This is a genomic window from Streptomyces sp. NPDC015532, assembly GCF_043078065.1.
In the GTDB taxonomy this organism is placed as follows: Bacteria; Actinomycetota; Actinomycetes; order Streptomycetales; family Streptomycetaceae; genus Streptomyces.
In genome coordinates, this window is the sequence record NZ_JBIBSY010000013.1 from 1 (window position 1) to 115,343 (window position 115,343).

At 72.7% G+C, this 115,343-nt stretch carries 92 protein-coding genes and 1 pseudogene (1 of these 93 running past the window's edge); 48 read left to right on the plus strand and 45 right to left on the minus strand.

Annotation, left to right across the window (positions count from 1 at the left end; all coding sequences use genetic code 11):
- Nucleotides 1-106 precede the first annotated feature (106 nt).
- On the minus strand, nt 107-1,072 hold the full coding sequence (locus ACF07B_RS30865; RefSeq protein ID WP_392181383.1) for a pirin family protein: 966 nt from the start codon (nt 1,070-1,072) through the stop codon (nt 107-109).
- A 198-nt stretch (nt 1,073-1,270) separates the two neighbouring features.
- Between ACF07B_RS30865 and ACF07B_RS30870 the strand changes: the two genes are divergently transcribed.
- The 5 genes from ACF07B_RS30870 to ACF07B_RS30890 all read left to right on the plus strand — a co-directional run bounded on the left by ACF07B_RS30870 (nt 1,271) and on the right by ACF07B_RS30890 (nt 5,870).
- On the plus strand, nt 1,271-1,801 hold the full coding sequence (locus ACF07B_RS30870) for a MarR family winged helix-turn-helix transcriptional regulator (RefSeq protein WP_392181384.1): 531 nt from the start codon (nt 1,271-1,273) through the stop codon (nt 1,799-1,801).
- 2 nt (nt 1,802-1,803) lie between these two features.
- Entirely contained in the window at nt 1,804-2,244 is a 441-nt protein-coding gene (locus ACF07B_RS30875) for a MarR family winged helix-turn-helix transcriptional regulator (protein ID WP_369479660.1), read from the plus strand.
- Nucleotides 2,245-2,352: 108 nt separating this feature from the next.
- Nucleotides 2,353-2,700: a tetratricopeptide repeat protein gene (locus ACF07B_RS30880; RefSeq protein ID WP_392181385.1), complete on the plus strand. Its 348-nt coding sequence runs from the start codon at nt 2,353-2,355 to the stop codon at nt 2,698-2,700.
- A 279-nt stretch (nt 2,701-2,979) separates the two neighbouring features.
- On the plus strand, nt 2,980-3,639 hold the full coding sequence (locus ACF07B_RS30885) for a peptide deformylase (RefSeq protein WP_369479658.1): 660 nt from the start codon (nt 2,980-2,982) through the stop codon (nt 3,637-3,639).
- Nucleotides 3,640-4,283: 644 nt separating this feature from the next.
- Complete coding sequence (locus ACF07B_RS30890) at nt 4,284-5,870, plus strand: ABC-F family ATP-binding cassette domain-containing protein (protein ID WP_392181386.1); 1,587 nt, start codon at nt 4,284-4,286, stop codon at nt 5,868-5,870.
- Between the two features lie 68 nt (nt 5,871-5,938).
- Here the strand turns inward: ACF07B_RS30890 and ACF07B_RS30895 are convergent, their stop codons facing one another.
- Nucleotides 5,939-7,372 (minus strand): NAD(P)/FAD-dependent oxidoreductase, encoded by a 1,434-nt coding sequence (locus ACF07B_RS30895; RefSeq protein ID WP_369479656.1) that lies wholly within the window; start codon nt 7,370-7,372, stop codon nt 5,939-5,941.
- 119 nt (nt 7,373-7,491) lie between these two features.
- Between ACF07B_RS30895 and trxA the strand changes: the two genes are divergently transcribed.
- Nucleotides 7,492-7,914 (plus strand): thioredoxin, encoded by a 423-nt coding sequence (trxA, locus tag ACF07B_RS30900; RefSeq protein ID WP_392181387.1) that lies wholly within the window; start codon nt 7,492-7,494, stop codon nt 7,912-7,914.
- Between the two features lie 254 nt (nt 7,915-8,168).
- On the opposite strand, the gene ACF07B_RS30905 is transcribed toward trxA, so the two are convergent.
- From ACF07B_RS30905 to ACF07B_RS30915, 3 genes are all read right to left on the minus strand, one after another.
- Entirely contained in the window at nt 8,169-9,605 is a 1,437-nt protein-coding gene (locus ACF07B_RS30905) for an aldehyde dehydrogenase family protein (RefSeq protein ID WP_392181388.1), read from the minus strand.
- A gap of 24 nt (nt 9,606-9,629) precedes the next feature.
- Complete coding sequence (locus ACF07B_RS30910; protein WP_392181389.1) at nt 9,630-10,838, minus strand: 4-hydroxybenzoate 3-monooxygenase; 1,209 nt, start codon at nt 10,836-10,838, stop codon at nt 9,630-9,632.
- A 132-nt stretch (nt 10,839-10,970) separates the two neighbouring features.
- A complete protein-coding gene (locus ACF07B_RS30915) occupies nt 10,971-12,008 on the minus strand; it encodes a LacI family DNA-binding transcriptional regulator (protein ID WP_392181390.1) in 1,038 nt (345 codons plus the stop codon).
- 170 nt (nt 12,009-12,178) lie between these two features.
- Between ACF07B_RS30915 and ACF07B_RS30920 the strand changes: the two genes are divergently transcribed.
- The 4 genes from ACF07B_RS30920 (at nt 12,179) to ACF07B_RS30935 (ending at nt 16,316) form a co-directional block, all read left to right on the plus strand.
- Nucleotides 12,179-13,603 carry an amidase gene (locus ACF07B_RS30920; RefSeq protein ID WP_392181391.1) on the plus strand — a complete coding sequence of 475 codons (1,425 nt, stop codon included), beginning with the start codon at nt 12,179-12,181 and terminating at the stop codon, nt 13,601-13,603.
- Nucleotides 13,604-13,623: 20 nt separating this feature from the next.
- Nucleotides 13,624-13,848 (plus strand): hypothetical protein, encoded by a 225-nt coding sequence (locus ACF07B_RS30925; RefSeq protein ID WP_369479650.1) that lies wholly within the window; start codon nt 13,624-13,626, stop codon nt 13,846-13,848.
- Between the two features lie 238 nt (nt 13,849-14,086).
- The gene (locus ACF07B_RS30930; protein WP_392181392.1) at nt 14,087-15,577 is read left to right on the plus strand and encodes an SPFH domain-containing protein; all 1,491 of its coding nucleotides are present in this window, start codon (nt 14,087-14,089) and stop codon (nt 15,575-15,577) included.
- A 283-nt stretch (nt 15,578-15,860) separates the two neighbouring features.
- Entirely contained in the window at nt 15,861-16,316 is a 456-nt protein-coding gene (locus ACF07B_RS30935) for a type II toxin-antitoxin system PemK/MazF family toxin (RefSeq protein ID WP_369485624.1), read from the plus strand.
- A gap of 455 nt (nt 16,317-16,771) precedes the next feature.
- Here the strand turns inward: ACF07B_RS30935 and ACF07B_RS30940 are convergent, their stop codons facing one another.
- Nucleotides 16,772-17,605, minus strand: a complete 834-nt coding sequence (locus ACF07B_RS30940) for a TIGR02452 family protein (protein ID WP_392181393.1) — start codon at nt 17,603-17,605, stop codon at nt 16,772-16,774.
- A gap of 256 nt (nt 17,606-17,861) precedes the next feature.
- On the opposite strand from ACF07B_RS30940, the gene egtA reads away from it, so the two are divergent.
- The 6 genes from egtA (at nt 17,862) to ACF07B_RS30970 (ending at nt 23,517) form a co-directional block, all read left to right on the plus strand.
- The gene (gene egtA, locus ACF07B_RS30945) at nt 17,862-19,199 is read left to right on the plus strand and encodes an ergothioneine biosynthesis glutamate--cysteine ligase EgtA (RefSeq protein ID WP_392181394.1); all 1,338 of its coding nucleotides are present in this window, start codon (nt 17,862-17,864) and stop codon (nt 19,197-19,199) included.
- Nucleotides 19,196-20,542, plus strand: a complete 1,347-nt coding sequence (gene egtB, locus ACF07B_RS30950; RefSeq protein ID WP_392181395.1) for an ergothioneine biosynthesis protein EgtB — start codon at nt 19,196-19,198, stop codon at nt 20,540-20,542. Before egtA ends, egtB begins: the two co-directional genes overlap by 4 nt.
- Nucleotides 20,542-21,333 carry an ergothioneine biosynthesis protein EgtC gene (gene egtC / locus ACF07B_RS30955; RefSeq protein ID WP_392181396.1) on the plus strand — a complete coding sequence of 264 codons (792 nt, stop codon included), beginning with the start codon at nt 20,542-20,544 and terminating at the stop codon, nt 21,331-21,333. Before egtB ends, egtC begins: the two co-directional genes overlap by 1 nt.
- Complete coding sequence (egtD, locus tag ACF07B_RS30960; RefSeq protein ID WP_392181397.1) at nt 21,330-22,304, plus strand: L-histidine N(alpha)-methyltransferase; 975 nt, start codon at nt 21,330-21,332, stop codon at nt 22,302-22,304. The genes egtC and egtD overlap by 4 nt, the downstream gene beginning before the upstream one ends.
- 236 nt (nt 22,305-22,540) lie before the next feature.
- Nucleotides 22,541-23,182, plus strand: a complete 642-nt coding sequence (locus ACF07B_RS30965; RefSeq protein WP_392181398.1) for a precorrin-8X methylmutase — start codon at nt 22,541-22,543, stop codon at nt 23,180-23,182.
- Nucleotides 23,182-23,517, plus strand: a complete 336-nt coding sequence (locus tag ACF07B_RS30970; protein WP_392181399.1) for a cyclic-phosphate processing receiver domain-containing protein — start codon at nt 23,182-23,184, stop codon at nt 23,515-23,517. The genes ACF07B_RS30965 and ACF07B_RS30970 overlap by 1 nt, the downstream gene beginning before the upstream one ends.
- A 59-nt stretch (nt 23,518-23,576) precedes the next feature.
- Here the strand turns inward: ACF07B_RS30970 and ACF07B_RS30975 are convergent, their stop codons facing one another.
- On the minus strand, nt 23,577-24,347 hold the full coding sequence (locus ACF07B_RS30975; RefSeq protein ID WP_392181400.1) for a cobalt-precorrin-6A reductase: 771 nt from the start codon (nt 24,345-24,347) through the stop codon (nt 23,577-23,579).
- 360 nt (nt 24,348-24,707) lie between these two features.
- Here ACF07B_RS30975 and ACF07B_RS30980 point away from each other — a divergent pair, with 360 nt between their 5' ends.
- Nucleotides 24,708-24,923, plus strand: a complete 216-nt coding sequence (locus tag ACF07B_RS30980) for a dodecin (protein ID WP_103547697.1) — start codon at nt 24,708-24,710, stop codon at nt 24,921-24,923.
- A gap of 42 nt (nt 24,924-24,965) precedes the next feature.
- Here the strand turns inward: ACF07B_RS30980 and ACF07B_RS30985 are convergent, their stop codons facing one another.
- A complete protein-coding gene (locus tag ACF07B_RS30985) occupies nt 24,966-25,457 on the minus strand; it encodes a hypothetical protein (protein ID WP_369485615.1) in 492 nt (163 codons plus the stop codon).
- Nucleotides 25,458-25,776: 319 nt separating this feature from the next.
- On the opposite strand from ACF07B_RS30985, the gene ACF07B_RS30990 reads away from it, so the two are divergent.
- Both ACF07B_RS30990 and ACF07B_RS30995 read left to right on the plus strand, forming a co-directional pair.
- On the plus strand, nt 25,777-27,153 hold the full coding sequence (locus ACF07B_RS30990) for a glycoside hydrolase family 43 protein (protein WP_392181401.1): 1,377 nt from the start codon (nt 25,777-25,779) through the stop codon (nt 27,151-27,153).
- Between the two features lie 29 nt (nt 27,154-27,182).
- On the plus strand, nt 27,183-28,532 hold the full coding sequence (locus ACF07B_RS30995; RefSeq protein WP_392181402.1) for a jacalin-like lectin: 1,350 nt from the start codon (nt 27,183-27,185) through the stop codon (nt 28,530-28,532).
- Nucleotides 28,533-28,639: 107 nt separating this feature from the next.
- Here ACF07B_RS30995 and ACF07B_RS31000 read toward each other — a convergent pair whose 3' ends face one another.
- Nucleotides 28,640-29,227 carry an RNA polymerase sigma factor gene (locus tag ACF07B_RS31000; protein WP_384239626.1) on the minus strand — a complete coding sequence of 196 codons (588 nt, stop codon included), beginning with the start codon at nt 29,225-29,227 and terminating at the stop codon, nt 28,640-28,642.
- A gap of 9 nt (nt 29,228-29,236) precedes the next feature.
- Between ACF07B_RS31000 and ACF07B_RS31005 the strand changes: the two genes are divergently transcribed.
- Nucleotides 29,237-30,619 (plus strand): serine/threonine-protein kinase, encoded by a 1,383-nt coding sequence (locus tag ACF07B_RS31005; protein ID WP_392181403.1) that lies wholly within the window; start codon nt 29,237-29,239, stop codon nt 30,617-30,619.
- A 143-nt stretch (nt 30,620-30,762) separates the two neighbouring features.
- Entirely contained in the window at nt 30,763-31,506 is a 744-nt protein-coding gene (locus ACF07B_RS31010) for a DUF4232 domain-containing protein (RefSeq protein ID WP_392181404.1), read from the plus strand.
- Nucleotides 31,507-31,584: 78 nt separating this feature from the next.
- Here ACF07B_RS31010 and ACF07B_RS31015 read toward each other — a convergent pair whose 3' ends face one another.
- The 3 genes from ACF07B_RS31015 to ACF07B_RS31025 all read right to left on the minus strand — a co-directional run bounded on the left by ACF07B_RS31015 (nt 31,585) and on the right by ACF07B_RS31025 (nt 36,041).
- Complete coding sequence (locus ACF07B_RS31015) at nt 31,585-33,726, minus strand: ricin-type beta-trefoil lectin domain protein (protein WP_392181405.1); 2,142 nt, start codon at nt 33,724-33,726, stop codon at nt 31,585-31,587.
- A gap of 488 nt (nt 33,727-34,214) precedes the next feature.
- Nucleotides 34,215-35,183: an aldo/keto reductase gene (locus tag ACF07B_RS31020; RefSeq protein WP_392181406.1), complete on the minus strand. Its 969-nt coding sequence runs from the start codon at nt 35,181-35,183 to the stop codon at nt 34,215-34,217.
- Between the two features lie 84 nt (nt 35,184-35,267).
- Entirely contained in the window at nt 35,268-36,041 is a 774-nt protein-coding gene (locus ACF07B_RS31025) for a nuclear transport factor 2 family protein (RefSeq protein WP_392181407.1), read from the minus strand.
- A gap of 206 nt (nt 36,042-36,247) precedes the next feature.
- Here ACF07B_RS31025 and ACF07B_RS31030 point away from each other — a divergent pair, with 206 nt between their 5' ends.
- Entirely contained in the window at nt 36,248-36,748 is a 501-nt protein-coding gene (locus ACF07B_RS31030) for a methylated-DNA--[protein]-cysteine S-methyltransferase (protein ID WP_392181408.1), read from the plus strand.
- Between the two features lie 258 nt (nt 36,749-37,006).
- Nucleotides 37,007-39,361 carry an ATP-binding cassette domain-containing protein gene (locus ACF07B_RS31035; protein ID WP_392181409.1) on the plus strand — a complete coding sequence of 785 codons (2,355 nt, stop codon included), beginning with the start codon at nt 37,007-37,009 and terminating at the stop codon, nt 39,359-39,361.
- A 9-nt stretch (nt 39,362-39,370) separates the two neighbouring features.
- Here ACF07B_RS31035 and ACF07B_RS31040 read toward each other — a convergent pair whose 3' ends face one another.
- The 5 genes from ACF07B_RS31040 to ACF07B_RS31060 form a co-directional block, all read right to left on the minus strand.
- Nucleotides 39,371-40,174, minus strand: coding sequence for a lysophospholipid acyltransferase family protein (locus tag ACF07B_RS31040; RefSeq protein WP_392181410.1), 804 nt, complete (start codon nt 40,172-40,174; stop codon nt 39,371-39,373).
- 242 nt (nt 40,175-40,416) lie between these two features.
- On the minus strand, nt 40,417-41,187 hold the full coding sequence (locus ACF07B_RS31045) for a GNAT family N-acetyltransferase (RefSeq protein ID WP_392181411.1): 771 nt from the start codon (nt 41,185-41,187) through the stop codon (nt 40,417-40,419).
- Nucleotides 41,188-41,451: 264 nt separating this feature from the next.
- Entirely contained in the window at nt 41,452-42,201 is a 750-nt protein-coding gene (locus ACF07B_RS31050; RefSeq protein ID WP_392181412.1) for a succinate dehydrogenase/fumarate reductase iron-sulfur subunit, read from the minus strand.
- Nucleotides 42,198-44,159: a fumarate reductase/succinate dehydrogenase flavoprotein subunit gene (locus ACF07B_RS31055; protein WP_392181413.1), complete on the minus strand. Its 1,962-nt coding sequence runs from the start codon at nt 44,157-44,159 to the stop codon at nt 42,198-42,200. The genes ACF07B_RS31050 and ACF07B_RS31055 overlap by 4 nt, the downstream gene beginning before the upstream one ends.
- A 1-nt stretch (nt 44,160) precedes the next feature.
- Nucleotides 44,161-44,832 carry a succinate dehydrogenase gene (locus tag ACF07B_RS31060; RefSeq protein WP_392181561.1) on the minus strand — a complete coding sequence of 224 codons (672 nt, stop codon included), beginning with the start codon at nt 44,830-44,832 and terminating at the stop codon, nt 44,161-44,163.
- Between the two features lie 120 nt (nt 44,833-44,952).
- On the opposite strand from ACF07B_RS31060, the gene ACF07B_RS31065 reads away from it, so the two are divergent.
- Nucleotides 44,953-45,837, plus strand: coding sequence for a LysR family transcriptional regulator (locus tag ACF07B_RS31065; protein ID WP_369486398.1), 885 nt, complete (start codon nt 44,953-44,955; stop codon nt 45,835-45,837).
- A gap of 45 nt (nt 45,838-45,882) precedes the next feature.
- Here ACF07B_RS31065 and ACF07B_RS31070 read toward each other — a convergent pair whose 3' ends face one another.
- The 4 genes from ACF07B_RS31070 to ACF07B_RS31085 all read right to left on the minus strand — a co-directional run bounded on the left by ACF07B_RS31070 (nt 45,883) and on the right by ACF07B_RS31085 (nt 51,168).
- Complete coding sequence (locus ACF07B_RS31070) at nt 45,883-46,662, minus strand: oxidoreductase (RefSeq protein ID WP_392181414.1); 780 nt, start codon at nt 46,660-46,662, stop codon at nt 45,883-45,885.
- Between the two features lie 198 nt (nt 46,663-46,860).
- The gene (locus tag ACF07B_RS31075; RefSeq protein ID WP_392181415.1) at nt 46,861-48,996 is read right to left on the minus strand and encodes a putative bifunctional diguanylate cyclase/phosphodiesterase; all 2,136 of its coding nucleotides are present in this window, start codon (nt 48,994-48,996) and stop codon (nt 46,861-46,863) included.
- Nucleotides 48,993-49,805, minus strand: a complete 813-nt coding sequence (locus ACF07B_RS31080) for an SAM-dependent methyltransferase (RefSeq protein WP_392181416.1) — start codon at nt 49,803-49,805, stop codon at nt 48,993-48,995. Before ACF07B_RS31080 ends, ACF07B_RS31075 begins: the two co-directional genes overlap by 4 nt.
- A gap of 421 nt (nt 49,806-50,226) precedes the next feature.
- Nucleotides 50,227-51,168, minus strand: coding sequence for an SCO0930 family lipoprotein (locus tag ACF07B_RS31085; protein WP_369486395.1), 942 nt, complete (start codon nt 51,166-51,168; stop codon nt 50,227-50,229).
- 722 nt (nt 51,169-51,890) lie between these two features.
- Between ACF07B_RS31085 and ACF07B_RS31090 the strand changes: the two genes are divergently transcribed.
- From ACF07B_RS31090 to ACF07B_RS31100, 3 genes are all read left to right on the plus strand, one after another.
- Entirely contained in the window at nt 51,891-52,088 is a 198-nt protein-coding gene (locus tag ACF07B_RS31090; RefSeq protein ID WP_369481229.1) for a hypothetical protein, read from the plus strand.
- 16 nt (nt 52,089-52,104) lie between these two features.
- Entirely contained in the window at nt 52,105-52,869 is a 765-nt protein-coding gene (locus ACF07B_RS31095) for a hypothetical protein (protein WP_392181417.1), read from the plus strand.
- A 225-nt stretch (nt 52,870-53,094) separates the two neighbouring features.
- Nucleotides 53,095-53,631 carry a hypothetical protein gene (locus tag ACF07B_RS31100; protein ID WP_369481227.1) on the plus strand — a complete coding sequence of 179 codons (537 nt, stop codon included), beginning with the start codon at nt 53,095-53,097 and terminating at the stop codon, nt 53,629-53,631.
- Between the two features lie 129 nt (nt 53,632-53,760).
- Here ACF07B_RS31100 and ACF07B_RS31105 read toward each other — a convergent pair whose 3' ends face one another.
- Nucleotides 53,761-54,252: a hypothetical protein gene (locus ACF07B_RS31105; RefSeq protein ID WP_362399961.1), complete on the minus strand. Its 492-nt coding sequence runs from the start codon at nt 54,250-54,252 to the stop codon at nt 53,761-53,763.
- A gap of 331 nt (nt 54,253-54,583) precedes the next feature.
- Between ACF07B_RS31105 and ACF07B_RS31110 the strand changes: the two genes are divergently transcribed.
- Nucleotides 54,584-55,246: a class F sortase gene (locus ACF07B_RS31110; protein WP_369481226.1), complete on the plus strand. Its 663-nt coding sequence runs from the start codon at nt 54,584-54,586 to the stop codon at nt 55,244-55,246.
- A 109-nt stretch (nt 55,247-55,355) separates the two neighbouring features.
- Here ACF07B_RS31110 and ACF07B_RS31115 read toward each other — a convergent pair whose 3' ends face one another.
- Both ACF07B_RS31115 and lysX read right to left on the minus strand, forming a co-directional pair.
- Entirely contained in the window at nt 55,356-56,201 is an 846-nt protein-coding gene (locus ACF07B_RS31115; RefSeq protein WP_392181418.1) for a polysaccharide deacetylase family protein, read from the minus strand.
- Between the two features lie 80 nt (nt 56,202-56,281).
- Nucleotides 56,282-59,560, minus strand: a complete 3,279-nt coding sequence (lysX, locus tag ACF07B_RS31120; protein WP_392181419.1) for a bifunctional lysylphosphatidylglycerol synthetase/lysine--tRNA ligase LysX — start codon at nt 59,558-59,560, stop codon at nt 56,282-56,284.
- A gap of 101 nt (nt 59,561-59,661) precedes the next feature.
- On the opposite strand from lysX, the gene ACF07B_RS31125 reads away from it, so the two are divergent.
- Nucleotides 59,662-60,126 (plus strand): universal stress protein, encoded by a 465-nt coding sequence (locus tag ACF07B_RS31125; protein ID WP_326784189.1) that lies wholly within the window; start codon nt 59,662-59,664, stop codon nt 60,124-60,126.
- 354 nt (nt 60,127-60,480) lie between these two features.
- On the opposite strand, the gene ACF07B_RS31130 is transcribed toward ACF07B_RS31125, so the two are convergent.
- Nucleotides 60,481-61,635, minus strand: coding sequence for a CapA family protein (locus ACF07B_RS31130; protein ID WP_392181420.1), 1,155 nt, complete (start codon nt 61,633-61,635; stop codon nt 60,481-60,483).
- Between the two features lie 275 nt (nt 61,636-61,910).
- Between ACF07B_RS31130 and ACF07B_RS31135 the strand changes: the two genes are divergently transcribed.
- The 3 genes from ACF07B_RS31135 (at nt 61,911) to ACF07B_RS31145 (ending at nt 64,011) form a co-directional block, all read left to right on the plus strand.
- On the plus strand, nt 61,911-62,459 hold the full coding sequence (locus ACF07B_RS31135) for a sigma-70 family RNA polymerase sigma factor (protein ID WP_369481221.1): 549 nt from the start codon (nt 61,911-61,913) through the stop codon (nt 62,457-62,459).
- A 135-nt stretch (nt 62,460-62,594) separates the two neighbouring features.
- A complete protein-coding gene (locus ACF07B_RS31140) occupies nt 62,595-63,110 on the plus strand; it encodes a hypothetical protein (RefSeq protein WP_362399979.1) in 516 nt (171 codons plus the stop codon).
- Nucleotides 63,111-63,330: 220 nt separating this feature from the next.
- Complete coding sequence (locus tag ACF07B_RS31145; RefSeq protein ID WP_392181421.1) at nt 63,331-64,011, plus strand: zf-HC2 domain-containing protein; 681 nt, start codon at nt 63,331-63,333, stop codon at nt 64,009-64,011.
- Between the two features lie 51 nt (nt 64,012-64,062).
- On the opposite strand, the gene ACF07B_RS31150 is transcribed toward ACF07B_RS31145, so the two are convergent.
- The 3 genes from ACF07B_RS31150 to ACF07B_RS31160 all read right to left on the minus strand — a co-directional run bounded on the left by ACF07B_RS31150 (nt 64,063) and on the right by ACF07B_RS31160 (nt 68,461).
- The gene (locus ACF07B_RS31150) at nt 64,063-64,923 is read right to left on the minus strand and encodes an Fpg/Nei family DNA glycosylase (RefSeq protein ID WP_384239288.1); all 861 of its coding nucleotides are present in this window, start codon (nt 64,921-64,923) and stop codon (nt 64,063-64,065) included.
- A gap of 55 nt (nt 64,924-64,978) precedes the next feature.
- Complete coding sequence (locus tag ACF07B_RS31155; RefSeq protein ID WP_392181422.1) at nt 64,979-67,054, minus strand: SpoIIE family protein phosphatase; 2,076 nt, start codon at nt 67,052-67,054, stop codon at nt 64,979-64,981.
- Between the two features lie 78 nt (nt 67,055-67,132).
- A complete protein-coding gene (locus ACF07B_RS31160) occupies nt 67,133-68,461 on the minus strand; it encodes a DUF6777 domain-containing protein (RefSeq protein ID WP_392181423.1) in 1,329 nt (442 codons plus the stop codon).
- A 115-nt stretch (nt 68,462-68,576) separates the two neighbouring features.
- On the opposite strand from ACF07B_RS31160, the gene ACF07B_RS31165 reads away from it, so the two are divergent.
- Nucleotides 68,577-70,007: a lipase maturation factor family protein gene (locus ACF07B_RS31165; protein ID WP_392181424.1), complete on the plus strand. Its 1,431-nt coding sequence runs from the start codon at nt 68,577-68,579 to the stop codon at nt 70,005-70,007.
- Between the two features lie 6 nt (nt 70,008-70,013).
- On the opposite strand, the gene ACF07B_RS31170 is transcribed toward ACF07B_RS31165, so the two are convergent.
- Genes ACF07B_RS31170 through ACF07B_RS31185 form a run of 4 tightly spaced genes read right to left on the minus strand, consistent with a single transcriptional unit; the run spans nt 70,014 to nt 73,949 of the window.
- Nucleotides 70,014-70,853 carry an amidohydrolase family protein gene (locus ACF07B_RS31170; RefSeq protein WP_392181425.1) on the minus strand — a complete coding sequence of 280 codons (840 nt, stop codon included), beginning with the start codon at nt 70,851-70,853 and terminating at the stop codon, nt 70,014-70,016.
- Entirely contained in the window at nt 70,850-71,836 is a 987-nt protein-coding gene (locus ACF07B_RS31175) for an aldo/keto reductase (protein WP_392181426.1), read from the minus strand. The genes ACF07B_RS31170 and ACF07B_RS31175 overlap by 4 nt, the downstream gene beginning before the upstream one ends.
- On the minus strand, nt 71,833-72,597 hold the full coding sequence (locus ACF07B_RS31180; protein ID WP_392181427.1) for an SDR family NAD(P)-dependent oxidoreductase: 765 nt from the start codon (nt 72,595-72,597) through the stop codon (nt 71,833-71,835). The genes ACF07B_RS31175 and ACF07B_RS31180 overlap by 4 nt, the downstream gene beginning before the upstream one ends.
- Nucleotides 72,594-73,949: an enolase C-terminal domain-like protein gene (locus tag ACF07B_RS31185; RefSeq protein WP_392181428.1), complete on the minus strand. Its 1,356-nt coding sequence runs from the start codon at nt 73,947-73,949 to the stop codon at nt 72,594-72,596. Before ACF07B_RS31185 ends, ACF07B_RS31180 begins: the two co-directional genes overlap by 4 nt.
- Before the next feature lie 309 nt (nt 73,950-74,258).
- Between ACF07B_RS31185 and ACF07B_RS31190 the strand changes: the two genes are divergently transcribed.
- Nucleotides 74,259-75,599 (plus strand): amidase, encoded by a 1,341-nt coding sequence (locus ACF07B_RS31190; RefSeq protein WP_392181429.1) that lies wholly within the window; start codon nt 74,259-74,261, stop codon nt 75,597-75,599.
- A 193-nt stretch (nt 75,600-75,792) separates the two neighbouring features.
- Here ACF07B_RS31190 and ACF07B_RS31195 read toward each other — a convergent pair whose 3' ends face one another.
- Nucleotides 75,793-75,969 carry a hypothetical protein gene (locus tag ACF07B_RS31195; protein WP_369481209.1) on the minus strand — a complete coding sequence of 59 codons (177 nt, stop codon included), beginning with the start codon at nt 75,967-75,969 and terminating at the stop codon, nt 75,793-75,795.
- A gap of 527 nt (nt 75,970-76,496) precedes the next feature.
- Here ACF07B_RS31195 and ACF07B_RS31200 point away from each other — a divergent pair.
- Together ACF07B_RS31200 and ACF07B_RS31205 are read left to right on the plus strand one after the other, a co-directional pair.
- Complete coding sequence (locus ACF07B_RS31200) at nt 76,497-77,093, plus strand: metal-dependent phosphohydrolase (protein ID WP_392181430.1); 597 nt, start codon at nt 76,497-76,499, stop codon at nt 77,091-77,093.
- Nucleotides 77,094-77,183: 90 nt separating this feature from the next.
- Entirely contained in the window at nt 77,184-78,035 is an 852-nt protein-coding gene (locus ACF07B_RS31205) for an SDR family oxidoreductase (protein WP_392181431.1), read from the plus strand.
- Here ACF07B_RS31205 and ACF07B_RS31210 read toward each other — a convergent pair.
- From ACF07B_RS31210 to ACF07B_RS31235, 6 genes are all read right to left on the minus strand, one after another.
- Nucleotides 78,014-79,528 carry an SDR family NAD(P)-dependent oxidoreductase gene (locus tag ACF07B_RS31210; protein WP_392181432.1) on the minus strand — a complete coding sequence of 505 codons (1,515 nt, stop codon included), beginning with the start codon at nt 79,526-79,528 and terminating at the stop codon, nt 78,014-78,016. The genes ACF07B_RS31205 and ACF07B_RS31210 overlap by 22 nt on opposite strands.
- Nucleotides 79,529-79,631: 103 nt before the next feature.
- Nucleotides 79,632-80,960, minus strand: coding sequence for a wax ester/triacylglycerol synthase family O-acyltransferase (locus ACF07B_RS31215; protein ID WP_369481205.1), 1,329 nt, complete (start codon nt 80,958-80,960; stop codon nt 79,632-79,634).
- Between the two features lie 179 nt (nt 80,961-81,139).
- The gene (locus tag ACF07B_RS31220; protein ID WP_392181433.1) at nt 81,140-83,473 is read right to left on the minus strand and encodes a GH92 family glycosyl hydrolase; all 2,334 of its coding nucleotides are present in this window, start codon (nt 83,471-83,473) and stop codon (nt 81,140-81,142) included.
- A 471-nt stretch (nt 83,474-83,944) separates the two neighbouring features.
- A complete protein-coding gene (glgC, locus tag ACF07B_RS31225; RefSeq protein ID WP_392181434.1) occupies nt 83,945-85,165 on the minus strand; it encodes a glucose-1-phosphate adenylyltransferase in 1,221 nt (406 codons plus the stop codon).
- 89 nt (nt 85,166-85,254) lie between these two features.
- On the minus strand, nt 85,255-86,406 hold the full coding sequence (gene glgA, locus ACF07B_RS31230; RefSeq protein WP_392181435.1) for a glycogen synthase: 1,152 nt from the start codon (nt 86,404-86,406) through the stop codon (nt 85,255-85,257).
- A gap of 199 nt (nt 86,407-86,605) precedes the next feature.
- Entirely contained in the window at nt 86,606-87,355 is a 750-nt protein-coding gene (locus tag ACF07B_RS31235) for a (2Fe-2S)-binding protein (protein ID WP_392181436.1), read from the minus strand.
- Nucleotides 87,356-87,565: 210 nt separating this feature from the next.
- On the opposite strand from ACF07B_RS31235, the gene ACF07B_RS31240 reads away from it, so the two are divergent.
- On the plus strand, nt 87,566-89,062 hold the full coding sequence (locus ACF07B_RS31240; protein ID WP_392181437.1) for a DMT family transporter: 1,497 nt from the start codon (nt 87,566-87,568) through the stop codon (nt 89,060-89,062).
- Here the strand turns inward: ACF07B_RS31240 and ACF07B_RS31245 are convergent.
- The gene (locus tag ACF07B_RS31245; protein WP_392181438.1) at nt 89,052-90,266 is read right to left on the minus strand and encodes a transglycosylase family protein; all 1,215 of its coding nucleotides are present in this window, start codon (nt 90,264-90,266) and stop codon (nt 89,052-89,054) included. The two genes, ACF07B_RS31240 and ACF07B_RS31245, sit on opposite strands and share 11 nt — an antisense overlap.
- A 507-nt stretch (nt 90,267-90,773) precedes the next feature.
- On the opposite strand from ACF07B_RS31245, the gene gndA reads away from it, so the two are divergent.
- Nucleotides 90,774-92,213, plus strand: coding sequence for an NADP-dependent phosphogluconate dehydrogenase (gene gndA, locus ACF07B_RS31250; RefSeq protein ID WP_392181439.1), 1,440 nt, complete (start codon nt 90,774-90,776; stop codon nt 92,211-92,213).
- A gap of 190 nt (nt 92,214-92,403) precedes the next feature.
- Here the strand turns inward: gndA and ACF07B_RS31255 are convergent, their stop codons facing one another.
- The 5 genes and pseudogenes from ACF07B_RS31255 to ACF07B_RS31275 form a co-directional block, all read right to left on the minus strand.
- Nucleotides 92,404-92,628 (minus strand): hypothetical protein, encoded by a 225-nt coding sequence (locus tag ACF07B_RS31255; RefSeq protein ID WP_329302970.1) that lies wholly within the window; start codon nt 92,626-92,628, stop codon nt 92,404-92,406.
- A gap of 583 nt (nt 92,629-93,211) precedes the next feature.
- Complete coding sequence (locus ACF07B_RS31260) at nt 93,212-93,841, minus strand: aspartate/glutamate racemase family protein (RefSeq protein WP_392181440.1); 630 nt, start codon at nt 93,839-93,841, stop codon at nt 93,212-93,214.
- Nucleotides 93,842-94,148: 307 nt separating this feature from the next.
- Nucleotides 94,149-94,493, minus strand: a complete 345-nt coding sequence (locus tag ACF07B_RS31265; protein WP_392181441.1) for a GNAT family N-acetyltransferase — start codon at nt 94,491-94,493, stop codon at nt 94,149-94,151.
- 66 nt (nt 94,494-94,559) lie between these two features.
- Nucleotides 94,560-94,979, minus strand: coding sequence for an aspartate 1-decarboxylase (gene panD, locus ACF07B_RS31270; RefSeq protein WP_392181442.1), 420 nt, complete (start codon nt 94,977-94,979; stop codon nt 94,560-94,562).
- A 259-nt stretch (nt 94,980-95,238) separates the two neighbouring features.
- A pseudogene (locus ACF07B_RS31275) lies at nt 95,239-96,211 on the minus strand (MFS transporter).
- Nucleotides 96,212-96,321: 110 nt separating this feature from the next.
- Here ACF07B_RS31275 and ACF07B_RS31280 point away from each other — a divergent pair.
- The 10 genes from ACF07B_RS31280 to ACF07B_RS31325 form a co-directional block, all read left to right on the plus strand.
- Nucleotides 96,322-96,831 carry a MarR family winged helix-turn-helix transcriptional regulator gene (locus tag ACF07B_RS31280; protein WP_392181562.1) on the plus strand — a complete coding sequence of 170 codons (510 nt, stop codon included), beginning with the start codon at nt 96,322-96,324 and terminating at the stop codon, nt 96,829-96,831.
- A gap of 187 nt (nt 96,832-97,018) precedes the next feature.
- On the plus strand, nt 97,019-97,423 hold the full coding sequence (locus ACF07B_RS31285) for an FKBP-type peptidyl-prolyl cis-trans isomerase (RefSeq protein ID WP_369481181.1): 405 nt from the start codon (nt 97,019-97,021) through the stop codon (nt 97,421-97,423).
- Nucleotides 97,424-98,583: 1,160 nt separating this feature from the next.
- A complete protein-coding gene (locus ACF07B_RS31290) occupies nt 98,584-105,948 on the plus strand; it encodes an SDR family NAD(P)-dependent oxidoreductase (RefSeq protein WP_392181443.1) in 7,365 nt (2,454 codons plus the stop codon).
- A 140-nt stretch (nt 105,949-106,088) separates the two neighbouring features.
- A complete protein-coding gene (locus ACF07B_RS31295) occupies nt 106,089-110,774 on the plus strand; it encodes a beta-ketoacyl synthase N-terminal-like domain-containing protein (RefSeq protein ID WP_392181563.1) in 4,686 nt (1,561 codons plus the stop codon).
- The gene (locus ACF07B_RS31300) at nt 110,771-111,106 is read left to right on the plus strand and encodes an acyl carrier protein (protein WP_392181444.1); all 336 of its coding nucleotides are present in this window, start codon (nt 110,771-110,773) and stop codon (nt 111,104-111,106) included. The genes ACF07B_RS31295 and ACF07B_RS31300 overlap by 4 nt, the downstream gene beginning before the upstream one ends.
- 3 nt (nt 111,107-111,109) lie before the next feature.
- The gene (locus ACF07B_RS31305) at nt 111,110-111,931 is read left to right on the plus strand and encodes an alpha/beta fold hydrolase (protein ID WP_392181445.1); all 822 of its coding nucleotides are present in this window, start codon (nt 111,110-111,112) and stop codon (nt 111,929-111,931) included.
- The gene (locus ACF07B_RS31310; RefSeq protein ID WP_392181446.1) at nt 111,928-113,202 is read left to right on the plus strand and encodes a glycosyltransferase; all 1,275 of its coding nucleotides are present in this window, start codon (nt 111,928-111,930) and stop codon (nt 113,200-113,202) included. The genes ACF07B_RS31305 and ACF07B_RS31310 overlap by 4 nt, the downstream gene beginning before the upstream one ends.
- A complete protein-coding gene (locus ACF07B_RS31315; protein WP_392181447.1) occupies nt 113,199-114,503 on the plus strand; it encodes a methyltransferase domain-containing protein in 1,305 nt (434 codons plus the stop codon). The genes ACF07B_RS31310 and ACF07B_RS31315 overlap by 4 nt, the downstream gene beginning before the upstream one ends.
- A 488-nt stretch (nt 114,504-114,991) precedes the next feature.
- A complete protein-coding gene (locus ACF07B_RS31320) occupies nt 114,992-115,312 on the plus strand; it encodes a hypothetical protein (protein ID WP_362400085.1) in 321 nt (106 codons plus the stop codon).
- On the plus strand, nt 115,309-115,343 hold the 5' end (the start) of the coding sequence (locus ACF07B_RS31325; protein WP_369481175.1) for a DUF5819 family protein. 604 nt of this gene lie beyond the right edge of the window; 35 of the gene's 639 nt are visible here — the first part of the coding sequence; it begins with the start codon at nt 115,309-115,311; its stop codon lies off the right edge, out of view. The genes ACF07B_RS31320 and ACF07B_RS31325 overlap by 4 nt, the downstream gene beginning before the upstream one ends.

The window sequence follows — 115,343 nt, forward strand, 5'->3', positions numbered from 1 at the left end:
AGGGCTGATCACCCCAGCACCGACGAAGGCCCCCGCGACCACACCGGTCACGGGGGCCTTCCCACATCCCGGAACCCACCCGACACCAGCACGTCGCCATCGCGGCTCAGCGCACGCGTCCCCGGGGCTTCAACGCGACCGGGGGAAGGTGCGGGGCGGTCAGCGGCACGCCGTCGTACCCCTTCACCTCACCGAAGCGCGCACCCTTGGCCCAGTCCTCGCGGGCCTGTTCGATGTCCGCCTGGGTGCGTCCGATGAAGTTCCACCACATGATCAGCTCCTCCTCGAACGGCTCGCCGCCCAGGAGCATGAGGCCCGCGTCCGTCGCGGCGCGCAGCGGAAGTTCCGTACGGCCGCAGCCGAGGTAGAGCATGGAGCCCGGGACCACCGGCACGCCGTCGACCTCGGCCTCGCCGGACATGACGAGGACGGCGTACTCGAAGTCGGGCTCCAGCGGCAGACGGACGTCCGCGCCGCTCGCGAGGGCCAGGTCGGCGCCGACGATCGGTGTGTACGTCGTACCGGGCGAGGTCGTACCGTCGAGTGTGCCGAGCAGGAGCGTGGCCCGCAGGCCGGGGGCGGTCACGACGGGCAGCTCGGCATGGTGTTCGAAGTGCGGGTCGGTGTGCCGGTGACTGTCCGGCAGCGCGACCCAGAGCTGCGCGCCGTGCAGCAGACGGGAGTGCGCGCGGGGGCTCTCCTCGGAATGGCTGATGGCGCGGCCCGAGGTCATGAGGCCGAGTTCGCGCGGGCGGATCGTCTGGAGGCTGCCGGTGGAGTCGCGGTGCAGCACCTCGCCCTCGTGCAGCCAGCTCACGGTCTGCAGACCCATGTGCGGGTGCGGCGGGACCTGCATGCCGGGCTCGTCGGCGATGTCGTCGGGCCCGTAGTGATCGACGAAGCACCACGCGCCGACCATGCGCCGGCCCAGGTTGGGCAGCAGACGGCGGACCTCGGTCGACTCACCGAGCTTGACCCGGCGGGGGCTGAGGAGTTCGCGCACCGGCTCGGCCACCACGAACCCGCGGCCGCCACAGGCGGCGGGAACCGCCTCCCGATCAAGATTGCTCATGGCCCACAACCTAGACCCGTCGGGGGCCGCTCGTCAGGCCATCGATACGCCCATCGAGGGGCACTTGGCTCAGAACCGGCGCGGCGGCCCGGGACCCCGGCCCCCGGTTCCGTACGCCGCCATCGGGCCGTCCGAGGTCGAAGCCGAGGTCCGCGCAAATAGTAGCCATGGACATAGTAGCCATGTACTGTTTCTCTCATGAGTACAGCGAAGTCGGTTTCCGAGAACGCGACGCCCGGTTTCCTCGTCTGGCGCCTGTCGATGAAGTGGCGGGTCGCCGTGGACCGGGCGGTGGGCCCGCTGGGCCTGACGCACGCGCAGTACTCGCTGATGGCATCGCTGTACAGCCTCAACCGGGACGGACGGCGGCCCAGTCAGCGCGAGCTCGCCGACCACACCGGACTCGAACCGCTCTACGTCTCGAAGCTGGCCCGCGCCCTGGAGACGGCCGGGCACCTCGACCGCACCCGGGATCCGGCGGACCCCCGGGCGGTGCGGCTGACCCTCACCGACGACGGACGCGAGATCACCCTCCACGCCATCACCGTGGTCCAGGGCCTCCTGGAGCGGCTGCTCGAACCCCTGGGCGGCCTCCGCGGCGAACGCACACGGGCGTTCAGCGGCGAGCTGGCCGTCCTGCTCGACGTACCGCTCGATCCGCACACCGGCGCCGGGCCGCGTACCGGCGTGGCTCCGCCACCCTCCGAAGACTTTTCACCCGAGGAGTAGTCATGACCACCTCTGTTCCCCCTGTCAACGGCCAGGTCATCGGCCTCGCCCACTACGCGAGCCGGGCCGCCCTGGAGCGGGTGCTGGCCCGCAGCGGCACCACCTTCGAGCAGTCGGTGGCCCTGCGGGCCGCGTCCGACAACGGCGGGACCGTCGAGCGGGCGCGGGTCGTGGGCCGGCTCACCGGCGGCCTGAAGATCGAGGAATCGGCGGCCCTGCGGACCGTCGAGGAGCTGACGGCGCTGGGGCTCCTGGAGCAGCCGGCGCCCGGGCAGGTGTCCCTGACCGACGGCGGCCGGGAGTTGTTCGCGTCGATCCGCAGCGCGGGCGACGCCATCGCGGCCCGGGTGTACGCCGGGATCCCGGCCGAGGACCTGGCTACCGCCGGGCGCGTACTGGCCCTCGTGACGGAGCGGGCCAACGCGGAACACGCCGACGCCTGACGGCCCGGAACACCGCCGGGAACCCCGGGGCCGCACCCCCGGACCCGCCCAAGCTCGTGGAATATTCAACCAACCGGCACGGTTGTGGCCCGGCGAAGGAGGTCAGTGGTGGACACGACGTACTACGACCACGGGACGGCCGCGGAGCGCTGGGAGCGGGCGCGGATGTTCTTCGAGGCCAAGGACTACGCCGCGGCGGCACGCGTGCTGGGCGGACTGGTCGAGGAGGTGCCGGAGCAGACCGGACCCCGGCTGCTGCTGGCGCGTTCCTACTATCACTCGGCCCAACTGCGCCGCGCCGAAACCGAGTTGCGCACCCTCGTGGAGCTCGATCCGGTCGAGCACTACGCGCGGCTGATGCTGGGACGCACACTCCAGCGTCTCGGCCGCCCCGACGAGGCGGCGCCGCACCTGCGGATCGCGTCCGCGCTCGGAGGCGACTTCGGGTACGCCTGATCCGGTCCGATCTGGCCCGGTCCGATCAGGCCCGGTCCGAGCCGGTCCGGCGATCGCGGGTTCCGGGTTCGCCGCGGGAGGCCGGTCACCTCGGTGACCGGACTCCCGCGTGCCATGCGGCCGGGCCGGACCGGCACGCCCCGCCAGGGGGCTTTCGGGCGGACGGACGAGCGCTCGGGCACGCGACCGGCCGGCACGTGACCCGAGCCACATGAGGAAAGTCGCGGAACTCCCCCGTGCCGCCTCGATCGCCTCGGTCCGGCTTGGCATCCTGGCGCGATGGCATCCGAACCAGACCGCAGCGCCCCGCGCATCACCCTGAGCGACATGGTCGAGGAACTCCTCGGCCACGAGGGTCCGTTGCCGATCGTCGCGGCCGGTGACCCCGTGCTGCGCCGCGGTACGGAGCCGTTCGACGGGCAGTTGGACCCGGCACTGCTGGCCCGGTTCGTGGCCGCCCTGCGCGCCACGATGCACGCGGCACCGGGGGTCGGTCTCGCCGCGCCGCAGGTCGGCGTGCCCCTGCGGATCGCCGTCATCGAGGACCCGGCGCCGGTCTCGGACGAGGTGCGCCTGGTCCGCGGGCGGGAGCCGCAGCCGTTCCGGGTGCTGGTCAATCCCTCGTACGAGGGGATCGGTCCGGGCCGGGTGGCGTTCTTCGAGGGCTGCCTGAGCGTTCCGGGCTGGCAGGCCGTGGTGGCCCGGCACACCGAGGTGCGGCTGACGGCGCTCGACGAACACGGGCGAGCGGTCGACGAGGTGTTCGGCGGCTGGCCCGCACGCATCGTCCAGCACGAGACGGACCACTTGGACGGCATGCTCTACCTCGACCGCGCGGAGCTGCGCTCGCTGTCCTCGAACCAGGCGGCAGCGGAGCTCTGGTCCCAGCCGACGCCGGAACGGGCGGCCGACGTCCTGGGCTTCACCCTGCCGGACTGATACCGGGCCTCCCCCGGCCTCCGGGCATAGCGGCCGACCTTCGGGGCCCGCCCCCGGCCCCGGCCCCGGGGCATACCGGCCGACCCCCGGAGCCCGGCACCAGCCCCCGGGCATACCGGCCGACCCTCGGAGTCCGTCCCCGGCCTCCGGGCATAGAGGCCAGCCTTCGGGGCCCGGCCCCGGCCCCGGGCATACCGGCCGACCCTCGGAGTCCGTCCCCGCCCCCGGGCACAGCAGCCGACCCTCGGGACCCACCCCCGGCCTCCGGGCATACCGGCCGACCCTCGGAGCCCGCCCCCAGCCCCGGCCCATAGCGGCCGCCCCTCGGCGGCCGGGTCCAGCGCTCGCCTCCGCGTCCGGCTTCGGGCGTCGCCATCAGAGCTCCGCCTCACCCTGCCGAGCTGACGACCGGGAACCCAAGGCAGACGCTCGCCGCACATCACCGGGTCGTTGCGCGCCCGCCGGTGCCGCGCCGGTTGCTCGTGGCGATGCCGCGCCGGGCCTCCCGGCGGAAAATCACCGGCGCCGGGGCACCGGTTCGGCTAGCCTGCGGGCATGTCCACGCCCCGCGTCTCTTAGCTCCAGGACCCGCTTCCACGCCACCCGTGTGTCCTTGAGCCGATTGACTTCTGGAGCGTTCTCCCATGATCACCGTTCGCGGTGTCGATGTGCGCGTCGGCGCGCGTCTGCTGCTTTCCGACATCTCCTTCACCGTCTCCCCCGGCGACCGCATCGGCCTGGTCGGCCGTAACGGTTCCGGCAAGACCACCCTCCTGAGCACCCTCGCGGGGCTGCGCCGTCCCGCCGCCGGTTCCGTCTCCCGTACCGGGGCGGTCGGTCACCTCGCCCAGGACCCGGCCGCGGCGGACCCCGCGGTCACGGTCGGTGCGCGGATCCTGTCGGCCCGGGGTCTCGACCGTGCCGTACGGGCCCTCCGGGCGGCCGAGACCGCGATGGCCGACGGATCCGACCGTGCGATGAACGCCTACGCGCGCGCCGAGGCCGAGTTCCAGGCACGCGGCGGGTACGCGGCCGAGGCCGAGGCGGCCCGGGTCGCCGCGGGACTCGGTCTGCCGGCCCGGGTGATGGACCAGCCCATCGGCACCCTGTCCGGCGGGCAGCGACGCCGGGCCGAGCTCGCCCGCATCCTGTTCGCGGACGACGGCACCCTGCTCCTGGACGAGCCGACGAACCATCTGGACGCCGACTCGATCGCCTGGCTGCGCGGGTTCCTGGCGAGCCGTCAGGCCGGGCTCGTTCTCATCAGCCACGACACCTCCCTGCTGGCCGACGTGGTCAACCGCGTCTTCCACCTGGACCCGCACCGCGCCACGCTCGACGTCCACAACACCGGTTGGGCGGCCTACCTCACCCAGCGCGACGCCGACGAGCGGCGCCGGGCCCGGGAGCGCGCCAACGCCGAACGCAAGGCGGCGGCGCTGCACGCGCAGGCCGACAAGATGCGCGCGCGTGTGTCGACGGCGGTGGCCGCCAGGAACATGGACCGCCGCGCCGGCCGCCTGCTCGCCGGACTCGAACCGGTCCGGCGGGCGGGGAAGGTCGCCAGGATCCGGCTGCCCGAACCGGCCCCGTGCGGACGCGTGCCGCTCGGCGCGGTCGCGCTGACCAAGTCGTACGGCGATCTGCGCGTCCTCGACGGCGTCGACCTCGCCGTCGACCGGGGCAGCCGGCTGGTGATCCTCGGCCCGAACGGCTCGGGCAAGACCACACTGCTGCGGCTGCTCGCCGGGCACGAGAGCCCGGACAGCGGGCGGGTCGTGCGTGGACACGGGCTGCGCCTCGGCTACTTCGCGCAGGAGCACGACACGCTGGACCCCGCCGGAACGGTGCGAGACCATCTCGTCGCCGCCGCGCCGCACCTGGGCGACGGGGAGGTACGAGGGGTGCTCGGTTCGTTCCTGTTCACGGGCGACGACATCGGCAAACGGGTCGGCGTCCTCTCCGGCGGAGAGAGGACCAGGCTCGCTCTGGCGGGGCTCGTCCACTCCGGCGCGAACGTGCTCCTCCTGGACGAACCCACCAACAACCTGGACCCCGCCTCGCGCGCCGAGGTCCTGGCGGCGGTGGCCACCTGCCGGGGCGCGCTCGTCATGGTCACCCACGACGAGGGAGCCGTCGACGCCCTGCGCCCGGACCGGGTGCTGCTGCTCCCGGAGGCGAACGAGGACCTGTGGAGCGAGGAGTACCGGGAACTGGTGTCACCGGCCTGACCGGGGGACGTACGGCGGCACGCGGGCGGCACGCCACACGGCGCGGCCGCCCGCGTGCCGGGCCCCGCTCACGCGTCCCGGTACGCCTCCAGGAGCCTCAGCCAGACCTCGCTGACCGTCGGGTAGGACGGGACGGCGTGCCACAGGCGGTCGACCGGGACCTGGCCGACGACGGCGATGGTCGCGGAGTGGATCAGCTCGCCGACGCCGGGGCCGACCAGGGTGAGACCGAGGACGATCTCGCGGTCGAGGTCGACGACCATGCGGGCCTTGCCGCGGTAGCCGTCCGCGTACAGTCCGGCGCCGGCGACCGAGGCCATGTCGACGTCCACGGCCCGGACCCGGTGACCGGCCTGCTCCGCCTCGGCCAGGGAGAGGCCCACGGCCGCGGCCTCCGGGTCGGTGAAGACGCATTGCGGGACCGAGGCGTGGTCGGCGGTGGCGGAGTGCGCTCCCCAGGGGTCCGTCTCCAGCAGGGGCACTCCCGCGGCACGCGCGGCGATGGCGGCACCGGCGATCCGGGCCTGGTACTTGCCCTGATGGGTGAGCAGCGCGCGGTGGTTGACGTCGCCGACCGCGTACAGCCAGGCGCTGCCGACGGCCCGGAGGCTGTCGTCGACCTCGATCCACTGGCCCGGCTCCAGGCCGACGGTGTCGAGGCCGATGTCGTCGGTGCGGGGCGCGCGGCCGGTCGCGAAGAGGATCTCGTCGGCCTCGATGCGGTCACCGGTGTCCGTCAGGGCGACCACCGTCGAGCCCTCGCGCGAGACGGCGGTCACCGAGGTGCCGGTGCGCACGTCCGCGCCCGCCTCGGTCAGTGCCTCGGCGACCAGTTCCCCGGCGAAGGGCTCCATGCGGGGCAGCAGGCCCTTGCCGCGGACCAGAAGGGTGACCTGGGAGCCGAGCCCCTGCCAGGCCGTGGCCATCTCGGCGGCGACGACACCGCCGCCCACCACGATCAGCCGTCCGGGCACGGCGTGCGCGCTGGTGGCCTCGCGGCTCGTCCACGGCTTGACCTGGGCGAGACCCGGCAGGTCGGGGAGCTGGGCGCGGGTGCCGGTGCAGACCGCGACCGCGTGCCGGGCGGTCAGCACCCGGCGTTCGCCGTCGGGCCCGTCGACCGTCACGGTGCGCGGTCCGGCGAGCCGGCCGTGTCCGCGGTGGAGGTCGGCTCCGATGCCGTCCAGCCAGGCGAGCTGGCCGTCGTCCTTCCAGTCGGAGGTGAACCAGTCGCGGTGGGCGAGCACCGCGGGGGCGTCGAGGGGGCCTTGTACGGCGGCGGCGAGGCCGGGTACGCGGCGGGCGTCCGCGCGGGCGATCACCGGGCGCAGGAGGGCCTTGCTGGGCATGCACGCCCAGTACGAGCACTCTCCGCCGACCAGTTCGCTCTCCACGACCGCGGTGGAGAGGCCGGCGGCGCGTGCGCGGTCGGCGACGTTCTCCCCCACGGGTCCGGCACCGAGCACCACGACGTCGTAGGCGATGGATTCCGTTTCCGTCATGGGGCCAGTCTGGTTGCTGGTGTGCGCCGTGGCCACACGGGTACGGGCCCGGAATAGGCCCCCGGTGGGTTGCGTTGTCGTGACCGGCATGACCCGGACGTGAGGAAGAGGGAAGTGGAATGAGCAGCACCGTTGAGCTCACCAAGGAGAACTTCGACCAGACGGTCACGGACAACGAGTTCGTCCTGATCGACTTCTGGGCCGAGTGGTGCGGGCCGTGCCGTCAGTTCGCCCCGGTCTACGAGAAGGCGGCCGAGGCCAACCCCGACCTGGTCTTCGCCAAGGTCGACACGGAGGCGCAGCCGGAGCTCGCGGCCGCGTTCGACATCCAGTCCATCCCGACCCTGATGATCGTGCGCGACCAGGTCGCGATCTTCGCCCAGCCCGGGGCGCTGCCCGCCGTGGCCCTGGACGACGTCATCGGGCAGGCCCGGAAGCTGGACATGGACGAGGTGCGCAGGTCGGTCGCGGCCCAGCAGGCCGAGACCGCCCGGCAGGCCGGCCAGTCCGAGAACACCGGGCAGGGCGGGGACACCGAGTAGGCAGACACCCGGCGGGCCGGGGGCCTGGGTGCCACGGCCGGGGAGCGGGTGCCCTGGGCCGGAACCGGGTGCGAGTGCCCGGCCGCGGTCCGGTGCGACGCCCGGCCTCGGCCCAGTGCGACGCCCGGGCGCGGCCCGGTGCGGTGCGCCCAGCCTCGGGCCGGCACGGTGCGCCCAGCTGCGGCCTGGTGGGGTGCGCCCGGCCTCGGGCCCGTGCGGTGCGCCCAGGCATGGTCCCCACGGCCCCCATGGCCCTAGAAGGGGTATCCCGCCACGTCGCCGCGCACCGTCGTCCACCGCAGGTCGGTGAAGGCGTCCAGGTTGGCCTCGCCGCCGAAGCGGGCGCCGGTGCCGGAGGCGGCGGTACCGCCGAAGGGAGCGACGGCCTCGTCGTTGACGGTCTGATCGTTGATGTGGGCGATGCCGGTCGGAATGCGCTCGGCCAGGTCCAGGCCGCGTGCGGTGTCCCGGGTGACGATGCCCAGGGAGAGGCCGTACGGTCCGGCTGAGGCCAGGGCCGCCGCCTCGTCGAGGGTGGTGAAGGAGCGGACCGGCGCGACCGGGCCGAAGACCTCCTCCGCGTACGCCGGGGTCGTGTCGTCGACTCCGGCGAGCACGGTGGGCCGGTAGAAGAGCCGGTCGTGCGTGCCGCCGGCCGCCAGCTTCGCGCCGCCGGCCGTGCTGGACTCCACCAGCCCGTGGATCTTGGCGAGTTGGGCGTCGTCGATGATGGGTCCGAGGTGGACCTGTTCGCGGTGCGGGTCGCCGACGGCCAGTGAGTCGGCCTTCGCGGCGAGCCGTTCGACGTACTCCTCGTAGAGCGAGGCGTGGACCAGATGACGGCCGGTCGTCATGCAGATCTGGCCCTGGTGGAAGAACGAGCCCCAGGCCGCCGTGGAGATGACCGCTTCGATGTCGGCGTCCGCCAGGACGACCAGGGCGGAGTTCCCGCCCAACTCCAGGTGCGCGCGCTTGAGCTGACGTCCCGCCGCCTCACCGACCGCGCGTCCCGCGGCGGTCGAGCCGGTGAAGGAGATGACCGGGACCAGCGGGTCGGCGACCAGGGCGCGGCCGGTCTCGGGGCCGCCGGGAAGGACCTGGAGCAGCCCGTCCGGCAGTCCCGCCTCGGCGAAGACGGCTCCGAGCGCGAGGCCGCCGCACACGGCCGTGCGCGGGTCCGGCTTCAGGAGGACGCCGTTGCCGAGCGCGAGCGCCGGAGCGACCGAGCGGATCGAGAGGATCAGCGGTGCGTTGAAGGGCGCGATCACGCCCACGACGCCGACCGGCACACGGCGCGTGTACGACAGCCGCGGCGCTTCGGAGGGCAGGACCTGGCCGGTCGGACGGGAGGCGAGAGCGGCCGCCTCGTAGCACTCCTGGGCGGCGACGTGCAGCTCGAAGTCCGCCTTGCCCGGGATGGAGCCGGACTCCCGCACGATCCAGTCGCGCAGCTCGTCGGCGTGCGCCGCGAAGAGATCGCCCGCACGGCGCAGGACGGCGGCGCGGACGAAGTGCGGGGTCTTGGCCCACTCGGTCTGGGCGGCACGGGCGGTCCGCGCGGCCGTCGCGACGTCCTCGGCGCCGGCGAGCGTGACGGCGCCGAGGCTCTCGCCGGTGGCGGGTTCGGTGACGGTGTGCTCATCGCCCGAGAGCGGGCGGGACTGCCAGGTCGTGGGGTCGAGCAGCGGCATGTCGGCTCTCCGATCGTTCACTGATCACCAGCGGGACTCGGCGGACTCCTGCGGCGGGGAGCCGAGCGGAAGTCCCGTGTAGTTCGCGGCCAGTTCGGCGGCGGCGGAACGGGATGCCGTGATCCGGCGCAGTCGCGCGAGCTGCATCCGGGCGTCGAAGGCATCCCCATCTGGTTGAGCGTGCAACATCTTAGTCATGTCGTACGAGAAACGCGTGGCCTGCCACACCCGTTCGAGGGCGATCCGCGAGTACCGGTCCAGGAGTTCCGTCGATCCCGTGCGGTGCAGCGCGGCGAACGCGCGCGCCAGGACCCGTACGTCCGCCACGGCGAGGTTGAGCCCCTTGGCGCCGGTCGGCGGCACGATGTGGGCGGCGTCCCCGGCCAGCAGCAGCCGTCCGTGGCGCATCGGTTCGTGGACCCGACTGCGCATGGGGGTGACCGACTTGGCGGTGACGGGACCGCGTTCGAGCCGCCAGCCCCCGTCGACCGCGAAGCGCGCGGCCAGTTCGTCCCAGACGCGCTCGTCGGGCCAGTCGGCGACGTCGGTCCCGTTCGGGACCTGGAGGTACAGCCGGGACACCGACGGAGAGCGCATGCTGTGCAGGGCGAACCCGGTGGCACCCCGGGCGTAGACCAACTCCTCGCAGGAGGGCGGCACATCGGCGAGGATGCCGAGCCAGGAGTACGGATAGTCGTGGGTGTACGTGCGACCCGTACCGGCCGGGAACGCGGCGCGCGCGACGCCGTGGGCGCCGTCGCAGCCCACCACCCAGTCGCAGCGCAGCGTCCGCTCGCGCCCCTCCCGCACGAACCGCACGACGGGCGAGGCACTCTCCGGCCCTTCCACGGCGAACGCCTCCGCCTCGAACAACAGGGTCGGTCCGTCCGCGAGTTGGAGAGCGACAAGGTCCTTCACGATCTCCGTCTGGGCGTAGATCGTGACGGTCCGGCCGCCCGTGAGCCCGGGGAAGTCGATGTGATGGCGCTCGCCCTCGAAGCGCAGCTCGATCCCGTGGTGGACCAGACCCTCGGCGTCCAGCCGCTCGCCCGCTCCGCACGCGCGCAGGACGTCGACCGTGCCCTGCTCCAGCATGCCGGCCCGCTGGCGCCGCTCGACGTAGGCCCGCGTCCTGCTCTCCAGGACGACACAGTCGATCCCCGTCCGGTGCAGGAGCCGGGCCAGCAGAAGTCCCGCCGGACCCGCGCCGATGACGCCGACCGTGGTCCGCATGACGCGCCTCCGGTGTCCGATGCCGCCGGGGCCGGGCTCCGGCGCGGGGACCGGCCCCGTCGCGCACGGGCCCGGGCGAACAGGTCCGGTGTCACGGGGCGGCGCACCTGCCTGCTGCGCCACCAGCCTCTCTCAGCTCGACGCGCGGTGCACCACTCGTGCGCCCAGCACCTCGTGCGTCTCCGGCTCGGCGCCCGGTTCGCGGACCGCGCGGTCGACGAGTTCGGCGAGGTCGCGGCCGGAGGGCAGGTCGAGGTGGACGGTGCTGAGCCGGGGCCGGAGCAGCCGGCCGAGCATGAGGTCGTCGGCGCCGACGACGGCGGTCTCGTCCGGCACGGCGACGCCCTCGTCCTGAAGGGCGCGCATGAGGAGCATCGCGTACTCGTCGTTGTACCCGAAGACCGCGTCGAGGCCGAGTGAGCGCCAGCGCGCCGCGAGCCGGGCGGCGGCCTCCTCCTCGTAGGCCAGCGGCAGCTCGGTGACCGTCGCGTCCGTGCCGCTCAGGGCCCGCCGGACCCCGTCGAGGCGGGGCCTGGAGAAGATCTCCAGGCCGCTCTCCTCCGGCATCACGACGCCGATGCGGCGGCGGCCACCGGCCAGCAGGTGGGCGCCCGCGCAGTGGCCGACCCGGTCGTGGTTCATGAGGAGGGCGTGGGCTCCCTCGACCCGTTCGGGGCCCAGGGTGACCACGGCGCGGGCGCCGGCCCGCTTGAGGACCGCCACACCCTGCCGGCCGAGGCCGCTGCCGGGCACCAGGACGGCGACCGGGCGCAGCTCGGCCCAGGCGCGGGCGGCCTCGTCGCCGTGCAGTCCGATGCTGCCGTACTGCACGACGGTGTAGTCGAGCCGTCCGAGCGCGGACTGGAGTTCGGCGAAGAACTGGTGGTAGAGCGGGCCCACGGGGGCGGTCGGGGCGGGCATCAGCACCATGCGGCTGTGTCCGGCGCGCAGACTGCGGGCGGCCGCGTGCGGAACGTACCCGAGTTCCTCCGCGGCCTCGCGGACCCGGCGCCGGGTGGGTTCGCTGATCCGGACGGCGTTGGTGTTGTTCAGGACGTACGAGACGGTAGCGCGCGAGACACCCGCGAGGCGTGCCACGTCGGCACTGGTCGGTACGGGGCGTCGTGCGGGCGCCGACTGGGCGGCGGACTGCTTCGGTATCTGCACCATGACGCGACGCATCCTTGCAGAGGGCCCCGGCACCGCCTCGGGCCGGGGCACCCGATCGACCCTCCCGGTTTACGGAACTCCCGCTTCCGTAAAGGAGGTTGGCCGCCCTGTATCGCCACGCCGACCCAGAGGTTACCGTTCGGTAGAGGATCGCTTCGGAGGTGACCGGGATGGCTCCCGACCGTGCCCCAGGACTGACGGAGAGCGCGCGTGCGCTGGCCGCGGGCGAGGTGAGTTCGCGTGAGCTGGTCGAGCGGGCGCTCGCCCGGATCGACGCGGCCCGGTCCACGGTGAACGCCTTCCGGCGCGTGCGCGCCGAGGCCGCCCTCGCGGAGGCCGACGCGGCGGACGCCGAGCTGGCCGCGGGCGGGCGGAGGCCGCTGCTCGGCGTGCCGGTCGCGGTCAAGGACGACATGGACGTGGCGGGCGAGCCGACCGCGTTCGGCTGCCCGGGGGAGTTCCCGCCGGTGTCCGAGGACGGCGAGGCGGTCCGCCGGCTGCGCCTGGCCGGGGCCGTCGTGGTCGGCAAGACCAACACCTGCGAGCTGGGCCAGTGGCCCTTCACCGAGGGCCCCGCCTTCGGCGCGACCCGCAATCCCTGGCACCACGGACACACCCCGGGCGGCTCGTCCGGGGGCTCCGCGGCCGCCGTGGCCGCGGGCCTGGTGCCCGCGGCGCTGGGCTCGGACGGGGCGGGCTCGGTGCGCATCCCGGCCGCCTGGACCCATCTGGTCGGCATCAAGCCGCAGCGCGGCCGGATCTCGACCTGGCCGCGCCCGGAGTCCTTCCACGGCATCACGGTCAACGGCACACTCGCCCGCACGGTCGCGGACGCGGCCCTGCTGCTGGACGCGGCGAGCGGCAGCCACGCGGGCGATCTGCACCGGCCCGCCTCGCTGCGCGTCCACGACGCCGTGGGCCGCGACCCGGGCCGGCTGCGTATCGCGCTGTCGCTGAAACCGCCCTTCACCGCGCTGCCCGCGCGACTCGACCCCGCCGTACGGGCGAAGGTCCTCGCGCTCGCGGAGCGGCTCGCCGCGCTCGGACACATCGTGGAGGAGGCCGATCCGCGCTACGGGCGCATCGGGCTCACGTTCGTCCCGCGCGCCACGGCGGGCATCGCCGAGCACGTCCACGCCACCCCGTTCCCCGAGCTGCTCGACCGGCGCACCCACGGCGCGGCCCGCCTGGGCCGGCTGCTGGGCGGCGCGCCGCTGCGGGCGGCCCGCCGGGCGGAGGTCTCGCTGCACCGGCGCGTCGGCGCGCTGTTCGACACCTACGACGTGCTGCTCGCGCCGACGACCGCCGCTCCCCCGCCGCCCGTCGGCGCGATGCTCGGCCTGAGCGGTCTGCGCACCGACCGCGCCATGATCGCGGCCTGTCCGTACGCCTGGCCGTGGAACATCCTCGGCTGGCCGGGCGTCAACGTCCCCGCGGGCTTCGTCGGCGAAGGCCTCCCGGTCGGCGCGCAGTTGCTCGGCCCGGCGGACAGCGAGCCGCTGCTCGTGTCGCTGGCCGCGCAGTTGGAGGCGGACCTGCGCTGGCACGAGTTGTGGCCTCCGCACCAAGCCGTCACGGACTCCCCGGCCGCGTAGGCGAGTTCCGGCCTTACCCTGTGACCATGGGTGATGCCTCGATGGTCGGTTTGATGGGACGGGTCACCGGCGCGGTCGGACCCGGACTCGTCGGCGAGGTGATCGTCAAGGTGCGCGGCGGCGCCGAGCACTTCCTCGCATATCCGGCCGCACCGCAGGACCGTATCGAGCGGGGCACGGTGGTGATGGTGGTGGAGTACCTGCCGCCGCGCACGGTGTACGTCTCGGCCGCGTACGACGGCTGAGAGGGCTTCCCGGCCGCTCCGGGTGCCGCGCGCGAACTCCGTCGAACGGCGCCCGGCCGACCGGCGAACTCGCTTTTTCCGTGCGCCGGTTGAGTGACAGTTGAGCTGCTCTCGTCCCAGGTGAGAGCCGTATGCGTCAAGAACGCAACAAGGATTCGCGCACCTCTGTATTCCGGTGTCGGCGAGGAGCACACTCCCGTTCGTTCGGTGCCGAAAGGGCACCATCCAAAGGGGGCGTATGCCGATGGTTGTCGGCGTCGTTGCGGGGGCTGTCGCTCTCGCACTGATCTTCATCGTTGTGGTCTTCAAGCTCATGTGGCGTGTCGCGGAGCCCAACGAAGCGCTGATCATCTCCGGTTCGAAGCATCGGACCGAAGGTCTCGAAGAAGGCATGGGATTCCGTATCGTGACGGGGCGCGGCACGCTGGTACTGCCCGGCGTGCAGGCGGTGCGGAAGATCTCGCTCGACCTCAACGAGACCGAACTGCACGTGGACTGCGTGACCACCCAGGGCATTCCGCTCAAGGTGCGGGGCGTGGTCATCTTCAAGGTGGGCGACGACTTCGTGTCGATCGCCAACGCGGGGCGTCGCTTCCTCGACCAGCAGAAGATGATGGCGGAGCGGGTGCACAACGTGTTCGCCGGCCATCTGCGGTCCATCGTCGGCGGGTTGACGGTCGAGGACATGATCCGCGACCGGGAGAAGCTGACCGGTCAGACCCGGGCCGCCTGCGGCACGGAGATGGAGAAGCTCGGTCTGATCGTCGACTCGCTCCAGATCCACGAGATCGAGGACCCGACCGGGTACATCAAGAACCTCGCGATGCCGCACGCCGCCGCCGTCCAGCGGGATGCCCGTATCGCGCAGGCCGAGGCGAACCGGCTGGCCACCGAGGCCGAGCAGAAGGCCGCGGCACGGATGTCGGAGGCGACCCGGGACAGCGAGATCCAGCAGGCCGGTTACCAGGCCGAGCGGGACAAGGCGGCGGCGACGGCCCAGATGGCCGGCCCGCTCGCCGCGGCGGCCGCTCAGCAGGATGTCGTCGTCCAGGAGACCCGGGTCGCCGAACTCGAGGCCCATCGCCGCGAGCAGCAGCTCCAGGCGGACGTCCGCAAGCCGGCGGACGCCAAGGCCTACGAGATCCGGGCACGGGCCGAGGCCGACCGCGACGCGCGGATCTCGGCGGCGCAGGCCAAGGCCCGGGAGACCGAGCTCGCCGCCGCGGCGGAGGCGACCCGCGTCAAGACGGCCGCCAACGCCGAGGCCGAGGCGACCAAGGCACGGGGTGCGGCCGCCGCGACGGCGACCCGCGCCACCGGTGAGGCCGAGGCCGCCGCCGCGCAGGCCAAGGGCCTCGCCGCCGCCGAGGCGACCCGGGCCCAGGGTCTCGCGGAGGCGGAGGCCATCCAGGCCCGCGCCGCCGCGCTGGCCGAGAACCAGGAGGCCGTGGTCGCCCAGCAACTCGCCGAGAACTGGCCGGAGATCGTCCAGGCGGGCGCGAGCGCGTTCGGCAACGTGGATCACATGGTGCTGCTCAACGGCGCCGACGGCATGTCGGACCTGTTCGCCAAGGCGCTCACCATGGGCGGCACCGGCCTGGGCCTGGCACGCCAGTTGCTCTCCACGATGAACCCGGAGGGGAGCCAGGCCAAGAACCCGACGGCGCAGCTCAACGGGGTCGCGGCTCCGGTCGGCGAGAGGGTGCCCGTGGAGAAGGACGAGGGGTGAGGTCGGCGCGCTGAGGCGCGCGGGCACCACGGGTTCCGGTCAGCAGGGTCCGGGCGTACGGGAGTTGGGCCACCGCCCCCGTACGCCCGGACCCGTTCCACCGGCCCGCCGTACGCCGTACGCCGTACGGCAGGAGACGCGTGGGGAGTTGGCCCACGCCCTCAGGCACACGCCCAAGTACACACCCAGGTAAGCGCCCAGGTACACGCCCAGGTACACGCCGAGCCGTCCGTCTCCGGACCCGCCCGGCGCGACCTGGCACGCACGTTCTACGGTGGCCCGCGTGACTGCCTTTACCGATGACACCGAAGCAGACGTCCCCGGCCGCTACGGCCCCTCCGCGACCGCCGAGGCCGAGCCCCGCGAGGTCGGCCCCGTGAAGACCGAGTACTCCCCCGCCCACGACGGCGACCCCGATCCCGGTGAGATCGTGTGGACGTGGGTGCCCTTCGAGGAGAACGACGGCCGGGGCAAGGACCGCCCGGTGCTGGTCGTGGCCCGGGAGGCCGCGGGCACGCTGCTCGCCGTCCAGCTCTCCAGCAAGGCGCACGTCGGCGACCGCGAGTGGGTGGCGATCGGCAGCGGTCCCTGGGACCGGACCGGGCGGGACTCCTGGGTGAACGTGGACCGCGTGCTGCGACTGCACGAGGACGGGATGCGGCGGGAGGCGTGCGCGCTGGACCGGATGCGTTTCAATTCCGTGGTCCACCGGCTGCGTGAGCGATACGGCTGGCGCTGAGCCCACCCCTTGCCGGCGACCCGGGACACCGGGCGCCGGGGCTCCCACTCCGCCGGGTGCGGGTTCCGCCCTCCGCCGAGTGCCGGGGCGGTGCCTCCGCCGGATGCTGGGGCTCCCACTCCGGGTGCTGGGGCTCCCACTCCGGGTGCCGGGGCGGTGCCTGCTCCGGATGCTGGGGTTCCGTCTCCGCGGGGCGCGGAGGCACGGGCCGCGAACTCCGGGGGACGCCGAGCGAGCGGGCCCGGCCGACCCAGCGCGCCCGGACGAGCGAGCGGCACGGGCCGCCGGGCGGTCCGAGCCGGTGGGTTCGGGGCGTCTGGGCGGCGCCGGGCGGCCGCGAGGCTCGGGCCCTCGGGCCGGGTGCCGGGCAAGGGGCAGCCACACAGCCGTCGCGGCCACCGGCTCAGGCCCCCAGCCTGAGGGCTGGGGCCCGGGGTGGGGGTGAAGGCGGGTCCTCATGCTCCCTGGAGCTCGGATGCGAACACCCGGTCGAATGCCTGGCGGGTGGTTCGGCCCGGCGTGCGGTCCAGGATGCCGAACACCACCTGATCGAAGTACCCCTCCAGGCGGCCTTGGGCCAGCACTCCGCGGAAGGCCCGCGCCACCTGCTCGGGGTCGTTCTGGAAGACCCCGCAGCCCCAGGCTCCGAGGACCAGGCGGCGGTAGCCGTGCGCGGCGGCCGTCTCCAGGACGCGTTCGGCACGGACCGCCAGCGCGCCCGGCAGGTCGGCCGCCCGGTTCGGGACGGTCCGCAGGACGACTCCGGCGTTCGGGGCCGCCGCGGTCAGGAAACCGGCCGGGAACGGCTCGTCGAGGAGCCGGCCACGGTCGTCCCGGAACACCGGTACACCGGGTGAGTGAATGACACGGTCCGTGTAGAACGCGTCACGGTGGGCGCGGTGATGGTCGTAGAAACCCCGGGCCCGCAGCAGACAGGTGTACAGCGCGGAGGACCGGCACAGGGCCTCTTCCTGGGCCTGCGCGCCGTTCAGATAGCCGCCGCCCGGATTGCGCGCCGAGGAGAAGTTCAGCACGGCGACCGGGTCCCCGCCCCCGGAGACCAGCCTGCGGGCCGCCTCCAGGCTGCTCTCGCCGGTGACCTCGAACGAGGTCGCGACCGGCGTCACCGACGGTATCTCCACCGGTTCCGGTCCGTGCAGCCGTGTCCCGGCACGCGCCGCCCCGACCGCGGCGGCGACGGACACCGCGTCCCCGGAGGGACTTCGGTAGCCGCCCGCCGCCACGATCTCCTCGGTCTCCCGGGCGATCGCACGCAGGCGCGCGCTCATGGCGCGACCCCCGTACGCGCCACGGGCGCGGCCTGCGTGAAATCCCCCGTCGTGCCCATGAACGCATCGTGAGCGATGCTGGTCGTGCGGCGCAACAGAGTTTCGCGGCCCCGCACAACAGTGCTCCCAGTCCCCAAAGAAATGATTTGCACCCTTGTGCGAACCGCCGAGAAGGTCTTGGGTGGAACGGTCATTGTCGGTCCGGCCCACCAGACCCGGGGCCGGCGGCATGGTGGAATCTCAGGAGGATCCCGACATGTCCGATTCGGTGAGTGACTGTACGGAGCGACGACGCTCCACTGTCACCGAGGCCGAGGTGGAGGCACTGGTCCGTGGCATCTGCTTCAAGACCGGTCCGCCCCGCCTCCTCGGTGTCGAGGTGGAATGGCTCGTCCACGAGCTGCGCGGGCCACGGCTCCGCGTGGCACCCGAACGACTCGAAGCGGCCTATGCCGCACTGCGAGACCTGCCCCTGCGTTCGCTGCTCACGGTCGAACCCGGTGGACAGCTGGAGCTCAGCTCCGCCCCCGCCGCCTCCCTGATGGAGTGCGTGGAATCCGTCTCGGCCGACCTCGACGCCGTCCGCGCCACCCTGCGCGAGGTGGGCCTCGGCCTCAGCGGTTTCGGCCAGGACCCCTGGAACACCCCGAGCCGCTATCTCCATGAGCCCAGGTACGACGCCATGGAGCGGTATCTCGACCGCGCGGGGCCCGAGGGCCGGGCCATGATGTGCACCTCGGCCTCGGTCCAGGTGTGCGTGGACGCCGGATACGAGGAGCCGGGCCCGCTCGGGCACGGGCGCCGCTGGTGGCTGGCCCATCAGCTCGGCGCGGTCCTGGTCGCCGCGTTCGCCCACTCGCCGATGGCCCGCGGGCGGCACACGGGCTGGCGGTCCACCCGCCAGTCGCTGTGGGCGTCGATGGACCCCGGACGCACCGACGCACCGCCCCTGGACGGCGATCCCCGCGCGGCCTGGGCACGGCGCGTGCTGGACGCGCCGGTGATGTGCGTACGGGCGCCCGAGGGGCCCTGGGAGGTCCCGGAGGCGCTCAGTTTCCGGGACTGGACGCGGTCCGACGCGCCACCGGACCGGGCCGATCTCGCGTACCACATGACCACGTTGTTCCCGCCGGTGCGGCCGCGCGGTCATCTGGAGCTCCGCATGATCGACGCGCAGCCGGGTGAGGACGGCTGGATCGTGCCGCTCGCGGTGACGGCGGCGCTGTTCGACGACCCGGACGCCGCCGAGATCGCCTACCGGACCGTCAAGCCCCTCGCGGAGCGGGCCGGCCCGGCGCCGGCACCGCGCAACCCGCTGTGGCAGGACGCGGCGCGGTTCGGCCTCGCCGATCCGGAACTGCGCGAGGCCGCCGCGGTCTGTTTCGCGGCGGCGTACGAAGCACTGCCCCGGCTCGGCGCCACCACCGACGTGCTCGACGCGGTGGCCGAGTTCACCGAACGCTATGTGGCCCGGGGCCGCTGCCCCGCCGACGACCTGGTCGGCGCGGCCGCGTCCCACCACGACGGCCGTTCCGGGCGCCGCCCGGCCGGCCGCCCACAGGGTCTGTCCGACGGGAAGGACATGAACGCATGACCGGCACGACCGCTTCCGACACGACCGCCTCCGGTCCGCGCACGGATCCGGAGTCGCTCCGGAAACGCGCACTGGACGCGCTCACCACCGCCCGTGACCGCACCGCCCTGCTCACCTCCTGCGTGGAGGACCCCGATCTGACCGCGCAGCACTCGCCGTTGATGTCCCCGCTCGTCTGGGACCTCGCGCACATCGGCAACCAGGAGGAACTGTGGCTGCTGCGGGCGGTCGCCGGGCGTGAGGCGATGCGACCCGAGATAGACGGGCTCTACGACGCGTTCGAGCACGCGCGCGCCGACCGGCCCTCGCTGCCGCTGCTGCCGCCCGCCGAGGCCCGTACGTACGCGGCCGAGGTGCGCGGCCGGGCGCTGGACGTCCTGGAGAGTGCCTCGTTCGAGGGCACACGGCTGACCGAGTCGGGTTTCGCGTTCGGCATGATCGCGCAGCACGAACAGCAGCACGACGAGACCATGCTGATCACCCATCAGCTCCGCCGGGGGTCCGTCGCCCTCACGGCATCCGACCCCGCGCCCGTCGCGCCGTTCACCGGGCCCGCCGAAGTTCTGGTGCCCGGGGGCCCGTTCGTGATGGGAACGTCCACCGAACCGTGGGCGCTGGACAACGAGCGCCCCGCGCACCGGCGCACGGTCCCGTCGTTCCACATCGACACCACTCCGGTCACCAACGCCGCCTACCAGGCCTTCATCGAGGACGGCGGCTACGGCGAGGAGCGCTGGTGGACTCCCGCGGGCTGGGAGCACATCCGCGCGCACGGCATCGAGGCGCCGCTGTTCTGGCGGCGCGAGGGAGGACAGTGGCTGCGGCGCCGTTTCGGGGTGACGGAGGTCGTGCCGCCCCAGGAGCCGGTGCTGCACGTGTGCTGGTACGAGGCCGACGCGTACGCGCGCTGGGCGGGGCGGCGGCTTCCCACCGAGGCCGAGTGGGAGAAGGCGGCCCGCCACGACCCGGTGTCCGGCCGCTCCACGCGCTACCCGTGGGGCGACGAGGACCCCTCGCCGGCCCACGCCAATCTGGGCCAGCGTCATCTGCGCCCGGCCCCGGCCGGCAGTTATCCGTCGGGCGCCTCGCCGCTCGGCGTACGGCAGTTGATCGGCGATGTGTGGGAGTGGACGTCGAGCGATCTGGAGCCCTACCCCGGGTTCGTCGCGTTCCCCTACCGGGAGTACTCGGAGGTGTTCTTCGGCCCCGAGTACAAGGTGCTGCGCGGCGGTTCGTTCGCGGTGGACAAGGTGGCGTGCCGGGGCACGTTCCGCAACTGGGACTATCCGATCCGGCGGCAGATCTTCTGCGGTTTCCGTACGGCCCGCGACGAGGACGCCTGATGTGCCGTCATCTGGCGTTCCTGGGAAGCGAGGAGAGGCTCGGCGCGCTCCTCGTGACCCCGGAGCACAGCCTGTACCGGCAGTCGTGGGCACCCCGGCGCCAGCGGTACGGGACCGTCAACGCCGACGGTTTCGGGGTGGGTTGGTACGCCGAGGGGGACCCGGTGCCGGCCCGTTACCGGCGCGCCGGTCCGATCTGGGGCGACCAGTCGTTCGCCGACCTGGCCCGGGTGATCGGGGCGCGGGCGCTGCTCGCCGCGGTGCGGGACGGGACCGTGGCGGGCGCGGACGGGGAGGCCGCGGCGGCGCCGTTCACCGCGGGCCCCTGGCTGTTCAGCCACAACGGCGCCGTCCGCGGCTGGCCCGACACGCTCGCCCCGCTCGTGGCGGGCCTGCCTCCGGCCGAGTTGCTGTCGCTGGAGGCCCGGTGCGACGCGGCGTTCGTGTGGGCCCTGGTCCTGCGCCGGCTGCGTGCCGGCGACGAGGAGGGCCAGGCGCTGGCCGACACCGTCCTGGAGGTCGCCGAGGCGGCCCCCGGGTCCCGGCTCAACCTGCTGCTCACCAACGGCGAGACGATCACCGCGACCGCCTGGGGCGACACCCTCTGGTACCTGACCGAGCCCGGGGGCCGCACCGTCGTGGCCTCCGAGCCGTACGACGACGACCCGCTGTGGCGGGAGGTCCCCGACCGCACCCTTCTCACCGCGAACCGCACCGAGGTACTGCTCACCCCGCTCAAGGACATGAGCGACGACATGGCATCCGCACAGCACAAGGAGCCCCGTACGTGAGTCCGTTCCTGTTGACCCGCACCCTTCCCGAGGACGCCACGGACGCGGCACTGCGCGCCGATGTCCTGCTCGGCCTCGGACACCTGCCCAAGACTCTGCCGCCGAAGTGGTTCTACGACGCCCACGGCAGCGTGTTGTTCGACCAGATCACCGAACTCCCCGAGTACTACCCGACGCGCGCGGAACGCGAGATCCTGCTGGCGCGGGCCGCCGAGATCGCCGCGGCGAGCGGTGCGCGCACGCTCGTCGAGCTGGGTTCGGGATCCTCGGAGAAGACCCGCCATCTGCTCGACGCGATGCCGGACCTGCACACGTACGTGCCCGTGGACGTCAGCGAGAGCGCGCTCACCCAGGCCGGTCACGCGCTGATCGCCGAGCGGCCCGGTCTCGACGTCCACGCGATGATCGCCGACTTCACCGGCGGTCTCGCGCTCCCGGACACCCCCGGGCCGCGGCTCGTGGCCTTTCTCGGCGGCACGATCGGCAATCTGCTGCCCGCCGAGCGGGCGACGTTCCTGGCGTCCGTACGGTCACTGCTGTCGCCCGGCGACACCCTGCTGCTCGGCACCGACCTGGTCAAGGACGCGTCGGTGCTCGTCACCGCCTACGACGACGCGGCCGGGGTCACGGCGGCGTTCAACAAGAACGTGCTGAGCGTCGTCAACCGCGAACTCGGTGCCGATTTCGACCTCGACACGTTCGATCACGTGGCGCTCTGGGACCCCGAGAACGAGTGGATCGAGATGCGGCTGCGGTCGCGCGTCACGCAGACCGTGAAGGTCCCGGCACTGGATCTGGCGGTCGACCTGGTGGAAGGCGAGGAGATCCGCACCGAGATCTCGGCGAAGTTCCGCGAGGACGGCGTCCGCGGTGAACTGGCCGCGGCGGGCTTCGGTCTGTCCCACTGGTGGACGGACGCGGAGGGCCGGTTCGCGCTGTCGCTGAGCGAGGCGGTGGAGAACTCGCCGTAAGGCCGCGCCTTCCGCACAGCGTGGCCTGAAGGCGAGTCGTGGCCGGAAGGCGAGTCGTGGCCGGGGCCGGCGGTCCCGGCCACGGCTCGATCCCACCGCGAACCGGCCGCCCGTTCCGACGTGACCAGCCTCGACGGAATCGCTGTTCGCGTGTGATCGGTATGCTCGCGCCCATGCCCGCGCCCTCCGGCCGGCCGGTCTCGGGTCCGGGCACGCACCCGGAACGATGTCGACGGATGAGCGAGAAGACAGTGTTCGAGTACGAGAAGGACGGCGCGGCCATCTACCGCGAGTCCTTTGCCACCATCCGCGCGGAAGCCGATCTCGCCGCCCTGCCCGCCGATGTCAGCCAGGTCGCGGTCCGGATGATCCACGCCTGCGGCATGGTCGACCTCGTCCGCGACCTCGCCTACACGCCCCACGTCGTGGCCCGCGCCCGCGAAGCCCTGCGCTCGGGCGCGCCGGTCCTCTGTGACGTCTCCATGGTCGCCAGCGGGATCACGCGCAAGCGGCTGCCCGCCGACAACGACGTGATCTGCACGCTCTCCGACCCGTCGGTGCCGGACCTGGCGTCGAAGCTGGGCACCACGCGCAGCGCGGCCGCCCTGGAGCTGTGGCGCGACCGCCTGGACGGCGCGGTGGTGGCCGTCGGCAACGCTCCCACCGCGCTGTTCCGCCTCCTGGAGATGATCGAGGAGGGCGCGCCGCGCCCGGCCGCGGTCATCGGCGTGCCCGTCGGCTTCGTCGGAGCCGCCGAGTCGAAGCAGGCTCTGAACGAACACCCCTCCGGCCTCGACCACTTGGTCGTACGGGGCCGCCGCGGCGGAAGTGCCATCGCCGCCGCCGCGATCAACGCGATCGCGAGCGAGGTGGAGTGATGGAAGACCCCGCCGTGCCGATGCCCGTCGTCCTCGGCATCGACGACCTCCGGCCGCTTCCCAGGGCCACGCGGATCGCCCGGACCAGCCACGAAGGCATCCAGCTCCTGGAAGAGCATCGCGACACCTTCATCGACGAGCTCTGGCTCGACCATGATCTTGGTGGCGACGACACCATCATGCCGGTGGTGACCCTCATGGAAGAAGCCGCCTTCAACGGCCGGCCCTTCCGGATCGGAGCGGTCTTCGTTCACAGCGCCAACCCCATCGGTGCCGAAACCGTCGTCCGGTCACTCACTCGCTGGAGCTACCGTGTCCAGCGGGCAACGGCCTGAGGATCCGACCGCCTCCGTCCCGCCGGCGGAAGCCGGCCGCAGCACGGCCAGGTCATGAGTCAGCCGTCGGCGCGGGACGCGCCCTGGTGGAGCCGGGCCGTGATCCAGGCGGCGGCCGCCTCCGGGGCGGGCACCATCGGGACCCCGGGCGGCACCGGCGGCCTGCGCACCACGACCACCGGTACGCCCGCCTCGCGGGCCGCCGTCAGTTTCGGGGCGGTGGCCCGGCCTCCGCTGTCCTTCGTCACCACGACGTCGATCGCGTGACGCAGGAGGAGTTCCCGTTCTCCCTGGAGCGTGAACGGGCCCCTGTCGAGCAGCACCTCCATGCGGGCCGGCGCCGGAGCCTGCGGCGCGTCCACGGAACGTACGAGGAACCACAGGTCGTCCAGAGCCGCGAAGGCCGCGAGCCCCAGCCGGCCGGTGGTGAGGAACACCCTGCGGCCCAGTGAGGGCAGGAGTCCGGCCGCCTCCTCCAAGGACCCGGTCTCGTGCCAGACGTCGCCCGCGACCGGCTCCCAGCCGGGGCGCCGCAGGGCGAGCAGGGGAACGCCCGTGGTGGCCGCGGCCACCGCCGCGTTGGAGCTGATCGTTCCGGCGAACGGATGCGTCGCGTCCACGACCGCGTCCACCGCGTGCTCGCACAGCCACCGCGCCAGCCCTTCCGCACCGCCGAAGCCGCCGACGCGCACCTCGCCGGGCGGCAGCCGGGGCGTGCCCACCCGTCCGGCCAGCGAACTCGTCACTCTGAGGCCGTCAGGCGTCCCGGCCGTCAGGCTCTCGGCGAGGCGCCGGGCCTCGGTCGTACCACCCAGGATCAGTACGTGCACGACGTCCGGTTCCCTTCCGCGGGTGAGGCGTGGACTGCGCGGCCGGGGGCGGTCGCAGGGCCCAAGCCAAGCACACCGCGGCCCGAGGCCGGGTACGCCCCGGGGGGTCGCGCGGACGCGGGAGAAGCCGACGTGAGCGGTCACGGTGGCCGGGCCCGGCCGGCCCGCGGAGCCGACCCCGGACACCGCCCACGCTCCAGGGTCCCCGCCGACTCCGGACACCGCCCACGCCGTACGTTCCCGCCGCTCCCGGACGCCCCCGCATCACCCGGGACACCCCGCCGTCTCGCGGAGCGCCACCCGGTGGGGCACCGTGGAATCACGCCTGGCACTCACGCCACGGCGGAGAGGAGCAGCCGCATGTCCGAGCACACCTACCGGGTCACCGAGATCGTCGGGACCTCCCACGAAGGCGTCGACCAGGCCATTCGCAATGGGGTCACCCGGGCCTCGCAGACCCTGCGCAACCTCGACTGGTTCGAGGTCACGCAGGTCAGGGGCCAGATCGAGAACGGGCGGATCGAGCACTACCAGGTCGGTCTGAAGCTCGGTTTCCGGCTGGAAGACGCCGACTGACCCGACCCGCGCCCCCGGGTCCACCGGATCCGCCGAGAACCCTCAGGTCCGCCCCTCCCGCTCCTGCGCGTCCTTCAGTGCCGCCGACGCGGCGGCCCACCGTGCCCGTACGACCGTGAATCCGGCCCGCTCCGCCTCCTCGCACACGAACTCGTCGTCGTCGACGAGGACGCGGATCTCCCGGTCGCGGGCCAGCCGGCGAAGGATCTCCAGCTTGGTGCGGCGGGCGGGCCTGCGGTCGTCGTTGCGCCGCATCCAGATGCGCCCCTCCGGCAGGCCGTGCTCCGCCAGCCATTCCACGGTCGCCCGCCGGCACCGCTCCGGACGGCCGGTCAGATAGACCACCTCGCACTCCCGCGCGCTGCTCAGCGCGAGCGCGACGCCTTCCGCGAGCGGCGGGTCCTCGGACGCCGCCGCGAAGAACCCTTCCCAGTCCCGCGGGGACCGCTCCAGGAACCGCTGACGGTGCGCGGTGTCCGCGAGGGTGCCGTCGAGGTCGAACACGGCGAGTGGTCTGCTGTTCTGATCCTTCACGCGGGCCAGCCTAGACAGGGGCTCCGACAACGGGCCGGCCACAACCCCCCGCCCCGGGACCGCGAAGCGGCGTGAACACGCTCAACTTCCGTCTCTCCGGGCCCTGTTCACATCACGCGGCAAGCCCTTACCGTAATGCCTCGCACAGCATGTCGCACAGCATTCGGTATCTCGAACCGAGTCGGCTCCGTCGACGTCCCGAGCCGGACGGCGTGGCCGGCTTCCGCCTGCTGACGGCGTCCGCGTACACACCACCGAGCCACCGGGCCCTCGGCCCGGGTGTGTCGCGGCGCCTCGCACGAACACCGAGGAGACCGGCATGAACGACAGGCCCCTTCAGCCCTCCCGGCGGGTCGCCCTCGGGGCGATGGCCGGCCTCACCGCCGCCTTCGCCCTCGGCGCCCCGGCCCGCGCCGCGGCCGCGACCGCCTACGTGATGGGGTACTTCACCGAGTCCCCGAACGGCGACGGAGCGGACTACGGCCTGCATCTGGCCGTCAGCACCGACTCACTGCGGTGGACACCGCTGAACCAGAACAAGCCCGTCGTCACCCCGGCCGGCGGCACCGGTGGTCTGCGCGATCCGTTCGTCCTGCGCAGACAGGACGGCACGTTCGTGGTGCTCGCCACCGACCTCAAGGGCACCGACTGGAGTCTGCAGAGCCAGTACATCCATGTCTGGGACTCCGCCGATCTGCGGTCCTTCAGCGGCTACCGGCGCCTGAAACTGCACGACATGGCCACGCACAGCTGGGCACCCGAGGCCTACTGGGACGCGGGGCGGGGGCAGTACGGGATCATCTACTCCGCCGTCAACTCCAGCGGCCACAACGTCATCATGGTCAACTACACGTCCGACTTCGTGACGGCGTCGGCCGCACAGGTCTTCTTCGACCCCGGCTACGACGTGATCGACGGCGATCTGGCCGTGGGCGTCGGCGGGGTGAACTACCTCTATTTCAAGAAGGACCAGACGCTGGTGGGCGCCAGGTCGACGTCCCTGAACCCCGGCAGCTTCACCGTGTTCAGCACCCCGGTCGCGCACGGCGGCACCGAGGCCCCCATCCTCGTCAAATCCCAGTCGACCGGAACATGGTTCCTCTGGGGAGACACGTACACACCCAACGGGGTCTTCTACGCCTGGCAGTCGGCCGATCTCGCGAGCGGCACCTGGACGGCGGTCGACCAACGGCTCTACACCCAGCCGCTGAACTCCAAGCACGCGGGCATCCAGCCGATCACCACGACGGAGTACGACAACCTCCTCGCCAAGTGGGGCGCTCCCGCCTGGAACCGGCTCAAGTCCTACAACTATCCGGCGCGTTACGTCCGGCACTCCAACTACGTCGGCCGGATCGACGAGTACCCCTTCGACCCGTACACGGACGCGCAGTGGACGCTGGTGCCCGGCCTCGCCGACGCGGCGGCCGTCTCGTTCCGCTCGGTCAGCCACCCGACGCGCTACCTGCGCCACAGCAACTACCAGATGGCGCTCGACGTCAACGACGGGACCACCACGTTCGCCCAGGACGCCACATTCCACCGGACAGCGGGCCTGGCCGACACGTCGTGGTCGTCCTTCCGCTCCTACAACAACCCGGACCGCTACCTCAGGCACGCGAACTACGTGCTGCGCATCGATCCGGTCTCCACCTCCACCGACAAGGCCGACGCCACCTTCTCGGTCGGTTCCTGACGTCCCTTCGTCCCCAGGAGACACCCCCGATGTCCCCCCTCCGCAGACTTCTCGCCGGTGCCGCCGCGACAGCAGCCGCCCTCGGCGGACTCACCGCGGCCGCGTCACCCGCCGCGGCCGCCGACTCCGGCACCTTCAGTGTGCTCACCTACAACGTCGCCGGGCTGCCCGACGGCATCTCCAGCGCGCCGACACCCCGCCGGACCGCGACCACGGCGATCGGCGGACTCGTCGCCCCCTACGACATCGTCCATGTCGAGGAGGACTTCAACTATCACGCGGCGCTGTACGCGTCCGACACCGCGCACGCCCACCGCACCCCGACCAGCGGCGGCGCGGGCATCGGCAGCGGTCTCAACACCCTCTCGAAGATCTCGTACGACACCGACGACTTCGAGCGGGTCGGCTGGAACTCCTGCCAGATCGACTCCGGCGACTGCCTCACGCCCAAGGGCTTCACGTTCATGCGGGAGCGCCTGGCCGAGGGTGTCTACGTCGACTTCTACAACGTGCACACCAACGCGGGCACCAGTGACGGCGATCTCGCCTCCCGCGCCGACAACCTCAACCAGCTCACCGCGTTCATCGGCTCCCACTCCGCGGGCAACGCCGTCGTCGTCATGGGGGACACGAACACCCGCTACACCCGATCCGGCGACACCATCGCGGAGTTCGCCGCCGCCAACGGGCTGTCGGACGCCTGGGTCCGGCTCGTCCGCGGCGGCACCGCGCCGGCCAAGGGAAGCGACGCCCTCGTCTGCGACCAGAGCGGCACCACCGTGCCCGACACCTGCGAGGTCGTCGACAAGATCCTCTACCGCGGCAGCAGACTCGTCACGCTCGACGCCACGGGCTACCACAACGAGCACACGCGCTTCCTGACCTCCGACGGCCTGATGCTCTCCGACCACGACCCGGTCACCGCCTCGTTCGCCTGGTCACGCAGCAGCGACTTCCAGCTCAGCGACCAGTTCGGCGGGCCGCACGGCGACTACTTCAACGACATCGCCCGGGTGCCGGCCGGCGCCCGCGTGTCCGTCGTGTCCCTCGGCAGCGGCGCGCGGATCGACCGGCTGGGACTGACACTGAGCGACGGCACCACGCTCACGCACGGCGGCACGGGCGGCACCACCGCCTCGCTGACCCTCGGCAGCGGTGAGTACGTCACCTCCGCGCAGCTCTGCGAGGGCGTGAAGGACGGTCGTACCCGCGTATTCTCCGCGAAGTTCACCACCAGCCTCGGCCGCACCCTGTCCGGGGGCACGACGACCTCGGACTGCGTGACCCGCACCGCCCCGAGCGGCTGGCAGATCGCCGGCTTCCACGGCCGCGCCGGGGACGAGGTCGACAAGACCGGCTTCCTCTACACCCGGCGCTGACCGCACGGCAGCACGAGGTCCCTCCCGCCGGGTCCCCGAACCCGGCGGGAACCCGCTCCACCGGCCGCCGACCACCCGGAGCCATCCGGTGACACGCGGTCACGCTGTCACGAAGCGTCCGACAGCCAGGGCCTGACCCTTCTGCGTGCCTCGTGCAGACGGGACTTGAGTGTGCCGAGCGGAATGCCGACGCGCTCGGCGGCCTCCGCGTACTCCAGCCGGCAGATGTCCCGGTAGACCAACGGCAGCACCAGATGCGGGTGTTCGCGCTCCAGGCGCTCCAGCGCCTCCAGGAGGTCGACCCGGGAACCCGCGATGACACTCGTCGTCCGCGGATCGACGTACCGCGCGGCGTCGATGGCCTCCGGCCGCTCGGCGGAGCGCCGCTTCAGTTCGCGGTACTTCTGCCGGGCGCAGTTGGCGACCACCGTGTGCAGCCAGGTGCTGAACCGGCTGCGCCCCTCGAACGCCGTTATCTTCCGGGCGACTTGGAGCAGGACGTCCTGGGCCGCCTCCTCGGCGTCCTCTCGGCACGGCAGAAAGCGCCCGCAGCGCCGCACGACCTCGGGCCGGACCTGCCGCAACAGGACGTCGAGTGCCGCCCGGTCTCCGGCCGCCGCCCGCAGCGCGAGCTCCTCGGTCTCCGCCGCCTCGCCCACCTGGCGCTCCCCTCGGTGCCGGTCACAGCCAGGCATGATAGTCGTATGCACTCGCTGGAGCGGATCGGACGGTACCGCCTCGAACGGCGCCTGGGCGCCGGTGGTTTCGGGGTGGTGTGGCTCGCCCATGACGACGTTCTCGACGCGGCCGTCGCGGTCAAGGTTCTCACCGAGAACTGGGTCGACCGCCTGGACATCCGGGAGCGCTTCCTCTCCGAGGCCCGACTGCTGCGCAAAGCCGATTCGAGCCGGGTCGTCCAGGTCTACGACATCGGTGAACTCCCCGACGGCAGGCCCTACTTCGTCATGGAGTACGCCGACGGGGGCACCCTCGCCGAGCGGATCGAGGCCGGACCGCTGCCGGTCGCCGAGGCGCTGCGCCTGACGGCGCTCGCGGCGCGGGGCGCCGAGGCGCTGCACGCGGCCGGGATCGTGCACCGTGACATCAAGCCGTCCAACGTGCTGCTGCGCACCACACCCGACGGAGCCGACCGGGTGCTGCTGGCCGACCTCGGGCTCGCCAAGAGCCTGGCTCACGCCTCCGGACTCACCCTCGCCGCGGGCTCGGCCGGCTACACCGCGCCCGAGCAGGCCCGCCCCGGATCCGGGATCGACGCGCGGGCCGACGTGTACAGCCTGGGCGCCCTCGGCCACCACCTCGTCACCGGTTCGGTTCCGGGTCCGCCCGGCAGGGTCGAACGCTCCGACCGGCTCCGTACGGACCTCGGTCCGGACGTCGGACGGGCACTGCTGCGCGCCATGGAACCGGACCGGGAGCGGCGCTGGCCGAGCGCCGCCGTCTTCGCCGCGGAGCTCGAACGGCTGGCCGAGGAGGCCGCGGCCGGAGGGGTTCCCGCGTCCCGGCGAAGCCGGCGCACCGCGCTCCTCGCGCTGGCCGGTGCCGCCGTGGCCTGCGCCGTCGGCGCCACCGCCCTACTGCTGACGAACGAGTCCGCGGCGAGCACCCTCACGGTCGAGGACGGCACGGGCCGGATCACGGTGGAGGTGCCGGCCGGCTGGGGCGGGCAGGTGCGCGACTCGGGATGGAATCCGCGGTCGCTGGGGCTCGGTGACGGCACGGAACCCGGCCTCGTCGTCGCGGACCGCCTGGCGCGCTGGCCGGACCTCCGCGCCGGCGTCGACGGAGCCTTCGTCGGACTCAGCGCACACGGCGACGTGACCGGCCAGGTCCGTTCCATCGCACACCCGGGATGCCACTACGCGGGAGGCCGCGCCTATTCCGGCGCGCGCTGGCACGGGCTGATACGGACCTGGGACGGCTGCCCCGGCAAGGACGGCCGTCTCACCGAGGCCGCGCTGACCGCGCCGGGCGGCGGCCGGCCCCAGGTGTACGTCCAGATCCGCCAGGAGAGCGGCGACGACGACACGGCCGACGGCGTCATCGCCTCCGTACGCCTCAAGGCCTGATCCTGGGCGGGCGGTCCCGCCGGAACCCGTCGGCGATCCCGCGAACTTTTCGGCCCCCGGACGCATCCAAGAGGAGTGAAGGGGCGCGACGCGCCCCGCACAGGTGCGACGGCCTCGTACGGAGAATCGCAAGGAGTGGTGACATGTCGACCTTCCCGCGCACGGTGACGGACACGGACCGGCCCGGCACGGTGTCCGAGCACCGCGTTTCACCCACAGCCCGGCGGGCCGCGCTGCTCGCCGCTGCCGCCCTGCTGAGCCTGCTGACCGCCTGCAACAACGGCTCCCCGCAGAGCTCGCCGAAGACCCTCCCCGGTACGGCCGGACCGGCTTCCGGCGACACGAGCACGAAGGCGGGTTCCACCCCGGTGGCCAGCCCGGCCACGCGTTCCCCGTCGAAGAAGGCGGGAACCGGGACGGGGAGCGGGTCCGCCTCGGCCACGGCCACCTCGGGGAGCGCCGGTGGCGGCGGGCGGTGCCACACCTCGGAGCTGCGCGCCTCCGTCGGCCGCAACGACCCCGGAGCGGGGCAGGAGAACTTCCCGATCGTCCTGACCAACAGGTCCGGGCACACGTGCACGGTGCGCGGCTACCCCGGCGCGGCCTTCGTCGACGCCTCCGGCAAGCAGCTCGGCCCCGACCCCCAGCGGACCCCGGGCACGCCGACGACGGTCGTGCTCGCGCCCGGACGCAGCGCGTGGTCGGGCCTGACCTTCTCCAACCCGGAGATCAGCGGGGCGGCCACGGCGACGCCCGCCTCGCTGATCGTCACGCCGCCCGACGAGCGGGACTCCCTCACGGTGGCGTGGACGCAGGGCAAGGTGCCCGTGTCCGGCAACGCGTCCTCGGTCCGCCTGACCGTCCTCAGCCCCGGGACCGCCCCCTGACGGCGGCCCCACGACGGCCGTGCGGTCCCCCCTGTCACCTGACAGTCCAGGGACAGGGGGCGGTAGGAGCCCGTCACGTCAGCGGCGGTCTCCCCGGCCCCCTCCGCCGAACGAGCCGGAGCCGTCGGAGTCCGAACCCGTGCCGTAACCGCCGTCCCGGCCTGTGCCGTTGAGTCCGTCCCCCGGGCAGAAGGCGTCCGCGGAGGCGCAGGTGCCGGCGGACGGCTCCGCGGACGAAGTGGCGCGACCAGGGGTCGCGGCCGTCGCGGTGGGCGTCCGGGGACTCGCGGGTGCCGTCGCGGACGCGGAGGGCCTGCCGGTGGCGGAGCCCTTCGCGTCACCCTTCGTGGAGTCCCAGTTGACGACTTCCAGCTGGAGCGAGGGCGAGGAGGTGTCGAGCGTCCAGCGCTGGACCGGTTCGTCCTTGCGGAGTTTGAGGACGAGGTCCGACTCCCCCTTCGCCGACGCGGGAACGAGGGCCAGGTCCTGGTTCCAGCGCGGCACGAGCATGCCCTGGAGGGTGAAGTCGTAGCGGATGTTCTTGCCACCGGGCCGCGACGCGCCCGTACAGGGGGCCAGTTGGACGGAGTAGCCGAGGTGGGAATCGAGACACAGGCTCGGGTGGGCCGCGTCGCGCAGCAGCCCGTCCGCCGCGTACGACCACTCCGTGGCCGACTCCGAGGAGCAGGAGACGAGGCGTGCCTCGGCACCGCTCGCGGGCGTCGTTCCGGCGAAACCGACGCACAGGTCGGTCGCGGTGTTGCGCAGTCGGCCCTGCTTGGTTCCGTCCTTCTTCTCGCCGTTCCGGGCCCACGACGGGTTCGTGCCCGGGCTCGACGCCGCCGACGTGTGGTCACGGTCGGCGGTGTCGCGCCGGCCGTCCGGGTCCGCGTCGGACGCCCACAGGACCAGCGGAACGGCGATCAGCGCGCTGAGGGTCAGCACGGCGACGGCGACGTTGCGTCGTCCCGGCGCGCGGCGGGTCGCCTTGTGTCCCGCGGCCCGGCGGGAGGCGCGGGTTCCGTCGCCGGTACGGGGAGCACTCCGACGACGGGAGGGGCGTCCGCCTTCACCGGGTGCGGGGGCGTCCTGTCGGGCGTCCTGTCCGGAGGGGGTGACGGGATGCGCCGTGGCCCCCTCGTGGTCCGTGGGCGGGGTGCCGGTGTACCGACGGGCCTCCGGCGGGGTGCGCGGGGGAAGGCCCGGAGGACGTACGTCGTCGGAGTCGGGCTGGAACTCGATGATCTGGGCGGTCCCGGCGGCCGGTCCTCCAGGGCCACCCGTGACTCCGCCGGTGAAGGCCGGGGCGCCTCCGGCGCCGGTTCCGTCGGCGTGGAACGGGCCGGGCTGGTCGCCCCTCGGCTCCTGGACCGCCTCCGCGGCCCGCGCCTGCCGGGAGACCAGATAGGCGTGCGCGCCCCAGCCGAGCACCGCCTCGGCGAGGGGGACGGCGAGTTCGCCGTTGAATTGACTCAACTGGTCGGCCGCGTAACGGCAGTGGCCGCACGCGTCCATGTGGTTCCGCAGGTCGGGGTCGAGGCCGGTACCGCCGCGCCGGAAGGAGACGTCGAGCATGCGGTGGTAGCGGCGGCACTCCTGGCTGGGGGCGAGTTCGTGGTGGATCTCCAGACAGCCCTGGCGCAGGCGTTCTCTGGCCCGCTCCAGTTCGGTGACCGCGTCCTCGGGGAGGATCCCCAACAGGGCCGCGGGTACCTCCGGTTGCTCGGCCTCCACCTCCCCGTGCCACAACAGGCAGCGGGCGGGCTCGGGCAGCCGCTGGAAGGCGCGGGAGATGAGCCGCCTGTCCTCCGGCGGAAGCAGCCGGGCCGCCGCACGGTCCACGCGGTCCTCCCGGTCCGCTTCGGCCAGGAGTTCCGGAGCCAGCAGTTCACGCCGCTGGTCCATGAGCCACTCGGCCGCTATACGGCGGACGGTGACGAGCAGTTGGGGCCGCCACGCGGCGCTCGGCCCGGCCTGGTGCAGTGAATCCCCGAACATCCGCGTGAATGAGGCGGTGGTGAGCATTCCGGCGGGCCGTACGCCGCCGGTGCACAGCCGCGCGTAAGAGAACACCGCCTCCCAGTGGCGGTCCAGGAGTTCTCCGACGGGATAGTTCGCGGGCGCGCCATCCTGCCTCTTCAGCTCGGCCGCGAGCCGTTCATCCGACACCTCGAACAAGCGGTCGGGGTCAGACGAATGAGGCAGCGTTCCGTCATTCACGTCCGCTTTCCTTCCAAAGGCAGCACAGCAATTGTCCATACCAAGGGGTATGCAGACCGCCCGCCGGAACCGAAGGGTCTGCCCATGGGGGTGACGTCGCGAACAACCACCCCTGACAGCCCGTTCGGGCGAGGGGAAGCGGGCGCGCCGCACGCGTGCAGAACGAAGCCAATATTGTCTGCACGCCGACAACGCCCACCTTTGCACAGGCCGGTGAGCGGGAACAAGCGATCCCGGATTTTCCCTTAATGCGGTACGGCCGCGAATATTGACCAAATGTCAGCGAGCTCGCGCCAAAAGAAATTCGGAAACCCGGCGACCCGACCTTCCGTCCCGAAGCCTCCGCAATGGGAGCGCTCTCACGCGCTCATCCGAGCACCTTTCCGCACGGAATTCCTGGTCCCCGGGGCCGGCCGTCGCGGGTGCGCAGGGCCCACGGCGACGGGCGCCCCGCGACGGCGCCCGTCGACGGCCGGCTCGTAGGCGCGTCAGTGACCGCTGATCGCCCGGGGCGTGTACGGCTGTTCCAGTTCCTCGGTCTCCTTGTCCGAGAGCTCCAGGCCGAGCGCGGCGACAGCGTCCTCGATGTGCGCCGCCCTGCCCGCGCCGACGATCGGCGCGGTCACGGCGGGGCGCGCCAGCAGCCACGCGAGCGCGACCGTGGCACGCGGCACCCCGCGCCCGGCGGCGACGCGCGCGACCGCGTCGACGATCCCGCGGTCGCCGTCCTGGTACAGGTTCCGGCCGAACCGGTCGCCTCGGCTGCGTTCGGTGGAGGTGTCCCAGTCGCGGGTGAGCCTGCCGCGGGCCAGCGGGCTCCACGGCAGGACGCCGACCCCCTGGTCGGCGCAGAGCGGCAGCATCTCGCGCTCTTCCTCGCGGTAGAGGAGGTTGTAGTGGTTCTGCATGGACACGAATCTGGTCCAGCCGTGCAGCGTGGCCGTGTACTGGGCCTTGGAGAACTCCCACGCGTACATCGAACTCGCCCCGAGGTAACGGACCTTGCCCGCCTTGACCACGTCGTGCAGCGCCTCCATCGTCTCCTCGACGGGCGTGCCGCGGTCGAATCGGTGGATCTGGTAGAGGTCGATGTAGTCGGTGCCGAGGCGGCGCAGACTGTTGTCGATCTCCGTCATGATCGCCTTGCGGGACAGGCCACGGCCGTTGGGGCCCTCGTGCATCGCGCCGTTGACCTTGCTGGCGATGACGATCTCGTCGCGGCGCGCGAACGCGCCGAGCGCCCGTCCGACGATCTCCTCACTGGTGCCGTCCGAGTACACGTTCGCGGTGTCGAAGAAGGTGATCCCGGCCTCCAGGGCCTGGCGGATCAGGGGGCGCGAGGCCTCCTCGTCGAGAGTCCACGCGTGGACGCCCCGGTCGGGCAGGCCGAAGCTCATGCAGCCAAGGCAGATCCGGGAGACGTCCAGACCCGTCGAACCGAGCTTCACGTACCGCATGCTCACTCCTGCTGTCGCTGCCGGTGGGGGTGGGGCGGGGAGATCCGAGGACACATCCCTGCCCGGCGGGAACACCCGACAGCCCTACTCCGCGGGTGCTTCCACGTCGTCGTACGCCCGCGCCGACGCGATCAGGCCATCGCCGCCCCGGGCGCAGACCGCGAGGCCCGGCTGGGGCGGCAGAGCGGTGCCGCCCCAGCGGTCGACGACGTACTCGAACGCGGTGCGGGTGCCGTCCTCGGTCACGGTGCACAGGGTGAGCGGGATGCCGCCGCCCGCGGAGAAGAGGGCGTCGTGGAGCTCGGTCAGCTCCTTGGTCCCCGTGTACCGGCGCGCGTCGGCGGCCGGCCCCCGGAAGGACCCGTCCGGCGCGAACGCGGCGACGACGGCCGCGGTGTCCCCCGCGCCGAGGGCGGCCAGGTAGGCGCCCACCACGTCGGAGGCGTGCGCCGACGGATCGGGCGGTGCCATGGGGCGGCGCACGACATGCCGTCCGAGCAGCGGCAGCCGGGAGTGGTGGACCCGCACCGGCAGCGCGGAGGCGAGGTCCACCACGGCGGCCACGGGCAGTCCGACGCGCTCGCCCTCGTCAGTCTCCAGATGGACGACCCACTCCCCCACGGCCCGCCGCTCGCCGAGCGTGGTGGCGACCTCCTCGATCTCCGCCTTCCGTTCCGCCCTCCAGGTGTCCTGCACGGCCAGCCAGGCCGCCAGGACGGCGACACCGCTGATCCGGCCGGCCTCCGGGTCGTCGAGGGCGACGGGTACGGTGGCCGTCGCCGGGTCGCGCAGGGCGTCGGCGAGCTCGGCGGCGCCGAGCCGGTCGACGAGGTCGGGGATCTGCGGGATCCAGACCATGGGGACTCCTGGGCCGTACGGAGTGGTCGACTTCGATCGTGTGCCCGTACGGGCCCCGGCGCGACCCCAGCGGGCGCGAGGACCCGTCCGTACGGTGTCGCCGGAGCACCCGCTCAGCGCTCTGTCCGAATCCCGCCGGACGCCAGGCCGCGCGGGGCGCACTGTTGAGGGTGAACACGCTGCGAGAACTCGGAAAGGACCGACCGATGACGGTCTACACGACCATGGACAGCCCGCTCGGCCGACTGCTGCTGGTGGGTGAGGAGTCGGCCACCGCCAAGGGCGGCACGGCGCTCGCCGCGCTGTCCGTGCCGGACCAGAAGTACGGCGCGGTCGTCCAGAACGGCTGGTGGGAGGACGCGGACGCCTTCCGGGAGATCGTCTCCCAGCTGAGCTCGTACTTCGACGGCCGGCTGACCGCCTTCGACATCGAGTACGTGACGAGCGGCAGCGACTTCCAGCGGCGCGTCTGGAAGGCCCTGGAGACCATCCCGTACGGCACCACGGTCAGCTACGGGGAGGTCGCCGCGCGGATCGGCGCGTCCAGGGCCGCGGTCCGTGCCGTCGGTACGGCGATCGGGGCGAACCCGCTGCTGATCGTCCGCCCCTGCCACCGGGTGATCGGCGCGAGCGGGGCCCTCACCGGCTACGCCGGGGGCCTGGAGCGCAAGCGACAGCTCCTGGACCTGGAGGACGTGCCGTCGTGACCGGCGCGGGCGCTTCCGTGCCCGCGGTCGTTCCCGGCACGGGCGCGTCCGTACCGGGAGGCGCGGGCGCGTCCCGGCCGGTCGTCCGGGCGGGACCCGGAAGGCTCTCCGGCCGGACGGGCTTCCGGGTCCCGCCCGCCGCGCCCGGGTAGCGGGACCGGGCGCGGCCTAGAATCGTGGGGTTTGCCCCCTGCCCCCTCGACGGCCGGGCCGCGGCCCACCGGACCGCGGTACGGGCCGCCCCCAGGAGTCCCGCCGATGCCCAGCCCCGACGGCCGCCCCCACGACTCGTACGTCCGCGTCCGCGGCGCCCGGGAGCACAATCTGCGGGGTGTCGACGTCGACATCCCGCGGGACCTCCTGGTGGTGTTCACGGGTGTGTCGGGGTCCGGGAAGTCGTCGCTGGCCTTCGGCACGATCTACGCGGAGGCGCAGCGGCGGTACTTCGAGTCGGTCGCCCCCTACGCGCGGCGGCTGATCCATCAGGTGGGGGCGCCGAAGGTCGGGGAGATCACCGGGCTGCCGCCGGCGGTGTCCCTCCAGCAGCGCAGGTCGGCACCCACCTCACGGTCCTCCGTGGGCACCGTCACCAATCTGTCCAACTCGCTGCGGATGCTGTTCTCGCGCGCGGGCCGGTATCCGGCGGGCGCCGAGCGGCTCGACTCGGACGCGTTCTCGCCGAACACGGCCGCGGGGGCGTGCCCGGAGTGCCATGGCCTCGGCCAGGTCCACCGTACGACGGAGGAGTTGCTGGTCCCCGATCCGGCGCTGTCCATCCGCGAGGGCGCGATCGCCGCCTGGCCGGGGGCCTGGCAGGGCAAGAACCTGCGGGACATCCTCGACACGCTCGGCCATGACGTGGACCGGCCCTGGCGCGAACTGCCCGCCGAGGAGCGGGAGTGGATCCTGTTCACGGACGAGCAGCCGGTGGTCACCGTGCATCCGGTACGCGAGGCCGAACGGATCCAACGCCCTTACCAGGGCACGTACATGAGCGCCCGGCGCTATGTCATGAAGACCTTCTCCGACACCAAGAGCGCCACCCTGCGGGCCAAGGCGGAGCGCTTCCTGGCCGCCGCTCCCTGTCCGGTGTGCGGCGGCGGCAGGCTGCGGCCCGAGGCGCTGGCGGTGACGTTCGCGGGACGCACCATCGCCGAGCTGGCCGCGCTGCCGCTGGTCGATCTCGCGAAGACCCTCACGGCCGACTCCGAGGCCGCCCGCGTCCTGACCGAGGACCTCGCCTCCCGTATCGCGCCCGTCATGGAGCTCGGACTCGGCTACCTCAGCCTCGACCGGGCCACCCCGACCCTCTCGGCGGGCGAACTCCAACGGCTGCGCCTGGCGACGCAGTTGCGCTCCGGGCTGTTCGGTGTGGTGTACGTCCTCGACGAGCCGTCCGCCGGGCTGCACCCGGCGGACACGGAGGCCCTGCTCATCGTGCTGGAGCGGCTGAAGGCGGCGGGCAACTCGGTGTTCGTCGTGGAGCACCACTTCGATGTCGTGCGCGGCGCGGACTGGCTGGTCGACGTGGGTCCGCGGGCCGGCGAGCACGGCGGGCGGGTCCTGCACAGCGGTCCGGTCGCCGGGCTGGAGGGTGTTCCGGAGTCCTCGACGGCACGCTTCCTCTTCGGCCGCTCCCCCGCGCCGGCGCGCCCGGTGCGCACGCCCCGGGGACGGGTGTCGGTCGGCCCGGTGACCCGGCACAATCTGCGCGGGGTCACCGCCGAGTTCCCGCTCGGTGTGTTCACCGCGGTGACCGGGGTCTCCGGCTCCGGGAAGTCCACGCTGATCGGCGAGTTGACCGAGGACCTGGCGGGCGTCGGACGGCTGGTCGGTGTCGACCAGAGACCCATCGGCCGTACGCCCCGCTCCAATCTCGCCACCTACACGGGGCTGTTCGACGTCGTGCGCAAGGTGTTCGCCGGGACGAAGGAGGCCACGGCGCGCGGGTTCGGCGCGGGACGGTTCTCCTTCAACGTGGCCGGAGGGCGCTGCGAGACCTGTCAGGGCGAGGGTTTCGTCAGTGTGGAGCTGCTGTTCCTGCCCAGCACCTACGCACCGTGCCCGGACTGCGGCGGCGCCCGCTACAACCCCGAGACCCTCGAAGTGACGTACCGGGGACGGAACATCGCGCAGGTCCTGGATCTCACGGTCGAGGCGGCGGCGCGGTTCTTCGCCGACGCGGACGCCCCGGCCGTCACGCGCAGCCTCGCCACCCTGCTCGACGTGGGTCTCGGCTATGTGCGGCTGGGCCAGCCCGCCACGGAGCTGTCGGGCGGCGAGGCCCAGCGCATCAAGCTGGCGAGCGAGTTGCAGCGGATCCGCCGGGGGCACACCTTCTATCTCCTCGACGAGCCGACGACGGGACTGCATCCGGCCGATGTCGAGGTGCTGATGGGCCAGTTGCACGGGCTCGTGGACGCCGGTCACACCGTCGTGGTGGTGGAGCACGACATGACGGTGGTGGCGGGCGCCGACTGGGTCATCGACCTGGGCCCGGGCGGGGGCGACGAGGGAGGGCGGATCGTGGCCGCCGGTCCACCCGAACGGGTGGCGACGGCGACCGGCCGGACGGCGCCCTACCTCGCCCGGGCACTCGGCGGGCGCCGCTGAGCCGGGTGTTCAGGCCGCGGGGCGCGGTGCGGCGGGAGGATGCCCGGGGTGCGCCCCGGCGCGTGGGGCGGAGCCGGGGAAGCCGCCCTGGGCCGCCTCGGCCAGGGACCGGCGGTCGGGGTGGCCGCCCGCCGGGATCGGGGGCCGCAGACTCACCTCGGCCACCAGGCCGCGCGCCGACACCACGCGCCACAGCGAGGCGAGCAGCGGGTCCTCGCCGACGAACGCGGGCGCGGTGCTCACCGCCCCGTCGGCGGACCGGTACCGGATCCGCACCGGCTGGACCGGCACACCGGCGTCCAGCGCCGCCTGGAAGAGGGCCCCGCGGTAGCGGCCACGGGCCCGGCCGCACCAGGTGCTGCCCTCGGGGAAGGCGGCGACGGCCGAGCCGCCGCGCAGGGCCGCGGCGATCCGGTCCACGGTGCCGGGCAGGGCACGCAGCCGGTCGCGGTCGATGAAGAACGTGCCGCCGCGGGCCGCCAGCGTGCCCACCGCGGGCCAGGCACGCACCTCCGTCTTGGCGACCATCCGTGCCGGGCGGACGGCGGCGAGCAGCGGGATGTCCAGCCACGAGACGTGGTGGGACACGATCAGCGTCCCGCCGACGGGCGGGGCGGCTCCGGTGATCCTCGTGCGGACCCCGGCCGCGTGCACCAGGGCCAGGCACCAGCGGCGGATCCACCTCTGGCGCGCCGGGACCCGCAGCCGTGCGATCAGCGGGATCAGGGCGACCCCGAGGACGGCCACGGCCAGCAGCGCGGCCAGCCGCAGGACGGCGCGCGGCGCGCCGGTCCAGGGCCGTCCGGACTCCACGCAGCCGCGCGGCGAGCAGGGTGCGGTGGGCAGCCAGGCACTGGCTGCCCGGACGGGGCCGGCGGCGGGGCGCCGGGGCGGGGGGACAGGACCGGGGGCCTGCGGCGGCACGGGGGCCGGACCGGCGGCGGGCCGCCGCGGTGCGGGGACGGGACCAGGGAGCGGCGCCGCTCCCCGCCGGCCGCCGATCCGGGGACGGCGGAGGGCGGGGAGACGCGGTGTTCCGGTGCGGGACGTGCTCATCAGGCGGGGACGAGCGAGAGGAAGTGCCGCAGGTAGCGCGGGTTGACCCGGCGCATCGACAGCAGCACGTACATGTCGGCGACCCCGAAGTCCGTGTCGTGCGCGGGCTCGCCGCACACCCAGGCGCCGAGCCGCAGATAGCCGCGCAGCAGCGGGGGCAGTTCGGTGCGGGCGGGGCGGACCACGCCTTCCGCGCTCCAGGGCAGCAGAGGGCGGACCCGGAACTCCTCGGGCGCCAGGTGCTTGGCCAGCACCCGGTCCCAGGTGCCCGCGGCGAGGGCGCCGCCGTCGGCGAGCGGTATGGAGCAGCAGCCGGCGAGCCATTCGTGGCCGCTGTCGGTCATGTAGCGGGCTATCCCGGCCCAGATGAGGCCGATGACCGCTCCGTCGCGGTGGTCGGGGTGGACGCAGGAGCGGCCGACCTCGACCAGTCCGGGGCGTATTCCGGCCAGCGGGCCGAGGTCGAACTCGTTCTCCGAGTAGAGCCGTCCGGCGGCCGCGGCGCGCTCGGGCGGCAGCAGCCGGTAGGTGCCGACGACCTGGCCGGTCTCCGTGTCGCGGACGAGCAGGTGGTCGCAGTGGGCGTCGAAGGCGTCGATGTCGAGGCCGGGCAGCGGGGTGTTCAGGAGGGCGCCCATCTCCCCGGCGAAGACGTCGTGGCGGAGCCGTTGTGCGGCCCGGACGTCGGCCTCGTCGCGGGCCAGGGTGACGGTGTAGCCGGTGGGGGCGACGGGCTGGGTCGGGGTGTCGAGGGTGGAAACGCCGGTCATGGCACTCTCCTGGTCACGGGCCGGTTCGGCCGAGGGGTACCCCGTGCTCGGGAGAAGTCGGGAGCTCGGGGGAGGCAGGCCGGATCCGAACGGTCTGCGCGCTCCTGTTCTTCCGACGCCGGTTGGCGTGCGCGTGACCAGTGCCAGGAGGGCGGATGTGAGGATGCTGAATGACAGGGGTGCCCCGGAAACGCGAGACGGGACCGGGTATGAGCACCACACCCGGTCCCGCCCGTCCGCACCGTACGGCGAACGACTTTGTGCCTAACGCCTGCCCGCCTTGCGGGTGGCGCGCAGCCACTCCTTGTTCATGCCGGTGATGGAGAACAGCGGGATGCCCTTGGGGCAGGCTGTCGCGCACTCTCCGGTGAGGGTGCAGCCGCCGAAGCCCTCGTCGTCCATCTGCGCCACCATGTCGAGCACCCGGGTCTCCCGCTCGGGGGTGCCCTGCGGCAGCACGTTCAGGTGGTTGATCTTGGCCGAGGTGAACAGCATCGCGGCGCCGTTCGGGCAGGCCGCCACGCAGGCACCGCAGCCGATGCACTCCGCGTGCTCGAAGGCGAAGTCGGCGTCGGGCTTGGGGACGGGAGTGGCGTGCGCCTCGGGCGCGGCACCGGTCGGGGCGGTGATGTAGCCGCCGGCCTGGATGATCCGGTCGAAGGCGGAGCGGTCGACGACGAGGTCCTTGACGACCGGGAAGGCGGCGGCCCGCCACGGCTCGACGTCGATGGTGTCGCCGTCACGGAACGAGCGCATGTGGAGCTGGCAGGTGGTGGTGCGCTCGGGTCCGTGCGCGTCGCCGTTGATGACCAGGCTGCACGCGCCGCAGATGCCCTCGCGGCAGTCGTGGTCGAAGGCGACGGGGTCCTCGCCGCTGAGGATGAGTTCCTCGTTGAGGGTGTCGAGCATCTCCAGGAAGGACATGTCGGACGAGATGCCGTCCACCTCGTACGTGGACATCGCTCCGTCGGCGTCGGCGTTCTTCTGCCGCCAGACGCGCAGGGTGAGCTTCATGCGTAGCTCCGCTGGGTGGGGTGGACGTACTCGAAGACCAGGTCTTCCTTGTGCAGGACGGGCGCGGCACCGGTGTCGGTGAACTCCCAGGCGGCCGCGTACGAGAACTCCTCGTCCCGGCGGGCCGCCTCGCCGTCGGGGGTCTGGGACTCCTCGCGGAAGTGGCCGCCGCAGGACTCGGCCCGGTGCAGCGCGTCGAGGCACATCAGCTCGGCGAGCTCCAGGTAGTCGACGACGCGGTTGGCCTTCTCCAGCGACTGGTTGAACTCCTCGCCGGTGCCGGGCACCTTGATGCGCCTCCAGAACTCCTCGCGGATCTGGGGAATGCGCTCCAGGGCCTTGCGCAGTCCGCTCTCCGTACGGGCCATTCCGCAGAACTCCCACATGAGTTCGCCGAGTTCGCGGTGGAAGGAGTCGGGGGTGCGGTCGCCGTCGACGGCGAGCAGGAGCCGCAGCCGGTCCTCTGTCTCGGCCAGCACCTCCTGGACGGCGGGGTGTTCGTCGTTCAGCTCGTCGTCGGTGGAGCGGTGCGGGTTGCGGGCGAGGTAGTCGTTGATCGTCGACGGGAGGACGAAGTAGCCGTCCGCGAGCCCCTGCATGAGGGCGGAGGCGCCGAGCCGGTTCGCGCCGTGGTCGGAGAAGTTGGCCTCGCCGATGGCGAACAGGCCGGGGACGGTGGTCTGGAGGTCGTAGTCGACCCACAGTCCGCCCATCGTGTAGTGCACGGCGGGGTAGATCCGCATGGGCACGGTGTACGGGTCCTCGGCGGTGATCCGGGCGTACATGTCGAAGAGGTTGCCGTACTGCTCCTCCACCTTGTCCCGGCCCATCCGCCGGATGGCGTCCGCGAAGTCGAGGTAGACGCCCTGGCCGCCGGGGCCCACTCCCCTGCCCTCGTCGCAGACGTTCTTGGCGGCGCGGGAGGCGATGTCGCGGGGCACGAGGTTGCCGAAGGAGGGGTAGACGCGCTCCAGGTAGTAGTCGCGCTCGTCCTCGGGGATCTCGTTCGGCGGGCGGGTGTCGCCGTGCGCCTTGGGGACCCAGATGCGGCCGTCGTTGCGCAGCGACTCGCTCATCAGCGTGAGCTTGGACTGGTGGTCGCCGGTGCGCGGGATGCAGGTGGGGTGGATCTGGGTGAAGCAGGGGTTGGCGAAGTACGCGCCGCGCCGGTGGGCCCGCCAGATCGCGGTGGCGTTGGAGTTCATGGCGTTGGTCGAGAGGTAGAAGACGTTGCCGTAGCCGCCGCTCGCCAGGACGACGGCGTCCGCGTAATAGGTGTCGATCCTGCCGGTGATCAGGTCGCGGGCCACGATGCCGCGGGCCCGTCCGCCGACGACGATCAGATCGAGCATCTCGGTGCGCGGGTGCATCTCGATGTTCCCGGCGGCGATCTGCCGGGACAGCGCCTGGTAGGCGCCGAGCAGGAGTTGCTGGCCGGTCTGGCCGCGGGCGTAGAAGGTGCGGGAGACCTGGACGCCGCCGAAGGAGCGGGTGTCGAGCAGGCCGCCGTACTCGCGCGCGAAGGGCACGCCCTGGGCGACGCACTGGTCGATGATCTCGACCGAGATCTGCGCCAGACGGCGGACGTTGGACTCGCGCGCCCTGAAGTCGCCGCCCTTGACGGTGTCGTAGAAGAGCCGATGCACGGAGTCGCCGTCGTTGCGGTAGTTCTTCGCGGCGTTGATGCCTCCCTGCGCGGCGATGGAGTGGGCCCGGCGCGGGGAGTCCTGGTAGCAGAACTGGACGACGTGGTAGCCCTGTTCGGCGAGGGTGGCGCCCGCGGAGCCGCCCGCGAGGCCGGTGCCGACGACGATCACGGTGTGCTTGCGGCGGTTGGCCGGGTTGACCAGCCTGGCCTCGAACCGGCGCCTGTCCCAGCGCTCTTCGACCGGTCCGGCCGGGGCCTTGGTGTCGGCGACCGGTTCCCCGGTCGTGAAGTGGGTGTATTCAGCGGTCATTTCAGCTCACCACTCCGGTCATGACGCCCACGGGTACGGCGATGAAGCCCGCCGTGAGCAGCAGCGCGAGGACGTTCGCGATGGTCTTCAGGGCGCGGTCGCGGGTGCGGCTGCCGGCCCCGAGGGTCTGGGCGGCGCTCCAGAAGCCGTGCCGGATGTGCAGGCCGAGCGCGAGCATCGCGACGATGTAGACGACGTCGCCGTACCAGGTGGAGAAGGTGTCCACGACGTTCTGGTAGGGGTGGCCCTCCTGGAAGCCGCCGGAGTGCACGGTGCCGGTGGTCAGGTCGAGCAGGTGCCAGACGATGAACAGGCCGAGGATGATCCCGCCCCAGCGCATCGTGCGGGTGGCGTAGCTCGCGCCGCGCTTTTTGTGCACGTACTTGCTGGGCCGGGCCCGGAGGTCACGGCGGCTGAGCTGGTACGCGGACGTGGCGTGCGCGACCACGGCGACGACCAGCACCACGCGGACGAGCCACAGGGTCCACTCGTCGTGCATGAAGGGTTCGCCCACGGTGCGCAGCCAGTGGGCGTAGTGGTTGAACTCGCCCGCGCCGAAGTAGATCTTCAAGTTCCCGATCATGTGGGCGACCAGGTAGAGCAGCATGATCAGGCCGCTGACGGCCATCACGGTCTTCTTGCCGACGGAGCTGTCCCACACGGAGCGCGCCATGGACGGCCGTCGGTCCGTCCGCGTTGCCAGAGCCATGGGAAGAGACGGTAGGCCGCGGGGAACCGATCGGTCCAAGACATGAAGCGGCTGGTTTCCATAGACCTGAGCTATCGTCGAAGGGTGCAGTTCCACCAGCTCCAGTACTTCGTGGCCGTCGCGGAGACCCGGCATTTCACCCGGGCCGCCGAACTGGTGCATGTCGCGCAGCCCTCGTTGTCGCAGCAGATCAAGTCGCTGGAGCGGGAGTTGGGGGCCGATCTGTTCCTGCGGGCGCGCGGGAACATCACGCTGACCGACGCGGGCGAGGCCCTGCTGCCGCTCGCCCGGCGCATCCTCGCCGACGCGGACACGGCCCGGCACGAGGTGCAGGAGCTGGCCCAGCTGCGCAGCGGCCGGGTGCGGCTCGGGGCGACCCCGAGCCTGTGCACCGGTCTGCTTCCCGACGTGCTGCGCGCCTTCCACGACCGCTATCCGGGTATCCGGCTGCTGATCGAGGAGGGCGGCTCGCACGATCTCGTACGGGAACTGGCGCGCGGCGCCCTCGACCTCGCCCTGGTCGTCCTGCCGCTGCCCACCCCGTCCCCCGCGCTGACCACGGTGGAGCTGCTGCGCGAGGACCTGGTGGTGGTGTCCTCACCGGAGGCCCCGGCGCCCGGTGGTGGCCGGGGCACGGTGCGTGTCGCCGATCTGGAGGGCGAGCGTCTGGTGATGTTCCGGCACGGCTACGACCTGCGGGAGCTGACCGTCGCCGCCTGTCGCGCCGAGGGCTTCGAGCCCGACTTCGCGGTCGAGGGCGGTGAGATGGACGCGGTGCTCGGCTTCGTCCGGGCGGGCCTCGGCGTAGCCGTCGTACCGCGCATGGTGGCCGCGCGGTACGGGCCGGGGCTGCGGGCGACGCCGCTGGCCCCGCCCGGACTGGAGCGGACCATCGCGCTGGCGCACCGCAGCGACGTGGCACCGCCCCGGGCGGCCCGGGAACTCCAGCGGATGCTGCTGGAACGCTGACGGCGGGCCTGCTGGAACGCTGACGGCGGGCCGCGCCGGACGAGTTCACCAGGTCGGGATGAGGCCGCCGTCGATGACGAAGTCGCTGCCGGTGATGTTGCGCGCGCGGTCCCCTGCGAGGAAGAGAACCAGGTCGGCGACCTCCGACGGTTCGGAGAAGCGGCCGGTGACACTCTGGCCGGAGGCCTGGGCGACCACGTCGTCCGGGGTGAGCCCGGCGGCGGCCGAGACCGTGGCGGCCACTCCCCCGCCGCCGAGCCACAGGTCGGTCTTCACCGGACCGGGGCTCACCGTGTTGACCCGGACGCCCTTCGGGCCGACCTCCTTGGACAGTGCCTTGGAGAAGGCGACCAGGGCGGCCTTGCCGGCGCTGTAGTCGATGACCAGGGGGTCGGGCAGCGTGGCGTTGACCGAGGCGATCGTCACGACCGAGCCCTGTCCGGCGGCCAGCATCGCCGGCAGGGCCGCACGGGTGACCCGTACGGCCGCGAGCAGGTTCAGTTCGACGGTGTGCCGCCAGTCCTCGTCGGTGACCGACAGGAAGCCACCGGTGCGGGCGGGGGCCGTACCCACGTTGTTGACCAGGACGTCGATGCGCCCGCCCGCCGCCTCGACGAGCCTGCCGGCGGCGTCGGGTTCGGCGAGGTCGACCGGCACCCAGGTCACGCTCCCCTTCCCGGCCAGGACGTCCAGGCCCGCCGAGGTGCCGCGGGAGCCGGCGATCACCCTCGCGCCCGCGCCGGCCAGCGCCTCCGTGACCGCGAGTCCGATGCCCTTGCTGGCTCCGGTGACGACGGCCGTCCTGCCCTGAAGTTCGGTGCTCATCCGTCTCAGCTCCATCGGTGGGAGGTACGTCCTGCCAGTGAGACACAGGGACGACCGAAGGCGCGAGGCGTCCCGTGGGCCGCCGGGGCCCGGTGAGGGCGGAGGACGGCGAGGGATCCGGGACGCGGTGCCGTCCCGTGTTCCGGCGGCGGTGCGCGGCGCGTCTCCGTACCGGGAGGCCGCGCCGCGCGGGGGCGCTCAGCCGACCGCGTCGACCAGCGCCAGCTCGTGCAGCCGCTCCGGTGGCCCCGGACGGGCGTAGTACCAGCCCTGGGCGGTGTCACAGCCCAGGAGCCGCAGCTGTTCGGCCTGCGCGCCGGTCTCCACGCCCTCGACCGTGACCGCCAGGTCGAGACTGTGGGCGAGGGAGACGATGCCCTCGACGATCTTCAGGTCGACCGGATCCGCCGGGAACTGCTGCATCCCCTGGGTGAAGGACCGGTCCAGCTTGAGGATGCTGACCGGCAGCCGACGGAGGTTCGCCAGGTTCGAGTAGCCGGTGCCGAAGTCGTCGAGCGCGATGTCGACGCCCATCTCGGCGAGCCGGCGCAACGGCTTGAGCAGATCGTCGTCCGCGCCGATCAGCGCGGACTCGGTGACCTCCAGGCACAGCGCCTGGGCGTCGAGACCCTCACGCTCCAGGATGTCGACCGTGTCCTGGACCAGTCCGGGATGGGTCAGCTGACACGGCGAGAGATTGACGTTGACGCGCAGCGGGCCGCCGGCGGAGTGCCGTTCCTGCCAGCTGCGGGCCTGGCGCACCGACTGCTCCAGGACCCAGCGTCCGAGCGGCACGATCAGTCCGGTGTGCTCGGCGAGGGGGATGAAGCGGTCGGGTCCGAGGACACCGTGCTGCGGGTGCAGCCAGCGCACCAGCGCCTCCGCGCCCCGCACACTGCCGTCGCCGAGGTGCACCAGCGGCTGGTACTCGATGAAGAACTCGCCCCGGTCCAGGGCGGCCGGGAGCGCGGTGGTGAGTCCGTTGCGGGTGATGGCGCGGGCGTCGGCCTCGGGGTCGGCGAGCTCGAAGCGGTTGCCGCCTGCGGACTTGGCCCGGTACATCGTGATGTCGGCGCTGCGCAGCACCTCGGCCGCGCCGCGCTCCCCGGCAGGACCCTCGACGACGCCGACGCTGCCCCGCACGGTCAGGTCACGGCCGTCGACGCTGATCGGGGTGACGAGCGCGTTCATGATGCGGCCGGCCAGTTCGTCGACCTCGCGCTCGGTGTCCGGGCCGGTGGTCAGGGCCACGAACTCGTCGCCGCCCAGCCGGGCGACCATCTCGCCGGGGGCCGTCGCGCAGGACTGGAGGCGGTCGGCGACCTCGACGAGCAGCCGGTCGCCGGCCGCGTGCCCGAGGCTGTCGTTGATGGTCTTGAAGCCGTCGAGGTCGAGGTAGCAGAGCCCGAAGCGCTGCCCCTCCCCCGCGGCCAGCGCCTTCTCCAGACGCTCGAAGAACAGGGTCCGGTTGGGCAGTCCGGTCAGCGCGTCGTGGGTCGCCTCGTAGCGCAGCCGCAGATTGAGCAGCCGCCGCTCGGTGGTGTCCTCCATCAGCGCGAGCTGGTACTGGGGCGCGCCGTCCGCGTCGCGCAGCAGGGAGACCGTCAGGTTGGTCCACAGGGCGGTGCCGTCGGGGCGGTAGAACGCCTTCTCGACGTGGTAGTGCTCGCGTTCACCGCGCACCAGCTCCTCGTAAAGCCGCCACACCTGAGGGCCGTCCTCGGCGTGCGTCCATTCGAAGACCCGGCGCCCCCGCATGTTCTGTTCCGAGCCGCCGAACATGCGCAGCAGGGCTCCGTTGACCTGGAGGATGTTGCCTTCGAGGTCGGCGATGCCGATGCCTATGGCCGCGCCCTCGAACACCGCGCGGAAGCGGGCCTCACTGTCGTGCAGGGCCTCGGCGACGGCGCTGCGCGCGGTCAACGCCGCCTGTGAGATGGCCTGTTGTTCGGCGCGGGTCCGCTCCCGGAGCGCTTCTGCGTACCCGGCGGCCATGGCGTGCTGGAGCCGTGCGGAGCGGGTCCGCAGCGCCTCCTTGGGCCCGTCCTCGCCGCAGTAGAGCACCAGGTAGGCGTCGACGCAGTCGAGGGCGCGGCTGAGTGCCTCGGGGTCGGTGCAGTGTGCGGCGACGAGCGCGGCGCCGACGCCGCGTCCCTCGGCGGCCTCGAAGGTCCTGGCCCGCAGGGCCTCGCTCAGCCGTCTCGCGAGCGGCAGCAGTTGCTCCTCGAACTCCGGCCGGGTCAGCGAGGTGGAGGTGACGGGGAAGACCGCGCGGCTCCAGATCGTCGCGAAGCGGCGCAGTCTGTCCTCCGGCCCGTCCGGCTCGGCGCTCACGCCGTGCGTCCCACGCCGCCGAACCCGGAGAAGGAATAGGGATCCTCGTCCTCGGACGCCGTGTCGGGCCGCCAGTCCGGCATCGGCACCAGTCCGGGTTCCACCATGTCGTACCCCTCGAAGAACCGCGCGATCTCCTCGCGCGTGCGCATGATCAGCGGGTTGCGGATGCCCTTGTAGACGTCGACCGTGCCCTCGGCCTGCTCCCGCGTGAGCGGAATACCCTCGAACGAGGCATGCGTGACGACGAGCATGCTTCCCGGCGCGAGGGCGTCGCGCAGTTCGGCCACCGCCCGGTACGGGTCGTCCGCGTCTTCCACGAAGTGAAGTATGGCAACGAGAAGCAGCGCGACCGGCCGGTTCAGGTCGATCAGCCGCTGAACCGGGTGACTCGCCAGGATTTCCTGGGGCTTGAGGAGGTCCGCGGCGACGACGTCCGCGTCCTCGTTGTCCCGCAGTACGGCCTGGCTGTGTGCGACGGCAACCGGGTCGTGGTCGACGTAGACGACCCGTGCGCCGGGGCGGGCGGCCTGGGCGATCTCGTGGACGTTGCCGAATGTGGGGATACCGGAGCCGATGTCGAGGAACTGGTCGATACCCTCACCGGCCGCGTAGCGGACCGCCCGGCGCATGAACGCCCGGTTCGCCTGCATGACCTTGGGGAGGCCCGGCATGAACTCCATCGCCTTGCGCGCCGCTTCCCGGTCTACCTCGAAGTTGTGCGAACCGCCCAGGTAGTAGTCGTATATCCGGGAGACGCTCGGCACTGAGATGTCAATGCTGCGAGGGGCCCAGGCGGGACGCTCCATCTATCTCTCCAAGGCGTAGGCGACGGCACGGACGATCCGGTGTTCGAGCAGAGGCTACTGATCGCCCGCCAAAGGAGCGAGTCAAACCGGAAATTGACCGTCCGTTCCCGGTCACTGCCTCAGGCACGTGCCGAATTGGCATCTGCGAACGTATACCGCGGACGCCACGCACCGCCCCCGCGAAATCGTTCCGAAGCATTCCAAAAAGCTCGGCGGGGTCACGAAGCGTGGCCAAGTCTCCCATCGGGCCGTGGCGTTCTTTCACATCCGGGCCGTCGCCCGGATCTTTCACGTTCCGGCGACGGCCGGAATGCTTCGCCCGCGCCGGGCAGCACAAGGGTCCGCCCCCTCCGGTGGAGGGGGCGGACCCTGGGCGGCGCGTTCGTTCGGGCGAGCCGGTCAACCGTGGGGTGTTGACGCCCTACTCGGCCGCGCCGACCGGCTTTCCGTCGGGCGAGACGGCGTACCACGTGCCGCCCACTCCCTGACCGTTGGTCTCGCCGGGAGCACTGTCACCGGAGAAGGTGTAGATCGGCCAGCAGTTGACCGACATCTGCTTCACACCGTCGGGGCGCGTGAAGGGCATCAGGCCCTTCTTCTTGACGCCCTTGGTGTCGTCCTCGGAGACCGGGGCGACCGCGGGCCACTTCTCCAGGCAGGCGCCGGTGCAGGCCGACTTCGAGACGGGCCAGGCCTGGTCCTTCATGAAGCGGTAGACGGTCATCCCGTTCTTGTCGACGACGATGTCGCCGAGCTTCGGGTCCTTGCGGACCGACAGACCGGGCAGGGAGGCCAGGGTGGCCTTCTTGCCGTCGGGCGCCGAGGCGAACCAAGTGCCGCCCACGTTCTGGCCGTTGGTGTCACCGGCCTTGGTGTCCTTGGCGTACCGGTACATGGGCCAGCCGCCTATGGTCAGCTGCTTCGTACCGTCGGTGCGGGTGACCTCGCCGAGCAGTGCCTTGTCCACACCGGTGGCGGCTTCGGCGCCCTCGGCGGGCACGGGCGGCCAGGCGGTCGCGCAGGCGCCGTCACAACTCGACTTCGGCGGCTCGGCGGTGTCCTTGTCGAAGCGGTAAAGGGTCAGTCCCGAGCCGTCGGTCAGCACCTTGCCGAGCTTGACGCTCTCGGCCACGGCCAGCTCGCCCGCGGCCTCCGGCTTGGCGGCGGCGCTCTCCTTGGAGTCGGCTCCGTAGCCGTTGCCCGAACCAGCGGTGGTGCTGGTCCCGTAACCGCCGGCCGCCGAGGTGGCACCCACGTTCTGGGCACCCGTCGAGGTGCCATTTTCCTGACCACACGCCGTCGTGAGCGCCAGCACGGCCGCAGCTGACGCTACGAGTGAGGCGCTCCGCCAGGAGGTCTTCATTGGTAACTCCCGCTGTTCGCATAAGTTTTGCAGCGCCCTGCAGCGCCGCGCATGGCCCTAGGTACGGGCGGGAGGTGCAGGAGTGTTCAAAGGGGCCTCAAATTTCTTTCGGAAGACTGTGCGGCGTTCGACGCGGATCGCCCGCATGTTCGCCGGAAGCCCGCGTTTCCCGGCCACCCGCGTCAAGCCACCGGGGCCCGCAGGTACCCAATTCGTGGCCAATCCAGGACACTTCGCCGTGACCCGGCCCCTCGCGCCCCATGATCTTCGTCGTGCACGCACCCCAGCGGAATCGATCCGCCCTCGTCATACGGGTACTGGCGCTGACCGCGCTCACCTGGCTCCTCGTCGGCGCGCCGAGCGGAACGGCCACGGCCGACGCCTGCGCGTACGCCTCGACGGGCCCGGACGGCGACGGGATCACCGCGGTGGCGGTGGCGGGCGACGGGGCGGTCGCCGTCGTCGGACACACCATCCGGTGTCCGGCCCCGACTCCGACCCCGACTCCGACCCCCACCCCGCCCTGCCCGCCGACGCCCACGCCGCCCCCGCCGGCGCCCGAGCCCCCTCCGCCGCCGAAGCCCAGGCCGACGCCGAAGCCGGCCCCACCGCCTCCGCCCACCCACGCACCGGAGCCCGCGCCCCCACCACCGCCTCCGCCGCCACCGCCTCCACCACCGGCGCCGAGGCAAAAGCCCGTGCCGCCGCGGCCCGCTCCGGTCGTGGCACCGAGACCCCCGCCGAAGCCGGCACCGACACCGAGCGCGCGTCCCGCCCCGGCGCCGGTTCCGGTCAGCTATCCGGCGTACCGCACCCCGCCGCACAAGCACGCGCCCCGCGGCGGTCCGTCACTGGTCTCGTTCACCCTGCTCATCACCGCGCCCGCGGTGCTCGCCGTCGCGGCGCTGCGCCCGCGCTGACCCCTGGAGGCTCACTTTGTCGGATTGGCTTGTTCTCACCCTCGCGATGGCGGCCGCGTGCCTCGTGGTCCTCGTCGTGACCCTCGTACGCCATCGCAGGGCACGTGAGGACGAGGACCCCACCGAGACCCCGGACGTCATCGAGTACATGACGATGATGATCGGCGTGGTGTACGCCATCGTTCTCGGACTGGCCATCGCCGGTGTCTGGGAGGCCCGCGGCGGCGCCCAGAACCAGGTGCAGAGCGAGGCGCAGGCCCTGCACGAGATCTCCGAACGCGTCCGGGTCTACCCGCCCGACGTCCGCGACCGGATCCGCGGTGACGTCGACACGTACGTCGACCACGTGGTCACCACCGAGTGGAAGACCATGGCCGAGCAGGGCCGGGTGACCGCCGAGGGCGGTCGGCTCCTCGACCGGGTCCGGCACGACGTCACCGACTACCAGCCGAAGTCGGACTTCGAGGCGCAGGCCTACCAGCCGCTCCTGGACCAGGTGACGGCGGCGGACACCGCGCGCAGCGCCCGCGCCGGCTCCACGGGGGCGACCATGCCGGGGGTGGTGTGGTTCGGGCTGATCACCGGCGCCGTGGTCACGGTCGGGATGATCTTCGCGCTCCAGATCCGGCGCACTGCCCGCGAACTGATCCTGGCCGGGCTGTTCTCCGCCCTGATCGCGTTCCTGCTGTTCCTGATCTGGGACTTCGACGCGCCCTACAGCCGCGGGATCACGGCCTCGACGGAACCCTTCACGGCGCTGTTCCCCCACCTCCCCGGGTGACACGCCCCCTGGGGCCCTTCCATGGACGGGGGACGGACACCACGCCGTGCGCGTCCCCCGTCCGCACGCGCACCGTCCCTCGAACGGCCCACGCGATTACCCCGTTCGCGCTACTGGGATCGCGCCCTTGTTCGCCCTTTCCTAGCGTTCCGATCATCGAGGTGCATTTCTGGCGCAAGCGGAAAAGGTCCGCAGCAAGGCTCCTCGGGGACCTGGAGGCTCACCATGCGCGCGATACGCGTCGCTTCGGCCGCACTGCTGGGCATGACCGCCCTGACCTTCGCCGCACCCGTCGCGTCCGCCGGCGACGGGGACCACGGACTCACCCCGATCACCCCCTTCGCCTTCAGCGTGCAGCCGTCGACCGTCTCCGCCGGTGGCCAGGTGTCACTGCTCCTGAAGCGGGACGGCGGGTGCAGGGGAACCGCCACGGTCACCTCCGGTGTCTTCGACACCGTCACCATCCCGCCGGGGCAGTCCTCGGCCACCGCCATGGTCGACTGGGACGCCAGACCCGGGGCCGTGTACGACGTGACGTTCTCGTGCGGCGGAGCGAGCGGCAGCACCGGTCTCACCATCGCCGGCGGCCGGCCGGTCACCCCGACCCCGGTACCCCTTCAGCGGGGCGTCCGGGCCGGTGTCGGCGGCAGCGCCGGCGGCTTCGACCTGAAGCAGATCGGGATGGGCACCGCGCTCATCGCCGGTTCGGTCGGCGCGGCCTGGTACCTGTCCCGCCGGCGCACATCCTCCGACGAGACCTGACACAGCGGAACAGCCCTTCACCCCGGACCCGGTCGGGCGGGTCCGGAGCGAAGGGCTGAAACGTGCGGCCCGCGCGGCGGACGGCCCGGCCTCCGAAGGGGCGGGACCGGCCGCTCGCCGGCGGATCGGTCAGATGTGCCGCTCCGACCTGCGCCGCATCCAGAACACCCCGCCGCCGACGGCCGCCGCGGCCACCAGACCGCCGCCGATCGCCATGTCGGTGGGCGTGGCACCGGTGGTGCTGCTGCCGCCGAGGCCGCCGCGCACACCGCCGATGACGGTGAAGGCGGCCGGCCGGGTCAGCGGGCCCGTCCCGTCGCAGTTGACGGTGATGTCGTACGAGCCGGGAGCGGCGTCCTGGTTGATGGTGGCCGTACCGCTGGACGACTCGTTGCGGCTGCCCAGGAGCGGCGAGAGTCTCGCCTGACGGAAAGCGGGAGAGGTCATCGTGCCTCCCCTCGGGCACCCGTCGACGGTCACGCTGAGCTGACCACCCCGGGCGATGACGCTGGGCTGCGCGACGATGTTGCTCGGCGTGTTCCACGCCGCGGCCATCGGGGCGGCGAGCCCCACGGCGGCGACCGCGGCGGCGGACACCGCCAGGGCACGAGTTGTACGCATGTGATCCTCCGCGGGGGCGCCCCGGGAACCGTCCCCGGTGGATCGGCGAGAAAGCGCCTCCCAGTCAGACCCTCAGATGCCGTGCACGCGCCCGCATTTCGGGAATGGTCCGTCCTGGTGAGAGGACACGCCGAAGGAATTCCACACAATCGGATATTGCCGCAGGTCACGGACTGTCAGAAAATTCCTGGTCACGGCAACTCGGATGGCGCACGAGGCTTTCCTTCCGCCACCCGTTCGCCCGCGCCCCGTCGCCGGGCGGCCTTGCTGCCATTAGCGTGCTCATATGCGCGGATGACGAGGCGACGGCCGCGTCGAGAGGGGATTGCGAATGTCTGCGTCCGAGTTGGCCGAAGAGGAGGAGCGGCAGAGGAAGCGCGCTCCTTGGGGCGTCATAGCGCTTGTTCTGCTGACCGGCCTCGCACTCATTCGGAACGGTTCCGGCGAGTTCGACGTCGGCCCCCCGCAGCCGGCCTCGGCGGCCGCGGCGGACAGCCGTACGCCGGGCGGCACGCTCTCGAAGACGCCCGCCGCGCTGCCGTACTCCGTGGTCGACCGGGTGCGGATTCCCGCCATCCGCGTCGACGCCCCGGTGATGCCGGTGGGCCTGGACGTGGACGGCTGGGTCGACGCTCCGCCGCCCGACGACGCGAATCTCGCCGGATGGTTCACCGGCGCGGTCTCGCCCGGCGAGAAGGGCACGGCCGTGGTCGTGGGCCACGTCGACAACATGCGGGGCCCCGCCGTCTTCTACGGGCTCGGGGCGCTCAAGAAGGGGAACAAGGTCGAGGTCCTGCGCAAGGACGGGAAGACCGCGGTGTTCGAGATCTACGGCATCGAGGTCTTCGCGAAGAGCGATTTCCCCGGCGACCGTGTCTACAACAGCAAGGGAACCCCCGAATTGCGTGTCATCACGTGCGGAGGCGGTTTCTCCAAGCAGCACGGATACGACGGGAACGTGGTCGTCTTCGCGCGCCTTTCCGAGGTGCGCTGAGCGTTCCCGGACCGGGTGCGCGAAAAGCCGGTCGGCGAGGCGTTCCGCCTCCCGCCGGCCGCCCGTCCGAAAGCCCCGCGACGCACCGCGCGCGGGGCCCTTTTCGGTTCTAGGCGTTCTTACGGCGCGGCACCGTCATGTGGTAGCCGGCGTCCAGCAGGCGGGGGAGATAGGTGCGCAGCGCCTGCACGCTCTGCGAGCGGTCGCCGCCCGCGTCGTGGGAGAGGACGACGACACCCGGGGCGGCCTCCTTCTGGATCGTGCCGACGATCGCGCGGGTCCCCGGCCTCGCCCAGTCGTTCGTGTCGATCGTCCAGGCCATCGGCTCCATGCCGAGGTCGGCCCCGATCTGGTAGGTCGCCCGGTTCCACTCCCCGTAGGGCGCGCGGAACCAGGACGGAGGCTCGCCGTAGGCGTCGTCGATGACCTCGCTGGTGCGCTCGATCTCGGAGCGGATCGCGGAGCGCGAGAGCTTGGTGAGCAGCGGATGGCTCCACGTGTGGTTGCCGACGATGTGGCCGTTGTCGGCCATCTCGCCCAGCAGGTCCTTGTTGTCGGCGGCCATCCGCCCGCACACGAAGAACATGGCGTGCACGTCGTACTCGCGCAGGGTCCGCAGGATCTCGGGGGTGTACGTCGGGTCGGGGCCGTCGTCGAAGGTCAGCACCATGGTGCGGCCGCGCCCGGACACGCGCATGAAGGGCTCGTGCCGGACGAGGGTCCGCAGCTGGGTGCCGTGCGGCGGGGGGCCGTACCCGGCGAGCGGCCGGAGGCGGTAGGCGGAGGGCTTGAGGGCCCGGTTCGCCTGCGGGCCGGAGAGCGGCAGACCACGTGCCGGCTCCGCGGCCTGGCCGGCGGTCAGGACACGGGCCGTGCCCGCCGCTCCGGCCGCCCCCAGGACGGCGGCGCCGGCGATCAACGCCCGGCGCCGGGTAATCAGCTGATCCTTTTTCATGACAAATCAGTCACCCGGCGGAGGGCTCACCACGCCGAGCATCACCGGTAGGGCCCCGTGAATGCACCCGCCTGGACCAGTCAGCGGCGGCGGACCAGCGGGAACGGCAGCGTCTCGCGGATCGTCAGACCGGTGAGGAACATGACGAGCCGGTCGACGCCGATGCCGAGTCCGCCGGTGGGCGGCATGGCGTACTCCAGCGCGTCCAGGAAGTCCTCGTCGAGCTCCATCGCCTCGGGGTCTCCCCCGGCGGCCAGCAGCGACTGCTCGGTGAGCCGGCGGCGCTGCTCGACGGGGTCGGTCAACTCCGAGTAGGCGGTGCCCAGTTCCGTGCCGAACGCGACGAGGTCCCAGCGTTCCGCGAGCCGCGGGTCGGTGCGGTGCTGCCGGGTGAGGGGGGAGACGTCGGTCGGGAAGTCCTTGTAGAAGGTGGGGAGCTGGGTCTTCTCCTCGACCAGACGTTCGTACATCTCCAGGACGACGTCACCGCGTCCGTCGTCCGTCGTGTACGGGACGCCCGCGCGGTCGCACAGCCGCAGCAGCCTCTCCAGGCTCGTGTCGGCGTCGATCTCGTCCCCCAGCGCCTCGGAGACCGCTCCGTACACCGTCTTGACGGGCCAGTCCCCGGAGATGTCGTACTCGACACCGTCCTTGCGGGCGACCGGGGTGCCGAACGCGGCGGTGGCGGCGCCCTGGATCAGCTCGCGGACGAGGTCGAGCATCACGTCGTAGTCGGCGAAGGCCTGGTAGGCCTCCAGCATCGTGAACTCGGGGTTGTGCTTGTAGGAGACACCCTCGTTGCGGAAGGTGCGGCCCATCTCGAACACCTTCTCCATACCGCCGACGCACAGCCGTTTGAGGTAGAGCTCGGGCGCGATCCGCAGATAGAGGTTCAGGTCGTAGGCGTTGATGTGGGTGGTGAAGGGCCGGGCGTTGGCTCCCCCGTGGATCTGCTGGAGCATCGGGGTCTCGACCTCCAGGTAGCCGCGGTCGAGCAGTCCCTGGCGCAGCGCCTGGACGGCCGTGGAGCGGGCGCGGACGACATCGCGGGCCGCGGGGCTGGACACCAGGTCGAGATAGCGGCGGCGGACCTTCGCCTCGGGGTCGGCGAGGCCCTTGCGCTTGTCGGGCAGCGGGTGCAGGCATTTGGCGGTGAGCCGCCAGGCGGAGACGAAGACCGTGGGTTCACCGGAGTCACTGGCGCCCGCGAGACCGTCGGCGCTGATGTGGTCGCCGATGTCGATCACCTGCCGGAAGCGGTCGAGCTCCGGGCCGGACTCCTTGCGGGTGAGGGCGATCTGGAGGTCCCCCGACCAGTCGCGCAGCACGGCGAAGAGGATGCCGCCGAAGTCGCGTACGAGCATCACGCGTCCGGCGAGGGTCACGTCCTCGCCGCCGCGGACGTCGGCCAGGACGTGGGTGCGCGGCGGGATGCCGACCGGGTAGGGGTCGGTGCCCTCGGCGCGCAGCCGGTCGAGTTTGCGGTGCCGCACGCGGACCTGGTCGGACAGCCCGTCGGTGGGGTCCTCGCTCCCGGCCGCGCCGTCCGCGTCGAGGCCGAGGGCCGCCAGCGACGGCAGTCCCGCGGTCGTGGCGGGCGCGGGTCCGCCCTTCGGATGTCCCTTGCCCCACAGACTGCGCAGCGAGGGCACGGAGACGAAGCCCTCGGCGATGGCGGAGGCCATGCCGATGCGGGCGAGGGCTCCGGTGTCGCCGTAGCAGATGAAGCGCGGATACCACTCCGGGTGGTACTTGGCGTTGGAGCGGTACAGGGCCTCCAGCTGCCACCAGCGGGAGAAGAACAGCAGCAGTCTGCGCCAGAGCCTGAGCACCGGTCCCGCGCCGATGCGGGCGCCCTCCTCGAACACGGAGCGGAACACGGCGAAGTTGAGGGAGATGCGCCGGACCCCGAACTTGCCGGCGACCGCGCACACCTCGGCGACCATGAACTCCATGACGCCGTTGGGCGCGCTGCGGTCGCGGCGCATGAGGTCGAGGGAGATGCCGTCGCGGCCCCAGGGCACGAAGGAGAGCAGCGCGAGGAGCTTGCCGTCGGACCCCATCGCCTCGACGAGCAGGCAGTCGCCGTCCTCGGGGTCGCCGAGCCGGTCGAGGGCCATCGAGAAGCCGCGCTCGGTCTCGGTGTCGCGCCAGGTGTCGGCCCTGCTGACGATCTCCTCCATCTCGGCGTCGGTCAGGGTGGAGTGCCGGCGCACCCGGCAGGTGGCGCCGGTGCGTTTGACGCGGTTGACGGCCTGCCGGGTGCCGCGCATGTCGCGCCCGCCCAGGTCGAAGCCGGCGACGTGCAGGATCGCCTCGTCGCCGAGCTGGAGGGCGCCGAGCCCGGAGCGCGCGAACGCCTTGGCGCCCTCTTCGGACGCGCCCATCGCGGCGGGTGCCCAGGCGTAGCGGCGGGCGATGTCCAGCCAGGCGTCGATCGCGTGCGGCCAGGCCTCCCGGTCGCCGACGGGGTCACCGCTGGCGAGGCACACTCCCGCCTCGACGCGGTAGGTGACGGCCGCCTTGCCGCTGGGCGAGAAGACGACGGCCTTGTCGCGGCGGGTGGCGAAGTAACCGAGGGAGTCGCCGCCTCCGTACGCCTGGAGCAGGGCGCGGATCCGGGCCTCCTCGTCGCCGTGCAGGGCCGCGACCAGACGCTGGGAGCGGAAGAGCGTGGCGGCCGCGTTGAGCAGGGCCAGAGCGCCGAAGAGGCCGAGCACGAAGAACAGCCAGCGCGGCGGACGGCCGTCGAACGAGCGCCCGGAGACGAGACCGCCGCAGACCCGGTTGGCGGCCCACAGCAGCCGCTGGCCCTCCGCCAGAGTGCCGGGGAACAGCTCGACCAGGCCCCAGCCGAGCAGGGTCGCCACGACCAGCCCGGCGACCAGGACGAGCAGGGCCCGTCGTACGGCGGCGCGCCGCGAGTCGGCGTAGAACTCCCGGCGGGCCACGATCAGCAGGGCGAGCAGGAGCCCGCAGACGATCAGCGAGGGGATCGAGGCGGCGTACAGGCCGGCGGCGATCCCGAGGATGTCGGTCAGGACGAGCAGGCCGAGGTAGACGACCACGAGCCACCAGGCGATCTTCTTGCGGGCGGCCGTCGCGGCGGCGAGCAGGAAGAGGAAGACGGCGTACGCGAGGTTGGCGCTGACCGGGATGATCAGAAGGTCGAGGAAGCGCACGACCGGGCGGAGCAGCGCGCGCAGCGGGGGGATGAAGGCGAGCAGGGTGCAGAGCAGACCGATGGCGACGAAGAAGGCCGCGAAGCCTTCTGGCACCTTGCTGAGGAAGCCCGTCCTGGGCGGCCGTGTCGGGCCGCTGGCGGTCTTCGGTGGGCGGGCCTCCACGGTGGCACTCATGGTTCCGACTGTAGGAAGAGCTGCGGTCCCCCGCCCGTCGAGCGGATCTCGGCGGCTCCCCCGGAGCAGGCGGATCCGGGGGCTCCGATAACCTCGCAGCCGTGACGGAAGAGCAGCACGCGCATCGGTTCGAGCGCGGGACGGACGGTCCCAAGGTCATCGTCGTCGGTGTGGACGGCTCCGACTCCTCGCTGCGCGCCGCGGCGTACGCCGGTGGTCTGGCGCGGCGGCAGCGGGCGCTGCTGGCGGTGGTCTACGTCAAGCCGGTGATGGCCGCGGGAGCGGCGCTCGGGGTGCCGGTCGCGGAGACGACCGACGAGATCGCCGAGGATCTGGTGCAGTACATCCGCGACGCCGCCGAGCGGGTGAAGGACATATTCGATGTGCGCTGGGAGTTCCACACGTTCCGCGGCGACCCCTACAACGGCCTGGTCACCGCAGCGGACGAGCTGAAGGCGGACGCCGTGGTGGTCGGGGCCTCCGAGCAGTCCGGGCACCGGATCGTCGGTTCGGTGGCGATCCGGCTGGTGAAGGCGGGCCGCTGGCCGGTCACGGTGGTGCCGTAGGCGGTACGGCGGGAGCGCGGTGAAGCGTCGCCGTGCGGGTGCCGTGAAACCTCGCCGTGCGGGTGCCGTGGACGGTCGCCGTGCCGGTGCCGTGAAACCTCGCCGTGCCGGTGCCGTGAAACCTCGCCGTGCGGGTGCCGTGAAGCCTCGCCGTGCCGGTGCCGTGAACCGTCGCCGTGCCGGTGCCGTGAAGCCTCGCCGTGCGGGTGCCGTGGACGGTCGCCGTGCCGGTGCCGTGAAGCCTCGCCGTGCGGGTGCCGTGAAGCGTCGCCGTGCCGGTGCCGTGGAACGTCGCCGTGCCGGTGCCGTGAAGCCTCGCCGTGCCGGTGCCGTGACGACCGGTGCGGTCCCGTGTCACCTGGCCGTGACGAGGCCGGACCGGCCCGCGCCCCTGCCGAGGACGACAGCGCGGATCCGGTCGCGCACGGCGCCGACGGTGGCGCCCCGCGCCAGCGCCGCGTCGAGATCGACGACCCGGCCGGCGTCGAGGTCGAAGGCCAGCGGGACGAACTCGGCCTTCGACACCTCCCACCGCTGTGAGCGCCGCGCGGGCGGGGAGAAGGTGAAGCGGCCGAGGGTGCTCTCGTTGCCGCGCGGGTCCTGGACGCCCTGGTCGTTGTCCGTCTCTCCGGCGATCTGGTCGCCCGTGCCGTAGACGACCCACGTGCCGTTGACCTTCTCGTACGCCTGCGGGACACGGGAGCGGGTGCCGAGGATCAGGTCGATGTCGGGCCGGCCGCCGGTGCGGGAGGCTGTGAGCTGCCTGCCCAGCCGCAGTTGGCGCTCGTCCGGCCCGTCCTGCCATTGCGTTCCCCAGTCGAGGGAGACGACCACCACGTCGGCGCCGGCTCTCCGGGCGGCCCGGGCGTCCGCGACGATCCGGGCGGGGTCGGTCAGGCGGACCGCCCAGGGCTGTCCCTCGGGCAGCGGGAGCCCGTTGGTGTCGTCGGTGTACGCGAGATGGGCGACGCGGGCGCCACCCGCCCGCATCAGGGTGACGGCGTCCGCCTCCCGCTCGCCGCGGGCCGATCCCGCGTGCCGCACACCCGCTCGGTCCAGCGCGTCCAGGGTGCGCCGGACGCCGTCGGCGCCGTCGTCCAGCGTGTGGCGGGAGGCGGTGGAACAGGAGTCGTACCCCGTCGCGGCGAGCCCCTGGGCCACCTGGGGAGGGGTTTTGGCGACGGCCGAGCCGGCGGGGTCGCCGTCGGTGTCGTCCACGCTCCGCAGGTGACAGATCGCCAGGTCGGCACGGGAGACGACGGGTTGGACCCCGGCGAGCATGGGCCGGAAGTCGTATCCGGCGCCTGACGCGTCGGAGCCGGCCCGTTCGAGGACCGAGCCGTCCGGCAGGACGTCGCCGGCGGCGACGAGGGTGAAGCCGCGGGCGGCGGGGGGTCCGGGCCGCCCGCCGGGGTGCCGCGCGGCCGTGTCGTGGGCCTGACTGGTCACCGCGGCCGCGATGAGGGCGGCCGCGAGGGCCAGATTGATCTTTCGCGCGCGTGTGATCATGCCGGCCCCATGCGGTCGCATTTCCCTATTAATAGATACGCATCCACGTACACAGGCCACCCGCAGTCAAGGAGACACCACCGCGGCTCACCCGTTCGGCGTTCATCCGCATGCCCGCCGGGGCGAACGGCGGTACGAACACGGGCCGTCCCGGAATCCGCGGCTCCACCTCGGCCGACCGTTCGGCGCACCGTTCACCGACCGCTTCGACCGCCCACCGCACAACCGTGTCCCCGGCCTGTCCGCGCGCGGCCCGGGGCGCTGGCATACACGCCATGACGGCCGGAACCACCACCATCGCCCCCAGGACGACCGCCGAGCACGAGCTGGCCGCGCTGCAACGCGACCACGGCCGCCCCCTCTTCGCCCTGCTGCTGCGCCTGTCCGACGGCGACCGCCAGCGCGCCGAGGACCTGGTGCAGGAGACGTTCGTCCGCGCCTGGCAGCATCCCGAGGCCCTGCGCGCCGACGACTTCGCGTCCGTACGGCCCTGGCTGCTGACCGTGGGGCGCAGGCTGGCCATCGACGCGCGGCGGGCCCGGCAGGCACGGCCTCCGGAGGTCGGTGACGCGATCCTCGACAACGCGCGGGTCTGCGCCGATCACGCCGAACGCTCGGCGGCGACGCTCGATGTGCGGGAGGCTGTGAAGACACTCACTCCCGAACACCGTGAAGTCCTGGTGCTGGTGTACTTCCAGGGGGCCAGTGTGGCGGAGGCCGCCGCGGCGCTGGGAATCCCGCCGGGTACGGTGAAGTCCCGCGCGTACTACGCCTTGCGTGCCCTGCGCCGGGTTCTTCCGGGATACGCGGCCGACCTGCGGTGAAACCGAAGGCTTGGTCAAGCCTCCGTAAAGCGCCTTGCTGAGGACCATGGTTGAGCACTCAGCTTGCCTCATCCGTTTTCCGGACTGGGGCCCGGGGTCGGGCGACGCGCACGCACCGGAGGAAGGCAGGAAGGGATGCTGCACAGAGGTCAAGAGAGCACGGACGGCACCGGCGGGGGCGAACTCACCGTCCCCATGGCCTGGTTGTACGCCGAGTACATCGCCGACGAACTGCTGCGGACGGGCGACCTGATGCCGCCCACCTCCTTCGAGTTCCGCGCCGGGCGCGACGCCCTCGCGCTGACGATCTTCCTGTCCGACAGCGGCGGCGAACTCTCGGGGATCCGGGTCATCACCCAGCTGGACACCTGGCTTTCGCTCACGGCGTACGACCAGCCCTGGCACACCTGGGTGCGCGAGCACCTGGCGCTGCGCGCGGCCGAGTCCACCGGATGCGCCGGACCCGATCCCGATCTGGAGCTCGCGTCCGCGGCCTGGCGGTGGCTGGAGGAGACGGAACTGCTCGCTCCGGACCTCGACGCGGTGCCCGGCGGCGGCTCCGTGCCTGGTGAGGACGACGGGCCCCAGGTGTGGACGGCGGCCTGGCGGCTGGGGCTGCCGCTCGGGCATCTGGCCATCCACCTCTTCTGAGGGCGGTCGTGACCGCGCCGGATTCACCTCCGGCGGCGGCCGCGACCGCGCCGGGAACAATTCCTCGGGGCGCGCACCAATCCGCGGGCGCCCCCGCTCCGAACGTCTTGACCCCGATTCCTGACGAGTCTTGAGTGATTCGACGGTCTGATGCGTACCCGTGGGCAACAGCAACACCACTCACAGTCCGCACCAACGCCACGAGGATTCGGTATTCGGTATGAGGTCCCTGGAACGGCATCGCGACGTCGGCGCCTATGCGCTCGGCGTGCTCGGCGAGGCGGAAGCCTTCCGCTTCGAGGACCACCTCGTGGAGTGCGCTCAGTGCACGGCGTTCGTCAGCGAGTACCGCCCCGCCACCCGGCAGCTGATGCTGTACCGGCGGTCGACGCCGCGCAGCGTCCACCCCTTCGCCGCCCCTGGGCCGCGGCTGCTCGACCGGCTGCTCGGCGAGGTCGCCGCGCGCAACCGGGCCGGGCGCCGGCGCCTCCTGTTCGCCCTGGCCGCCTCCGTGGTCCTCGCGACGGGCGGACCCGCGCTCGCGCTCGTCGTCGGCCACGACTCCCCCTCGGGCTCGGTCGTCGTGGCCGACCCCCCGTCGAGCCGGATGGCCAGGACCGACGCGGAGACCGGCGTCTGGGCCCAGGTCACCACCCGCGAGCGGCTCTGGGGCAGCGACATCGAGGTCGAGGTCAAGGACGCCAAGGGGCCCCGCTCCTGCGAGCTCGTCGCCATCGGCAAGGACGGCTCGGAGCAGTCGGTGACGAGCTGGATGGAGCCCGCGGACAACGAGACCCCCCTCACGATGCAGGGCGGCTCGTCGATGCGGACCGACGAGATCCGCCGGTTCGAGGTGCGCACGGCGGACGGCGAACACCTCGTGACGCTCAACTCCCCCTGATCGACACCCGTTTCACCACCCGCGCAGCGACGAACCGCCGGCTCGGCCCGGCTACTTGAGCAGCCGGGACATCCGCCGGTCCGCCAGCGGCTTGCCGCCCGTCTGGCAGGTCGGGCAGTACTGGAGCGAGGAATCGCTGAAGGAGACCTCGCGGATGGTGTCACCGCACACAGGACAGGGCTCCCCCGTCCTCCCGTGCACCCGCAGACCGCTCTTCTTCTCCGACTTCAGCCGACCGGCGGCCAGCCCGTGGGAGCGCTCCACCGCCTCGGCGAGCGTGCCCCGCAGCGCCTCGTAGAGCCGCCGGGTCTCCTCGGGGGTCAGCGAGGAGGCGATCTTGAACGGGGACATCCGGGCGGCGTGCAGGATCTCGTCGCTGTAGGCGTTGCCCACGCCCGCGATCAGGCTCTGGTCGCGCAGCGCGCCCTTGAGCCGCCGCCGCTCGCCCTGGAGCAGCCCGGCGAAGCGCTTCTCGTCGAAGTCACCGGCGAGCGGGTCCGGGCCGAGCCTGGCCACGCCGGGAATCCGCTCGGGGTCCTCGACGACGTACACGGCGAGCCGCTTCTGGGTGCCCGCCTCGGTGAGGTCGAAGCCCTCGCCGGTCTCCAGCGCCACACGCAGCGCGAGCGGCCCCTTGCCGGGCCGGGGCGGGCCGTCGGGGAGCGTGTCCTTCCAGTGCAGCCAGCCGGCACGGGCCAGATGCGTGACGAGGTGCGGGCCGTCCGTGGCGATGTCCAGGAACTTGCCGAACCGGCCGACGGCCGTGACCTCGCGTCCCTCCAGGGCGGAGACGGGAGGGTCGTACGTCTTCAGGACGCTGACGGCGACGGGCAGGACGCGCACGACGCGGCGGCCGACGAGATGTCCGGCCAGGAAATCCTTGAGCGCTTCGACCTCGGGCAGTTCCGGCATACGTCCAGAGTGCCATCCGGCGCCGACAACGCCGGGGAGCGGACGACGGCGGGGATCAGGTGCGCTCGCCGACCATGAACTCGCACCACACGACCTTGCCGCCGCCGCGCGCCTCGACACCCCACACGTCGGTGAGGCGGTCGACGAGCAGCAGTCCGCGGCCCGAGACCCCGGACTCGCCCGCCTCGCGGCGGCGCGGCAGCGCGCTGGATGAGTCCTCGACCTCGACGCGCAGTCTGCGGTCGGACCCGGCCAGGACGCGCAGGGTGACGATGGCCGAGCCCTCGGTGTGCATGAGGGCGTTGGTGATCAGCTCGTCGGCGACCAGCTCGATCTCGTCGGCCCTCTCCCGGGCTCCCCACGCGCGGACGGCGGCCCGGATCATGTGCCGGGCCTCGCTGAGCGCCTCCGGGTCGCCGGGCGCCACATGCTGCTGGAGGCGTCCGCCCGAGCGCTGGTCGATCAGACCGTGGCGGCGCAGCAGCAGCAGGGCGACGTCGTCGTCGCCGCCGCGCTCCTCGGCCATGTCGATGAGCCGGTCGGCGAGGTCGCTGACGTCTTCCGGGCCGCCGCGGATGAGTTCGCCGAGCATGCGCATGCCGTCGTCGAGGTCGACTCCCGGCTCCTCGACGAGCCCGTCGGTGCACAGCAGCAGGGTGTGGCCGAGGTCAAGCTCGACGGTGGAGACCGGGTATTCGAGGCGTCCGAACTCCGCGGACAGGCCGAGCGGCAGACCGCCTTCGAGGGGCAGCCGCCGGCAGGTCCGGTCGGTGGACCGGACGAGCGGGTCGATGTGGCCGGCCCGGACGAGCTGGGTCACCCCGGTGGACAGGTCGATCTCGGCGTACAGGCAGGTCGCGAAACGGTCGGTGTCCAGTTCGTGGAGGAAGACCGAGGCACGGGCCATCACGGTGGCCGGGGTGTGGCCCTCGGCGGCGTAGGCGCGCAGGACGATGCGGAGCTGGCCCATGACGGCGGCGGCGTGCGTGTCGTGGCCCTGCACGTCGCCGATGACGGCGCCGACGCGTCCGCCGGGCAGCGGGATCAGGTCGTACCAGTCCCCGCCGATGTCGCGGCCCAGCGAGGCGGAACGGTAGCGGACGGCGATGTCGGCGCCGCGGACGCTGGGGATGGAGCGCGGCAGCATGGCCTGCTGGAGGCCCTGGGCGAGGTCCTTCTCCTGTTCGAAGAACATGGCCCGCTGGAGGCTCTGGGCAATGCTGCTGCCGAGCGCGACGAGGACGTTGCGCTCCTCCTCCGAGAACCCGTGCCGGTCGTTGTAGAGCAGCCCGATCGCGCCGATGGGGCGCGCCTGCACGATGAGCGGCAGATAGGCCGCCGAGGTGATCTTCAGATCGGTGATGTTCGGCCACAGGAGCGGATACGACTCGGCGAACTCCTTGGGCGACTCGATGAAATGCGGTACGAGGGTCCGTACGACCTCGTTCATCGGGTACTGCGCGTCCAGGCGCGTGACCCGGGTGCCGGGGACGTAGCTGTCCTCGGGGCCGGTGGCGACCATGCGGATGCGGCCGGACTCCACCAGGCCCATGACCAGGCTGGCGGCCCCGAGGTGGGTGAGGCCGTGGGTGTCCTGGAGCACGTCGATGACGTCCTGCACGGTGACGGCGTGGGCCAGCGCGGCCGTGGTGAGCTGGACGACGCTGGTCTGCTGGCGCCGTACCTCGTTCTGGGCGGCCTGTTCACGGCGCGCCGCGCTCTCGTCGAGCTCCGCCGTGGCGTCGCGGACGATGCCGATGATGCGGCGCGGCCGGCCGTTCTCGTCGCGGCGGATGTAGCCCTGGGTGTGGGTCCAGCGCAGAGCTCCGTCGCGGCGGCGGATACGGAAGTAGGCGCCGTAGTTCTCGCTGCCGTCCTTGAGGGCGTGGGAGACCATCGTGTCGAGCCGCCGTGACTCGGCCGGCGGGACACGAAGACCCAGGGTGGCGGGCTGCCCGTCGTATTCGTCCGGGCGCACGTCGAAGATCTCGTGGGCCTGGGCGTCCATCTGCATCAGACCGGTGTCCAGGTCCCAGTCGAAGCTGCCCATGCGGTTGAGCGCCAGGATCGGATCCGGGTGGGCGGGCCAGTCGTCCGGGAGTGACAGGGCGCTCGCTCCCCGATCAACCATGGGGCCACCATGCCAGCAATTGCCCGATTGTTCGACTTCTGGGCGGCCTGATTCCGGACCCCCGGGACGCGAGGGCGTTCATCTGCCGGGGGTGTCGGCGGAGACGTCGAAGACGCTGTCCGGACCGGTCGGCCCGTCGGGGATCAGCCCGCCGTCGGGTGCCTCGGGACTGTCCGGGCCGGCGTCCTCGGTGGGCGCGCCCGGCTCGTCGGACGGGTCCCGCGGTGCCGGGGGCTCCGGTGAGCTTGAGCGCCCGGGGTCGGCCGGGCCGGTCGGCGGAGCCGTGGTGCCGCCCGAGGGGGCCGCCGTGGTCGCGGGCGCCGCCGTGACGGTGGCCGAGGGGCAGTGCGAGGGCTCGGCACTCGGTCGCGCGGAGCGGCCCGGCCCGGCCACGTCCATGGCCGCGCCGTCCGTCGGCGCGCCGGAGGGCGCGGTGGACGGCGCGGTGCTCTCGTCCGGGGTGCCCTCCCCCGTTCCCGGTGTCGGTGTCGGTGTCACCGTCACGGTCGGTGCCGGTGTGGGGCAGTCGGACGCGGAGGCGTCGGGGGACGGGCTCCGGCCGCCCGGCGAGGTCCCGGTGGAGGGCTCGTGCGCGCCGGCGGAGTCGTGCGGCAGCGGGGCCGGGTCCTCGGGCGGCCGTACGACGTGGTCGTGGTGGTGGCCCTCGTAGCCGACCGGCCGCTCGATCCAGGTGTTGTCGGCGACGTCGACGATCGTGATGTCGGTGATGACGTCGGGCGCCGGCGTCACCGTCACGACCTGGGCGGGCCGGTACCCGCTCCAGGGCCTGCCCCGGGTGTCCGGGTTCCCGTCGGCCTCGGTGGGCCGGCCCAGCGGGTTGCCGCAGGCGCAGCGCACCCGGGGTACGCCCCGGTTGTCCACGAGGACGGCCGTCCCGGCCTGGAGCACGGCCTGGAAGCCGGTCGCCCGCCCTGCGGCGAATCCGTGGTCCGTGACGCCGGTGTCGGCGCGGAGCACCACCGGGGTGAGCCGGCGCAGATAGTCCGGGACGGACTCCGGAGAGATCCCGGAGAGTTCGGCGAAGACCCGGGCCTTGGCCCGGTCGGCGGAGAGGAACCTGATCTGCTTCCCGACATCGCAGCTGCCGGCGTTACGGGTGCCGCCGTACAGGCCCGGTGCGGCGCCCGATACGGAGCGCGCCCCCTGGGTGCCGGTGGGCGACGGTTGCGGCGTTCGGGTGACGGGCGGCCGGGGCGCGGGGGTGGTGTCGGTGGGTGCCGTGAAGGGGTCGGGCCCCTGGACCGCGAGGGGCTGGAGGAGCGTTTCGCCGCCGGTGGATCCGTGCCGCGCCGCGCCCCCGCCACCGCCGCCACAGCCCGCGACGACAAGGAGTACCGCCGCGAGCGCGCAGGCCGCTCCAAAGGTCCTGGTGGGTATGTGCACCACGTCTCTCCCGTCCGTCCCGGGCAGTTGGTGCCTCATTCTCTGCGTCACCCTCTTGGCGCACGCAAGCGGAAATCGGTCACCCAGCGTCACAATGGAGAGGAGAGGAGCACCCGCCATGGACTGGTTCGTCGCACCCGACTACTGGCTGAGCCGGCTGGTGTTCCAGCGGGGGCTCGCCGTGCTGTATCTGGTCGCGTTCCTGGGCGCGGCCGTGCAGTTCCGCGCGCTGACCGGGGAGCGCGGGATGCTGCCGGTGCCCCGCTTCGTGCGCCACGTCGCGTTCCGGGACGCGCCGAGTGTCTTCCACTGGCGCTACTCGGACCGCTTCTACGCCGCCTGGTGCTGGACGGGCTGCGCGGTGTCGGTGGCGCTGGTCGCCGGGCTCGACGGACACCTGCCGCTCTGGGGCGCGATGCTGCTGTGGTTCGTCCCGTGGGCGCTGTACCTGTCGGTCGTCAATGTGGGCCAGACCTGGTACTCGTTCGGCTGGGAGTCGCTGCTGCTGGAGGTGGGCTTCCTCGCGGTGTTCCTCGGCAACGACGAGGTGGCGCCACCGGTCGTCGTGCTGTTCCTCATGCGCTGGGTGCTGTTCCGGGTGGAGTTCGGCGCGGGGCTGATCAAGATGCGGGGCGACGCCTGCTGGCGGAACCTGACCTGCCTCTACTACCACCACGAGACCCAGCCGATGCCGGGTCCCCTGAGCTGGTTCTTCCACCATCTGCCCAGGCCGTTCCACCGGATCGAGGTGGCCGCGAACCACTTCACCCAACTCGTGCTCCCCGTGCTCCTGTTCACCCCGCAGCCGGTCGCGACGGCGGCGGCCTCACTGATGATCCTGACCCAGTTGTGGCTGGTCCTCTCCGGCAACTTCGCCTGGCTGAACTGGACGACGATCGTGCTCGCCCTGAGCGTGACCGAACTGCCCGGCACCGCGCCCCGGACTCCCGCCGCGCCGCTGTGGTACGAGGTGGTCGTGCTGGTGGTGGCCGCGGGACTGCTGGCCCTCGGCTACCGTCCGGCACGCAACCTGGTCTCCCCGCGCCAGGTCATGAACCGCTCCTTCGACCCGCTCCACCTGGTGAACACCTACGGGGCGTTCGGCAGCGTCAGCCGGGTACGTCACGAGGTGGTCGTCGAGGGCACGGCGGACCAGGTACCGCGCCAGGACGCCGACTGGCGGGAGTACGAGTTCAAGGGCAAGCCGGGCGATCCGCGGTACTGGCCGCGCCAGTTCGCGCCGTACCATCTGCGGCTCGACTGGCTGATGTGGTTCGTGGCGCTGTCCCCCGGCTACGCCGGCACCTGGTTCTCGGCTCTCGTGGAACGGCTGCTGGAGAACGACCGTGACACGCTGCGCCTGCTGCGCCGCTCCCCGTTCCCCGCCGACGCGCCTCCCCGCTACATCCGCGCCCGTCTCTTCCGCTACCGGTACACGACCTGGCGCGAGCTGCGCGACACGGGCGCGTGCTGGCACCGCACCTATGTGCGTGACTTCCTCCCGCCGACCCGCCTGGAGGGCGCCGCCGAACGGGAGGTGCCGCGCTAGTGCCGGTCAGAGGCGGTAGACGCGGGTGGCTGTGGCGGTGAGGACGGCCCGGCGCTCGCCCTCGTCCAGGTCTGCCGTCAACTCCTCGGCCAGTTGCACCACTTGGCCGTACGTCGCGGCGAGTGTGCACACGGGCCAGTCGGAGCCGAACATCGTCCGTCCCGGGCCGAAGGCCTCCAGGACCGTGTCCGCGTAGGGTCGCAGGTCGTCGGGGGTCCGGTGTGCCGGGTCCGCCTCGGTGACCATCCCGGAGAGTTTGCAGACCGTGTTGGGCAGCGCGGCCAGCTCACGGACGGCGCCCGCCCAGGGGTCCAGGGCGCCGGTGGCGATCGGTGGCTTGCCCAGGTGGTCCAGCACGAAGACGAGTCCGGGGTGTTCGGCGGCCGCCCGGGCGCAGGCGGGCAGCTGGCGGGGCAGAACGACCAGGTCGTAGACGAGCCCGGCGTCCGCGACGGCGGCCAGTCCCCGCCGCACGTCGGGGCGCAGCAGCCATCCGGGGTCGCGTTCGCCCTGGACCTGGTGGCGGATGCCCCTGAGACGAGAGCCGCCGGACAGGCCCCGCAGCCGCGCGAGTTCGTCGGCGACATCCGGCCGGGTCAGGTCCGTCCAGCCGACCACGCCCGCGACCAGGGGGCTGTGCTCCGCGAGCGCGAGCAGTTCCGGGGTCTCCTCGGCAACGGTGACCGTCTGGACGAGGACGGTGCGGTCCACCCCGGCGGCCGCGGCCGGCGCTTCGAGGTCGGTGATCGCGAAGTCGCGCCGCAGCGGCCGCAGTCCGGGTCCGGTGATCCAGTCCTGGTCGCGGACCGACAGGTCCCAGACGTGGTGGTGCGCGTCGACGGTCACGAACGCTCCGGGGCGGGCACGGGCGCGGTGTCGGGGAGCAGACCCTCCGTACGCAGTTCCCGCCAGAAGTCCGCGGGTACCGGCGCCGCGAACCGCTCGGCGCAGTCACGGACCTCGGCCGCCGAACGGGCCCCGGCCAGGACGCTCGCCACCGCCGGGTGGGCGGCCGGGAAGGTCAGGGCGGCGGCGCGCAGGGTGGTGCCGTGGCGTTCCGCGATCTCCTTCAGGCGCAGGGCGCGGTCGAGCAACTCGCGCGGCGCCACCGCGTAGTTGTACGTCGCTCCCGGCCTCGGGTCGGCCAGCAGGCCGGAGTTGAAGGCTCCGCCGATGACGACGGAGGTGCCGCGGTCCTGGGCGGCCGGCAGCAGTTCGGTGAGCGCGCCGTGGTCCAGGAGGGTGTAGCGGCCCGCGCACAGCACGACGTCGACATCGGTCTCGCGGACGAAGCGGGTCAGCATCCGCGTCTGGTTCATGCCCACGCCGATCGCGCGCACCACACCCTGCGAGCGCAGCTCCGCCAGTGCGGGAAAGCCCTCGCGGAACGCATGTCCGGCGTGGTCGTCGGGGTCGTGGAGGTAGACGACGTCCACGCGGTCCAGGCCGAGCCGTTCGAGGCTGGCGTCCAGGCTCCGCCGTACGCCGTCGGCGCTGAAGTCCCATACGCGGCGGTGCGTGGCGGGTACCGCGAAGCCGTCGGCGAGATCGTCGCCGCCCGCGTCCACGGGCTCCAGGAGGCGGCCCACCTTGGTCGAGACGGTGTACTCCGCGCGGGGCAGGTCACGCAGGGCCGCGCCCAGGCGCCTCTCGGAGAGGCCGAGGCCGTAGTGGGGGGCCGTGTCGAAGTAGCGGATGCCGCTCGTCCAGGCGGCGCCGACGGCCTCGTACGCCTGCTCGTCGGTGACTTCGCAGTACAGGTTGCCGATACCGGCGGCGCCGAAGGACAGCACGCTGACGGGGACGCCCGCGGCGCCCAGGGAGTTCACCGGACCGCCGGGCGCGGCCGCAGGCCCTGCATCCCGCCGTCCACCGCGAGCGCGGTGCCGGTGGTGGATCCGGACAGCGGGCTCGCCAAGTAGGCGATGGCGCCGGCGACTTCCGGTGCGGACACCAGACGGCCGGTGGGCTGGCGGGCCTCCAGCGCGGCGCGCTCGGCGGCCGGGTCGGGAGCGGCGTCCAGGAGCCGGCCGACCCAAGGGGTGTCCACCGTGCCGGGGTTGACGCAGTTGACGCGGATGCCTTCGCCGACGTGGTCGGCCGCCATGGCCAGGGTCAGCGCGAGGACGGCGCCCTTGGACGCCGAGTACAGCGCCCGCTCGGGCAGTCCCGCCGTGGCCGCGACCGAGCAGGTGTTCACGATGGCCGCGTGCGCGGACTCCCGCAGGTGGGGAAGGGCGGCGCGGGTCGTGCGCACGATGCCGAGGAGATTGACGTCCAGGACCCGGTGCCATTCCCCGTCGTCGTTGTCCTCGACGGTGCCGCGGGCGCCGATGCCCGCGTTGTTGACCAGGATGTCGAGCCCGCCCAGGTCCGCGACGGCGGCGGCCACGGCCGCGCGCACGGAGGCGTCGTCGCCGACGTCGGCCCGGTGGCCGGTCAGCGGCTTCTCGACGGCCGATGGATCGAGGTCGAGGACGGCGACCCGGGCGCCGCGGGCCGCGAGGAGCTCGGCTGCCGCCCGTCCGATCCCCGAAGCACCCCCGGTCACCAGCGCCTTCAGTCCATCGAAGTCCTGAGAGTCCGTCATACGGCGTGTCCCTTCGGTCCGTCGGCCTGGTGCCGGGCGAGGTCGGCGGCCCAGAAGGTACCGCCGGGGTAGGTGAACTCCGCGACGGACTCGGGCCGCATCGCGGCGGAGAAGCCCGGCGCGGTGGGCGCGGTGTAGTGGCCGTCGCGGATCACCACCGGTTCGGTGAAGTGCTCGTGCAGATGGCCGACGTACTCGATGACGCGGTCCTCGGTGGTGCCGGACAGGGCGACGAAGTCGAACATCGCGAGGTGCTGGACGAGTTCACACAGGCCCACTCCCCCGGCGTGCGGGCAGACCGGGACGCCGAACTTGGCTGCGAGGAGCAGGATGGCGAGGTTCTCGTTGACTCCGCCGACCCGGGCGGCGTCGATCTGGAGGATGTCGAGGGAACCCGCCTGGAGGAGCTGCTTGAAGACGACACGGTTCTGCGCGTGTTCACCGGTGGCGACCTTGACGGGGGCCACCGCCGCGCGCACGGCGGCATGGCCGAGGATGTCGTCGGGGCTGGTCGGCTCCTCTATCCAGTACGGCCCGCACTCGGCGAGCGCCCGGGTCCAGGCGATCGCCTCGTCCACGTTCCAGCGCTGGTTGGCGTCGACGGCGATCCGGATGTCCGGGCCCACCGCGGCGCGGGCGGCGCGGCAGCGGCGCAGGTCGTCCTCCAGGTCCGCCCCCACCTTCAGCTTGATCTGCCGGAAGCCCCCGGCGACGGCCTCGACGGCCAGGCGGGTCAGCTTCTCGTCGCTGTAGCCGAGCCAGCCGGGTGAGGTGGTGTAGGCGGGCAAGCCGTGTGCGCGCAGGGTCGCGGCGCGCTCCTCGGCGCCCTCCCTGCCCCGGCGCAGCAGTTCCAGCGCTTCCTCGGGCGTCAGCGCGTCCGTGATGTAGCGGAAGTCGACCTGGCCGACGAGCCATTCGGGATCGGCTTCCGCGAGCAGTTGCCACAGCGGCCGGCGCGCGCGGCGTGCGGCCAGATCCCACACGGCGTTGACGACGGCGCCGATCGCCATGTGCATCACGCCCTTCTCGGGTCCCAGCCAGCGCAGTTGGCTGTCGCCGACCAGGTCCCGGGACAGGGAGCCCGGGTCGGCGCACAGCTCGTCGAGGGACCGTCCGAGGACGTGTCCGCGCAGCGCGTCGATCGCGGCGACCTGGACGTCGTTGCCCCGCCCGATGGTGAAGGCGAAGCCGTGACCCTCGGCTCCGTCGGGGGCGTCGGTGCGCAGCACGACGTACGCGGCCGAGTAGTCGGGGTCCGGGTTCATCGCGTCCGAGCCGTCGAACGCGCGCGAGGTGGGGAAGCGGATGTCGTGGGTGTCGACCGCGACGACGCGGGCGGGGGTCGGGGGCACGGCGGGGCCTTTCCGTCGACGGCAGGGGTCCATGGCCGGGTGTGGAGGAATGCTCGGTCCTGAGGATCTCCCCCCGCACCCGTCCGCGTACAGCGTCGGACGCGCTTTCGGTCCGATGGCCGGCGGCCCCCGGCGGGCACGGCCGGGGAGCGATCCGGCCGCCCCCGTGGGCGCGTCGGACGCCGTGCCCCCGCGAGACCTGGGGGCCGGGCCGAAGGCCGGGGGCCGTGGACCCTCGACGCGGCGCCCGGACTGCGGGCAGAGTGCTCCCGTAACTACTCACCAGTACGACACGAGTGAGGAGCGCCCGTGACCACCTGGGCCGGCCGGACCGCCACCGAGATCGCCGCAGCCGTACGCGAGAAGAGGGTCACCCCCCGCGAGGTGGTGGCCGAGCACCTCGCGCGGATCGAACGCCTCGACGGGCGCGTCGGCGCCTTCCGTACGGTCCGCGACGGGGCCGCCCTCGCGGAGGCCGACGAGCTGGCCACCAGGGACCTGGGCCGGCTTCCCCTGGCGGGTGTGCCGGTGGCGGTGAAGGACAACCTCGCGGTGCGCGGCGAGCGGACCCGCAACGGTTCCGCCGCGACCCCGGACACGCCCGCCGACGAGGACCACGTCACCGTGGCCCGGCTGCGGGCGGCGGGCGCCGTCGTGGTGGGCCTGACGAACGTGCCCGAACTCTGTGTCTTCGGCACCACGGAGGGCGTGTACGGCAACGCCCGCAACCCCTGGGACCTGTCCCGCACGGCGGGCGGCTCCTCGGGCGGCAGCGCGGCCGCGGTCGCCGCCGGGATGGTGCCGATCGCGCTCGGCAACGACGGCATGGGCTCGCTGCGCATCCCGGCCGCCAACTGCGGTCTGGTCACCCTGAAGCCGGGCCACGGGGTGATCCCCGCCGGGATCGGTCACGGCGACTGGTTCGGCATGTCGGAGAACGGCCCGCTGGCCACGACGGTCGAGGACGCGCGGCTGATGTTCGCCCTCCTCGCGGACATCGAGCCGGCCCCGCCGGCGGAGCCCGCCACCCGCAGGATCGCCGTCTCGGTACGCAGTCCGCTGGCCGGTGTTCACGTCACCCGGCCGTATACGAACGCGGCCCGGGAGGCCGGCGCCCTGCTGGCCGAGGCGGGTCACCGGGTGCGGACCGCGAACCCGCCGTACCCGCTCTGGCTGAGCACGACCTCGCTCGCGCACTGGACGGCGGGCACCGCCGTGGACGCCGAGGACCTCGACCCGCGCAGGCTGGCCCGGCGCACCCGCGTGCACGCCGCTGTCGGCCGCCGCTTCGTGACGGGTGTGCGCAAGGGGGAACGCCGCGAGCAGTTGCGCGGACGTCTGGCGGCCTTCTTCGCGGAGTACGACGTGCTGCTCACCCCGGCACTCGCCCGGCGCGCCCCCGCCGCCGTCGACTGGCACAAGCGGGGCTGGCTGCGCAACGTCCTGGCCAACACCAACTACTCGCCGATGACCCCGCCGTGGAACCTCACCGGCTGGCCCGCGATGTCGGTTCCGTTCGGAAGACTGCCGGGCGGCGCCCCCTGCGCCGTCCAGCTCGTCGGCCTGCCCGGCTCCGAGGCGGCTCTGCTCGATGTGGCCGGGCAGCTGGAGGTACTGCACCCGTGGCGGCGCACGGCTCCGCTCGGCTGAGGGCGCCCCGGCCGGAGGGTGTTGCCGTCCGGCCGGAAGGTGGCGTGCGGCCGGACGGTGGTGCCGCCCGGCCGGACTGTGGCGTCACACGCCGAAGCCGCGGCCGGTGGTCGGCCGCGGCTTCTCCTGTTCGGCATGAGCGCGGGTACGGCACTCCCGTGCCGTGCCCGGTCTCGCCCGCTCCTGGCGTCGGTCAGTCGACGCTGGGCAGGATGTGGGGCTCGGCGAGGTCGTCCTCGTAGCCCGCGAGGCGGATCGGGGCGGACCTGGCCCACACGTCCAGGCTTCCGAGCTTGGTGTCGGACCCACCGCCGAGGTGGTCCCTGCGTTCCTTGGGGCCCTGATCGAGATTCGTCTTCTCTGGTGTCACCGCGCACTCCTTATGTGTCGGGTCACCCTCGGGACGTTAGGGCCCGGTGCTCTCGGGTCGCCTGACGGCCGCTCGGGTCTGAGTCGAAGCAGTTAGGGACGCGGTGGCGCCGGTAACTCGGGTGAGAGCAGGCCGTGGTGACCGGCTTGTCCCGGGACGGACCGTGGGTGTGGGTGGACCCCAGTAAGTCTGTCCGTCGGCTACAGCCTAACCAAATGAGCGGGCCCCCGCTCTATGGGGCTGAAAACGTGAGGTTACTGTCACACGTCATCCAGAGCCCATCACGCCACGATCTGCGGCGATTTGAAACATGATGCCCTCTTCGCGACCACCCATTCGGCTCAATATCGCCCCTGGACGGGGGCGTCGGGGCCGGCCACGGGCACGCGTACGTCACCATCGGCGCACGGCCGTCGCACATATCCGGCTCGAAGGCGCCACGCAGTTCAGTTCCCGTTGGCCGGTTCGCAAGGAGGCCGTGCTGTGCTGTCGCACGGCAACGGCCTTTCTCGCGGGAGGACTGACGCATGGAGCTGCGCGGCGTCGAGGAGCTGATGAGTCTGCTGCACGCGTGCCGGGGCGTCCACGACATCCCCGGGCTCGCCCACTCCCGGCTTCGCCCGGGCGGGGGACCGCCCGTCGGCGACCCCGTCGATCTGCACGACCACGCCCTCCAGACCGCCGCACTGCTGCGCCGGGGCCACCCCAGCGACAAGGAGCTCCAGGTCGCGGGCCTGGTGCACGACATCGGGCATCTGCTCGGGCCGGGTGAGGACGCCGGGCACGCGGGCCTCGCCGCCGACGCGGTACGGCCGCTCCTCGGCGAGCGGGTCTCCGGTCTCGTCCGGCTGCACGTCGCGGCGGGGCGCTACCTGGCGGCCGCCTCACCGGGCCACGGACGGGCCCCGTGCACCACACTCGCCCCGGCCGCCGAGGGTGGCGCGATGACCCGGCACGAGGCGGCCGCGTTCGAGCACGACCCGCTGGCCGAGGACGCGGTGACCCTGCGGCAGGCGGACGACGCCGGCCAGGTCCCCGGCCTGTACGCCGGGGACCTGGAGGACTGGCGCACCCTGCTGGAGCTGGTGGCGGAACGTTCCGCGCGGCTGGGAGCCACGGACTGACAGGTGCCCGCGCGCCGGCGCCCGGCCGACGGCGGCGGCGGTCGTCGCCGGGCCCTGTCGGCTGACGGTCCGTCATGAGACGGTACGCGGATGACGTCGCCGTACGGACTCGAGGGCAGGGCCGCCATCGTCACCGGCGCCTCACGCGGAATCGGTCTCGCCGTCGCGGAGGCGCTCGCCGCGTCGGGGGTGCGCGTGTGCGTGAGCGCGCGGGACCCGGACGCGGTGCGTCGCGCGGCCGGACAGGTCGGCGGCATCGGACTCGCCGGTTCGGTCACCGACGCGGCGCATCTGACGGAGCTGACCGCGGTGACGCTGCGCGCCTTCGGACGTCTGGACATCGTGGTCAACAACGCGGCGACCAACCAGCCCTACGGCCCGCTCATGGACGCCGACCCCGATCGCTGGCGCGACGCGTTCGCCGTGAACGTCGAGGCACCGCTGCGCCTGGTGCAGTGCGCCTGGCGGGCCTGGATGGGCGAACACGGCGGGGCCGTGGTCAATGTCTGCACGGAGGGCGCCGGACACGTCGGCCCGCAGGTCGGCGCGTACGGCACCAGCAAGGCCGCCCTGCTCCATCTGACCGGGCAGCTGGCCGGCGAGCTGGCTCCGAAGGTGCGGGTCAACTCGGTCTCCCCCGGCCTCGTCCGTACCGAGATGGCCCGCTTCGTGTGGGAGGACGCCGAGGACGAACTCGGCGCCGGGCTCCCGCTCGGCCGTATCGGACGGCCCGAGGACGTCGCCCGCGCCGTGACCTGGCTGGCCTCCGACGCGGCCGGGTGGATCACCGGTGCCGATCTGCTGGTCGACGGGGGAACGCGGGTGAGAGCGGCCTACCCGGGCGCCCCCGCCCACGCCGTCCACGAACGGCTGCGGCGACGGACCCCCGACACCCGAGGGTCCGCGCGGCAGCCGGGGGCTCACCACTTGCCGGGCGCGTAGTCCTTCAGGAAGACGCCGTACAGGTCCTCGCCCTCTTCGCCGCGGACGATCGGGTCGTACACGCGGGCAGCGCCGTCGACGAGGTCGAGCGGGGCGTGGAAGCCCTCGTCGGCCAGGCGCAGCTTGTCGTAGTGCGGGCGCTCGTCGGTGATCCAGCCGGTGTCGACCGAGGTCATCAGGATGCCGTCGCTCTGGAACATCTCCTGGGCGCTGGTGCGGGTCACCATGTTCATGGCGGCCTTCGCGGCGTTCGTGTTCGGGTGGCCCGCGCCCTTGTAGCCGCGGCCGAACACGCCCTCCATCGCGGAGACGTTGACGACGTAGGCGCGCCCCGCGCCTGCCGCGCGGGCGGCTTCGGCCATCCGCGGCCGCAGCTTGCTGATCAGGATGAACGGCGCCGTGTAGTTGCACAGCTGGGTCTCCAGCAGCTCGACCGGCGAGATCTGCTCGATGGTCTGCACCCAGGTGTTGCTCTCCACGACGTCGGGGACCAGGCCGCCCGCGTCGATGGCGGTGCCCTCACGGTGGCGGACGACACTGGCGTTGCCGGCGACCAGGGCGAGGTCGGCCACCTTCTGCGCGTCGAGACCGGAGACGCCGACGGGCAGCGCGGTCAGTCCGTCGACCGCCCCGGAGTTGAAGGCGCCGATGATCTCGCGGGCGGGCAGTTCACCGGCCGGCAGCGGGGCGCTCTCGCCCTCGACGAGCGCGGCGTAGGCGGAGGGCAGCCGGCGCACGGTCTGCGTGGCGTTGTTGATCAGGATGTCGAGCGGACCCTGCTCGGCGACGCGTTCGGCCAGGGCCACGGCCTGGGCCGGGTCGCGCAGGTCGATGCCGACGACCTCCAGGCGGTGGATCCAGTCCGCCGAGTCGTCCATGGCCTTGAAGCGGCGGATCGCGTCGTTCGGGAAGCGCGTGGTGATCGTGGTGTGCGCGCCGTCACGCAGCAGGCGCAGCGCGATGTACATGCCGATCTTGGCACGGCCGCCGGTGAGCAGCGCCCGCTTGCCGGTGAGGTCGGCGCGGGCGTCGCGGCGGGAGCGGTTCAGGGCGGCGCAGTCCTGGCAGAGCTGGTGGTAGAAGTAGTCGACCTCGACGTACCGCGCCTTGCAGGTGTAGCAGGAGCGCGGGCGCTGGAGTATCCCCGCGATCTTGCCCTCCTCGGTCACCGACGACGGCAGGATGCCCTCCGTCTCGTCGTCGATGCGCTGGGCGGAGCCGGTCGCGGTGGATTCGGTGACCTGCTTGTCGTGGGCCGTCTTGGCGGCGCGGCGCTCCTGGCGGCGGCGCTGCTTCACGGTCCGGTAGACGCCGGCGGTGGCGCGGCGCACGGCGATGGCGTCGGGGTGGTCGACGTCGATCTTCTCGAGTTCGTCGAGCACGTCGAGACAGACGGCCAGTCGCTCGGGGTCGATGCCGGGACCGAACGCGATGTCCGCCACATCTGTCGTGTCCACGGCGGGGGTCGCCCGGCCGTCCTCTGTCACCGTCATCGCTGCTGCCGTTCCTCGGGTTGTGCGCCGCGTTCGAAACCGCGCTCGCTTTCGAAGGCGGAATTTTACGGACCAATCGCGCGCGGCACCAAACCCGTTGTGATCATGGCGTGCAAGCGGTGATCAGTACGCGCACCTCCTCGGCCAGGGAACGGGCCAGCAGATCGAGGTCGGGAACGGCCTCGGCGTCGGCCACGAGCCCGTAGTGGACCTTCCCCCGGTAGGTCGAGACGGCCACCGCGAGGGCCTGGCCGCGGGCCAGCGGGGCGAACGGGTAGACCTCGGTGAGCGGGCAGCCGCCGAGCTTCAGACCGAGACTGGGCAGCGGCACGCTGGTGACGAGGATGTCGAAGAGCAGCCGTGCGGCCTGGCCCACGACCGGGCCGCCGAGCCGGTGCCCGAGCGGCGGGACGTGGTCGGCGAGCAGCGCGACGGCTCCGGCGCCCCTGTTGGGTCCGGCGTCCTTGTTCCGGTCCATCGCCGTCCGTACGGCACGCAGCCGGCCGAGCGGGTCCGGGTCGTCGACGGGAAGCCGTATCAGATAGCCCGAGAGCCGGTTGCCCTGCGGCTGCGCGGTGCGCGGCCGGCGCCGGGAGACGGGGATCAGGGCGCGCGGGGAGACTCCCTCGCTGCCGTCGCCGCGCTCGTCGAGCCAGCGGCGCAGGGCGCCCGCGACGACGGCGATCAGGACGTCGTTGACCGTGCCGCCGACGGTCTTGCGGACGATGTGCACGTCGTCGAGGTCGATGACCACCCCGGCGGTGCGCCGGGTCCCGGTGGGCGACGAGGTGAGGGCGGGCGAGGACTGCGCGCCGAGTGTGGCGCGGGCCACGGAGGTGCCGATGTCGAGGGCGCGGCCCACGTCGGAGAGGGTGCCGCGGACCAGTCCCGGCAGCTTGCGGACGTCCGGGAAGAGCCCTCGGGGCGGCTCGGCGGGACGCTGGCGGGGTTCCGGCAGGTCCATCGGGTCCATGATGGCCGCGGCGAGCATCAGCGCCCTGAGTCCGTCGGCGAGCGCGTGATGGAATTTGAAGAGCACCGCGAAGGACGTGCCGTCCTCGCCGGGCAGCACGTGCGCCTCCCAGGGGGGACGGCCGCGCTCCAGCGGGCGCTCCATGAGCCGGCCGGCCTCGGCGTGGAAGTCGGCGGTCGGCTTGTGCAGCAGGACGTGGTCCAGCGGCTCGAAGTCGGGCGCGGGCTCGCGGGCCGCGCCGCCGAAGGCGAGGGGCGCGGTGGGCTGCCACACGTCGCGGATGCGCATGCGCAGCCCGGGGACGGCGGCGGCGCGGGCCGCGAGCAGGTCCGCGGCGTGGGCGCCGGCGGCGGGCGAGTGCGCGGCGAAGACACCGAGGGCTCCGAGGTGCATCGGGTGCCGGTCGGACTCGATGTTCCAGAACGCCAGGTCGAGTGGTGCGAGGAGGTCGGAGATCAAGGGCTTGCTCTCGCGTCGACGACGGGTGAACTTGCAGTCAAACCCGGACCGGTGATTACGGTCAAGTACGATCAAGTTACGCACAGTTAACACCTGATTAAGTCCCGCCCCTCCGAAGCGGACCGGTCCCGTCCCTCCTCCGAGGGGCGGGACCGGTCCGCCTCAGGACGGGTGGGGCGTCACTTCAGGACCGGGGGTGCCGCCGAGGCGGCCGTTCCCCACTCGGACGGCTCCGGGCCGACCGTGAAGCCGAGGGACCGGATGCCCTTCAGCGTGCCGGTCGTCACGTACGTACGGCCGTACGGCGAACCGTCGAGACGGGCCGACCGGATGTACCGGTCGGTGTCCGAGGTGCCCGGCGCCGTGATGGTGAGGGCGCCGCGCGGGTAGTAGCGCCGGTCGAGGGTGAGGTCGACCCGCTCGAAGACGGGCGTGGACAGACCCCAGGTGTCGTAGCCGGGCTGCACCGGGAAGATCCCGATGGACGACAGGACGTTCCAGGCGGACATCGTGCCGAGGTCGTCGTTGCCGGTCATGCCGGTCGGCGCGTCGGTGAACAGGGTCAGCGCCGCGTGCACGACGTCGGTCGTCTTCCACGGCTGCCCGGTGGACAGGTAGGTGTACGGGGCGATCAGGTCGGGCTCGTTCTGCGGGTTGTACTTGTCGGCGTTGTAGTACGCGTACGGGCCGTTGACCCAGACCTCGCGGGCCGTCTTGGCGGGGTCCTTCAGCAACTGCCCGTAGGCGAAGAACGCGTCGAGCCGGTCGTTGGCGGCCTGCTTGCCGCCGATCAGGTCGACCATGCCCGGCAGGTCCTGCGGCACGAGCCACTGGTACTGCCAGGACGTGCCCTCGTGGAAGCCGACGCTCTGGGCCGGGTCGGCGGGTCCGGTGAAGGCCCCGGAGGCGTCCCGGGCGCGGAAGAAGCCGGTCGAAGGGTCGTGGATCGCGCGGTAGTTCTGGGAGCGCGCCAGGTAGCGCGCCGCGTCCTCGTCATGGCCCAGGTCCCGTGCCATCGCGCCGAGCACGGCGTCCGACAGGGCGTATTCCAGGGTCGTGGAGGCGCCGTGGTCGTAGTCCGAGTCGCCGGGCTTGGCGTGCGGACGGCCCTTGACGTAGGGGGCGAAGCCGTTCGCGATGTACTCCCTGTTGGCCTCGCGGCCCACGGCCGGCGAGTCGGCGGGCGGCACACCGTCGGCGTTCTTCCTCAGCGCGCGGTACGCCCGCTCCTCGTACCCCGTGAGCAGGCCCTGCTGGTAGGCGTTGGTGAGGAACGGGGTGACCGGGTCGCCGGTCATGATGTTCGTCTCGACCGTGCCGTACCCCCACTTGGGCAGCCAGCCGCTCTCCTCGTCGATCCTGAGGACGGAGATCGCCATGTCCCGCGCCTCACGCGGCGCGAGCAGGGCCAGCAGCTGCGACTGGGTGCGGTAGGTGTCCCACAGCGACCAGTTCTGGTAGTACGTGAATCCCCTGGCCCGGTGGATCCGCTGGTCCCAGCCGGTGTAGCGGCCGTCGGCGTCACTGCCGATGTTGGGCGCGAGGAAGGAACGGTAGAGCGACGAGTAGAAGGTGCGGCGCAGGGTGTCGGCGCCGCCCTCGGCCCGGACGTCGTCGAGCCGGTCCTCCCAGGCGCGGCGGGCGGCCGCGCGGACCGCGTCGAAGGAACGTCCGCCCTCGGAACGGAGGTTGACGGCCGCGCCGCGCGCGTCCACGTACGACAGCGCGGTGGTCGCCTCGACCGTGCGGTCTCCGGTGGTGTCGAAGCGCACGAAGGCCCCGGTGCGCCCGGTCGTGCCGGACGTCTCCCCGGAGCCCTCGGTGACGGTGTCGCCGTTCCAGGTGCCGGAGGTGGTGAACGGCCGGTCGAAGCGGGTGATCGTGTACACCGTGTACGGCTTGGTGCCCTGGCAGAAGCCGCTGCCGGTGATCGCCGTGCGGACGGTCCGGTTGTCCAGGATCTCGACCTTGGTGGCGACCGTCCGGTGCAGCGACTGGCCCGCGTTCAGCAGCACGTTGGCCTTGTCGGTGGCCGGGAAGGTGTAGCGCTGCACGCCGGTGCGCGCGGTGGCCGTCAGCTCGGCCGCGATCCCGGACTTCAGGTCGGCCCGGTAGAAGCCGGGGTGCGCCTCCTCGGTGTCGTGGCCGAACTCCGCCGCGTACTGCGCGTCGTCCGTCCGGGTGACGTCCCCCGTCGTGGGCAGGACGGGCAGGTCACCGCCGAGCCCGCAGCCGACACCCGAGAGATGGACGAGGGAGAAGCCGCGGATGTGGTTCTGGGAGTGGTCGTAGCCGGTGTTGTGGCCGGTGTCCGGGGAGAACTGCACCATGCCGAAGGGCAATGCGGCGCCGGGATAGGTGTTGCCCTCGTTCTGCGTTCCGATGAACGGATTGACCAGGTCGGTGAGTTGGCCGTCGCGCGGCTCGGCGGCCTGTGCGGTGGGCAGGGCGAACAGCGCGGAGGCTGTCACCAGTCCCGCCGTGCACAGGCGCAGGCGCCGGGTCCATCTCATGCGGGAGACCTCCGGTGGGTGATCGACATCGTTGTCCTCATGCATGGTCGGGGCGGGGGACCCGCTTTCCGGGCAACCGGAGGGGATCCGGCGGACGCGTCGCGTCCAGGCGCGGTGCGTCCGGAACCGCACCCTGCGATGACATCGTTGTCAGAGTCGTACGACGTTGTCATCGGCGGCAGTTGGCATGACAGCACGGGATTCCGCGGCCCGTCCAGGGACATGACAAGCAGGGTCCGACAACGGCCGGAAGTCGTCGTGGGGCCCGGGCGCGGTGCGGCGCGCTGTCCCGGGACCGTCCGTCCGCCGGCCGACAGGGGCCCCGGGGCGCGGCTGGAGAGACCGTCGTCCCGCGGGGCCCGTGGTTTTCCGCGAGGTCCGTGCGGTTGGCGGCGGGGCCACGCGAGGCCTGTGAGGGGTTCGCGAGGCTCTACGAGAGCCATGCGGTGACAGGAGGTCCGGCAGGCCCGGTCAGGGCACGCGCTGGCCCTTGCCCAGGGCGATCACCCCGTCCTTGGAGACCGTGTAGAGGGCGGAGTCGCGCTCCGGATTGACCCCGATCGTCGCACCCGGCGGCACCTCGACGTTCTTGTCGAGCACCGCGCCGCGCACCACGGCGCCCCGCCCGATCTTGACGTTGTCGTGCAGGACCGATCCCTGCACCACCGCTCCGGGATCGACGACCACACCCGGCGACAGCACCGACCGCGTCACCTGCCCGCGGATCAGGCACCCCGCGCTGATGATGGACTCGCTGGCGATGCCGCCCGCGTTGAACCGCGCCGGCGAGAGCTGCCCCGAGCTGGTGTAGAGGGGCCAGCTCCGGTTGAACAGGTTGAACGCGGGCCGCTCGGCGATCAGGTCCATGTGGGCGTCGTAGTAGGCGTCGAGGGTGCCCACGTCACGCCAGTAGCCCTGGTCGCGGGTGGTCTCGCCGGGCACGTGGTTGTCGCTGAAGTCGTAGAGCTGCGCCTCGCCCCGCTCGGTGAGCGCGGGCAGGATCGAACCGCCCATGTCGTGCACGGAGTTGTCGTCCTCGGCGTCCCGCTGAAGCGCCTCGACGAGCGCCTTGGTGGTGAAGATGTAGTTGCCCATCGAGGCGAAGACGCACTCGGGGTCGTCCGCCAGGCCCGGCGGGTCGGCGGGCTTCTCCAGGAAGCCCCGCACGCTCTGCCCGTCGGAACCGGGGCTGATGACGCCGAAGGACGACGACTCGGTACGCGGCACCCGTATTCCGGCCACCGTCACCCCCGCCCCGCTCTCGATGTGCTGGGCGAGCATCTGCCGGGGGTCCATGCGGTAGACGTGGTCGGCGCCGAACACCGCGACGTACTCGGGCTGTTCGTCGTGGATCAGGTTGAGCGACTGGAGGATCGCGTCCGCGCTGCCGAGATACCAGCGGGGCCCGAGCCGCTGCTGGGCCGGAACGGGGGTCACGTAGTTGCCGAGCAGGCTCGACATCCGCCACGTGGTGGTGATGTGCCGGTCCAGCGAGTGCGACTTGTACTGCGTGAGCACGCAGATGCGCAGGATGTCGGCGTTGACGAGATTGGAGAGGACGAAGTCCACGAGGCGGTACGTACCGCCGAAGGTCACCGCAGGTTTCGCCCGGTCCGCGGTGAGCGGCATCAGCCGCTTGCCCTCACCGCCCGCCAGTACGATTCCCAGCACCGAAGGTCCACCGCGCCGCATGCCGCCGCCCCTCTACGCCTACGCCCGATCGGGCCGCGCCCGGCCGTCCGGACACGCCCCGCGTTCCTGAAGTTCGCCTGTCCGAACGGTTACCCCGCTTTGAGGACTTCCTCGTACAACCGGACCGTCCTCCGCGCCACGGCATCCCAGCCGAACTCGCCCACCGCGCGCCGTCGTCCGGCCTCGCCCATCCGCCGGGCCGTGCCGGGGTCGGCGAGCACGGAGTCCAGGGCCGCCGCGAGCCCCCCTTCGAAGTCGTCCTGGAGCGGCACGAGAAGGCCCGTCTCGCCGTGCTCGACCACCTCGGGAATACCGCCGACCCGCGAGGCCACCACGGCCGTCCCGCAGGCCATCGCCTCCAGGTTGACGATGCCGAGCGGCTCGTACACCGAGGGACACACGAACACGGCCGCATGGGTGAGGAGTTGGATGACATCCGGCCGCGGCAGCATCTGCGGGATCCAGTGCACGCCGTCCCGTACGGCACTCAACTCCCGGTACAGGTCGCGGAACTCACGGTCGATCTCCGGGGTGTCGGGGGCGCCCGCGCACAGCACCACCTGGGCGGCCGGGTCGATGTCCCGTACCGCGCGCAGCAGATGGGGCACGCCCTTCTGCCGGGTGATACGGCCGACGAACAGGATGTACGGGCGAGCGGTGTCCAGACCGATCCGCTCCAGGACGTCGGTGCCGTGGTCGGGCCGGTAGAGGGCGGTGTCGATGCCGTTGTGCAGGACGCGCACCCTCGCCGGGTCCAGGCCCGGGTAACAGCCGAGGATGTCGTCGCGCATGGCACCGGAGACCGCGATCACGGCGTCGGCGGCCTCGATGGCGGTTCGCTCGGCCCAGCTGGAGAGGGCGTAGCCGCCGCCGAGCTGCTCGGCCTTCCAGGGGCGCAGCGGTTCGAGGGAGTGGGCGGTCATCACGTGCGGAATGCCGTGCAGGAGCTTTCCGAGGTGTCCCGCGAGGTTGGCGTACCAGGTGTGGGAGTGGATCAGGTCGCGGCCTTCGAGCGCGGCGGCGATGGAGAGGTCCACGGAGAAGGTGCGCAGGGCGTCGTTGGCGCCGTCGAGCGCGGACCAGGACCGGTGACGGACGACTCCGCCGGTGCCGCCCTCGCCCCAGCAGTGCACGTCGAGTTCGGTGAGAGCGCGTAACTCCCTTGCGAGGAACTCGACATGGACGCCCGCACCGCCGTAGACGTCCGGCGGAAACTCCCGGGTCAGCAGTCCCACGCGCACACAGAACTCCCGTCCTAGCCGGCTGGTGCCCCTCATGGTCACTCAGTTGAAGCCGATACGGAAGACCGCGAGAAGCACGCCCGCGTCGGGGTCGGCCGGGCGCGGTGCCGGGACCGACGGGCCGCCGGTGTCAGGACCGGCGGGGCACCCTTGCCAGCGCCGGCTGGGCGCCGGCGTCAGGGCCGGCCGGGCGCCCTCGTCAGGTCCGGCGGGGCCCGGGGCGTGGTGGGCGTTCGAAGCAGCAGTCGCCGCAGACTCCGCCGCCGGGCACCCGGTAGTACAGACAGCAGCTGCGGCGGCGCAGCGTGCCGGGGTCGAGGGTGCCGGAGAGATCGGGGTGCGCGAGGAGCCCGCCGGCCAGCGTCCTCGCCCGCTCACCCACGTCCGGGCGCCCGTGGGCGCGTGCCCAGCGGTCCAGCTGGCGGACGGTCCCGGCCAGGGCGGAGCCCGCGTTGCCCCACAGCAGGGCCGGTGAGACGCGATGGCGTGAGCGCAGGGCCGCGCTCAGCGGGACGAGGAGCCCGGCGCGCACGACCGCGTCGAGATCGGCCACGGGCCGGAAACGGACCTCGCGCAGCCAGAGGTCGTCGGGAGCACCGGCGTCCGGGTCCCAGTCCAGCAGCTCCGGGTCGAGGTCGGGCACCCGGCCGCAGAGCGCGGCCGCGCCGAGGGCGATGGACCAGAAGCGGGCCGCGAGTCCCTGCTGCGCCACCGAGACCGCGACCCGCGATTCGGGGGCTCGGATACTCTGCGCGACCTTAAGGATGCGGAAAGTTACCGGATCTTCGTAAACCTCCCCGGCCGTTCCGGTTCGCGGGTCCGCCCAGGCGTCCGCGAGGGTGGGCAGGGGGCCGCGCGGCGGTACGCCGGTGCGTAGTACGAAGAATCCGCCGAGCGCGTCGAGCGCCTTGAGGCTGGGGTCGAGGTCCACGAAGAGCAGTAGTACCAAGCCCCCTAGGGGTAACCACCAGTGGATCGGGTGGTGGTGTCGCCCACCCTGGGGAGGACACCGGGCGATTCGTACTCCATCGGCAGTAGGACCCAATGACTGCTCAGGGACGACGACGAGAACTAAATCGCACGGCATCGTTGTTCCCATGGAAGCCGACCGTTCGTCGCGCCGGGCCGCAGCTCCGCGCCGTTCGCAGAGGAGGGACTCATGAGTGCCCTCGCTTTGTCCGTGGTGCTCTCGTTCGTCTCAGCCGTGGCGTACGCGGGCGGCGCGATCATCCAGGAGCGGGTCGCCGTGACCTCTCCCGGCCAGACCTACGCGCCGTTGCGCAGGCCGGGCTGGTGGGCGGCCGTCGCGCTGACCGGCCTGGGCGGGCTGCTGCACGTGGTCGCCCTCGCCTTCGGCCCGCTGAGCCTCGTACAGCCGCTCGGCGCGCTGACCATCGTCTTCGCGCTTCCGATGGCGGCCCTGTTCGTCGGCCGCAGGGCCGGAGCCGCCGCCTGGCGCGGCGCGATCATGGCCACCGTGGGTCTCGCGGGCCTGCTGTCCCTGGTCGGCGCGTCCGACGCGCAGTCCCTGAGCAACCCCCAGCGCGTAGCGCTGGGCGTGGTGTCGGGCTGCGCGGTCGCGGCCCTGATGGTGGCGGGGCGCGCGGCGCACCGGCACCCGGCGGTACGCAGTGTGCTGCTGGCGGTCGCGGCGGGCATCGCCTTCAGCATGTCCTCCGTGTTCACCAAGACCGTCGCGGTCGACTGGTCGCGGCACGTGTCGCTCGCCGACCTGTCGAGCCTCGCGGCCATCGGTGCCTTCGCGACGGCCGGCATGCTCATCTCGCAGGCCTCCTACCGCGGTGCGGGCCTGGAGGCGCCGCTGGCCACGCTGACGGTGGTGAACCCCGTCGTGGCGGCCGCGGTCGGCATCACGATGTTCGGCGAGACCTTCCGGTACGGCACCGCCGGCACCGCGCTCGCCCTGGGCTGCGGCGTCGTCGCGGCGGGCGGTCTGATCCTGCTCACCATCGAGCGGATCGGCAGCGGCGAGCGACCCGCGCCCTCCGTCCGGGAGCCCGGAGCCGTCCCAGAGCCCGGAGCCGTCCGGGAGGAGCCGGTGGCCCTCCCCGAGCGCGGAGCCGTCCCGGAGCCCCTGGTCTCGGTCGCGCCCGAGGTGGACGCCGGGCAACGGGCGGACGGGCCGCACCGGCCCACCGCCGTCCCGGCCTCGGTGGCCCTCACGGTCGCGTCCGAGCCGCGGCTCCCCGGCCGGGCCGTGTCGCGGCCGCGCCTCGCGGAGCCCGCCGTCCCGGCCGTCGTCGGCCTCGGCGCTCTCACGGCCGCCGAGGCGGCCGTGGCGGAGCTGCTGGCCGGGCTGCCCGAGCCCACCGCGCCCGCCGAGGGCGCGGACGGGTTCGCAGCGGATCCGCAGCCGGGCACCGGGAGCATGGCATCCACGCGACGGGCGGATACCGCGAGCGTGCCGCAGGCCGCGCGGGCGGACGGCGACGGCGTGTTCCCGCCGGCGCTGCGGCCCGCGGTGGCGGGCGCGTTCGTACCGGCTCCGGTCACGGCCGCCGTGCCCGCGACGGGGGTCGTCGCGGCGGGGCACCCGGCAACCCGGGACGAGCTGCCCTACCTGACCGTCATGCTCGGTGTGCCGTACGTGCCGATCCCGTTCGTCAGCCACCACCGCACCCGAGTCAAATCCTGACGCCGCCGGCCCGGAGATACGCCAACGGGTCGATGTCCGAACCGAAGCCGGGCCCGGTCCGCACCTCGAAGTGCAGATGCGGGCCCGTGCTGTTGCCCGTGGACCCCGAGCGGCCGATGCGCTGGCCGGCCACCACGCTCTGCCCGCTCTTCACGGAGATCGCCGAAAGGTGGCCGTACTGCGTGTAGCGGCCGTCGGCGTGCCGGATCACCACCTGGTAGCCGAAGGATCCGCCCCAGCCCGAGCTGACCACATGGCCGGCGGCGACCGCGGCGACGGAGGTGCCGGTCGGCACGGGGAAGTCGACCCCCGTGTGGTAGCCCTTCGACCAGTGGGAGCCGGTGGCGTGGTAGGCCGTGCCGGTCGCCGCGTGCACCGGGGCGACGAGGCCGTGGGTCCCGGTCCTGGCGGGGGTCGTCGTGTGCGTGGACGTCCTGTCGGCCGAGGTCTTCTTCGCCGGCGCCTTCTTCTCGGGCGCCTTCTTCGCGGGCGTGCGGGTGTGCGTCGTGGACGGGCTCTTCGCCTCAGCGGGCCGCGTGTGCCCGGGTGCCTGGGTCCGGCCGCTCAGGGTGAGCCGCTGGCCCGGCAGGATCAGGTCCGGGTCGGAACCGACGGCCGTACGGTTCGCGGCGTACAGCCCCTGCCAGCCGCCCTGGACGTGCCGCGAGTCGGCGATGCCGGAGAGCGTGTCGCCGTGCACGACGGTGTACATCTCGGCGGTCCCCGCCTGCGACTGCGGCGTGGTCTGCGGCTTCACGTCCCGCACCGACCGCTGCTTCGCCGTCTGCGGCGCGGTCCCCGCCGGGCTGATGTCGGGGGCCGCGCCCCCTCGGGTCAGCCCCGCGCGGACCGAGCACACCGGCCACGCGCCGGGCCCCTGGCCCTTCAGCACCTTCTCGGCCACGGCTATCTGCTGGTCCTTCGTGGCCTGGTCCGCGCGCCCGGCGTAGGCCTTGCCGCCGTACGCCTCCCAGGTGGACCGGGTGAACTGAAGTCCGCCGTAATAGCCGTTGCCGGTGTTGATGCTCCAGTTGCCGCTGGACTCGCAGGCGGCGACCTTGTTCCAGGTCCCGACGTCCGCCGCCTGCGCGACTCCGGCCCCCACCAGGGGGAGCGCGATCCCGGCGCCGCCCGCCGTGACCGTGAGCGAGGCGCGATTGATCCTGTTCGGCTGATACCGGCGGTGCCGGCCGCGTACGGCCATGAGGGAGCCCCCTAGACATGCGTCAGGAGCGGCAAAAGTAAGCGCTGGGAACAGGCCGGGACAAGGCGTCAACCGGCCGCTCCGAGAAGGTGGTTGACCGGATCCCGGGCCGCCGTCGGACCGCATGCTCTCCGCACGGTGGGTGACCGGGCGGACGCGGGAGCGGGGTGCGTCGCGCACCGCTCCCCGGCCCGCCGACGTCGGGTTCCCGTGTCCGGCGACGCGCGTCCGGCCCGTTCGCCGGAGGGGACCGCGCGGGAGCGGGAGCCGTGTCCGGGCCGCCGGAGACGCCCGCGGCCGGCCGCCCGCGTCGCGCGGACTGTCCGAAATCCGCCCTCGTGGTGCCGGGATGTTCCCCTGCGTGGACACCTGCGACACGTCAGGATGGCCTGGGGCAATACTGGCGAGCAGCGCGGGACGAGCAGGACCGGCGGCATCAGGGCCGGGATGTCTCCCGTAGCGGCCGACGGACTTACGGACTTACCGCACTTCTTAGGAGCCAACCGGATGAGCACTTCAGCCCAGATCGGCGTCACGGGTCTCGCGGTCATGGGGCGCAATCTCGCCCGCAACTTCGCGCGCAACGGATACGCGGTCGCCGTGCACAACCGCACCGTGGCGAAGACGAACGCGCTGGTGGAGGAGTTCGGCCACGAGGGGACGTTCGTGGCGGCCGAGACAGCGAAGGAGTTCGTGGCGGCGCTGGAGCGGCCCCGGCGCCTGGTGATCATGGTGAAGGCGGGCGAGCCGACGGACGCGGTGATCCAGGAGTTCGCCCCGCTCCTGGAGCCCGGCGACATGATCATCGACGGGGGCAACGCACACTTCGCGGACACCCGGCGCCGCGAGCGCGCGCTGCGCGAGCAGGGCATCCACTTCGTCGGCACGGGCGTGTCCGGCGGCGAGGAGGGCGCTCTGAACGGGCCGAGCATCATGCCGGGCGGCTCGGTCGAGTCGTACGCCTCGCTCGGCCCGATGCTGGAGAAGATCTCCGCGAAGGCCGCGGACGGGTCGCCGTGCGTCACGCATGTGGGTCCGGACGGCGCCGGGCACTTCGTGAAGATGGTCCACAACGGCATCGAGTACGCCGACATGCAGCTCATCGGCGAGGCCTACCAACTGCTCCGCGACGTCGGCGGGTACTCCCCCGCGCAGATCGCGGACATCTTCCGGACGTGGAACACCGGCCGGCTGGACTCGTATCTGATCGAGATCACCGCCGAGGTGCTGTCGCACGTGGACGCGGCGACGGGCAAGCCGTTCGTGGACGTGGTCCAGGACCGGGCCGAGCAGAAGGGCACGGGCCGCTGGACCGTGCAGATCGCGCTGGACCTCGGCGTACCGGTGTCGGGTATCGCCGAGGCGGTCTTCGCCCGCTCGCTGTCCGGACACGCCGGCCTGCGCGAGGCCTCGCGCGACCTCGCCGGTCCGACGGCCCAGCGGCTCGACGAGTCCGAGGCCGCGGCCTTCGCGGACCGGGTCGAGCAGGCCCTGTACGCGTCGAAGATCGTCTCGTACACCCAGGGCTTCCACGAGATCACCGCGGGCAGCGACGAGTACGACTGGAACATCGACCTCGGTTCCGTCGCCTCGATCTGGCGCGGCGGCTGCATCATCCGGGCGGCGTTCCTCGACCGCATCCGGGCCGCGTACGACGCCCGGCCCGACCTGCCGAGCCTGCTGTCGGACGCGACGTTCGCCCAGGAGATCGCGGCGGCCCAGGACGACTGGCGCGAGGTCCTCGTCGCCGCGACCCGCCAGGGCGTGCCCACGCCCGGCTTCTCGGCGGCGCTCGCCTACTACGACGCCCTGCGCGCCGAGCGCCTGCCGGCCGCGCTCACCCAGGGGCAGCGGGACTTCTTCGGAGCGCACACCTACCGCCGTACGGACCGCGAGGGGTCGTTCCACACGCTGTGGGGCGGCGACCGGTCGGAGGTCGAGGCGTAGCGGTCGCCCCGCGGGCTGTCACCGGACGCCCCGGACACGCCGCTCGGCCGAAGCCGTCACGCTCCCGGAAGGGGACGCGTGACGGCTTCGGCGCACCTCGGCGCACTCGGCGCACTCGGCGTGCCTGCGTGCCTGCGTGCCTGCGTGCCTGCGTGCCTGCGTGCCTGCGTGCCTGCGTGCCTGCGTGCGGCTAGCTGCGCTGTCCGGCGAAGAGTTCCAGGTGGGCGCAGTTGGGACAGCGGAAGGCGTCTATCTGCCAGCGTGGCCGGCCCATCAGTCTGGCGCCGCCCAGCGGGCCCCGCTGAAGAGCGCCCTCCACCCACCGCGCGAACCCGCGAGCGCCCTGCCCGGAGTCCTCGACGAAGCCCGGCTCCAGCCCCACAACACCGCACTGCGTGCACCGTATGTCGTTCACGCGCGGAGTGTATTGACATCGCTCAAGACCCCGGTGACCGGGGCCGGTCGGCACGCTGGGCCGTTCAGGACAGTGGTTCCGGCCGGGGCTGGGGTTCCGGCACCGGATCGGGACCCGGCGGCTTCGGGATCGGGGGCGGGGACGGTACGGGATCCGGGCCGGGTACGGGATCCGGCCCGCCCGGCTTCGGCACCGGGGTGGGACCGGGCTTGGGCACCGGGGTGGGACCGGGCTTCGGTCCCGGTGCGGGGTCGGGGCCGCCCGGGTTCGGCACCGGGTCGGGGAAGGGTGACGGCCCCGGGGGTTCGGGGGCCGGTCCGGGGGTGGGTCCCGGCGGCACGGGGTCGGGATACGGCTGTGTCATGGCGGTCCTCCAGCCAGTCGGTACGTCGGCCCTCTGGACTTGTCTCCCGCGTACCCAGCACCCGAGCCCCCACTCACCCCGTCGCGCGGGGAACGGCGCCTGGACGGCCCAGTCCGCGGCACACCACCGGAGGAACGAGGGACGGCCGACGCACCGGCTCGTCCGCGCCGCCTCGACGTGCGGCCGCGCTACCCCTGAGCACCGCCGCGCACCGCCGCGCTACCCGGCGTGCGCTCCGAGGGCCGCGTCCGCCGCGGCGGCGAGTCCAAGGCGGGGACTCGACAGCACCGGAACCGAGGTGGTGGTGAGTCCCTCGGCCGCGGTCATGGACGCCTGGGCCAGGACGATCACGTCGGCGTCGGCGACCGCGTCGGCGGCCACCGCCACGAGGCGGGCGCAGCCGTCCGTGTCACCCGCCTCGAACAGCGCCCACGCGTCGTCGACCAGGGCCGTACGGGCCTCGACGGGACGGCCCGCGCGGCGGGCCTCCTCCTCGACCAGGGCGACGGTCGGCTCCAGGGTGCTCGCCACCGTCGCCAGGACGACGACCCGGGAGCCCGCGGACACCGCGGCGGCGGCCATCGGGCGGTCCACGCGGAGCACGGGCACCCCGGCGTCGGTCCGTTCGGCGACCGCGCCGATGGTCGAGCAGGTGCACAGGACGACCCGCGCACCGTCGGCGACGGCGCCGGCCAACAGCGCCCGTACGTCGTCGGCCACCGCTTCGGGCGCTTCGCGCCGGGCCCTCGCGAGCAGTTCCTCGTCGACGAGGTGACGCAGTTCCAGGCCCGGATGGTCGGCGTCCCGCAGCGCGTCGAAAACGGGGACGTGCGCGGCTGAGGTGTGCAAGAGGGCGAGCGGCCCGGGGGTGGGCGGGGCGGGGGCGCTGGTCGCGGACGGGGCGGGGGTGCTGGCCGGGGTCGGGGTCCCGTCCGGGGTCGGGGTGCTGGCCGGGGCCGAGGTGGGGGTGCCTGCCGGGACCGAGGCTGGAGTCCCGGCCAGGGTTGAGGTGGGGGTGCCTGCCGGGGCGGGGGCCCTGGCCGCGGTCAAAGTCCTGGCCGGGGCGGGGGTGCCTGCCCGGGTCGGAATCCTGACCGGGGCCGGGGTGCCGTCCGGAGTCACAGCCGGGGCCGGGGTCCTGGTCCGGGCCGGGGCATCAGAAGCGTCCCGGATGCGCCTTGAGCCATTCCATCGCGGCCGTCAGCAGCTCCGGGTCGGCCGGCGGGGCCTCCGTGGGATGCCGCTCCGCCCACTTCACGACGTACGGGCAGAGCGGAGCGATGACGACGCCCTCGCGCGCGGCGATGCCGTACAGCTCACGGGCGAGCGAGCCGGCGATGCCCCGGCCCTCGTGCTCCGGCTCCACGATGGTGTGCACCGGCACGAGGGCCCGCGCGGGCTCCTCCAGGACGAAGTACTCGATGTGGCCGACCACTTGGCCGTCGGCGAGCGCCTCAAGGCGGCCGGCCGGCCGGTCGTCGCGGATCTCGATGTCACTCACGTGCACTCCTCGGGTCCTGGGTCGGGTCCTGAGTCCTGGGGTCCTGCGCCACCGCCGCGCCGCCGCTCAGACGGTGACGGCCTGCGGGCTGCGCTGCTGGTCCGAGCCCGGTACCGGCTCGGACGGGTCCGTGCCGAGGGACACGATCCGGTTGTCGCGGTCCACGTGCACGACGCTCGGCCGCAACGCCCGCGCCTCGGCGTCGGCGACCTGAGCGTAACTGATGATGATCACCAGGTCACCGGGGTGCACGAGATGGGCCGCGGCTCCGTTGATCCCGACGACACCCGACCCGCGCTCCCCCTCGATGACGTACGTCTCCAGGCGGGAGCCGTTCGTGATGTCGACGATGTGGACGAGCTCACCGGGCAGCAGATCGGCGGCGTCGAGCAGATCGGCGTCGATGGTGACGGATCCGACGTAGTGCAGGTCGGCCTGGGTGACCGTGGCACGGTGGATCTTGGACTTGAACATGGTCCGAAACATGAAGAACTCCCGAAACGTCTGCTCCCTGCCTGCGTCACACAGGTCAAGGGCGGTCTCGGCAGACTACAACGCTTCGCCTGTCCGGTCAGCTTCCCCCAGGCCTTTCCGCATCCTTCCTGACCCATCGCCGAATTTTCTGACGCATTCCATGACACTTCCTTTCGGCTTCCTCGTCCTCTCTCACATCGGGGCAGCCCGGCGCGCGGTCCGTTCGGGCCGGGCACGGGCGCTTGTCGTGTACGGTCCCCACGGCCGGGTCTCAGATGGTGAGGTGCTGCTTGGCGCCGGAGTCGTCGGCAGTCGCCTCGGGGGTGATGCCGTGCTGCTCTTCTTCGGGGCGGCCCTTCTTGGGCAGCAGGAAGGTGCTCGCGAGGAAGGCCACCAGCAGGCACGCCTGGACGATCAGCGCTCGGTGGAAGCCGCCGGTGAAGTCACCGGTCTTGGCCTGGGCGAAGAACACCGAGCCGAAGACCGCGACGCCGATGGAACCGCCGACCGCCTGGACCGCCGACAGGACACCGGAGGCGGATCCGATCTCGTCGTCGTCGACCGCGGCCAGGAGGAAGCTGAACAGGGCGGCGATCACCATGCCGGCGCCGATGCCCGCCACCGCCACGCCGGGAACGATGTCCCAGATCGAGAACGAGGCGGCATCGAGGCCGTCGAGCTCGAACCACAGCACGGCGACGCCGGCCAGCTGGACCAGTGGTCCGATCTGCAGCACCTTGCGGCCGATCTTGTCCGCGAGGAACGCGCCGCTGATGGCGCCGCCGATCGCTGTTCCCACCGCGAGGGGCAGGTTGCCCAGTCCCGCCTCACCGGCGGTGAAGTGCCGGCCGATCTGGAGGAACAGGGTCAGTACGAGCTGGGTGCCGATGAGCCCTCCGAAGAACAGGGCGATGCCACCCAGGCCGACGGTGAAGGCCGGCTTGCGCAGCAGGCCCGGGGTCACCAGCGGCTCGCGGCCGGAACATCCGGCGCCGGCCGTAGCGGTCGCCGAGCCGGCCGCCGAGCACGAGCCCGGCGCCCAGGGTGAGGGCGTAGCCGCCGATCACCCACTGCAGTCCGACGGAACCGGCACCGAGGGATTTCTCCAGGTCCGGTCCGGCGACGTTGACGATCGAGGCGTCCAGGAGATCCATGATCTCCGCGACGAGCATCACCTCCAGGATCAGCCATCGCCACCGGTAGGGCTCGGTCGTCTCGGCAGGGGTGGGGGACGGGTCACGCACGTCAGATACCTCTATGGTGAAGTAATTCCATCATGAAGGTAAAGTGGTGGCGGTAGGTTGTCAAAGCGGGATGACGTGCGGCCCGCGTGACAGGAGAGAAGGGCGGAGGCGTGGAGGAAGCCGTGCGCGACGGTGTCGCGGAGCAGCGTGAGCGGCTCATGGAGTCGCTGAGGATCTACGGCGGCCACTACACCGAGCTCAGCCGGCGCTTCGCCGCCTGGCTGGGCCTGCACTCCACGGACGCGACCGCGGTCCTGGCGATCGCCGCCGCCGAGGAGCGCGGCACTCCCCTGTCACCGGCGCGGCTGAGCGAGCGGATCTCCCTGTCCACGGGCGCCACCACCGCGCTGCTGAACCGTCTCGAAGCGGCGGGGCACATCACGCGGGCCCGCGAGCACTCCGACCGGCGCATCGTCACGCTGCGCAGCGGCGGGCACATCCAGGAACGGGCGGACGAATTCTTCGGCCCGCTCGCCCACCGCCTCGACGCCGCGATGTCGCACTACCCGCCCCGGTTCCTGGAACAGGTCGAAGCGTTCATCGCCGACCTGAACACGACCATGGACAGCCACCTCACGGACCAGGACGCGGTGACACCGCACTCCCCTTCGCACCCCTGATGCGCGAACTCCCTGACCGGCTCGCTCCCCACCCCCCAGCCGGCCCATGGACTCGCCTTGAACGGGACCGAGGGGTGGGCTAGAGAAGGCGCGGACCGGCACTCTCGGTAGCGTGACCATCTGCCGCACGGATTGTCCATGTGTCTGGCTGGTCCGACGGCTTCCGACGGAAAGTGACAAGGCTGCAATGAGTGAACTGACAAAGCCCGAGGTCGACGTTCCGGAGGGTGACGCTCCTACCGAGCTGGCCGTCCGGGACCTGCTCGTCGGTGACGGGGCCGAGGTCAAGCCGGGCATGGTGGTCCGGGTCCACTATGTCGGGGTGACGTTCGAGTCCGGGAAGGAGTTCGACGCCTCCTGGGACCGGGACCAGCCGTTCAAGTTCACCCTGGGCGGCGGCAAGGTCATCAAGGGCTGGGACCGGGGAGTGAGGGGAATGAAGGTCGGCGGCCGGCGCGAGATCATCGTCCCCCCGCGTCTCGGATACGGCAATCAGTCGCCCTCGCCCTTGATCCCGCCGGGCTCGACCCTGGTCTTCGTGGTGGACCTGCTGGACTCGTATTCCAGCACCACCGGGTGGAGCAACGCCTAGTGCCCATGGCCGCTCCTCCCCTACGACGTGCCGCGTCATCCTCCCAGGGGGTTGGCGCCGCCGGACTCTCGCTGCCCGTTCCACTTCCGCCTCCGCAACGCCCCAGGGTTCCGCTGCGACTCATTGACCGCCGAAGGCGATATGGCGACCGACTTGCTGAACGGCCTGCCCAGCGTCGCCGCCCGGGCGTCTGAACCCGAGCACCAGGCGGCGGCTTCGGTCATCCTCGGCAGGGTCTCGGCCAGGCGCGGGGACTCACCCCGTTGCACGAGCCCGCCGAGGGCCGGATCAGTAGCCGCATGGCCGGCGAGACCCCGAACGACTGCACAACCTGCCGCATGGCCAGATTCGTCCGGTGATGGACAGTCGGCGGCCGACACCACGGCCGCCCGATGCGCGGCCCGTCACCGCCCCGCTCGCGCACCCCCGCAACAGCCGCTCGAACTGCTTCATCCGCACCCCGTGAACGTCTCCACCCACCACGGATCATGCCCTCGGCACCCTGCGCATACAAGCAAAATGCCCAGCTCACAGCCCTCTGCAACACCAGTGGGGCGAGGGGCTGCTTGTCGAGTTCCCCAGAGTCGATCAGCCGGGCGGCACTGCGTGTGAGCCGGCGAAGCCCACAAAAACACCCAGCGGCCGGTGCGCGCCACCCGGCCGAGAGCCCGCCGCACGCCCGACCTCCGCGCATACGGCGTCCGTACGAGGCATGCGACGCCCGTTCGGCGCCCCCGAAACCCTGCACCCGCCCTTCCCGGTCATTTCAAGATCGGCACATGGAATTTTCCCGTGTCCGTCACCCGAAGGGAAAGTGCGCCCCGATTCGGACATGCCGCACCAGAGAAAGTTCCTCATTCACCTATTGGAGTTTCGATGATGTGTGAGGGGAGCGAACGAGACGCCACCATCAAGGAATTGCTCCGACTCCCGACACCTCTTCCGGTGTTCACAATTGACCGAATCAATGCGCCCTCGCGCCGCCCCACTGGTTCAACATTGACCAGCCAGTAACAACAGGGCTACCTTTCAACGCGTTTCGAGCAGGCTCAATAGACCGATGTTCCCGGGTTTCCGCAGGTCCCGCTGGAATCCGACGTGCCGCCATCGTTGTCGTACCGCATCCCCCACCATGCAGTCTCAGCTTGATTCGGAGAATCATGACGTCTGCTGTGCGTTCCGAGGACATGATCATCGGCATCACCCCGTTCGGCGAACCCGACGCCCGGCTCGCGGCGGCGGTGTGCCGGGCCGGTGGGCTCGGCGTTCTCGACCTGGGCGACGGGGACCGAAGATCCCGTGACGCGCTGGAACGCCTGCACCGCCTGGCACGGGGCCCGTTCGGGGTGCGGATCGGCGCCCGCTGCCGACTGGACCCCGCCGACCTCGCGCCGGGGACCGGTGACGCCGGTCGGCCGGACACGGTGGTCCTCGCGGTCGACGCGCCGTGGCAGGCCGGCGACCTGGCCACCGGCCACCGGGTGCTGGTGGAGGTCACGGACCTCGACGAGGCGCGGGCCGCGGTGCTCGCCGGGGCGTACGGGCTGATCGCCCGCGGCAGCGAATGCGGCGGCCGGGTCGGGGAGTTGAGTACCTTCGTCCTGCTCCAGCGACTGCTTGCCGCGCCCGACATACCGCTCCCGGTCTGGGCCTGTGGCGGAATCGGCCCCCGGACGGCGGCCGCCGCGATGGCCGGCGGGGCGGCCGGGGTGGTGCTGGACAGCCAGCTCGCGCTGCTGGCCGAGTCCTCCCTGCCGGAGGCGGCCGCGGCACAACTGCGGCCCCTGGACGGTTCGGAGACGACGGTGCTGGCGGGTCACCGGGTGCTGCTCCGACGTGGCCCGGACGCGCCGCGTGTCTCCGGGACCGACCCGGAGACGGTGGCGGCGGCACTGGGCGCACAGGATCCGCGTACCCAGTTACTGGCGGTGGGTCAGGACGGCTTCCTAGCAGCCCGGTTCGCGCGGCGCTGGGGAGATGTGCGTCGGACGGTGCGCGCTCTGACGGACGCGGTGCGCGACGTCGTACGCGACGACACGGCCGCCGGAGCACTGGGCGCGGGCTCCCCGATGAGCCGGGCGCTCGGCACCCGGCTGCCCGTCGCGCAGGGACCGATGACCCGGGTCAGCGACCGCGCCGAGTTCGCGGCGGCGGTCGCCGAGGACGGCGCGCTGCCCTTTCTCGCGCTGGCGCTGGCGGACGGCGCGCGCACCCGGGCGATGCTGACCGAGACCCGGGCCGCCGTGGCCGGGCGGCCCTGGGGCGTCGGCGTACTCGGCTTCGCGCCGGAGGAAGTGCGTGCCGCCCAGTTGGAGGCGGTACGGGAGCTGCGGCCGACGCACGCCGTCATCGCGGGCGGACGGCCTTCCCAGGCGCGGGCGCTGGAGCGGGACGGGATCCGTACCTTCCTGCACGTGCCCTCGCCGGGGCTGCTGCGGCAGTTCCTGGAAGCCGGGGCCCGCCGCTTCGTCTTCGAGGGTTCCGAGTGCGGCGGTCACATCGGTCCGCGCGGCAGTTTCCCGCTCTGGGAGGCCCAACTCGCGGTCCTGGAGGACTTCCTGGACGACGCGACCGACAAGAGCGGCGGCAACGACAGGGGCGGCAAGGGCGGCGGCGAGGATGCGGGCGAAGGGTACGGCGGGAACACGGCGGAGGCGCTGGAGGTGTTCTTCGCGGGCGGTGTCCACGACGAGCGCTCGGCGGCGATGGTCGCCGCGCTCGCGGCCCCGCTGACCTCGCGCGGGGCCGCCGTCGGGGTCCTCATGGGCACCGCGTACCTGTTCACCGAGGAGGCGGTCGCGCGCGGCGCGATCCAGCCACTCTTCCAGCGCCAGGTGCGGGCCGCCGAGCGGACCACGCTCCTGGAGACCGCGCCCGGCCACGCCACCCGCTGCCTGCCGAGCTCGTTCACCGAGGGGTACCGCGAGCACGAGGGTCGGCTGCGGTCCGCGGGCGCGACCGACCGGCGGGTCTGGGAGGAACTGGAGCACCTCAACATCGGGCGGCTGCGCCTCGCGAGCAAGGGCGTGGAACGGGACGGCGGCGGGGCGCTCAGGTCGGTCGACGAGGCACGCCAGCTCACCGACGGCATGTTCATGGCCGGGGAGGTGGCCGTGCTGCGCTCGGCCACCACCACCGTCGCGGCGCTCCACGAATCGGTGACCTCCGGGGCCGCCGGCTTCCTCGCGCTGCGGGCGTCGGGGCTGCGCGACCGGGTGGGCGAGCGGCCGGGCGGTGCCGGGAACCGGGAGCCGGTGGTGCCCCCTCCGTTGGACATCGCGGTCGTCGGGATGGCCTGTATGTTCCCGCAGGCGCCCGACCTCCCCTCCTTCTGGGCGAACGTCGTCGGCGGCCGGGACGCGGTCGGTGAGGTTCCGCCCGAGCGCTGGGACCCAGCGGTGCACTACGGGCGGGGCGACGACGGGGCCGCCCCCTCAGACGGCGCATCCCCCTCCGTCGGGACCACCCCCTCCAGCGGTGCCGTTCCCTCCAGCGGTGCCGTTCCCTCCAGCGGTGCCGTTCCCTCCAAGTGGGGCGGCTTCCTGCCCCGTATCCCCTTCGACCCGCTGCGCTACGGCATCCCGCCGGCGTCGCTCGGCAGCATCGAGCCGGTCCAGCTGCTGTCCCTGGAGGCCGCCCGGCGCGCGCTGGAGGACGCCGGATACGGCGACGGGGGAAGGGAGTTCGACCGTTCCCGTACCTCGGTGGTGTTCGGCGCGGAGGCGGGCAGCGACCTGTCCAACGCGGCCACGCTGCGCGCCGTGCTCCCGTCGTACCACGGGCGCGTTCCCGAGGGTCTCGACGGCCAGTTGCCCCGGCTGACCGAGGACTCCTTCCCCGGCATGCTCGCCAACGTGATCTCCGGCCGGATCGCCAACCGGCTGGACCTGGGCGGCGCCAACTTCACCGTCGACGCCGCCTGCGCCTCCTCGTTGGCCGCGGTGGACGTCGCCTGCAAGGAGCTCACCGGCGGCACCAGCGATGTGGTGCTGTGCGGCGGCGCCGACCTGCACAACGGCATCAACGACTACGTCCTGTTCTCCTCGGTGCACGCCCTCTCCCCCACCGGGCGCTCCCGCTCCTTCGACGGCTCGGCGGACGGCATCGCGCTCGGCGAGGGCGTCGCCTGCGTCGTCCTGAAGCGGCTCGCGGACGCCGAGCGAGACGGTGACCGGATCTACGCTGTGATCAAGGGCCTCGGCAGTTCCAGCGACGGACGCTCAATGGGCCTGACCGCGCCCCGCCCCGAGGGTCAACGCTCGGCGCTGGAGCGGGCCTACCGCAACGCGGGTGTCTCACCGGCCGACGTCGGGCTCGTCGAGGCGCACGGAACCGGAACCGTGGTCGGCGACCGCACCGAACTGACCGTCCTGGGCGAGGTGTTCGGCAAAGCCGGGGCCGAGCCGGGCAACTGTGTGCTCGGTTCGGTCAAGTCGCAGATAGGACACACCAAGTGTGCCGCCGGGCTGGCCGGGCTGATCAAGACGACCCTGGCGCTGTACACCGGCGTCCAGCCGCCCACCTTGCATCTGGAGCGCCCCAACGCCGCCTGGGACGAGGAGAGCAGCCCGTTCGCCTTCCACACCCGGGCCCGGCCCTGGGCCGCTCCGGCCCCACAACGGCTCGCCGGTGTCAGCGCGTTCGGCTTCGGCGGCACCAACTTCCATGTGGTGCTCGGCGCGTACGCGGGCGGCGCGGCACCTGCGCAGGCGCTGGACGAATGGCCCGCCGAACTGTTCGTGTTCCGGGGCCGGGACACGGCGGCCGCACACCGGGCCGTCGAGGAACTGCTCGCGGCCGCCGAGGCCGACGGCCGGCCGTGGCGGCTGCGCGACCTGGCGCTCAGCGCGGCCCGCCGGGCCGACGTCTGTCCGGATCCGGCCCGGGTGGCGGTCGTGGCCGGGGACGTGGACGAACTGACCGGGCGGCTTCGGCGGGCGCTGGCCGGGGAGCACGATCCGGCGCACGGCGTCCATCTGGTGCTGCGACCCGACGGGCGGACGTCACCTGCCGCGGCACCTGCCCAGGACCCGGCCGGGGGCAAGGTCGCCTTCCTCTTCCCCGGTCAGGGCAGCCAGCGCCCCGGAATGCTCAGCGACCTGTTCGTCGCCTTCCCCGAGCTGCGCCACTACCTCGAACTCGGTGGCGACCACGCCGGCCGGCTGCACCCGCCCGCCGCCTTCGACGACAGCGCACGCGACCGGCAGCGGGCGGCGCTCACCGACACCCGGGCCGCCCAGCCCGCGCTCGGCATCACCGGACTCGCCGCCCACGCCCTCCTCACCACGGCCGGGGTGCGGCCCGACATGGCCGCCGGGCACAGTTACGGCGAACTGGTCGCCCTGAGCGCGGCGGGCGCCCTGAGCCCCAAGACGCTTCTCGCGCTCAGCTCCGAACGGGCGGCGGCCATCCTCGCGGCCGCCGGGGCGGACCGCGGAGCGGACCCGGGGACCATGGCCGCGGTCACGGCCGGCGCCGCGGAGGTCGCTCGGGCCCTTCGGGCTGTGGAGGCCCCGGCCGCCGTGGTCGTCGCCAACCACAACGCGCCCCGCCAGACGGTGATATCGGGCTCGGCCGACGACGTCACGGAGGCCGTGCGTCTGCTGCGCGAGGCCGGGTACGAGGCCCGGGGCATCCCCGTGGCCTGCGCCTTCCACAGCCCTCTGGTCGCCGGTGCGGGCGCCCGGTTCGCCGAGGCGCTCGCCGCCCGTCCGGTGCGCGCGCCGGAGTTCCCGGTGTGGGCCAACCGCACCGCGACGCCGTACGCCGCCGACCCGGACGCGGTACGGGCCGAACTCGCCGCGCAGATCGGCGCCCCGGTCGGGTTCGTCGAGCAGATCGAGGCGATGTACGAGGCGGGCGCGCGGATCTTCGTCGAGGCCGGGCCCGGATCCGTGCTGACCGGGCTGGTCGGACAGATCCTCGGCGACCGGCCGCATCGCACGGTCGCCTGTGAGCCGCGCCCGGACAGCGGCCTGCGCGGCTGGCTGGACGCCCTGGCCCGACTGGCCGTCGCCGGGCTGCCGGTGCGCACCGGCTGGCTGCTACGGGGCCGCGACGCCGTCGACGCGGTGCGCACGCCGGTGCCGAAGCGGCCCGGCTGGACGGTCGACGGACAGTTGGTACGCACCGCCGCCGGAGACCTCCTTCCCGGGGCGCTCGCACCGGCGCGACGAGTCGTGGAGACGACCGTGCCGATGAACCCCGCGCACCCGGTCCCGTCCGACCGGGACGGGCTCCACGGCGTGCACGCCGGTAACGCCAACAACGGCAGCAACGGCAGCAACGGCGTGCACTACCAGGACCGCCAGGACGCCCAGGACGCGCTGATCTCCGAATTCCTGCGCACCAGCCGCGAGATGGTCGCCGCCCAGCGTGACGTGCTGATGACCTACCTCGGAGCGGTGGCCGGAGAACGGACGGCCGGGCCACCCGCGCCCGTCGCCCCGTCGGCACCGGGGGACACCACGGCCGCCACGCCCCAGGTGGAGCCGCCGATGTCACCACCACCCCGGACCACGGTGTCGTCGTCCGACCAGGCACCCGCCACCGGGGCGGCATCGGTTCAGGGCGTCGACGTCCAGCAGGTGGTCCTGGAGATCATCAGCGAGCGAACCGGCTATCCCCTCGACATGATCGAGCCCGATCTCGACCTGGAGGCCGACCTCAGCATCGACTCCATCAAGCGCGCCGAGATAGCCGGCGAACTGGCCCGGCGCCTCGGCGCCGGGGACGGCGCGGACCTCACCGGCCTCGACGACTCCGAGTTGGAGGATCTGGCGAAGGCACGGACGGCCGCCGCGGTGACCGACTGGCTGACCGCCCGGCTCGGCGGCTCCGCGGAACCGGCCACGCTTCCCGCCGAGGACGCCGAGACGATCCCGGCGGCCGACGCGGCCGACGCGGCCGAGGCCTCCGCGGCCACCGAGGCGGCTGAGGCGTTCGAGCCCCCGGAGGCGTCCGGGACGGTCGAGGTCGCGCGAGCGGTGAACGGCGACGCGGCGAACAGCGACGCGGCGAACGGCGCGACGGTGCGCGGCGAGGCGCCCAAGCGGTACCTGCTGCGGTCGGCGCCCCTCGATCAGGAGGGTGAGACCGCGGATCCGGCGGCCGTACTGTCCGGGACGCGGTGGGCCGTCCTCGGTGACGCCCCCGAGATCGGCGCCCGGCTCGCCTCGTACGGCGCCGACGTCGTCGTACGCGACCGGGAGCACCTGCTGACCCAGGACGACGGCCGGGTGGACGGGGTCCTCTACCTCGTCACGGGTGGCGCGCCGGTGCTGCCGGACGCGTTCCCCGTCCTGAAAGCCGCCCTCGCCCTGGGACCGCACCGGCTGCTGGCCCTGCGGGCCGTGGACGGGGACACGCCGGACACGGCGGCCTCGGGGCTGCGCGGCTTCTTCCGCACCGTGGCACGCGAGTACCCGTCGACGGTCGCGCGGACGGTGGAGGTGATGACCACATCGGCCGTCGCGGAAACGCTGTCCGTCGCGGACGGGCTGCTGCTCGCGGACGCGCTCGTCGACGAGTTGTGCTCGTCCGACCCCGCCCCGGTCGTCCTGCGCCGGCCGGAGGGCCGGTTCGGCCTGGAGCTCGTCGAGTCACCACTGGGCATCCTCGGCGGCACCGGCGCGGGCCCGGCCGGTGCCGGTGCGGCCGAAGCCGCCGTGCTCGGCCTGGACCGGGACGCGGTGGTCCTGCTGGCCGGCGGGGCACGCGGCATCACCGCGCAGTGCGCCGCGGCCATCGCCGCCGCCGGCCGGTGCCGGCTCGAACTGCTCGGCAGAACACCCGCGCCGGACGGCCCGGAGGACCCGGACACGGCCGCCGCCCGTACCCCGGCAGCACTGCGCGCGGCGCTCGCCGCCCGCGGTGGGACGAGACCGGCGGCGATCAACCAGGCCGCCGAACTCCTCCTCGCCCAGCGGGAGATCACCGCGACACTGGCGGAGCTCAGGGCGCTCGGAAGCGAAGTCCGCTACCGCTGCGTCGACTTCCGGGAGCCGGAGGCGGTGCTCCAGGCGGTGAAGGACATCCACGCCGAGCACGGCCGCCTCGACGGTGTCGTCTACGCGGCCGGGGTGATCGAGGACCGGATCATCGCCGAGAAGACCCCCGAGTCCTTCCAGCGGGTCTACGGCACGAAGGCGACCGGCGCGGGCGCCCTGCTCACCGCGCTGGAGGAACTGCCCGACGGGCCCGCGTTCAGTGTGCTGTTCGGCAGCATCTCCGGCGTCCTCGGCAACCAGGGCCAGGCTGACTACGCGGCGGCCAACGACGCGCTCCAGAGCCTCGGTTCGGCCTGGGCCGCCCGCACCGGGTACCGGACACTGACCGTGCACTGGGGGCCCTGGGCGCCCGCCGCCCGGCACGGCGGCATGGTCGGACCGGAGCTGGCCCGTGCCTACGGCCGCCGGGGCATCGGCCTGATCGATCCCGAGGAAGGCACAGCGGCCCTGCTGCGTGAACTCGCCTGGGGCGACCCGTCGACCACCGCCGTCGTCTACACCGCCTCGGGCTGGTGACGGGTTCGGTGACAGGCCCCGAGGCGGGTCCGGTGACGCACCGGGCGAAGGCTTCCGGGACGGGCCGGGAACAGGACCGGACGGCGGGTGCGGCGGGAGAGCCGGTGACGCGGCGGCAGGTTCCGGTCGCCATTGTCGGCATGGCGGTGCTGATGCCGGGGGCCCGGGATCTGGGGGCGTACTGGATCAACCTGCGGGACGGCGTGGACGCGATCGGAGAGGTGCCGCAAGGGCGTTGGGACGCCGGGTACTACCGCCCCGGCACCGCGTCCGAACCGGCCGTCGCCGACCAGGTGTACTGCCGCAGGGGCGGGTTCGTGGACACACTGGCCGAGGTCGAGGTGACCCGGTTCGGGATCATGCCCAACTCGGTGGCCGGCACCGAGCCCGACCAGCTCATCGCGCTGCACGTGGCCGCCGCGGCCCTCGCGGACGCGGGCGGCCCGGACCGGCTTCCCGACCGGCGACGCGTCGGTGTCGTTCTCGGCCGGGGCGGCTATCTCACCCCGGGCCTGGTCCGGCTCGACCAGCGGGTGCGCACGGCCGGACAACTGGTGCGCACCCTGGGCGAGTTGTTACCTGAGTTGACGAGCAGTCAACTCGACCGCGTACGAACGGCGTTCACCGACAGGCTCGGCCCGGACAGCCCCGAGTCGGTGATCGGCCTGGTGCCCAACCTGGCCGCCTCACGGGTGGCCAACCGGCTCGATCTGCGCGGCCCCGCCTACACCGTGGACGCGGCCTGCGCCTCGTCGCTGGTCGCGGTCGACCAGGCTGTGGGCGAACTCTCCTCGGGGCGCTGCGATCTGATGCTCGCCGGAGGCGTCCACCACTGCCACGACATCACCCTGTGGAGCGTCTTCTCCCAATTGCGCGCCCTCTCTCCCAGCGAGCGCATCCGCCCGTTCCACCGGGACGCCGACGGCCTCCTCGTCGGCGAGGGCACCGGGGTCGTCGTACTGAAGCGGCTGGCCGACGCCCGGCGCGACGGCGACCGGATCTACGCGGTGATCCGGGGCACCGGGGTGGCGAGCGACGGCCGGGCCGCCGGACTGGTCAGCCCCGATCCCGGCGGTCAGGCGAGTGCCGTGCGGCAGGCCTGGCTCGCCGCCGGACTCGACCCGGCCGCGCCCGGCTCGGTCGGCCTGCTGGAGGCACACGGCACCGCGACCCCGGCCGGCGACACGGCCGAACTGGCCACGCTCGGCGAGGTGTTCGGCCCGGCCGAAGGATCCGGCGGAGTCCGCGCGGTGATCGGCTCGGTGAAGTCGATGATCGGGCACACCATGCCCGCCGCCGGGGTGGCCGGACTGGTCAAGGCCGCCCTCGCGGTGCACCACGCGACGCTGCTGCCGACCCTGCACTGCGACGACCCGCATCCGGCGCTGGCCGCGACCCGCTTCCGTACGCTGGAGAAGGCCGTCCCCTGGGAGGTCTCACCCGACAACCCGGTGCGCCGGGCCGCCGTGAACGCCTTCGGCTTCGGCGGGATCAACGCGCACGTGGTGCTGGAGGAGGCACCGGCGCCCGTCACGGCGGCGCCCGCCCCGGCAACCGGACGCCCGGCCGTGCGGGTCGCCGGGCCCGAGCGGGTCCTGCTGCTCGCCGCGGACGGTCCGGAAGCGCTCGCCGCCCTGCTGGACAGGGACGACACCGCAGTACGCGCCGGCGGACTCGACCCCGCGCTTCCGCATCCGGCCGCGGGCCGGGCCCGGCTCGGCATCGTCGACCCGACCGCGAAACGGCTGGCCCTTGCCCGCCGGGCGGTCGGCCGGGGCCGCGCCTGGCACGGCCGGGGCGACGTCTGGTTCCGGCCCGGCCCCCTGCTGGGTCCCGGGCACGGCAAGCTCGTCTTCGTCTTCCCCGGCCTGGAGAGCGAGTTCTCCGCGCGCGTCGACGACGTGGCCGCGCACTTCGGACTGCCCCGGGCGGCGCCCGCGGGCCACCCCGTCGGCGACGTGGGCCGGCACGGCCTCGGCGTGGTGGCCGTCGGACGCCTTCTCGACGCGGCGCTGCGTCGCCTGGATGTCGTGCCGGACGCGGTCGCCGGGCACAGCGTCGGCGAATGGACCGCGATGACGGTGGCCGGGCTGTACTCCGGGGACGAGGTCGACGCCTTCATGGCGGGCTTCGATCCGGACACGGTGACGGTGCCGGGTCTCGCGTTCGGTGCCGTCGGCGCGCCCGCGGAGCGCGTACTGGCCGCTCTGGAACAGGAGTTCACGGGCGGCGGCCTGGTGCTCTCCCATGACAACGCGCCGGGCCAGTCGATGGTGTGCGGGCCGGACGGCGCGGTCGAGGACTTCGTCCGGTCGTTCCGGGCCCGCGGTGTGCTCGGCCAGGTGCTGCCGTTCCGGTCCGGCTTCCACACGCCGATGCTGGCGCCCTACCTCGGGCCGATCAGACAGGCGGCGCAACGGTTCCGGCTGCATCCGGCGACCGTCCCGGTGTGGTCGGGGACGACCGCGGCGCCGTTCCCCGAACCGGAGGCGGAGGTACGCGACTTGTTCGTCCGGCACCTGCTGGAACCCGTGCGCTTCAGGCAGTTGACCGAGGCCCTGTACGCGGCGGGGCACCGGGCCTTCGTCCAGATGGGCCCCGGGCAGCTCGGGTCGCTCGTGGGCGACACCCTCGGCGACCGCGACCATCTGACCGTGGCCGCGAACTCCCCCCACCGCACCGGCCTCGCCCAGTTGCGCCGGGTCACGGCCGCGCTGTGGACGGCGGGGGCGGCCGTCGCCCCGGCCCTGCCGTCCGGGCCCCGTACGGACACCACTTCAGGAGCCGGATCCGGATCGGCCGACGGCGGCGCCGGAGCCGGAGCGGGTTCCGGATCGGCCGACGGCGGCACGCTGTCGGCGCGGCCTCCCGTGCGGCTCGATCTGGACGGCGCTCTGATCTCACTCGACGGCCCGGAACTGGCCGACTTACGCGCTGAGTTGAGCGCGGCCGCCGCCCCCGCTCCGGGTGCCGCCACCCCGTACACCCCAGATGCGCTGCGTGGGCTCACCGACCGGTTCCCCGGCGCCGCCGAACTGGACGCCCTGCTGCGGGACACCGCGGACACGGCCGCAGCGCTCATCACTGCGCGGCCCGCCCGCCGGCCGGCCGCCCCTCCCCCTCCCTCCGTCCCCGCCTCTGTCCCCGTCCCCGTGCCTGTCTCCATGCCGGCTTCCAGACCCGTAGCCGAAACGCAGACGGCGGTCGGCGAGGCGGCGACGGGCCCCCTCGTACGAACCTCGGTCGTCCGCGTCTCCCCGGAGACCATGCCGTACCTGCTCGACCACTGCTTCTTCCCCCAGCGGGCCGACTGGCCGGACGTGGCCGACCGCTGGCCGGTCGTCCCGGCGACCACGATCGTGCACCACCTGATGGACGCGGCCCGGCGGGCGGAGCCGGGCAAGGTGCCGGTCGCGGTGCACGGCGCCCGGTTCGAGGAATGGCTGACGGCCACCCCCGCCGTCGACGTACAGGTCACGGCGGAGCCCGTGGCACCGGACCGTCTGGCCGTGTCCTTCGGTCCCCGGGCCCGCGCCACCGTGGAACTCGCCGGTGGCTACCCGACCCCGCCGGCCGCGCGTTGGCGGACCGACCCCGCGAGCGAACGCGCGCCCCGCCATACCGCGGCGCACCTGTACGGCGAGCGCTGGATGTTCCACGGCCCGGCGTTCCAGGGAGTCACCGAACTCACCGCGCTCGGCGAGCGGCACATCCGCGGGATCATCACCGCCCCGGCGGCGCCCGGCGCCCTGCTGGACAACGTCGGCCAGATCCTCGGCTACTGGATCATGGCGACCCGCTCCGAGCGGACGGTCGTGTTCCCGGTCGGGATGCGGGAGATGCGCTTCCACGGCCCGCACCCTGCCCCGGGGACGGAGGTGGCGTGTCTGGTGCGGATCACCTCGCTCACCGACACCGCGCTGGAGGCCGACGTACAGCTCTCGGTGGCGGGCGCGGTGTGGGCGGAGTTGCGCGGCTGGCAGGACCGCCGGTTCGACAACGATCCGCACACCCGGCCGGTGGAACGCTTCCCCGAGCGCAACACCCTGTCCGAGGCCCGTCCGGGCGGCTGGTCACTGGTGCACGAACGGTGGCCGGATCTGGCGTCGCGCGACCTGATCATGCGCAACTCGCTGGGCGGACAGGAGCGTTCGGAGTACGCCGGACACGCGCCGCGCGGCCGACGGCAGTGGCTGCTGGGCCGGATCGCGGTCAAGGACGCCGTACGGCAGTGGCTGTGGGACCACGGCGAGGGCCCCGTGTTTCCCGCGGAGCTGCGGGTGAGCAACAACGGCATGGGCCGCCCGTACGTCACCGGGGTGCACGGCCGGGAACTGCCCCCGCTGGACGTCTCTCTCGCCCACCGCGCCGAGGCGGGCGTGGCGATCGTACGGCCGCACACGCCCGCTTCCGGTCCCGGCATCGACATCGAAGAGGTCACGGCCCGCGACCCGCAGGCGATGGCGACGGTGCTCGGCGCGGACGAACTGCGGCTGCTGCGCACGCTGTGCGCCACCGGCGGCGACAGCAGCGGCGGTAGCGGCAGCGAGGCACTGTGGTTCACCCGGTTCTGGGCCGCCAAGGAGGCGGTCGCCAAGGCGGAGGGCACCGGCTTCGGCGGCCGGCCGCGCGACTTCGCCGTGCTGGAGGCGGCACCGGCCGGGGACGAGCTGATCGTCTCGGGACGCCTGGAACGCGCCTACGCGGTGCGGTGCGCGCCTGCCGCGAACCCGCCCGGACTGACCGAACGGTCCTATGTCGTGGCCTGGACCACGGGACCGATCGGACCGACGGGACACCCCCACGAGGAGGAATACACCCCATGAAAGCCACCCCCCACCCCGCGGACGCCACCCCCCGCCCTGTCGAAGCGGACCAGGTCTTCGCCGACATCGCCGAACTGCTCGCCCGGCTCCTTGAGGACGAGTACGGCCTCGACGACGTCGAGATCGGCATGGCGACCACGTTCAACCGCGATCTGGAGCTGGAGAGCATCGACCTGGTGACGCTGTCGGGGCTGTTGGAGGAGCGGTACGGCGGGCGGGTCAACTTCGCCGAGTTCCTGGCCGGGATGGAGTTCGACGAGATCATCGGGCTCACCGTGGGGCAGCTCGTCGCCCACGTCGTGACCAGCCTGAAGGCGGCGGAGGCGAGCTGACGCATGGCGATGGTCGACACCGGTGGACTCCGGTTGCACGTACAGCGGCTCGGCCCCCGGGACGGCCGGGCGGCCACCGCGACCGCGGTGCTGATCCACGGTCTGCTCACCGACAGTCTGGCCAGCTACTACTTCACCGTGGCGCCCGCCTTCGCGGCGGCGGGCCTCGACGTCGTCATGTACGACCTGCGGGGGCACGGTCGCAGCGAACGCCCGCCCGACGGCTACACCCTGGACCACAACATCGACGACCTCCGGGCGCTCCTTGACCGGCTGGCGGTGACCGGACCGGTGCACCTGGTCGGCAACTCCTACGGCGGCACGATCGCCTTCGGCTTCGCGGCCCGCCACCCGGAGCGTGCGGCCAGCGTGTCCCTGATCGAGTCCGAACCGGCCACCGCCGCCTGGGCGTCGAAGCTCGGCGGCATCCTCGACCGGGTGATGGCCCAACTGGCGCACAACGAGCTCGACGCCCTCGCCTGGATCACGGCGAACCGTGGCCACAACACAGCCCGGCTGGCCCGGGGCGCGGCCCGGCTCGCCCGGGACACCACCCTCGGACAGGACATCCCGGCCAGCGACGTTCTGACGGATGATCAGGTCGCCGCGATGCGCCGTCCCGTGCTCGGCGTGTACGGGGGTGACTCCGACCTCGCCGAACTCGCGCCCTGGTTGGGGTCGTTGCTGCCGGACTGCCGGACGGTGGTGATCCCTGGGCACGAGCACTCGGTGCTGGTGGAGGCGGCCGGGATCGTGGGCGGTCACATCCTGGCTCTGATCCAGGGGACTTCGGCGGTCCGGAGCGTGGGGGCCGAGGCCCGGTGAGCGGATTCCTGTTCGTGGTACCGCCGTTGGTCGGGCACATCAACCCGGCCGTCGGGGTCGCCGACCTGCTGCTCGCGCGCGGGCACCGGGTGGCGTGGGCCTGCGCCGACCCCGGTCTCGTGGGACACCTCGCGGGTGACCGGGCCCCGGTTTTCCCGTGCGCCGGGCCGGTACCGGGGGTGGGCGAGGCGCGGCGGCCGCCCGACCTGCGGGGGCCGGAGGCGCTGAAGTTCCTGTGGGAGTGGTATCTGCTGCCGCTGGCCGAGGCCATGGCGCCGGGGGTACGGGCGGCGGTCGAGACGTTCCGTCCGGACGTGGTCGTCGCCGACCAGCAGGCGTTCTCGGGCGGTCTGGTCGCCGAGCGGGCGGGGCTGCCGTGGGCCACCTCGGCGACCACCTCGGCCGAGTTCGCCGACCCGCTGGCCGGGCTGCCGAGGGTCACGGAGTGGCTGGCGGAGCGCCTGGCGGGCCTGCGCGGGTCTATCGGGGATCCGGCGGGCGACACCGATCCGCGGTTCTCGCCGCATCTGGTGCTGGCGTTCAGCACGGTGGAGCTGGCCGGTCCGCCGGCCGCCGCGCGGGGCGGCCCGATCCGCTGGGTCGGCCCCTCGATCACGGCCAGACCGGCCGCGGCCGGCTTCCCCTGGGACTGGTTCGACCCGGGCCGGGCCACGGTGCTGGTGACCCTCGGCACCGCGAACGCGGACGCCGGCGGGCGCTTCCTCGCCGTCTGCCGGGAGTCCCTGCGCGCACGGGCCGACCGCGTGCAGGGGGTCGTCGTCGACCCGGGGAACACGCTGGGCGCGGACGCCGCCTCGTCACGGGGCGACATCCCGTCCCCGGACGGCACCGGTGCTCCGTACGGCTCCAGGGCTCCGTACGGCGCTCACCCCTCGCCCGGCCACGACAAGGACCTGCTGGTCCTGCCCTCCGTACCTCAACTCGCCCTCCTCGAAAGGGTCGACGCCGTGGTCTGCCATGCCGGTCACAACACCGTGTGCGAGGCGCTGTGGCATGGGGTTCCGCTCGTGGTGGCGCCCATCCGCGACGATCAGCCGGTGGTGGCCGGGCAGGTGGTGGACGCGGGGGCGGGTGTCCGGGTCAGGTTCGGCCGGGTGACCGCCGCCAAGCTGGGCGCCGCGCTCGACGCCGTACTGCACGAACCCGGGCACCGCGCGGCCGCCGAGCGGATCGGTGCCGCGTTCCGCGCGGCCGGCGGTGCGACGGCGGCGGCGGACAGTCTCGAACAACTCGCCTGGGAGTACCGATGAGTGAGCAGACGAGCCGACCGACCGGGCAAGCCGCCGAGCCGTCGTCCGGGAAGGATGCCGGCGAACCGGTCAGGCAGGCGCCCGAGCAGCCGACCGGGCCCGACGCCGGGGAACCGGCCGGGCAGGACGCCAGAGAACCGGCAGGACTGGACGCCAGGAAACCGACCGGGCATGCGCCCGAGCAGCCGACCGGGCAAGCCGCCGAGCCGTCGTCCGGGAAGGATGCCAGGGAACCGGCCGGCGAGCCCAGCCGTGCCGAGCGGGTGGCCGGGCTGCGCCCCGGTTACCTGGCCGATCTGGCCGAGGGCACGGGACGCTTCTTCGAGCCGCCGCGCACCACCTGCCCCTGGTGCGGCTCCGGCCGCCTGACCACCCGTCTGCGCACCACCGACCTGCTCCAGCACAAGCCGGGCCGGTTCCTCCTCGACCGGTGCGACGCCTGCGGGCACGTCTTCCAGAACCCGCGGCTGAGCGAGGCCGGGCTGGAGTTCTACTACCGCGACTTCTACGACGGGCTCGGCGAGAAGAGACTCGGCGACACCTTCGGCGGCCGCACCAGGATGTACCGCGACCGCGCCGAGTCGATGCTGCCGTACGACTCCGTCCCGAAGAACTGGCTCGACGTCGGCACCGGGCACGGCCACTTCTGCGCGACCGCCCGCGAGGTGCTGCCCGGCACCGCGTTCGACGGTCTCGACTTCACGGACGGCGTCGAACTCGCCGCCCGCGAGGGCAGGGTGGAGCACGGCTACCGCGGCGCCTTCCCCGACCTGGCACCGGAACTCGCCGCCCGCTACGACGTGGTGAGCATGTTCCACTACCTGGAGCACAGCACCGACCCCGACCGTGAACTGAGGGCGGCGTGGCAGGCGGTGCGGCCCGGCGGCCATCTGCTCATCGAGGTCCCGGACCCCCAGAGCCGCTACGCCCGGCTGCTGGGCCGCTGGTGGCTGCCCTGGCTCCAGCCGCAGCACCTGCACTTCGTGCCGGTCGCCAATCTGCGCCACCGCCTGGCGGAGCTGGGGTTCACGGTGGTGGCGCAGCAGCATGCCGAGCCGCACGACCCGGTGGACCTGCTCGCCGCCGTCTGGCTGGCGCTGGACCACGCCGCTCCGCGCGAGGACGCGCCCTGGCTGCCGAGGGCGCCGGGCGCGCTGCGCCGGGCCGGGCGTACGGCCCTGCTCCTCGCGGGGATCCCGGTCCTGGTCCTGGCCACGCTGCTGGACCGGTTTGCGGTCCGCCCGCTCGCGCACCGGCTCGGCGTGTCCAACGCCTACCGCCTGGTGGCCCGCCGGGACTGACCGCGCACCCGCCCCGGAGCCGAAGTGGGACCACCGGGAGCAAGGGAACACTTTCGGCCAAGCAGGTCCCGGCGGCGACCAGAGGGGCGGCGGCCCATGATCAACAGGAGGACATCGGAAATGTCCGGGTTTGCGCGCAATTAGCCGTTGAATTTTGGATGATTTCGGCTGTGATTGACCGTTCCGTTGATCATTTTCGGTCAGTTCACGTTATTACTGGCGAGGAACATAAATTCGAGATGTGCCAGTATTCGAGCCAACGGGGACGGTGCTGGGAGACCGGATATCCGGTACCGGCAGGGCGGCATGCTGACCACATGCCGCAGTGACCCCGTGCCAGTAGGGGGAGTCGGGTGCGTTCGATGTTCGAAGCACCGGCATAGGCGGCACCGTTCCGTGCCGCCAGTATTCCTTCCTTCTTCTACGGCCCGGCATGCGCCGGGCATCGAGAAAGCCTGCTCGGAATCCGACAGGCACAAGGAGAGAAGATGAAGAAGCTGTTCGTCGCGGCCGGCATCACCATGGGTGGCGTCGCGGCCGCGCTCAGCGTGCAGGGCACCGCGCAGGCCGCCGCACCGCAGGCGGATTCCGCTCCGGCGGTCGTCCGGCCGGACGTCGAGAGGGCACCCGCGGGCTTCGGCAGCCTTCTGGGCAAGGTCGTGGGCAAGGCCGCGGTGCACGGTCGTGCGGCGTGCCCGCACGTGGCGAAGGCGGCCGGTCAGGTGGCCAACGACTTCTTCGGGACTCACGTGGCGCCCGCCAAGGGTGTCGACGGCGTCGAGGCGGTCGACACGGTCTTCGACAAGTGACCGAGCATGTCGTACTCAGGAGGGCGGTCCT

Coding starts and splice junctions, on each gene's coding strand:
- ACF07B_RS30865 (WP_392181383.1), bottom strand. CDS start 1,072: ATGAGCAATCTTGATCGGGAGGCGGTTCCCGCCGCCTGTGGCGGCCGC.
- ACF07B_RS30870 (WP_392181384.1), top strand. CDS start 1,271: ATGAGTACAGCGAAGTCGGTTTCCGAGAACGCGACGCCCGGTTTCCTC.
- ACF07B_RS30875 (WP_369479660.1), top strand. CDS start 1,804: ATGACCACCTCTGTTCCCCCTGTCAACGGCCAGGTCATCGGCCTCGCC.
- ACF07B_RS30885 (WP_369479658.1), top strand. CDS start 2,980: ATGGCATCCGAACCAGACCGCAGCGCCCCGCGCATCACCCTGAGCGAC.
- ACF07B_RS30890 (WP_392181386.1), top strand. CDS start 4,284: ATGATCACCGTTCGCGGTGTCGATGTGCGCGTCGGCGCGCGTCTGCTG.
- ACF07B_RS30895 (WP_369479656.1), bottom strand. CDS start 7,372: ATGACGGAAACGGAATCCATCGCCTACGACGTCGTGGTGCTCGGTGCC.
- trxA (WP_392181387.1), top strand. CDS start 7,492: ATGAGCAGCACCGTTGAGCTCACCAAGGAGAACTTCGACCAGACGGTC.
- ACF07B_RS30905 (WP_392181388.1), bottom strand. CDS start 9,605: ATGCCGCTGCTCGACCCCACGACCTGGCAGTCCCGCCCGCTCTCGGGC.
- ACF07B_RS30910 (WP_392181389.1), bottom strand. CDS start 10,838: ATGCGGACCACGGTCGGCGTCATCGGCGCGGGTCCGGCGGGACTTCTG.
- ACF07B_RS30915 (WP_392181390.1), bottom strand. CDS start 12,008: ATGGTGCAGATACCGAAGCAGTCCGCCGCCCAGTCGGCGCCCGCACGA.
- ACF07B_RS30920 (WP_392181391.1), top strand. CDS start 12,179: ATGGCTCCCGACCGTGCCCCAGGACTGACGGAGAGCGCGCGTGCGCTG.
- ACF07B_RS30930 (WP_392181392.1), top strand. CDS start 14,087: ATGCCGATGGTTGTCGGCGTCGTTGCGGGGGCTGTCGCTCTCGCACTG.
- ACF07B_RS30940 (WP_392181393.1), bottom strand. CDS start 17,605: ATGAGCGCGCGCCTGCGTGCGATCGCCCGGGAGACCGAGGAGATCGTG.
- egtA (WP_392181394.1), top strand. CDS start 17,862: ATGTCCGATTCGGTGAGTGACTGTACGGAGCGACGACGCTCCACTGTC.
- egtB (WP_392181395.1), top strand. CDS start 19,196: ATGACCGGCACGACCGCTTCCGACACGACCGCCTCCGGTCCGCGCACG.
- egtC (WP_392181396.1), top strand. CDS start 20,542: ATGTGCCGTCATCTGGCGTTCCTGGGAAGCGAGGAGAGGCTCGGCGCG.
- ACF07B_RS30965 (WP_392181398.1), top strand. CDS start 22,541: ATGAGCGAGAAGACAGTGTTCGAGTACGAGAAGGACGGCGCGGCCATC.
- ACF07B_RS30970 (WP_392181399.1), top strand. CDS start 23,182: ATGGAAGACCCCGCCGTGCCGATGCCCGTCGTCCTCGGCATCGACGAC.
- ACF07B_RS30980 (WP_103547697.1), top strand. CDS start 24,708: ATGTCCGAGCACACCTACCGGGTCACCGAGATCGTCGGGACCTCCCAC.
- ACF07B_RS30990 (WP_392181401.1), top strand. CDS start 25,777: ATGAACGACAGGCCCCTTCAGCCCTCCCGGCGGGTCGCCCTCGGGGCG.
- ACF07B_RS30995 (WP_392181402.1), top strand. CDS start 27,183: ATGTCCCCCCTCCGCAGACTTCTCGCCGGTGCCGCCGCGACAGCAGCC.
- ACF07B_RS31000 (WP_384239626.1), bottom strand. CDS start 29,227: ATGCCTGGCTGTGACCGGCACCGAGGGGAGCGCCAGGTGGGCGAGGCG.
- ACF07B_RS31005 (WP_392181403.1), top strand. CDS start 29,237: ATGCACTCGCTGGAGCGGATCGGACGGTACCGCCTCGAACGGCGCCTG.
- ACF07B_RS31010 (WP_392181404.1), top strand. CDS start 30,763: ATGTCGACCTTCCCGCGCACGGTGACGGACACGGACCGGCCCGGCACG.
- ACF07B_RS31020 (WP_392181406.1), bottom strand. CDS start 35,183: ATGCGGTACGTGAAGCTCGGTTCGACGGGTCTGGACGTCTCCCGGATC.
- ACF07B_RS31025 (WP_392181407.1), bottom strand. CDS start 36,041: ATGGTCTGGATCCCGCAGATCCCCGACCTCGTCGACCGGCTCGGCGCC.
- ACF07B_RS31030 (WP_392181408.1), top strand. CDS start 36,248: ATGACGGTCTACACGACCATGGACAGCCCGCTCGGCCGACTGCTGCTG.
- ACF07B_RS31035 (WP_392181409.1), top strand. CDS start 37,007: ATGCCCAGCCCCGACGGCCGCCCCCACGACTCGTACGTCCGCGTCCGC.
- ACF07B_RS31045 (WP_392181411.1), bottom strand. CDS start 41,187: ATGACCGGCGTTTCCACCCTCGACACCCCGACCCAGCCCGTCGCCCCC.
- ACF07B_RS31050 (WP_392181412.1), bottom strand. CDS start 42,201: ATGAAGCTCACCCTGCGCGTCTGGCGGCAGAAGAACGCCGACGCCGAC.
- ACF07B_RS31055 (WP_392181413.1), bottom strand. CDS start 44,159: ATGACCGCTGAATACACCCACTTCACGACCGGGGAACCGGTCGCCGAC.
- ACF07B_RS31060 (WP_392181561.1), bottom strand. CDS start 44,832: ATGGCGCGCTCCGTGTGGGACAGCTCCGTCGGCAAGAAGACCGTGATG.
- ACF07B_RS31070 (WP_392181414.1), bottom strand. CDS start 46,662: ATGAGCACCGAACTTCAGGGCAGGACGGCCGTCGTCACCGGAGCCAGC.
- ACF07B_RS31080 (WP_392181416.1), bottom strand. CDS start 49,805: ATGGAGCGTCCCGCCTGGGCCCCTCGCAGCATTGACATCTCAGTGCCG.
- ACF07B_RS31085 (WP_369486395.1), bottom strand. CDS start 51,168: ATGAAGACCTCCTGGCGGAGCGCCTCACTCGTAGCGTCAGCTGCGGCC.
- ACF07B_RS31100 (WP_369481227.1), top strand. CDS start 53,095: ATGCGCGCGATACGCGTCGCTTCGGCCGCACTGCTGGGCATGACCGCC.
- ACF07B_RS31105 (WP_362399961.1), bottom strand. CDS start 54,252: ATGCGTACAACTCGTGCCCTGGCGGTGTCCGCCGCCGCGGTCGCCGCC.
- ACF07B_RS31110 (WP_369481226.1), top strand. CDS start 54,584: ATGTCTGCGTCCGAGTTGGCCGAAGAGGAGGAGCGGCAGAGGAAGCGC.
- ACF07B_RS31115 (WP_392181418.1), bottom strand. CDS start 56,201: ATGAAAAAGGATCAGCTGATTACCCGGCGCCGGGCGTTGATCGCCGGC.
- lysX (WP_392181419.1), bottom strand. CDS start 59,560: ATGAGTGCCACCGTGGAGGCCCGCCCACCGAAGACCGCCAGCGGCCCG.
- ACF07B_RS31130 (WP_392181420.1), bottom strand. CDS start 61,635: ATGATCACACGCGCGCGAAAGATCAATCTGGCCCTCGCGGCCGCCCTC.
- ACF07B_RS31135 (WP_369481221.1), top strand. CDS start 61,911: ATGACGGCCGGAACCACCACCATCGCCCCCAGGACGACCGCCGAGCAC.
- ACF07B_RS31140 (WP_362399979.1), top strand. CDS start 62,595: ATGCTGCACAGAGGTCAAGAGAGCACGGACGGCACCGGCGGGGGCGAA.
- ACF07B_RS31145 (WP_392181421.1), top strand. CDS start 63,331: ATGAGGTCCCTGGAACGGCATCGCGACGTCGGCGCCTATGCGCTCGGC.
- ACF07B_RS31150 (WP_384239288.1), bottom strand. CDS start 64,923: ATGCCGGAACTGCCCGAGGTCGAAGCGCTCAAGGATTTCCTGGCCGGA.
- ACF07B_RS31155 (WP_392181422.1), bottom strand. CDS start 67,054: ATGGTTGATCGGGGAGCGAGCGCCCTGTCACTCCCGGACGACTGGCCC.
- ACF07B_RS31165 (WP_392181424.1), top strand. CDS start 68,577: ATGGACTGGTTCGTCGCACCCGACTACTGGCTGAGCCGGCTGGTGTTC.
- ACF07B_RS31180 (WP_392181427.1), bottom strand. CDS start 72,597: ATGACGGACTCTCAGGACTTCGATGGACTGAAGGCGCTGGTGACCGGG.
- ACF07B_RS31200 (WP_392181430.1), top strand. CDS start 76,497: ATGGAGCTGCGCGGCGTCGAGGAGCTGATGAGTCTGCTGCACGCGTGC.
- ACF07B_RS31205 (WP_392181431.1), top strand. CDS start 77,184: ATGACGTCGCCGTACGGACTCGAGGGCAGGGCCGCCATCGTCACCGGC.
- ACF07B_RS31210 (WP_392181432.1), bottom strand. CDS start 79,528: ATGACGGTGACAGAGGACGGCCGGGCGACCCCCGCCGTGGACACGACA.
- ACF07B_RS31220 (WP_392181433.1), bottom strand. CDS start 83,473: ATGAGATGGACCCGGCGCCTGCGCCTGTGCACGGCGGGACTGGTGACA.
- glgC (WP_392181434.1), bottom strand. CDS start 85,165: ATGCGGCGCGGTGGACCTTCGGTGCTGGGAATCGTACTGGCGGGCGGT.
- ACF07B_RS31240 (WP_392181437.1), top strand. CDS start 87,566: ATGAGTGCCCTCGCTTTGTCCGTGGTGCTCTCGTTCGTCTCAGCCGTG.
- ACF07B_RS31245 (WP_392181438.1), bottom strand. CDS start 90,266: ATGGCCGTACGCGGCCGGCACCGCCGGTATCAGCCGAACAGGATCAAT.
- gndA (WP_392181439.1), top strand. CDS start 90,774: ATGAGCACTTCAGCCCAGATCGGCGTCACGGGTCTCGCGGTCATGGGG.
- panD (WP_392181442.1), bottom strand. CDS start 94,979: ATGTTTCGGACCATGTTCAAGTCCAAGATCCACCGTGCCACGGTCACC.
- ACF07B_RS31285 (WP_369481181.1), top strand. CDS start 97,019: ATGAGTGAACTGACAAAGCCCGAGGTCGACGTTCCGGAGGGTGACGCT.
- ACF07B_RS31290 (WP_392181443.1), top strand. CDS start 98,584: ATGACGTCTGCTGTGCGTTCCGAGGACATGATCATCGGCATCACCCCG.
- ACF07B_RS31295 (WP_392181563.1), top strand. CDS start 106,089: ATGGCGGTGCTGATGCCGGGGGCCCGGGATCTGGGGGCGTACTGGATC.
- ACF07B_RS31300 (WP_392181444.1), top strand. CDS start 110,771: ATGAAAGCCACCCCCCACCCCGCGGACGCCACCCCCCGCCCTGTCGAA.
- ACF07B_RS31305 (WP_392181445.1), top strand. CDS start 111,110: ATGGCGATGGTCGACACCGGTGGACTCCGGTTGCACGTACAGCGGCTC.
- ACF07B_RS31315 (WP_392181447.1), top strand. CDS start 113,199: ATGAGTGAGCAGACGAGCCGACCGACCGGGCAAGCCGCCGAGCCGTCG.
- ACF07B_RS31320 (WP_362400085.1), top strand. CDS start 114,992: ATGAAGAAGCTGTTCGTCGCGGCCGGCATCACCATGGGTGGCGTCGCG.